Annotated in this window: 69 protein-coding genes (1 of these 69 running past the window's edge); 21 read left to right on the top strand and 48 right to left on the bottom strand. The window is 71.8% G+C overall.

The genetic code is table 11. The annotated features are described in order from the left end of the window. The first annotated feature begins 29 nt into the window (after nucleotides 1–29). From VF289_RS13410 to VF289_RS13390, 5 genes are read left to right on the top strand one after another with little or no spacing between them, the layout of a single operon-like run. The gene (locus tag VF289_RS13410; RefSeq protein ID WP_330884394.1) at nucleotides 30–6,266 is read left to right on the top strand and encodes an amino acid adenylation domain-containing protein; all 6,237 of its coding nucleotides are present in this window, start codon (nucleotides 30–32) and stop codon (nucleotides 6,264–6,266) included. Beyond that, nucleotides 6,263–6,478, top strand: coding sequence for an MbtH family protein (locus VF289_RS13405; protein ID WP_330884393.1), 216 nt, complete (start codon nucleotides 6,263–6,265; stop codon nucleotides 6,476–6,478). Before VF289_RS13410 ends, VF289_RS13405 begins: the two co-directional genes overlap by 4 nt. Then, nucleotides 6,475–7,518, top strand: coding sequence for an ATP-binding cassette domain-containing protein (locus tag VF289_RS13400; protein ID WP_330884392.1), 1,044 nt, complete (start codon nucleotides 6,475–6,477; stop codon nucleotides 7,516–7,518). The genes VF289_RS13405 and VF289_RS13400 overlap by 4 nt, the downstream gene beginning before the upstream one ends. Further along, nucleotides 7,515–8,312 (top strand): ABC transporter permease, encoded by a 798-nt coding sequence (locus tag VF289_RS13395; protein ID WP_330884391.1) that lies wholly within the window; start codon nucleotides 7,515–7,517, stop codon nucleotides 8,310–8,312. The genes VF289_RS13400 and VF289_RS13395 overlap by 4 nt, the downstream gene beginning before the upstream one ends. After that, nucleotides 8,309–9,034 carry a 4'-phosphopantetheinyl transferase family protein gene (locus VF289_RS13390; RefSeq protein ID WP_330884390.1) on the top strand — a complete coding sequence of 242 codons (726 nt, stop codon included), beginning with the start codon at nucleotides 8,309–8,311 and terminating at the stop codon, nucleotides 9,032–9,034. The genes VF289_RS13395 and VF289_RS13390 overlap by 4 nt, the downstream gene beginning before the upstream one ends. A 14-nt stretch (nucleotides 9,035–9,048) precedes the next feature. On the opposite strand, the gene VF289_RS13385 is transcribed toward VF289_RS13390, so the two are convergent. Next, complete coding sequence (locus VF289_RS13385; RefSeq protein WP_330884389.1) at nucleotides 9,049–9,975, bottom strand: LysR family transcriptional regulator; 927 nt, start codon at nucleotides 9,973–9,975, stop codon at nucleotides 9,049–9,051. Nucleotides 9,976–10,141: 166 nt separating this feature from the next. On the opposite strand from VF289_RS13385, the gene VF289_RS13380 reads away from it, so the two are divergent. Beyond that, complete coding sequence (locus VF289_RS13380) at nucleotides 10,142–11,143, top strand: EamA family transporter (protein WP_414644494.1); 1,002 nt, start codon at nucleotides 10,142–10,144, stop codon at nucleotides 11,141–11,143. Between the two features lie 28 nt (nucleotides 11,144–11,171). Here the strand turns inward: VF289_RS13380 and leuA are convergent, their stop codons facing one another. The 6 genes from leuA to VF289_RS13350 all read right to left on the bottom strand — a co-directional run bounded on the left by leuA (nucleotide 11,172) and on the right by VF289_RS13350 (nucleotide 17,789). Beyond that, nucleotides 11,172–13,010 (bottom strand): 2-isopropylmalate synthase, encoded by a 1,839-nt coding sequence (gene leuA / locus VF289_RS13375; RefSeq protein WP_330884387.1) that lies wholly within the window; start codon nucleotides 13,008–13,010, stop codon nucleotides 11,172–11,174. Nucleotides 13,011–13,403: 393 nt separating this feature from the next. Further along, nucleotides 13,404–14,408, bottom strand: coding sequence for a GTPase Era (gene era / locus VF289_RS13370; RefSeq protein WP_414644493.1), 1,005 nt, complete (start codon nucleotides 14,406–14,408; stop codon nucleotides 13,404–13,406). A gap of 28 nt (nucleotides 14,409–14,436) precedes the next feature. Further along, nucleotides 14,437–15,816 carry a hemolysin family protein gene (locus VF289_RS13365; RefSeq protein WP_330884385.1) on the bottom strand — a complete coding sequence of 460 codons (1,380 nt, stop codon included), beginning with the start codon at nucleotides 15,814–15,816 and terminating at the stop codon, nucleotides 14,437–14,439. A 91-nt stretch (nucleotides 15,817–15,907) separates the two neighbouring features. Beyond that, the gene (gene ybeY / locus VF289_RS13360; protein WP_330884384.1) at nucleotides 15,908–16,369 is read right to left on the bottom strand and encodes an rRNA maturation RNase YbeY; all 462 of its coding nucleotides are present in this window, start codon (nucleotides 16,367–16,369) and stop codon (nucleotides 15,908–15,910) included. Between the two features lie 2 nt (nucleotides 16,370–16,371). Further along, nucleotides 16,372–17,418, bottom strand: a complete 1,047-nt coding sequence (locus tag VF289_RS13355) for a PhoH family protein (RefSeq protein ID WP_330884383.1) — start codon at nucleotides 17,416–17,418, stop codon at nucleotides 16,372–16,374. Then, the gene (locus VF289_RS13350) at nucleotides 17,415–17,789 is read right to left on the bottom strand and encodes an HIT domain-containing protein (RefSeq protein ID WP_330884382.1); all 375 of its coding nucleotides are present in this window, start codon (nucleotides 17,787–17,789) and stop codon (nucleotides 17,415–17,417) included. The genes VF289_RS13355 and VF289_RS13350 overlap by 4 nt, the downstream gene beginning before the upstream one ends. A gap of 77 nt (nucleotides 17,790–17,866) precedes the next feature. Here VF289_RS13350 and VF289_RS13345 point away from each other — a divergent pair, with 77 nt between their 5' ends. Beyond that, nucleotides 17,867–18,409 (top strand): NAD(P)H-dependent oxidoreductase, encoded by a 543-nt coding sequence (locus VF289_RS13345; RefSeq protein ID WP_330884381.1) that lies wholly within the window; start codon nucleotides 17,867–17,869, stop codon nucleotides 18,407–18,409. Nucleotides 18,410–18,629: 220 nt separating this feature from the next. Here the strand turns inward: VF289_RS13345 and VF289_RS13340 are convergent, their stop codons facing one another. From VF289_RS13340 to hrcA, 7 genes are all read right to left on the bottom strand, one after another. After that, nucleotides 18,630–19,472: an ABC transporter permease gene (locus VF289_RS13340; protein WP_330884380.1), complete on the bottom strand. Its 843-nt coding sequence runs from the start codon at nucleotides 19,470–19,472 to the stop codon at nucleotides 18,630–18,632. Then, a complete protein-coding gene (locus VF289_RS13335) occupies nucleotides 19,465–20,319 on the bottom strand; it encodes an ABC transporter permease (protein WP_330884379.1) in 855 nt (284 codons plus the stop codon). The genes VF289_RS13340 and VF289_RS13335 overlap by 8 nt, the downstream gene beginning before the upstream one ends. Beyond that, nucleotides 20,316–21,311, bottom strand: a complete 996-nt coding sequence (locus VF289_RS13330) for an ABC transporter ATP-binding protein (RefSeq protein ID WP_330884378.1) — start codon at nucleotides 21,309–21,311, stop codon at nucleotides 20,316–20,318. Before VF289_RS13330 ends, VF289_RS13335 begins: the two co-directional genes overlap by 4 nt. Continuing rightward, nucleotides 21,308–22,429 (bottom strand): glycosyltransferase family 1 protein, encoded by a 1,122-nt coding sequence (locus VF289_RS13325; protein ID WP_330884377.1) that lies wholly within the window; start codon nucleotides 22,427–22,429, stop codon nucleotides 21,308–21,310. Before VF289_RS13325 ends, VF289_RS13330 begins: the two co-directional genes overlap by 4 nt. Before the next feature lie 70 nt (nucleotides 22,430–22,499). After that, a complete protein-coding gene (locus VF289_RS13320) occupies nucleotides 22,500–23,288 on the bottom strand; it encodes a 16S rRNA (uracil(1498)-N(3))-methyltransferase (protein ID WP_330884376.1) in 789 nt (262 codons plus the stop codon). A 19-nt stretch (nucleotides 23,289–23,307) separates the two neighbouring features. Continuing rightward, nucleotides 23,308–24,435 (bottom strand): molecular chaperone DnaJ, encoded by a 1,128-nt coding sequence (dnaJ, locus tag VF289_RS13315; protein WP_330884375.1) that lies wholly within the window; start codon nucleotides 24,433–24,435, stop codon nucleotides 23,308–23,310. Between the two features lie 107 nt (nucleotides 24,436–24,542). Beyond that, nucleotides 24,543–25,553: a heat-inducible transcriptional repressor HrcA gene (gene hrcA, locus VF289_RS13310; protein WP_330884374.1), complete on the bottom strand. Its 1,011-nt coding sequence runs from the start codon at nucleotides 25,551–25,553 to the stop codon at nucleotides 24,543–24,545. 168 nt (nucleotides 25,554–25,721) lie between these two features. On the opposite strand from hrcA, the gene VF289_RS13305 reads away from it, so the two are divergent. After that, nucleotides 25,722–26,609, top strand: coding sequence for a DUF3097 domain-containing protein (locus tag VF289_RS13305; protein WP_330884373.1), 888 nt, complete (start codon nucleotides 25,722–25,724; stop codon nucleotides 26,607–26,609). 156 nt (nucleotides 26,610–26,765) lie between these two features. Continuing rightward, nucleotides 26,766–27,602 carry a DUF4870 domain-containing protein gene (locus tag VF289_RS13300; protein WP_330884372.1) on the top strand — a complete coding sequence of 279 codons (837 nt, stop codon included), beginning with the start codon at nucleotides 26,766–26,768 and terminating at the stop codon, nucleotides 27,600–27,602. 117 nt (nucleotides 27,603–27,719) lie between these two features. Here the strand turns inward: VF289_RS13300 and VF289_RS13295 are convergent, their stop codons facing one another. The 13 genes from VF289_RS13295 to VF289_RS13235 all read right to left on the bottom strand — a co-directional run bounded on the left by VF289_RS13295 (nucleotide 27,720) and on the right by VF289_RS13235 (nucleotide 41,285). Continuing rightward, complete coding sequence (locus VF289_RS13295) at nucleotides 27,720–28,091, bottom strand: iron chaperone (RefSeq protein WP_330884371.1); 372 nt, start codon at nucleotides 28,089–28,091, stop codon at nucleotides 27,720–27,722. Nucleotides 28,092–28,170: 79 nt separating this feature from the next. Then, on the bottom strand, nucleotides 28,171–29,364 hold the full coding sequence (gene hemW, locus VF289_RS13290; protein WP_330884370.1) for a radical SAM family heme chaperone HemW: 1,194 nt from the start codon (nucleotides 29,362–29,364) through the stop codon (nucleotides 28,171–28,173). Beyond that, entirely contained in the window at nucleotides 29,361–30,113 is a 753-nt protein-coding gene (locus VF289_RS13285) for an MOSC domain-containing protein (protein ID WP_330884369.1), read from the bottom strand. Before VF289_RS13285 ends, hemW begins: the two co-directional genes overlap by 4 nt. Before the next feature lie 40 nt (nucleotides 30,114–30,153). Continuing rightward, nucleotides 30,154–32,034, bottom strand: coding sequence for a translation elongation factor 4 (gene lepA / locus VF289_RS13280; protein WP_330884400.1), 1,881 nt, complete (start codon nucleotides 32,032–32,034; stop codon nucleotides 30,154–30,156). A 109-nt stretch (nucleotides 32,035–32,143) separates the two neighbouring features. Further along, a complete protein-coding gene (locus VF289_RS13275; protein ID WP_330884368.1) occupies nucleotides 32,144–33,766 on the bottom strand; it encodes an aldehyde dehydrogenase (NADP(+)) in 1,623 nt (540 codons plus the stop codon). 41 nt (nucleotides 33,767–33,807) lie between these two features. Beyond that, on the bottom strand, nucleotides 33,808–34,785 hold the full coding sequence (locus VF289_RS13270; RefSeq protein WP_330884367.1) for a 5-dehydro-4-deoxyglucarate dehydratase: 978 nt from the start codon (nucleotides 34,783–34,785) through the stop codon (nucleotides 33,808–33,810). A 153-nt stretch (nucleotides 34,786–34,938) separates the two neighbouring features. Then, on the bottom strand, nucleotides 34,939–35,820 hold the full coding sequence (locus tag VF289_RS13265; protein WP_330884399.1) for a LysR family transcriptional regulator: 882 nt from the start codon (nucleotides 35,818–35,820) through the stop codon (nucleotides 34,939–34,941). 81 nt (nucleotides 35,821–35,901) lie between these two features. Continuing rightward, nucleotides 35,902–36,615 (bottom strand): FadR/GntR family transcriptional regulator, encoded by a 714-nt coding sequence (locus tag VF289_RS13260; protein ID WP_330884366.1) that lies wholly within the window; start codon nucleotides 36,613–36,615, stop codon nucleotides 35,902–35,904. A gap of 2 nt (nucleotides 36,616–36,617) precedes the next feature. Beyond that, nucleotides 36,618–37,790: an L-talarate/galactarate dehydratase gene (locus tag VF289_RS13255; protein ID WP_330884365.1), complete on the bottom strand. Its 1,173-nt coding sequence runs from the start codon at nucleotides 37,788–37,790 to the stop codon at nucleotides 36,618–36,620. A gap of 43 nt (nucleotides 37,791–37,833) precedes the next feature. Further along, complete coding sequence (locus VF289_RS13250) at nucleotides 37,834–38,412, bottom strand: M23 family metallopeptidase (protein ID WP_330884364.1); 579 nt, start codon at nucleotides 38,410–38,412, stop codon at nucleotides 37,834–37,836. Nucleotides 38,413–38,465: 53 nt separating this feature from the next. Next, nucleotides 38,466–38,660 (bottom strand): hypothetical protein, encoded by a 195-nt coding sequence (locus VF289_RS13245; protein WP_330884363.1) that lies wholly within the window; start codon nucleotides 38,658–38,660, stop codon nucleotides 38,466–38,468. A 74-nt stretch (nucleotides 38,661–38,734) separates the two neighbouring features. After that, nucleotides 38,735–39,652, bottom strand: a complete 918-nt coding sequence (locus tag VF289_RS13240) for an alpha-E domain-containing protein (RefSeq protein ID WP_330884362.1) — start codon at nucleotides 39,650–39,652, stop codon at nucleotides 38,735–38,737. Beyond that, nucleotides 39,639–41,285, bottom strand: coding sequence for a circularly permuted type 2 ATP-grasp protein (locus VF289_RS13235; RefSeq protein WP_330884361.1), 1,647 nt, complete (start codon nucleotides 41,283–41,285; stop codon nucleotides 39,639–39,641). The genes VF289_RS13240 and VF289_RS13235 overlap by 14 nt, the downstream gene beginning before the upstream one ends. Here VF289_RS13235 and VF289_RS13230 point away from each other — a divergent pair. Beyond that, nucleotides 41,284–42,003 (top strand): type II toxin-antitoxin system PemK/MazF family toxin, encoded by a 720-nt coding sequence (locus VF289_RS13230; RefSeq protein WP_414644490.1) that lies wholly within the window; start codon nucleotides 41,284–41,286, stop codon nucleotides 42,001–42,003. The two genes, VF289_RS13235 and VF289_RS13230, sit on opposite strands and share 2 nt — an antisense overlap. 304 nt (nucleotides 42,004–42,307) lie before the next feature. Further along, entirely contained in the window at nucleotides 42,308–42,574 is a 267-nt protein-coding gene (gene rpsT, locus VF289_RS13225; protein ID WP_330884360.1) for a 30S ribosomal protein S20, read from the top strand. 113 nt (nucleotides 42,575–42,687) lie between these two features. Here the strand turns inward: rpsT and holA are convergent, their stop codons facing one another. From holA to VF289_RS13185, 8 genes are all read right to left on the bottom strand, one after another. After that, nucleotides 42,688–43,674 carry a DNA polymerase III subunit delta gene (holA, locus tag VF289_RS13220; protein ID WP_330884359.1) on the bottom strand — a complete coding sequence of 329 codons (987 nt, stop codon included), beginning with the start codon at nucleotides 43,672–43,674 and terminating at the stop codon, nucleotides 42,688–42,690. Between the two features lie 34 nt (nucleotides 43,675–43,708). Continuing rightward, a complete protein-coding gene (locus VF289_RS13215; protein WP_330884358.1) occupies nucleotides 43,709–46,072 on the bottom strand; it encodes a ComEC/Rec2 family competence protein in 2,364 nt (787 codons plus the stop codon). Beyond that, entirely contained in the window at nucleotides 46,069–46,950 is an 882-nt protein-coding gene (locus VF289_RS13210) for a helix-hairpin-helix domain-containing protein (protein ID WP_330884357.1), read from the bottom strand. Before VF289_RS13210 ends, VF289_RS13215 begins: the two co-directional genes overlap by 4 nt. Before the next feature lie 191 nt (nucleotides 46,951–47,141). Continuing rightward, on the bottom strand, nucleotides 47,142–47,873 hold the full coding sequence (locus VF289_RS13205) for a vitamin K epoxide reductase family protein (RefSeq protein ID WP_330884356.1): 732 nt from the start codon (nucleotides 47,871–47,873) through the stop codon (nucleotides 47,142–47,144). 49 nt (nucleotides 47,874–47,922) lie between these two features. Further along, entirely contained in the window at nucleotides 47,923–48,915 is a 993-nt protein-coding gene (locus tag VF289_RS13200) for an NAD-dependent epimerase/dehydratase family protein (RefSeq protein WP_330884355.1), read from the bottom strand. Continuing rightward, nucleotides 48,912–51,605, bottom strand: a complete 2,694-nt coding sequence (locus VF289_RS13195) for an alpha/beta fold hydrolase (RefSeq protein ID WP_330884354.1) — start codon at nucleotides 51,603–51,605, stop codon at nucleotides 48,912–48,914. Before VF289_RS13195 ends, VF289_RS13200 begins: the two co-directional genes overlap by 4 nt. Beyond that, nucleotides 51,599–52,630, bottom strand: a complete 1,032-nt coding sequence (locus tag VF289_RS13190; RefSeq protein WP_330884353.1) for a 3-oxoacyl-ACP synthase III — start codon at nucleotides 52,628–52,630, stop codon at nucleotides 51,599–51,601. The genes VF289_RS13195 and VF289_RS13190 overlap by 7 nt, the downstream gene beginning before the upstream one ends. 106 nt (nucleotides 52,631–52,736) lie before the next feature. After that, nucleotides 52,737–53,771, bottom strand: coding sequence for a sugar phosphate isomerase/epimerase (locus VF289_RS13185; protein ID WP_330884352.1), 1,035 nt, complete (start codon nucleotides 53,769–53,771; stop codon nucleotides 52,737–52,739). Between the two features lie 64 nt (nucleotides 53,772–53,835). Here VF289_RS13185 and VF289_RS13180 point away from each other — a divergent pair, with 64 nt between their 5' ends. Further along, complete coding sequence (locus tag VF289_RS13180) at nucleotides 53,836–55,104, top strand: GNAT family N-acetyltransferase (RefSeq protein WP_330884351.1); 1,269 nt, start codon at nucleotides 53,836–53,838, stop codon at nucleotides 55,102–55,104. Between the two features lie 100 nt (nucleotides 55,105–55,204). Next, nucleotides 55,205–55,813, top strand: a complete 609-nt coding sequence (locus VF289_RS13175; protein ID WP_330884350.1) for a thymidine kinase — start codon at nucleotides 55,205–55,207, stop codon at nucleotides 55,811–55,813. Between the two features lie 27 nt (nucleotides 55,814–55,840). Here the strand turns inward: VF289_RS13175 and VF289_RS13170 are convergent, their stop codons facing one another. Then, entirely contained in the window at nucleotides 55,841–56,224 is a 384-nt protein-coding gene (locus tag VF289_RS13170; protein WP_330884349.1) for a hypothetical protein, read from the bottom strand. 291 nt (nucleotides 56,225–56,515) lie between these two features. On the opposite strand from VF289_RS13170, the gene VF289_RS13165 reads away from it, so the two are divergent. From VF289_RS13165 to VF289_RS13155, 3 genes are all read left to right on the top strand, one after another. Beyond that, on the top strand, nucleotides 56,516–60,034 hold the full coding sequence (locus VF289_RS13165) for a bifunctional proline dehydrogenase/L-glutamate gamma-semialdehyde dehydrogenase (protein ID WP_330884348.1): 3,519 nt from the start codon (nucleotides 56,516–56,518) through the stop codon (nucleotides 60,032–60,034). A gap of 96 nt (nucleotides 60,035–60,130) precedes the next feature. Then, a complete protein-coding gene (locus VF289_RS13160; RefSeq protein ID WP_330884347.1) occupies nucleotides 60,131–61,240 on the top strand; it encodes an acyltransferase family protein in 1,110 nt (369 codons plus the stop codon). Nucleotides 61,241–61,320: 80 nt separating this feature from the next. Beyond that, complete coding sequence (locus tag VF289_RS13155) at nucleotides 61,321–62,580, top strand: glycoside hydrolase family 76 protein (RefSeq protein WP_330884346.1); 1,260 nt, start codon at nucleotides 61,321–61,323, stop codon at nucleotides 62,578–62,580. A 43-nt stretch (nucleotides 62,581–62,623) separates the two neighbouring features. On the opposite strand, the gene VF289_RS13150 is transcribed toward VF289_RS13155, so the two are convergent. Together VF289_RS13150 and VF289_RS13145 are read right to left on the bottom strand one after the other, a co-directional pair. Beyond that, the gene (locus tag VF289_RS13150) at nucleotides 62,624–64,012 is read right to left on the bottom strand and encodes a UTP--glucose-1-phosphate uridylyltransferase (protein ID WP_330884345.1); all 1,389 of its coding nucleotides are present in this window, start codon (nucleotides 64,010–64,012) and stop codon (nucleotides 62,624–62,626) included. Between the two features lie 60 nt (nucleotides 64,013–64,072). Continuing rightward, a complete protein-coding gene (locus VF289_RS13145) occupies nucleotides 64,073–65,527 on the bottom strand; it encodes an ATP-binding cassette domain-containing protein (protein ID WP_414644492.1) in 1,455 nt (484 codons plus the stop codon). A gap of 396 nt (nucleotides 65,528–65,923) precedes the next feature. Here VF289_RS13145 and VF289_RS13140 point away from each other — a divergent pair, with 396 nt between their 5' ends. The 3 genes from VF289_RS13140 to VF289_RS13130 all read left to right on the top strand — a co-directional run bounded on the left by VF289_RS13140 (nucleotide 65,924) and on the right by VF289_RS13130 (nucleotide 70,000). Beyond that, nucleotides 65,924–66,583: an HAD family hydrolase gene (locus VF289_RS13140; RefSeq protein ID WP_330884343.1), complete on the top strand. Its 660-nt coding sequence runs from the start codon at nucleotides 65,924–65,926 to the stop codon at nucleotides 66,581–66,583. Between the two features lie 55 nt (nucleotides 66,584–66,638). Continuing rightward, nucleotides 66,639–68,438, top strand: a complete 1,800-nt coding sequence (metG, locus tag VF289_RS13135) for a methionine--tRNA ligase (protein WP_330884342.1) — start codon at nucleotides 66,639–66,641, stop codon at nucleotides 68,436–68,438. Nucleotides 68,439–68,539: 101 nt separating this feature from the next. After that, nucleotides 68,540–70,000, top strand: a complete 1,461-nt coding sequence (locus VF289_RS13130) for a sugar porter family MFS transporter (protein ID WP_330884341.1) — start codon at nucleotides 68,540–68,542, stop codon at nucleotides 69,998–70,000. A gap of 16 nt (nucleotides 70,001–70,016) precedes the next feature. Here VF289_RS13130 and VF289_RS13125 read toward each other — a convergent pair whose 3' ends face one another. The 6 genes from VF289_RS13125 to VF289_RS13100 all read right to left on the bottom strand — a co-directional run bounded on the left by VF289_RS13125 (nucleotide 70,017) and on the right by VF289_RS13100 (nucleotide 76,803). Next, a complete protein-coding gene (locus tag VF289_RS13125) occupies nucleotides 70,017–71,888 on the bottom strand; it encodes a transketolase (RefSeq protein WP_330884340.1) in 1,872 nt (623 codons plus the stop codon). Between the two features lie 95 nt (nucleotides 71,889–71,983). Then, nucleotides 71,984–72,715 (bottom strand): PIG-L deacetylase family protein, encoded by a 732-nt coding sequence (locus tag VF289_RS13120; protein WP_330884339.1) that lies wholly within the window; start codon nucleotides 72,713–72,715, stop codon nucleotides 71,984–71,986. A gap of 10 nt (nucleotides 72,716–72,725) precedes the next feature. Next, nucleotides 72,726–73,838 (bottom strand): FAD-dependent oxidoreductase, encoded by a 1,113-nt coding sequence (locus VF289_RS13115; protein ID WP_330884338.1) that lies wholly within the window; start codon nucleotides 73,836–73,838, stop codon nucleotides 72,726–72,728. 49 nt (nucleotides 73,839–73,887) lie between these two features. Then, nucleotides 73,888–75,192 carry an O-acetylhomoserine aminocarboxypropyltransferase/cysteine synthase family protein gene (locus tag VF289_RS13110; protein WP_330884337.1) on the bottom strand — a complete coding sequence of 435 codons (1,305 nt, stop codon included), beginning with the start codon at nucleotides 75,190–75,192 and terminating at the stop codon, nucleotides 73,888–73,890. Between the two features lie 68 nt (nucleotides 75,193–75,260). Beyond that, nucleotides 75,261–75,932: a DNA-3-methyladenine glycosylase I gene (locus tag VF289_RS13105; RefSeq protein ID WP_330884336.1), complete on the bottom strand. Its 672-nt coding sequence runs from the start codon at nucleotides 75,930–75,932 to the stop codon at nucleotides 75,261–75,263. Between the two features lie 28 nt (nucleotides 75,933–75,960). Beyond that, nucleotides 75,961–76,803: a siderophore-interacting protein gene (locus VF289_RS13100; protein WP_330884335.1), complete on the bottom strand. Its 843-nt coding sequence runs from the start codon at nucleotides 76,801–76,803 to the stop codon at nucleotides 75,961–75,963. Between the two features lie 145 nt (nucleotides 76,804–76,948). On the opposite strand from VF289_RS13100, the gene VF289_RS13095 reads away from it, so the two are divergent. Continuing rightward, nucleotides 76,949–78,451: an NAD(P)/FAD-dependent oxidoreductase gene (locus VF289_RS13095; RefSeq protein WP_330884334.1), complete on the top strand. Its 1,503-nt coding sequence runs from the start codon at nucleotides 76,949–76,951 to the stop codon at nucleotides 78,449–78,451. A gap of 62 nt (nucleotides 78,452–78,513) precedes the next feature. After that, complete coding sequence (locus tag VF289_RS13090; protein WP_414644486.1) at nucleotides 78,514–80,085, top strand: peptide MFS transporter; 1,572 nt, start codon at nucleotides 78,514–78,516, stop codon at nucleotides 80,083–80,085. Between the two features lie 21 nt (nucleotides 80,086–80,106). Here VF289_RS13090 and VF289_RS13085 read toward each other — a convergent pair whose 3' ends face one another. The 4 genes from VF289_RS13085 to VF289_RS13070 form a co-directional block, all read right to left on the bottom strand. Beyond that, nucleotides 80,107–80,286, bottom strand: coding sequence for a hypothetical protein (locus VF289_RS13085; protein WP_330884333.1), 180 nt, complete (start codon nucleotides 80,284–80,286; stop codon nucleotides 80,107–80,109). Continuing rightward, nucleotides 80,283–80,498: a hypothetical protein gene (locus VF289_RS13080; RefSeq protein WP_330884332.1), complete on the bottom strand. Its 216-nt coding sequence runs from the start codon at nucleotides 80,496–80,498 to the stop codon at nucleotides 80,283–80,285. Before VF289_RS13080 ends, VF289_RS13085 begins: the two co-directional genes overlap by 4 nt. 39 nt (nucleotides 80,499–80,537) lie before the next feature. Next, on the bottom strand, nucleotides 80,538–82,700 hold the full coding sequence (gene helR / locus VF289_RS13075; RefSeq protein ID WP_330884331.1) for an RNA polymerase recycling motor ATPase HelR: 2,163 nt from the start codon (nucleotides 82,698–82,700) through the stop codon (nucleotides 80,538–80,540). Between the two features lie 156 nt (nucleotides 82,701–82,856). Further along, nucleotides 82,857–83,340: the end of a hypothetical protein gene (locus VF289_RS13070; protein ID WP_330884330.1), read on the bottom strand. 893 nt of this gene lie beyond the right edge of the window; only the last 484 of its 1,377 coding nucleotides appear in the window; its start codon lies beyond the right edge, outside the window; it ends in the stop codon at nucleotides 82,857–82,859.

Genomic DNA, 83,340 nt, shown 5'->3' with positions numbered 1-83,340 from the left:
GACAGCTGGACCTCCCCCCGATCGTCCAGGTGCTGCTGACCCTGCAGAACACGCCGACCGCCCGGCTCGAGCTCCCGGGCGTGCAGGTGCGGGTGCCCACGCCCACCACCAGCGCCGGGGTGAAGGCGGACCTCATGGTCGACGTCACGCCCGTCGCGGGCGACGGCGGCGTGCTCCGGGTCGCCCTGGGCTATGACCGGGCACTCTTCGACCGCTCCACGGTGGAGCGCCTGCGGGACTCCCTCGATCGCGTCCTCGCGCAGCTCGTCACCGATGACGAGGCACGGCTGAGCGACCTGCCCACCACTGGGCCGGAGGAGCTGCGCCGCCTCGAGGAGCAGGGCCGTGGTCCCGCGGCTCCCGCCCCCACGACGGTGCTGGACCGGCTGGCGCGCACGGCGCGGGAGCAGCCGCACTCCCCTGCTCTCCTCGATGCCCGCGGTGCGCTCACCGCTGCCGAGCTGCTCGACCGAGTGCAGTCCCTCGCCGCCGGCCTGGCCAGGAGCGGGGTGCGGCGCGGGGACCGCGTGGTCATCGCCCTGCCTCGCACCGCCGACGCCGTCTCCGTCCTGCTCGGTGTGCTGCGCGCGGGCGCCGTCGCGGTCCCCGTCGACTCGACCCATCCCGATGCCCGGCTCGCGCAGGTGCTGGCCTCCGCCTCGCCGAGTGCGATCGTCACCGCCGACCCCGACCGCTTCGAGGCCCTGCTGGCCCCCGGGGACACCGGCGACGCGGAGGACGAGTGGGACGAGAGCCCCGTGACACGGGTGCACACCGTCGAGGCGCTCGCCGAGGCGGAGCTCCCCGCGCAGGGCGACCTGCCGGCGCCGCCCGAGCCTGCGGACACCGCCTATCTCGTGCACACCTCGGGAACCACCGGTGCCCCCAAGGGCGTGCAGGTCTCCCACGGGGCCCTCGCAGCGGTGATGGTCCAGCACGAGGAGAGCCTCGTCGCCCCGCTGCGCGAGCGCCTCGGGCGGGCCCCGCGCATGCTGCACCTCTCGGGCCTGGCCTTCGACGCGGCCTGGGACCCGGTCCTGTGGCTCGTCGCGGGCAGCACCCTGCTCATCGCCGACGACGCCGTCCAGGCCGACGCCGAGTCCGTGGTGGGCATGGCGCAGGAGGAGCACATCGACGTGGTGGAGACGACTCCCTCCTACGCAACGCAGCTGATGGCCGTCGGGCTCGAGGACGCCGTCGGCGCCGGATCGGGCCGGCTGCTGCTCGCCCTCGGCGGCGAGGCGGTCCCCCCGTCCCTCTGGCAGCACATCGCGGACAGCGAAGTCCTGGACGGCTGGAACCTGTACGGACCCAGCGAGTCCACGATCGACGCACTCGTGGCCCCGATCGAGCCCGGCCCCGTCGTGATCGGTCACCCCGTCGCGGGCGTCCGGGCACGGGTCCTGGACGCTCTGCTGCGCCCGGTGCCGCCCGGCGTCGACGGCGAGCTGTACCTCTCCGGTGCGACCCTCGCCGACGGGTACCGCGGCCGCGAGGGCGAGACCGCGGCACGCTTCGTGGCCGATCCCGCCGCGGACGGCGAGCGGATGTACCGCACCGGCGACATCGTGCGCCGCTCGCCGGCAGGCGCGCTGCACTTCCTGCGACGCGCCGATGACCAGGTCAAGCTGCGCGGATACCGCATCGAGATCGGTGACATCGAGAGAGCGCTCGAGCGCTCCCCGGGGGTCCGCGCCGCCGTCGCCCTGATCGTCACGCCCGGCGGCCCGGGCACCGAACGCATCGCGGCCTGGGTCGCAGGCGACGTGACGGCGGAGGCGGTGGGCAGGACGGCGCGCCAGGAGCTGCCGACCTACATGGTCCCCACCACGATCAGCGTCCTCCCGCAGCTCCCCCTGACCGCGAACGGCAAGGTGGACACTGCGGCGCTGCCCTCTCCGCAGCGCGAGCCCGGCCCGGATCGCGCTCCGCAGGACGAGGCGGAGGACCGCATGTGCCGGCTCCTGGCCGATGTGCTCGCGGTGCCTGCGGTGGGACCCGACGACGACTTCTTCGCCCTCGGCGGCCACTCGCTCCTCGCCGTCGAACTGGTGGGACGCCTCCGCACCGAGTTCGGGGCCGCACTGCCGGTGCGCACCGTCTTCGACTCCCCCACCCCGGCCCTGCTGCTCGCCGCGGTGCGCGCGGACGACCACGACCCGGACATCGGCGCGCCGGACCGCGAACGGCCCGTCCTGCCGGGGCTGCGGGAATGGGTCGCGCAGAACCCTCGCCCGTCCGACGGGGACCTCCCCCTCTCGCCCGACCAGGCGCGGCTGTGGTTCCTCCACCAGCTGGATCCGGACTCCGCCGACTACACCGTGGTGCTGGAGGCCGACCTCGAGGGCGACCTCGACATCGATGCCCTCGGGGCCGCGATCGACGACCTCGCGGCACGCCACGAGATCCTGCGCACCACCTTCCCCGAGGTCGACGGGAGCCCCGTCCAGCGGATCCAGGACCCGCCCTCGAGGCTCCTGGTCCACGGCCCCCTCGACGTCTCCGCCGGGTTCCCGCTCGCCACCGAGATCCCGCTGCGCGCCGGCCTGGTCGAGAACGGTACGGGCCGCTGGCGGCTCACGCTCGCCGTGCACCACATCGCCACCGACGGCGCCTCCCTGGCCCCGCTGGTGCGCGATCTCGCCTCCGCCTACGGCGCCCGCACCGGCGGGACGCGATCGGCCCGACGCCCGCTCGACGTGCAGTTCGCCGATCATGCTCGCCACCAGCAGGCTCTTCACGGCGAGCGCGGCGACCACGACCCCCACCGGGAGGCCTGGGCGGAGCGGCTGCGCGGCGCCCCCGAGGAGATCGACCTCCCCGCCGACGGTCGTCGCGCCGAGTCCACCGCGCACCCGGCGCGCACCCTGCGCTTCACGCTCGAGGAGGCGCTCACGGACCCTCTCCTGGCCATCGGCGCGGCGAGCGGCGCCAGCGCATTCCACACCTGGCTCGCGGCGCTGGCGAGCTATCTCCACCGCATCGGCGCCGGGGACGACCTCGTCATCGGCACGCCCTCGGCAGGCCGGGCCGATCCCGCTCTGAGCGACCTGATCGGCTTCTTCGTCACCACCTGGCCCCTCCGCCTGCAGATCGACGGCGAGCAGACCTTCCGGGACGCCGTGGGACGGTCCCGCGAGGCGGTCCTGCATGCCATGGAGCACGACGGGGTGCCCTTCGAGCGCATCGTCGAGGCAGTCGCTCCCGAGCGGCAGCTGGGTCGCCATCCGCTCTTCCAGACCATGCTCGCCGTGGACGAGGCGAGCGGCTCGGGACTCGAGCTGCCAGGGGTGAGCGTCTCGCCGGTGGAACCCGAGTCGACCGGCGCCGCGAAGGTGGATCTGTCCCTCACCCTCCGGCCCCGGGAGGAGGGGGGCGTCGACGGCGTGCTCGAGTACGACGCGGATCTGTTCAGCGATCCGGCCGCACGAGGTCTCGTCGACCGCTGGATCGGATTCCTCGAAGGCATCGTCAGGGAGCCCGGACGCAGCCTGCAGAGCATCCCCGCCGGCCCCGCCGCGGCGCCCTTGGAGCCCTGGCCGGCCACCAGCGGAGCCCAGAGCGTGCTCGAGGCCCTGTCCGCCTCCGCCGAGGCGCGTCCCGACGTCGCCGCGCTGGTCGGGGAGGATCGTTCCCTCACCACGGGCGAGCTCGCCGCGCAGGTCGATGCCCTGGCCGGCGGGCTGCGTGCGGCCGGCGCCCTCCGCGGCGATCTCGTCGCTCTCGCCGTGCGCCGCGGCACCGTCTCCGTCGCGGGGATGCTGGCGATCTGGCGGGCGGGTGCGGTCACCGTCCCCGTGGACATCACGCTCCCCGGACCGCGGATGGAGGCGATGCTGCGCACCGCCGGGGCCTCCTGGATGCTCTGCACGGGCGATCCGGCCGAGGACCGTGCGGCGGAGGCCGCGCGCGCCGTCGGCCTCCCTGCCGACCGCATCCTGCGCTGCGCGGACCTGCCCGCGGCGACGCCACCGCGCGAGGTGCCCGGAGATGACGATCCGGCGTACGTCATCTTCACCTCCGGCACCAGCGGGACGCCGAAGGGTGTGCAGGTCCCGCATCGCGCGCTGACCCAGCTGCTGAGGAGCCACCGTTCGACGCTGCTCCCCGACCCCGGCCGGCGCCGGCTGCGCCTCGCCCACACCACGGGGGTCGGCTTCGACGCCTCCCTCGATCCGGTGCTGTGGCTCGCGGCCGGTCATGAGGTGCACGTCCTCGGAGACGAGGTGCGCCGAGACCCCGAAGCGCTGATCAGCGCGTTCGCGCGGGAACGCGTCGATGCGTGGGAGACCACGCCCAGCTATGTCGACGCCCTGCGCGGACAGACCGGCCTCGCCGCTCTCCTCGATGCGCGGGACCCCGCCGACCCCTTCGTGCTCCTGCTCGGGGGCGAGCCCGTCGACCCCGCCCTGTGGTCCTGGGTGCAGCAGCGCCGCGCCGTGCAGGGCTGGAACCTCTACGGCCCCACCGAAGCGGGTGTGGACACCCTGGTCGCCACCCTCGACGAGAGCCCCGCCCCCGTCCTCGGCGCACCCACCTGCGGCACCGTCGCACGCGTCCTGGACGCCCGGCTGCAGCCGGTCCCCGTCGGCAGCGTCGGCGAGCTGTGGCTCGCCGGGGACCAGCTGGCCGACGGCTATCTCGGCGGCGCCTCCGCCACCGCCGCACGCTTCGTCGCCGACCCGTTCGGTCCCCCGGGCTCCCGCATGTACCGCACCGGTGACCTCGTGGCCGTCCGCGATGCCCCTGCCGGCGGGCGCGCCCGCGTCATCGCCCTCGGCCGCACCGACGAGCAGGTCAAGATCCGTGGGCACCGCATCGAGCCGGGAGAGGTCGCCGCAGTGCTCGAGGCCTGCCCCGAGGTCGCCCAGGCCGTGGTCAGTCCGGCCCCGAGCCCCCGGGGAACGGTGCTCGCCGCGTGGGTGGTGCCGACGGAGGCGGCGGACAGCGCCGAGCTGCCTGACCTGCTGGAGCAGGTCACCGCCGCCCGTCTGCCCGAGTACATGCGGCCCGCCGCGATCACCGTCGTCGACTCCGTCCCCCTGACGACCAACGGGAAGGTCGACGTGCGCGCGCTGCCCGACCCCGCCGTCGGCGGCGGCGGTGCCGGCCGCGCACCGCGGGAGGGCGCCGAAGCCGCCGTGGCCGCCGCGTTCGCCGCAGTGCTCGGTGTCGAGGACGTCCGCGCCGACGATTCCTTCTTCGCCCTCGGCGGCCACTCCTTCGTGGCGCGGCCCGTGGTGGCCGCGATCGGTGCCGTCCTGGGCCGAGACCTCCCCGTCCATGCCCTGTTCCGCGCCCCGACCGTCGCGCAGCTCGCGCTCGAGGCCGAGAGGGCTCCCGCACGACCGGCCGACGCTCTCGGCGCCGAGGCACGGCACACGGGCTCCGAGCTCGAGGACTCGCTGTCGCCCCTGCTGCCCCTGCGCCCCGACGGGGAGGGCAGCCCCCTGTTCGCCGTCCACCCCGCGAGCGGTCTCGCCTGGGGCTTCGCGGGTCTGCTCCCCCATCTGCACATGGAGCGTCCCGTGCTCGGACTGCAGATGCCCGGACTCACCACTCCGGAGCCGCCCGACGGCGGCGAGGAGACGCTCGACGAGCTGCTGGACTCGTACCTCGACACGATGCGCACCGTCCAGCCGCACGGCCCCTACCACCTCCTCGGATACTCGCTCGGCGGCCGGATCGCCCACCATCTCGCGGCCCGCCTGCAGGCGGCCGGCGAGGAGGTCGCGCTGCTCGTGGTGCTGGACTCCTACCCCCGCAGCGAGGGATCGCTGCAGGGCGTCGAGGACGAGCAGGGACGGTGGCGAGGACTCCTGGAGGCCCAGGACGTCCCCATCCCCGAGGGCGCACTGGACGCCGGCAGGGCGGTGGAGGCCCTGCGTGCGGCCAGCAACGCGCTCGGACAGCTTCCCGTCGGCACGGCAGAACGCATGGCGTCCCGCTTCACCGGCCTCGGGGCGCTCCTGGACGCCGCCGTGACCCCGGTGGTCGACGGTGACCTCACCGTCCTCGAGGCGACCCGGGAGGTCCCCGCGGACCGTCCCGCCCCGGAGTCGTGGAGGGCTCACGTCACCGGTCAGGTCGCCGTGCGCAGGATCGATGCCCGACACGCCGATCTGCTGAAGGAGCCGGCCACGAAGCCGGTCGCCGCGGCGCTGGACGCTGCGGGGATCAGCCACGGATCGGACCAAACCGCAGGACCTCTCGCTCCGAACCCCTCGGGACACAGCACCACCGACGGAAACGGGACCTGCTCATGACGAACCCCTTCGACGACACCGATGCGATCTTCCGCGTCCTCGTGAACGAGCGAGGACAGCACTCGCTGTGGCCCGAGGCCGCGGACCTGCCCCGGGGCTGGGTCGCCGTCTTCGGCCCGGAGACGCATGCCGAATGCCTCGTGTACGTCGACGCCGCCTGGCTCGACATCACGCCGCGACGCCTGGACGACGGAGCTCGAGCCGCCTCGTGATATCTCTGCGCGGCATCGTCAAGCACTTCGGCGACCGGACAGCGCTCGACGGGGTCGACCTCGAGGTGCCCGCCGGCACCGTGCAGGGCTTGCTGGGCCCCAACGGGGCGGGGAAGACCACGATCGTGCGGGTGCTCACCACGCTCCTGGTCCCCGATCAGGGGGACGCATTGGTCGCAGGCCGTTCAGTACGCACCGACCCCGACGGGGTGCGCCGCAGCCTGGGCGTCTCCGGTCAGTACGCGGCCGTCGACGAGAAGCTCACCGGCTTCGAGAACCTCCGCATGGTCGCGCACCTGTACGGCATGCGGCGGCGCACCGCCGCGGAGCGCACCCGCCAGATCCTGCGCGACTTCCGCCTCGACGACGTCGCCGGCACCCTCCTGGCCGGGCAGTACTCCGGCGGGATGCGGCGACGCCTCGACCTCGCCGGTGCAGTGATCGCCCGCCCGCCCGTGGTGATCCTCGACGAGCCCACCACGGGGCTCGATCCGCGAGGCCGGCGTGACACCTGGGATGCGATCACCTCCCTGACCGACGAAGGGGTCACCGTGCTGCTGACCACGCAGTATCTGGAAGAGGCCGATCAGCTCGCCGACTCGATCGCCGTGATCGACCGCGGACGCATCGTCGCCGACGGCACCGCCGCGGAGCTCAAGAGCCGAGTCGGCGGCTCCCGCATCGACATCGGCTTCGCCGACGCCGCCGACGGTGCCGCGGCCCGGGCGGCGCTCGCGAGCGCCGGCCACGAGGCCGAGACCGCAGACCGCGGCCGACGCCTCACCCTCGCCGCGGAGGAGGGAGGGCCAGGACTCTCGCGGGTGCTGGCCCTCCTCGAGCGCACGGGGATCGACGTCGCGGAGGCGGCTCTGCGGCGCCCCACTCTCGACGAGGTGTTCCTCGGGCTAACTGCGGGCTCCGCCTCGGAGTCAACCGCCGACCCGGCCGCCGAGCCGGCCACGGGATCGGGCTCCCCCGGGACGCACCGTCCCTCCGACGCCGCCACCGGCGAGTCCCACCGAGCGGAGGTCGCTCGATGAGCCCGGTGCGCGCCGTGCGCGACGGGGCCGCGATCGCCCGCCGCAACCTCATCGGCCTGCGCCGCACCCCGGGGGCCCTGGTCACCGGGATCGCGCAGCCGATCCTGTTCGTCATCATCCTGGCCTACGTGTTCGGGGGCACGCTGGGCGGGGGCGCCTACCGGGAGTACCTTGTCGGCGGGATCCTCGCCCAGACCCTCACCTTCAACTCCTCCTTCACCGCGGTGTACCTCGCCAAGGACCTGCAGTCCGGGCTCATCGACCGGTTCCGGGCGCTGCCGATGTCCCGGGTGGGGGTGATCCTCGGACGCACCGTCTCGGATCTCGTCATGAGTGCGATCTCGGTGCTCGTCATCCTCGGCTGCGGTCTGGCGATCGGATGGAGGGCCTCGACCGGTCCGGGCTCCGTCCTGTTCGCCTGCATCCTGCTGCTGCTGTTCGCGTTCGCGGTCTCGTGGGTGGGGGCCCTGATCGCCCTGACCGCCCGGTCGGTGGAGGTGGCGCAGAGCCTCGGGCTGCTGTGGCTCTTCCCGGTGTGCTTCATCTCCGGTGCGTTCGTCTCCGCCGATTCCCTCCCCTCCGGTCTGCAAGCCATCGCGCGGTGGAACCCGATCACCGCGGTGGCGTCCGCGGCGCGGCAGGGGTTCGGCAACGAGGTGCCGCCCGGATTCGTGAGTCCTGGCGGGTGGCCCGGGGAGAACCCGGTGCTGTACTCGGTCCTCAGCTGCGTCGTCATCATCGCGGTGTTCGCCCCCGCTGCCGTCCTCCAGTACCGGCGCATCAGCCGACGATGATCCGCCTCCTGTCGACCACGGTGGAGGCAGTGCTCGAGGGAGCTCGGCGAACGGGCGGCGCGGAGGCCTTCGCGGCACCGGAGGACCTGATCGCGGCTCGCGCTCGACGCGGTGTCCACGCGGACCGGACCCTGGCGGGTCGGGCGGCGCTGCGCCTGCTGCTCGCGCATGTGCTCGGCGAGCCCCCCGCCCGTGCCCGGGACCTGCACGTGGACCGCACGTGCGACCGCTGCGGGGCTCCCCACGGGAGACCCCGCTCCCCCGGGGCGTCGCTGTCCGGCTCCACATCACAGGTTCACGTGCTGGTGGCGGTCTCCACGCAGGAGGCGAAGATCGGGGTCGATGTCCAGTCCGTCCCCGCCTCCCTGTGGCAGGGGTTCGACGCCGCCGTCCTGCATCCTCTCGACCACCGGCCGGGGCGTCGGCGATCAGGGACCGTCGACCTGCACTCGGACATCCGCCTGTGGACCCGCAAGGAGGCCCTGCTCAAAGCGGCGGGCACCGGCCTGCGGATCGAGCCCTCGAGGATTCCCCTGGTGCGCCGTTCCCCGGAGGACACGCCCTGGTGGTCGACGCCCCGGGCGGCGCCCCCGGAGGTGCCGCCGCAGGTGCAGGGACTGCACGTGCGCGACCTGCCCGGCAGCGTGCCGCGGGCGGTCGCGGCGTCGTCGATGACGCCCGTGCACGAGGTCGACCTCGCCGCAGTCCTCGCCGCAGCCTGAGCCGCCGGCGGCGCTCACCCGGGGAGCCGTTCGAGCCCGGGGAGGTCGCCGAGCGCCTCCGCCGCCTCGAGCAGCGCCGCCCGGAAGGCGAGGAGGGAGGGGTGCTCACGGGCCCCCGCCCGGGCCGCGGTGTAGAGCCCGCGGTGGGGGTCGCCGGGCAGTCTCAGCACGCGGGTGCCGCCGAGGTGCTCGGCCGCGATCAGCCCCGGGACGAACGCCGCGGCATGCCCGGAGCGCACGAGATGCACCTGCAGCAACGGATCGGGGCTGTCGAAGCGGACCCACGGCTCGATCCCCGCGGAGCGGAGGTAGGTGCGCTCCCATGCCCCGGTGCGGGTGCCCTCCGGGTCGAGCGCCCAGGGCATCTCGGCGAGGTCCTGGAGCCGTTGCGCTCCGGCCCCCGGACCGTGACCGGGCAGCACGAGCAACAGCGGGTCGCGCAGGAGGTCCTCCCGGTCGGTGCCACGCCGCACGACCTGCTGACCGCCCGGGTAGTCCTCACCCAGAATCACCTCGAAGCGATGCGCGAGCAGACCCTCGTAAGCCTCCTCGACCTCACGCTGGGCGATCTCGATCCGGAGGTCGGGATGGCGCTGCTCGAGCACGCTGACGGTCACCGGGGCCAGGGTGATGAGCGGGGTCTGGAAGGACGCAACGCGGAGCACTCCCCCGGCTTCTCCCTGGGCGGTGACGAGCTCCGCCTCGGCGGTCTCCATGAGGCCGAGCATCTCCTCCGCCCGGCGAGCCAGCCGCGCCCCGGCGTCAGTGAGCACGACGCGCCTGCCGGACTGCTCGAACAGGGTGACCTTGGCCTCCCTCTCCAGGTGGGAGAGCTGCTGGGAGACGGCCGACGGAGACATCGAGTGCTCGCGCGCGATCGCGGACATGGTCTCCAGCCTGCGCAGTTCCCGCAGCAGGAACAGACGATGCAGGTTCAGCACGCGCAACCTCCTCGATCATCCGGATCTGCTTCACGGTACACGTCGGAAACATTCGCTGGACCGGGAGGGATCGTGGGGGCAGAGTGGAGCCGTGAGCAGCTCCTCGACCTCCCCGGCCACGGCTTCCTCGGACATCGCCCCCGTGGGCGCGGCATCGTCCGGCGGCATGCCGCGCCCCGGCGGTGTGCCGCTGACGCCGATCCTGTTCATCATCGGCTCCTGCTTCTCGCTGCAGTTCGGGGCCGCGCTCGCGACACAGCTCTTCCCCGCGATCGGCTCCTGGGGCACGACGGCGCTGCGGCTGGGCCTGGCCGCTCTCGTGCTGCTGGTGGTCGTGCGTCCGAAGGTGCACCGCTTCACGCGTCAGCAGTGGCTCGCGGTCGTCGCCTTCGGTGTGGTGGTCGGTGGCATGAACGGCTTCTTCTACGCCTCGATCGACCGAATCCCGCTCGGCACCGCGGTGGCGATCGAGTTCCTGGGCCCTCTCGCGGTCGCGGCGCTGCTGTCCACGCGGCGCACGGACCTGCTGTGGGTGGTGCTGGCACTGGCGGGGGTGAGCCTGTTCGGGTTCGAGTCCTTCACGGGCGCCGTTTCGCTGGATCTGCTGGGGGTCACCTTCGCGCTGGTCGCGGCCGTGTTCTGGGGTCTCTACGTCCTCGCCAGCGCCCGGGTGGGGAGACTGGTCGCCGGACAGGACGGTCTCGCCGTCGCGATGGTGGTCGGTGCCCTGGTCGTGCTGCCGCTCGGGGGGCCTGGCGCAGTCGCCGGAGTCTCCGATCCCCGTCTCCTGCTGCTCGCACTGGGCACCGCGCTGCTCGCCTCGGTGCTGCCGTACACGCTCGAGCTCTCCGCGCTGCGCCGACTCCCCCGCCACGTCTTCGGCATCATGCTGAGCCTCGAGCCCGTGGTCGCGCTGCTCGCGGGCGTGCTGCTGCTGGGCCAGGGCATCACGCCGCTGCGCGTCACCGCGGCGATACTGGTCGTCGTCGCGAGCGCCGGGGTGACCCTCACCGCGCGTTCCCGCCAGGAACAGGAGCCGCAACCGGTCGACGAATCCCCCGGCTGGGACCTGCCCACGCCCACCCATGCCACGGTCACCGGGGAGATGCAGGCTCTCACCGAGGAGGAGTTGTGGGCGCACGAGGACGGGGCGGAGCGACCCGAGTGAGCCGCTCCGCCCCGCGCCCTCCCTCGCCTCAGTGCCGGGCGCGGTGCTCGCGGTTCAGCGCGGAGGTGATCGCCTCGAGGGACGCGCGAGTGATCGAGCCGTCGATGCCCACGCCCCAGAAGATCCGGTCCCCGATCTCGCACTCGATGTAGGAGGCGGCCAGGGAGTCGTCGCCCTCGGTGAGCGCGTGCTCGGCGTAGTCGAGGATGCGCACGTCGATCTTCCGCTCGGCGAGGGCCTTGACGAAGCCGTCCAGCGGCCCGTTGCCGATACCGGTGACCTCGTGGACCTCGTCGTCGACCACGAGGGAGACGGTGATGCGGTCCGAGCCGTCGCCGGTCGACTCCTGGCGCACGTTGCGGAAGCCGTAGTGGCCCCAGCGCCGCTCCTCGTCACGGGCGGGCAGGTACTCGTCGGTGAAGACGTCCCAGAGCGTCGCGGGGCTCACCTCGCCGCCGTCGCTGTCCGTCTTCTCCTGCACGATGGCGGAGAACTCGATCTGGAGGCGGCGCGGCAGGTCGAGCCCGTGCTCGGTGCGCAACAGGTAGGCCATGCCGCCCTTGCCGGACTGCGAGTTCACGCGGATCACCGCTTCGTAGGAGCGGCCCAGGTCCTTGGGGTCCACCGGCAGGTAGGGCACTCGCCAGACCAGAGACTCCGCGTCCACTCCCTGCTTGGCGGCGTCGGCCTTCATCCGCTCCAGGCCCTTGTTGATCGCGTCCTGGTGGGAGCCGGAGAAGGCGGTGAACACGAGATCGCCGCCGTAGGGGCTGCGCTCGGGGACGGGCATCTGGTTGCAGTGCTCGACGGTGCGGCGCACCTCGGAGAGGTCCGAGAAGTCGATCTGCGGGTCGATGCCCTGGCTGAACAGGTTCAGGCCCAGGGTCACCAGGTCCACGTTGCCGGTGCGCTCGCCGTTGCCGAAGAGGCAGCCCTCGATGCGGTCGGCGCCGGCCAGGTAGCCGAGCTCCGCGGCGGCGACGCCGGTGCCGCGGTCGTTGTGGGGGTGCAGCGAGAGCACGATCGAGTCGCGGCGATCGAGGTTGCGGTGCATCCATTCGATCGAGTCGGCGTAGACGTTCGGGGTCGCCATCTCGACGGTCGCCGGCAGGTTGATGATCATCTTGTCGGTCGGGGTGGGCTTGAAGACCTCGATCACGGCATTGCACACCCGCAGCGCGTACTCGAGCTCGGTGCCGGTGTAGGACTCCGGGGAGTACTGGTAGGTGACCTGCGTGTCCGGGACGGTCTCCTCATACTTCCTGCACAGCAGCGCGCCCTGCACGGCGATGTCGAGCACCGCGTCCTCGTCGGCGCGGAAGACGACGTCGCGCTGGACGACGGAGGTGGAGTTGTAGAGGTGGACGACGGCGCGCTTCGCCCCGGCAATCGCCTGGTAGGTGCGCTCGATGAGGTGCTCACGGGACTGGGTGAGCACCTGGATCGACACGTCCTCGGGGATGCGGTCCTCCTCGATGAGGGCGCGCACGAAGTCGAAGTCGGTCTTGGAGGCGGAGGGGAACCCGACCTCGATCTCCTTGTACCCCATCGCCACGAGCAGCTCGAACATCCGCAGCTTGCGCTCGGCGTTCATCGGGTCGATGAGGGCCTGGTTGCCGTCACGGAGGTCCACCGCGCACCAGCGAGGGGCGCGGGTGATGCGGCGGGTGGGCCAGGTGCGGTCCGGCAGCTCGACCTGGATCTGCTCGTGGAAGGGCAGGTACCTGTGGGTCGGCATGCCCGAGGGCTGCTGCGGGGCATCGCCGGTGGTGCCGAGCACGGGGGCCGACGGGTCTCCCTCTGCCGCGACGGGCGCGGCAGCTGCCCCGGCGGTGGTGGGAGCGGAGGTGATCGTGGAGTCAGTCATCTGTGGGGTCCTTCTCGCTGGGTTACCGGTCGCCGGACAGCACGTCAGCCGCGACAGGTTCCCGGCGGTTCAGGACCCGTCGCGGCGGCGAAGCAGGAGCAGCGATCCACGCATGCTGGTCACGGTAGCACCGTCCGCCCCCGGTTCAGCGGCCGCTCACCATGTGAACGCCGAGGAGCGTATCGCGCCCACCCTGCGCTTCGCGCCTCGCCTCGCCCTGCCCCTCGCCGCACCATCCCTGCCGCTCGCCATCCCCGCCAGACGGCGGCGACCCCCTCCCAGCGGCCGCTTCCGACACTGTTGAACGGCACCTGGGAGGGGTTGCCCGAGAGTGACCGGGCTGTGCCGGGCGGCACGGCAGGACTGCGGTGCAGGACGCCCAGACGGCCCTGCTCAGAACCCCAGCCGCCCCAGCTGCTTGGGGTCGCGCTGCCATTCCTTGGCGATCTTGACCCGGAGATCGAGGTGCACCTTGCGGCCGATCAGGTGGTTGATCTCGGCGCGGGCCCGGGAGCCGACCTCCTTCAGGCGCGCTCCGCCCTTGCCGATGATGATGCCCTTCTGGCTGTCGCGCTCGACGAACAGCGACGCCCTCACGATCAGGCGCCCGGTGCCGGGCTCGACCGGTGTGAAGGCGTCGCCATCGGGATCCACCTCGACGACCTCCTCGACGACCACGGCGATCGAGTGCGGCAGCTCGTCCCGCACCCCTTCGAGCGCCGCCTCGCGGATCAGCTCGGAGATGCGGTCGTCGCGGGACTCCTCGGTGAGCTGGTCATCCGGGTACAGCTGCGGGCCCTCGGGCAGCTGCCGGGCGATCACCTCCAGCAGCACGTCGATCTGCTCGCCCTTGACGGCGGAGATCGGCACGATCTCGTCGAAGTCCATCAGCTGGTCCACGGCCATCAGGTGCTCGGCCAGGGCGTCCCGGGTCACCAGGTCGGTCTTGGTGACGACGGCGACCACTCGCGGGCCCCGTCGGCCGGAGCGCATCTCGACCAGGTCCTCGCAGATGAAGCGATCACCCGGGCCGATCTTCTGGTCGGCGGGCAGGCAGAAGCCCACCACGTCCACCTCGCTGAGCGTCTCGCGCACCAGGTCGTTCAGCCGTTCGCCCAGCAGGGTGCGGGGACGGTGCACCCCGGGGGTGTCGACCAGGATGACCTGAGCGTCCTCGCGGGTGACGATGCCGCGGATCGCACGGCGCGTGGTCTGCGGCTTGGACGAGGTGATCGCGACCTTCTCCCCCACCAGGGCGTTGGTGAGGGTCGACTTGCCCACGTTGGGGCGGCCGACGAGCGCGACGAAGCCCGAGCGGTGCACGTCCGTTCCGCCGGTCCCGCCAGTGCCACCGGCCTCGCCCGGCCCACCGGTCCCGCCGGCCCCGTCCGAGCTCATGTCCTCGGGATCCTGGTGCGGGTTCTGGTCAGCGGTCATCTGCGTCCTCCTGGTCACGGCCTGCCTTGTCACGGTCTGCCTGGTCACGGCGTGCCTGGTCGCCGGCTGCCGGTTCGTCGGCCTCCGGGGCCCGGCTCACCAGCACGGTGGACAGGCGCTTGCGTCGCCCGGTGCTCTTGTCCGCCTCGAGCTCGAGACCGTGGGTGATCGCGTGGGTGCCGGGGATCGGCACACGGCCGGTCACCTTGGCCAGCAGGCCTCCCACGCTGTCGATGTCGTCATCGTCGATGTCGAGGTCGAACAGGTCCCCCACCTCCGAGAGCCCGGCGCGGGCCGGCACCCGGTAACGGCCCCGGCCGAGGTCCTCGATCTCGGGCTCGCGGCGGTCGTGCTCGTCGGCGATCTCGCCGACGATCTCCTCGAGGATGTCCTCGATGGTGACGATCCCGGCCACTCCTCCGTACTCGTCCACGAGCACGGTGATGTGCACGTGGCTGGTCTGCATCTGGGTGAGCACGGAGTCCGCCGCGAGGAACTCCGGGGCGAAGCGTGCCGGGCGCATGATCTCGCGGACAGGTCGCTGAGGGCGCGGGTCCCACGGGGAGTGGATCGCCCGCATCACGTCCTTGACGTAGAGGATCCCGCAGAGGTCGTCGACGTTCTCACCGATCACCGGGATCCGGGAGTAGCCCGAGCGGACGAACAGGCGCATCGCCTTCTCGGCGCTCGACTCCGCGGAGATCGCGACCATGTCGGGACGCGGCACCATCAGCTCGCGCACCATGGTGCCGCGCAGATCGAAGACGCCCTGGATCATGTCGCGCTCACCGTCGCGCACATGCTCATCCTCGAGGGCGCGGTCCACGTTCTGACGTGCCTTCTCGGCACGGTCCTCAGGCTTCTCCGGGCCGCCGGAGCGGGCAGAGAGGGAGGCGCCGACGCTGGTCAGTGCTCCGGCAGGCACCCAGAGCAGCCCGCGCACCAGCATCACCAGCACCCGGTTGGAGATCAGCACCGCTTCGGGCCGGCTGCGGCCGATGGTGCGCGGCGAGATGGCCAGCACGATCAGCACCAGCAGCCCGGCCACCACCACGGTGGCGATGCCCGGCAGCACCAGACCGGTGTGGCCCAGGTGGTCGCGGACCGCGACCGTCACGCCGGCCACGGCCGCGACCATCACGGTCTCGGCGAGCATCCTGCCCAGCGAGACCGAGGCGAGGGTGCGGGCCGCATCGGCCTGCTGGGACATCACGCGGGTGCGCACCGACTCGGGGTGGCGGGTCAGCGCCTTCTCCAGCGCGCTGCGGGAGACGGACAGCTGCGCGGAGTCCACGGCCGTGAGCACGGCCGCGACCACTCCGGAGAGCACGATCAGCGGGACCAGGACCGCGAGGGCGAGGGTCAGCACGAGATCACCGGGATGGACTCACGGGACCGGGAGACGGCCGTCGCGGCGGCAGCGAGGGGCGGGTCGGGTTGCGGAGGCATGGTGCGGGCGGTCAGTGCGCCGGCCGCGAGGCGAGGAAGGTGAGCAGGAGCTTGCGCTGGAGGTCGAACATCTCGGTGCGCTCGTCCTCCTCCATATGGTCGTAGCCCAGCAGGTGGAGGATCGAGTGGACGGTGAGCAGCAGCATCTCCTCGACGGCGCTGTGGCCCGCCTCCGCGGCCTGCTTGGTGGCGACCGACGGGCACAGCACGACATCGCCGAGCAGGCCCTCGGGTGCGGGCTGCTGCGGGGTGCCGGGGATGAGCTCGTCCATCGGGAAGCTCATCACGTCGGTGGGGCCGGGCAGGTCCAGCCACTGCACGTGGAGCTTCTCCATCGCGTCCTCGTCGACGAAGAGGATCGACATCTCGGTGGCCGGGTGCAGGTGCATCGCCTCGAAGACGAAGCGGGCGAGCTCGACGAACTCCCGCTCGTCGACGACGGCGGTGGTCTCGTTGCGGATCTCGATGGTCATGCTCAGCTCCCCTTGGTGTGGCGGTGGCGGGGGTCCCGGGACCCTCCCGGTCGGATCTCCCAGCGGCCATAGGCCTCGACGATGTCGCTGACCAGTCGGTGGCGCACCACGTCGCGGGAGGAGAGTCGGCAGAAGGAGATGTCGTCGACTCCGGAGAGCACCTGCTCGACGACCCGCAGGCCGCTCTGCTGGGCGCCGGGAAGGTCGACCTGGGTGACGTCGCCGGTGACGACCATGGTGGAGTTGAAGCCCAGACGGGTGAGGAACATCTTCATCTGCTCGGGAGTGGTGTTCTGCGCCTCGTCGAGGATCACGAAGGCGTCGTTCAGGGTGCGGCCGCGCATATATGCCAGCGGTGCGACCTCGATGGTGCCGGCGCTCATCAGGCGCGGGATCGACTCGGGGTCGAGCATGTCGTGCAGGGCGTCGTAGAGAGGCCGCAGGTACGGGTCGATCTTCTCGTTCAGCGAACCGGGCAGGAAGCCGAGCCGCTCTCCCGCCTCGACCGCCGGCCGGGTGAGGATGATCCGGTTGATCTCCTTGCTCAGCAGCTTCTGCACCGCCATGGCGACCGCGAGATAGGTCTTGCCGGTGCCGGCCGGACCGATCCCGAAGGTGATGGTCGAGGACTCGATCGCCTCGATGTAGCTCTTCTGCCCCATCGTCTTGGGGCGGATCTTCCGGCCCCGCGAGGAGAGGATGGTGCGCGAGAGCACCTGCTCGAGCTTGCGCCCGCTCGCTCGGTCGTCCCCGTAGAGGTTCGCGGCCCGCTGCACCGCCTCGGCGGTGACGGCCTGGCCGGTGCTGGCCAGCTCGATGAGGGAGCGCATGATGTGCTCGCCGCGACGCAGGGCGTCCTCGGTGCCGCGCAGGGTCACCTGGTGGCCGCGCACGTGCACGTCGGTGTCGGGCACCGCATCTTCGAGGGCGGCCAGCGCCTGGTCGTTCTCCCCCAGCACCTGGAAGGGGCTGAGGTGGTCCGGGATCGCGAGCTTCCGTTCACCTACATCCGGGGTGCGACCGGGGGCCGGGGTCAGGGCGTCCGTCACAGTTCTCCTTCTGCGAGCTGCCCGCCCGCCAGGACGTGCGCGTGCACGTGGAACACGGTCTGTCCGGCAGTGCTGCCGGTGTTGAAGATCAGGCGGAACTCGCCATCGGCCTGCTCGGCCGCCACCTGCGCGGCGACCGTCGCGGTGTGGGCCAGCAGGGCGGGGTCCTCCGCGAGCTCGGTGACATCTCGCCGGTGCTCGCGGGGCACGACGAGGACATGCACCCGCGCCTGCGGATCTAGATCCTTGAAGGCGATGACCCGATCGTCCTCGTGGACCCGCTCCGAGGGGATCTCCCCGGCCACGATCCTGCAGAAGACGCAGTCCGGAGCATGACGGTCCGTGACGGGCTCGCTGACGCTGTTTGCCATGATGGGGAGTCTACGGGAGCGAGGAACGCCACCCGGTGTTGAGAAAGCCCCTCATGGTATGGGAAGTTTCAAGCACTATGACGAAGCTTGGAATCATCCTCTCCAGTGCCCGCCCCAACCGCGTCGGGGAGAAGGTCTCCCACTGGGTCCGCGACGCCGTCCCCACCGGCGTCGATGTGGACCTCATCGACCTCCGCGAGGTGGCCCTGCCGGCCTTCGACGAGACCCACAGCCCCAAGGCAGAGCAGCCCAGGACCACCGCCCACGCCCTCGCCTGGGCTGAGCGGATCGCTGCTCTCGACGCCGTGGTGATCCTCACCCCGCAGTACAACGGCGCCTACCCCGGTGCGCTGAAGAACGCGATCGACTTCCTCTACACCGAGTGGGCCCAGCTGCCCACCCTGCTGGTCGGTTACGGCTGGGGTGACGCCGGCGAGGTGCTGCCGATGCTGGAGGCCCTGATGACGCGGGTCGGCGCCGACGTGGTCTCCACGATCGGCCTGGGCTTCCGCGAGGATCTCTCGGTGGAGGGCGAGCTGTTCGTGCGCGAGGACAGGACCGCGGCGCTGCGCGAGCAGCTCTCGGCGATCACCGCGAAGGCACCCGTCAGCGTCAGCTGAGGCGCCGCTCCCCCACAGCGACCCTCTGCACAGCCTGTCCGCGCGATCGATCTCCACGGCCCCGCCGCCCCCGACGGGCGGCGGGGCCTTTTGCCGTCCGCCTGCCCGACGCACCGCAGCAGCGCCTCGCGGCGCGTTCGCCGAGCGGTCACCGGGGCGAGGCATGCGCCGGTGCGAGGCGGGCGCCGGTGCGCGAGCGCCCGCCCGTGCCGGGCGCCGTTCAGTGCCCGGGGCTCGCGTAGAAGCGGGACATGTACCGGAAGAACGCGACCGCGAGGAGCAGCAGGACCGGTCCGGCCAGCGGCGAGAGCTGCGCCATCCATACCGGGATCACGAGCTCCTCGGTGCGGCCCAGCAGCACTGTCGTGGGCAGGTAGGCCATGAACGCCAGGGGGATGAGGAAGGTCAGCAGCCAGGTGCCGGCCGCCCCGAAGATCGTCATCGGATAGGCGCCGAAGTCGGTGAGGATCCGGTCGACCATGTCCTTGATCCGCACCAATGGTCCCCAGCGGAAGTCCAGCGCGGACAGTGCGATCTGCAGGCCCGCCTCGACCAGACCGCCGCCGAGCGCGGCGAGCGCGAGGAAGAGCAGCTTCCCGATGCTCCACTGCACCTCGATGAGGTTCGCGGCGGTCACCAGGATCGCGAGACCGAGCACCAGGTCCCCGATGGTGCCGGGGTTGAAGTGGCGCGTCAGCAGCTGCATGAGCGGGCCCGCGGGGCGCAGCAGGAAGCGATCCCAGTCGCCGTTGCGGATGGCCTGCGCGCTGCCGCGGTGCTGGCCGAAGTTGATCGTGCACACGCCGTGCGCGGTCAGTCGCAGCCCGTAGAGGAACGCGACCTCGCCGACTCCCCATCCGACGATCGCCCCGAACGCTCCGAGCAGCACGGAGATGAAGGCGAGCTGCGTGCCCTGGATGGCGGCGCTGCCCAGGAACATCATCATCAGGTTCACGCGGTGCACGCGCATGCTGCGCCAGGTCCCCTGGATCAGCACGAGGTAGGTCCGCCACGGCGGGATCGGCCGGGCCAGGGTGCCGCGCACGGCGTTGATCTCAGCCACCGAAGATCACCAGCCTGCGGATCGCACGCCGCCAGATCAGCACGGAGAGCACAGCGAGGGCGAGCACCCACACCACCTGCAGGCCGATCGCGACAAGGGTGTGCGCTCCCGGGGCGGGGTCGACGTAGATCGTCAGCGGTACGAACACCTGGGAGGAGAAGGGCAGCACGGAGAGCCCGCCGCTGAGCCAGCTCGGCATGAACCACAGCGGGATCAGCGCCCCGGAGCTGAACTGGACGAACATCCGGTAGATGTGGAAGGCGCCGGAGACCTCGAGGGTCCAGAACCCCACCAGGCCGATCATGAAGTTGAGGACCTGCGCGATCGCGAAGCCCAGCACGATCGAGACGGCGAAGGCGAGGCCGGAGAGCGCCGTGGCAGGAGGGTCCAGAGCTCCCAGGGCCAGGCCGAGGGTGAGGGCGATGGCGGCGGCGGGCAGCTGTGCGGCGGCGGCTCCGACCTGTTGGGCGAGAGTCATCGGCACCGCCGAGAGGGGCCGCATGACGTCGAAGGCGATCGCGCCGGTGCGGAGCCTGCCGTAGAGGGTGTCGTAGACGAAGGGCTGGAACACGGTGGCGATGACGGCGCCGAGCACGGCGTAGGTGATCGCGTCGCGCTGGGCGACGCCGGAGACCTCGGTGCGGGCGCCGTAGACCGCGGTCCACACCAGCATGACGAGCACGACCTGCAGGGAGGTCCCGATGATGCCGCTCCAGGTCGCGGCCCGGAAGATGAACTGCCCCTTCCATGCCTGGAGCGCGCACGCCAGCACCGCCCCGGCGGTCCCGCGGGCGCCGAGGCGCCCGGCGGGCGCGGCCCGGCGGGTGGGCGGGGTCGCGATGCTCATCGGCGCGCCTCGCCCTCGAGGTAGATCTGCCGGATCACGTCCTCCACCCCGGGCTCGCGCGAGGTGATGTCGGTGACCTCGAGCGCGGCGGTGAGGCGGTTGATCGCCGCCGGGGCGGAGATCACCTCGGGATCGAAGCGGAAGGTCGCCAGCTGCTCGGTGCCGTCGGCGCGGGTGCTGACCAGCTCCGGACCCTCGAGGCGGAGGTCCTCCGGCACCTCCGGGGCGCGCACCACGATCTCTCGGTAGGGGGCGTAACGGGAGCGCAGCGCGTCGAGGCCGCCGTCGTAGAGGATCCGCCCCTCGTCGATGATCACCACACGCTGTGCGAGGTGTTCGATGTCGGCGATGTCGTGCGTGGTCAGCAGCACGGTGGTGCCGGCGGTGCGGTTCTGCTCGGCGATGAACTCTCGGATGCGCACCTTGGCGACCACGTCCAGGCCGACCGTGGGTTCGTCGAGGTAGAGCACCGGGGGCCGGTAGAGCATCGCGGCGACGATGTCCCCGCGCATCCTCTGCCCGAGCGACAGCGAGCGCACGGGGGTGTCCAGGAACGGTCCCATGTCCAGCAGGTCCACGAAACCGTCGAGGGAGCGGCGGTAGTCCGCGCGATCCAGTCCGTACAGCCGCGAGATCAGCTCGAAGGACTCTCGCAGCGGCAGGTCCGTCCACAGCTGGGTGCGCTGACCGAACACGGCGCCGATGCTGCGGGCGTTCGCCCGGCGATCCTGCCAGGGCACGATGCCCTCGACCTCGACGTGCCCGGAGGTGGGCACGAGGATGCCGGTGAGCATCTTGATGGTGGTGGACTTCCCGGCGCCGTTGGGCCCGAGATAGCCGACGATCTCCCCGTCATCGATCCTCAGCGAGACGTCGTCCACCGCACGAGTGGTCACCTTCTCGGTGCTGAAGAAGGAGCGGACCCCGGAGAACCTGCCCTCGACACGGCGCGGCCTGCTGAACTCCTTGACGAGGTTCTCTGCGCGAATCACCGCGGCGAACCCGAGAAGCTCGCGATCGCCGTGCGCAGACCGGCGACCGTGGCCTCGGCGGTCCTCTCCCAGCGGAAGCCGGAGGCTCTGGCCAGGCCCTGTGCGCGCATCTGCAGGCGCTTCGGCTCGTCTCCGAGGAGCGAGGCGAGCCCCTCGCGCAGTTCGTCGACACCGGGCCGTGCGTACTCGGCCGCGTCTCCGAGCACCTCGGCGAGGGCCGAGTTGCGGTAGGTGAGCACCGGCGCACCGGAGGCCATCGCCTCGAGCGGGCCGAGCCCGAAACCTTCGTACTCGCTCGGGTAGACGAACAGCTCGCAGTGCCGGTACCAGGTCGGCAGCTCCCTGTCCGGGATCCGCCCGGTGAGCAGGATCCGCTCCGGGATCGGACTCGCAGCCCTCCACTCCCGTACGTGCTCGTCGTCCTCGACGCCGACGAGCACGAGGTGGACCTCCTGCGGGATCGCGAGCTCCGTCGCAGCGCGGGAGAACGCCTCGATCAGGTGGTCCAGGCGCTTGCGTCGATGACTGCCGCCCACATTGAGGAGGTACGACGGCGGCGCGCCGGCCGGTGGCCGCGTCCCGGGCTCGCCCACGAGCCTCGGCGCGAGCGGGGTGACCACGACCGGTGCGTGCGGGGCCCACCGTTCGATCGCGTCCCGACGGGTCGCCTCGGAGACAGCGAGCACGCCGTCGGCGACCGAGAGGGCCCGCAGGGTCTGCTCTCGCGAGTAGGCACGGGTCGTCTCCCCGTAGAACTGCGGGAAGCGCTCGAACATGTCGTCGTGGAGCGTCACCACCTGGGGGCGTTCGTGCCCGGGTGGCAGCATGAAGGCGGGTCCTAGGTGGACCTCCGGGGCTACCTCGTCCAGCGCGGCGGGCAGCACATGGTCCGTCCAGAGGACACCGGGTCGCTGCTCCGCGTCGGCGGGGAGCTCGAGGCGGTGGATCCTCGCCGACGACGGCAGATCGACGAACTCCGGGACCGGCTGGTCGGTGGGCAGGAGGATGTCGAGCTCGATGTCATCCCGGGCGGCGAGAGCGGTGCAGAGCCCGCCGATGTAGCTGATGAATCCCCCGAATCCGGGGCTGGGCACGAAGGCGTCGACACTGACTCGCATAAGGCACGAGCTTTCCAGTGTCCTGCCGAACTCACAAGCGGTTTCCCGGATTTCCCCGGCGAGCGGCCCCTCAGCCCCAGCGACCCACCAGGGCGCTCAGCACGGCGAGGGCGGAGGGTCCCGCGGTCGAGGAGCGCAGCACCTCAGGGCCCAGCAGCACGGGGCGGGCTCCGGCGGAGCGCAGCTGCTCGAGCTCGGCAGGAGCGATCCCGCCCTCCGGGCCGACGATCACGACGATCTCCTCGAGCCCGTCCTCGCTCGCCGCGCGCAACTGCTCGGCGAGGCTCATCAGCCCCACCGACTCCTGCTCGTGGAGCACGAGCGCGAGGCTTCCGTCGGCCGCACGCTCCTGGAGTGCGGTGACGAGCGCTGCGGTGGTGACGGGCTCGTCGACCTCCGGGATCCCGGGGCGGCGGCACTGCTTGACGGCCGCCCGCGTGGTGGCGGCCCACTTCGCGCGCCCCTTGCGGAGCTTCTCGCCGCGCCACACGGACACGGAGCGCTGGGCGATCCAGGGCACCACCCGGTCCACGCCCAGCTCGGTCGCGGACTCGACCGCCTGCTCGTCCCGACCGCCCGTCGCCAGGGCCTGCACCAGGGTGAGGCGCGGCAGTCGCTCCACGGCCGGTGACGGGTCGGCGAGCAGTCGCAGTTCGAGCGCCTCCTTGCGGGCGGCGGTCACCTCGGCGAGGACCTGCCGGCCCGGGGCGTCGGTGAGGAGCACCTGCTCCCCCGCACCGATCCGCGCGACCTTCGCTGCGTGGCGACCCTCGTCACCGTCCAGTGCGAGGGCGTCACCCGACCGGGCCCCGGCGAGGGCGTCGTCGAGGATCAGGAACCCGGGAGGGGTCGAGGGCATCGGGAGTGCTCCGGTCCGCTCAGAGGTCCCGCAGGCGCTCGCGGAGCTTCGCGAACGGCCCGCGCTGGCCCTTGCTGCGGCGCGTGGTCTCATCGCCGCGCATCGCCGCGAACTGCTCGAGCAGATCCCGCTCCTCGTCGGTGAGCGAGGAGGGGACGTCCACGTCCAGGACCACTCGGATGTCGCCGCGGCGCTCGCGACGCAGCGGAGTCACGCCCAGTCCCTTCAGGGTGATCTCCTCGCCGGGCTGGGAGCCGGGGCGCACATCCAGCTCCTGCTCGCCGTCGAAGGTGTCCAGCGGGATGGTGGCACCGAGCGCGGCGGTGGTCATGGGCACCGCGAGGGTGGTGACCAGGTCGTCGCCGTCGCGGTCGAACATCTCGTGGTCGGTGACGCTGAGCTCGACGAAGAGGTCGCCGGAGGGCCCGCCGGCCTCACCGGTCTCGCCCTCACCGCGCAGCTGGATCCGGGTGCCGTTCTCGACGCCCGAGGGGATGCGCACGGTCACGGTGCGCTCGGAGGCGGTGCGGCCGTGACCGGAGCAGCCGGTGCAGGGGCTCTCGATGACGTCGCCGTGGCCCTCGCAGGTGGGGCAGGGCGCCATGGTGACCATCTGGCCCAGCAGGGACTGGGCGACGCGCTGCACGTGGCCGGAGCCGCTGCAGGCGGTGCACCGGGTGGGGCTGGTGCCGGGCTCGCAGCAGGAGCCGGAGCAGCGCTCGCACAGCACGGCGGTGCGGAAGGTGACCTGCTCCTCGGTGCCGAAGACGACGTCGCGCAGCTCGATCCGCACCCGGCGCAGCACGTCCCCGCCGCGGCGCTGGCGGGGCACGGGGCCCTGGGTGCGACCGCGCATGCCGGAGGCACCGGCGAACATGTCGAAGATGTCGTTGAAGTCGAAGCCGGCACCGCCCCCACCGGGGAACCCGCCCAGGCCCGGGCCGCCGCCCATGTCGTACTGGCGGCGCTTGTCCGCGTGGGACAGGGTCTCGTAGGCCTGGGAGACGCGCTTGAACTTCTCGGCCGCGTCAGGATCCGGGTTGACATCCGGGTGCAGCGTGCGCGCCAGCTTCCGGTACGCCTTCTTGATCTCCTCGGTCGAGGCCTCTCGGGAGACGCCGAGCAGGTCGTAGTAGTCCTCGTTCACAGCTGTGGATTCCTTCGCAGGGGGTCGGGGTGGACGGGCCGCGGCGGGCGGCGACTGGTCACGACAGGGCGAGCGGTGCGGGGCGGGAGCGAACTCCCGCTGCGCGACTACTCGAGATAGCGGGAGACGTAGCGGGCGATGGCCTGGACGGTGGAGATCCCGGTGGCGTAGTCCATCCGCCGAGGACCGAGGATCGCCAGATGGGATCCGGCCCCGTAGCCGGCGCCGACCACCGCAGTCTGATGCAGTGCCCGGTCCTGCAGCTCGGAGCCGATCCGCACCTCGACCGCACCGGGCGAGACGTGCATCTCGGTGAACAGTCGCAGCAGCACCAGCTGCTCCTCGAGCACGTCCAGCAGGGGCTCGACGTCACGGGAGAAGTCCTGGGCGGACCGGGCGATGTTCGAGGTCCCGGCCATCATGATGCGGTCCTCGGCACGGTTCGCGGCGAGGGCCGCGAGGGTCTCCGCCACCTCGGCGGCGGCGGGCCGCTCAGGGAGCGGGAGCGAGTCGAGGTAGTCGGTCAGCGGTTCCACCAGGTCGGTGACCTCCCGGCCGGCGACCGCGCGGTTCAGGTGGTCGCGCAGCGCCATGTAGTACTCGGCGGGGCGGCCCGCCGTGACGGGGACGGTGCGTTGATCGACCCGACCTGATTCGAGGATCAGCACGACCAGCAGCAGCGAATCCGCCACCTTGACCAGTTCGACATGGCGGATCCTCGCCTGGCGTCGGGCCGGGTACTGGACCATCGCGACCTGCTGGGTGAGCTGGGCGAGCAGCCGCACGGTGCGCGCGAGCAGGTCCTCGACGTCCCCGGCCTCCTCGAGCAGCGAGCGGATCGCCCGACGCTCGGGGGCCGAGAGCGGCTTGATCGTGGCCACGTGGTCGACGAAGGCGCGATAGCCCTTGTCGGTGGGCACGCGCCCGGCCGAGGTGTGGGGCTGATGGATCAGCCCCTCCTCCTCGAGCAGCGACATGTCATTGCGCACGGTCGCGGCGGAGACGCCGAGCTCGTGCCGCTCGAGCAGCGACTTGGAGCCGACCGGCTCGCGGGTGGCGACGTAGTCCTCGACGATCGCGCCGAGGATGTGGAGCTTGCGGGCGTCCGTGTCGCTCACCTCCTGCGCTGCGTGCTTCCGTGTCGTCGGGCCGGTCCCGATGCCTGATCGGTGCCGGTACTGGTTCGGTCCGGATCATGTGTCGGGCCAGATTGGCACTCTGCGATGCCAAGTGCCAATCCTACGCGCACCCGGCGCGCTGCGCGGGGAGGCGTTCGCCACGACGGTATGGTGTCGCGCGTGCCTGCTGACTTCCCCGACCGGTACGGCCGCGATGTGCTGTCCTCCGGTCCCCCTTCCCACCACCGTCGCCGCCCTGTCGCCCGTGAGGTGCCCGCTCAGCGGGATCTGGTGGTCGAGGAGGCCTCGACAGGTTTCACCGGTGCGATCACCCGGGTCGAGAAGATCGCGGGCGAGCTGGTGGTCGAGCTCGAGGACGGCCGTGGGGTGCGTCGCACCTTCCCCCTCGGGCCCGGCTTCATGATCGACGGGAAGCCGGTCGTGCTCAGCCGTGCTCTCGCCGCCGCGGCCCCCGTGCGCCGCCGCTCCGCCTCCGGCTCCGTCTACGTGGAGGGGGCGAAGGCCCGCACCGCCCGCGCGTCGCGGATCTGGGTCGAGGGCACGCATGATGCCGAGCTGGTGCAGAAGGTGTGGGGCCATGACCTGCGCATCGAGGGAATCGTGGTCGAGCAGCTGGAGGGCGCGGACAACCTCGCCGAGCGCGTGCGCGAGTTCGGTCCCTCCCCCGGGCGCCGGCTCGGGATCCTCGTGGACCATCTGGTGAAGGGCTCGAAGGAGTCCCGCATCGCCGCCGAGGTGATGGCCCTGCCCGGTGCCCGCGGCAATGTCACCGTGCTGGGGCATCCGTACGTGGACGTCTGGCAGGCGGTCAAGCCGGCCCGCGTCGGCCTCGAGAAGTGGCCGCACATCCCCAAGGGCACCGACATCAAGGTCGGCTCCCTCGCCGCGCTCGGCTGGCCGCACGCGGACAAGGCCGACATCGGCCTGGGCTGGAAGCGGATCCTCTCGACGGTGCGCTCCTATGCGGACGTCGAGCCCACGCTCTCGGGACGCATCGAGGAGCTCATCGACTTCGTGACCGTCGATCAGGACTGACCTCCGGGGCGGGCACGCCTCTCTCCCCGTGCCGACTGGGGGATATCCCCCGCACGATGCGGCGGGTCGCCGCGCTGCGGGCCCGATCCACGATCAGTAGGCTCGAGTCATCAGCCCGCCGCCGGTCCCGCACCGGCCCGTCCCGAAGAAGGAATCATGAGCCAGTCTCCGCACCCGCACGATCCGTACGGCACCCCGGCCTCCGAGCCGGCCGCTGAACCGGGCAACGCCGCTGCCTCGACCCCGAGCCCCGAGCAGCAGCCGGTCGAGCAGGGGGCCGCGACCTCGGATCCCGCGCTCCACCCGCACGACCCCTACGCCTACGACGCGGACGCCGCCGACAGCAGCCTGCTCGACGTCGACTCCCCGGCGACCGGGAGCCCCCAGGCGGCCTCCGGCGCACAGCCCTCGCAGCAGGCGCCCTACGCCCCCCAGGACCAGCAGGCACCGCACGCTCAGCAGTCACCGTACGCCCAGTCGACGCAGCAGGCCCCGCACGCCGGGTACGCGCAGAGCTCCCAGCAGGGCCACCACGGCGCCGCTCCGGCAGGCGAGGGCGCGGCCCTGCCTCCGGCGGGAACCCGCGGGGTGTACGAGGGTCCGCTGACCGGCGATCCGGTCAGCGGCTCGGACTCCCGCCTCTGGGCGACCATCGCCCAGGCGGCGGTCGCCGTCGGGCACGTGGTCAGCTGGGGCTTCCTCGGCTGGGTGGGCCCGCTGGTCGTCTTCCTGATGTACAAGGACCGTGACCGCTATGTGCGCTTCCACTCCGCGGAGGCGCTGAACGGAGCGATCGCGGTGTTCCTGGCGCAGATCGTGCTCACCATCGCGATCACCATCATAGCCGTGGTCACCTTCGGCATCGGCACGATCCTGTACCCGCTGGTGGGGCTGCCCGCCCTGCTGCAGCTGATCTTCTCGATCATCGGCGCGATCAAGGCGAACCGCGGCGAGTACTGGAGCTACCCGTTCAACATCCGTCTGGTGAAGTGACCCCTCCGGCGCCCTCGGCGTCGTGAGCACAAGAGCCCTCGGGATCCTGCGGATCCCGGGGGCTCTCCTCCTGCGCGCTTCCTGCGCTCTCTTCCCGCACTCCCTCCTGCCGGGCGCTCACATCCAGTTCACGCCGTCGTCCTCGTACTCGCGCAGACGGTGCACGATCATGCGACGCAGCAGGTCCGTCGGCACGGGGACCGTATAGGGCAGCTTGACGCTCCCCTTGCCGGTCTCGAACTCGGTGAGCTCCTCGGCGAAGGCCTCACGGGTGCTCGGGGTGACGGTGAAGTTCGCATGCCAGCGGTGGGCGCTGCAGACGAACAGGATCGTGCCCCGCGGGTGCAGGTACGCCGGACTGCCCCACTTCAGCGCCTCGCTCGCCTCGGGCACGGTCTCCCGGGCCAGGCCCCTCAGCTCACGCAGCCGGGAAGCGGCGGGATCCTCGAGCGCGGCGATGTACTCGTCGACCGTCGTGGGTTTCACCATGGCCTCAGTGTGCACCCGCACACGGGCGCACCGGACGCTTCCGTGCTCGCCCGGCTCGGCCACGCCGCCGGGACGGAGCTCAGGGCACCAGGTCCCGGATCACCGCGTCGGCGAGCAGGCGCCCCTGCCGGGTGAGCACGGCCCGCCCGTTCTCGAGGGCCACGGGATCGAGATGCCCCCGCTCGCGGTGCACGGCGAGCATCCCCCGCCGCTCCTCAGGGATCACGTCGACCGCCAGGCCGTCGGCGATGCGCAGCTCGAGCATGATCCTCTCGACCAGCCGGTCCTCGGCGGCGACCTGCTCGGAGTCCGCGACCGGCATCTCACCGGCGGCGAGCATGCGCGCGTAACGGCTGGGATGCTTCACGTTCCAGGCCCGCAGCCCGTCGCGGTGGCGGTGCGCCCCGGGCCCGATCCCCCACCAGTCGGTGCCGCGCCAGTAGGCCAGGTTGTGGCGGGAGCGCTGCGCCTGGGTGCGGGCCCAGTTGGAGACCTCGTACCAGGACAGCCCGTCGGCGCTCGCGAGGTCATCGACCAGCTCGTACTTGTCGGCCATGTCGTCGGGGTCCGGGGCCTCGAGCTCGCCGCGGCGCAGCTGGCGGGCCATCGCGGTGTTGCCCTCGATGATCAGCGAGTACGCGGACATGTGGTCGACCCCACAGGCCAGCGCGGCCTTCACGGAGGTCTCCACGTCCTGCAACGTCTCCCCCGGGGTGCCGTAGATGAGGTCGAGGCTGACGTCGAGTCCGGCCTCCTTGGCCCAGGCCACGGCCTGCGGCACCTTCTCGGGGTCATGGGTGCGGTCCAAGGTGGCGAGCACCGAGGGCACCGCGGACTGCATGCCGAGGGAGACCCGGGTGATGCCTCCGTCGGCGAGCCGGGACAGGGACGCGCGGGTCACGGAGTCCGGGTTCGCCTCGGTGGTGATCTCCGCGCCGGGAGCCAGCGGGATCAGAGTGCGCAGGTGGTCGAGCATCGCCACCAGGTCGTCCGCGGGCAGCAGCGTGGGCGTGCCGCCGCCGAAGAAGACGGTCGAGACCTGCTGGTACTCGTAGCCGGCGGCGCGATCCGCGGCCAGGGTCAGGTCCATCTCCCGCATCGCGTTGGCAGAGTACTCGGCCTGGGACCCGCCGCCGCCGAGCTCGGTGGCGGTGTAGGTGTTGAAGTCGCAGTACCCGCAGCGCACGGCGCAGAAGGGGACGTGGATGTAGACCGACAGACCCTCGTGGTGGGCGGTGCCGGGAGCCGACGCCGCGCTGTCCGCGCCGTTCACAGCCCCATCCCGAGCCCCAGACCGCGGCCGGTCGAACGCTGGGACGCCGGGAACTGCGCCGACTCCCCCGCTCGCTCCAGCACCGTGAGCGCGGACTGCACGAGGGTCTCGTAGAGCACCGTGCCGCTCGCCTCGGCCCAGTCGAGCAGGGCGCGGGCCTGCGAGGCCTCCAGGCCGCGGAAGGCGTCGCCGATGGTGACCCCGTGCTCCGGGCGGGAGAGGACCTCGATCCGGTCCCCGGCGCTCACCTCCCCCTCGGCGAGCACGCGGAAGTAGGCACCGCAGCGGCCCTGGGCGGTGAAGGTGCGGCCCCACCGACGCTCCCCCATCCGGGCGGCGAAGGTGCCGCAGGGGGTGCGTGGGCAGGTCGCCTCGAGCTCCGCCCCGCCGAGCCGCCAGCGCTCGCCGATCACGGTCTCGTCGGTGTCGTGACCCGCGGTCACCAGGTTCTCGCCGAAGAATCCATCAGGCAGCTCCTGGCCGAGCTCTCTCGCATACGCCTCGCGCACCTCGCGGGAGTAGGCGTAGACCGCCTTGAAGATCCCGCCGTGGTGCTCCCGGTCGCCCTGGACGTCCCCGAGCACGCCGTGGGTGAGCAGGCGCACCGGTCCGTCCGCGGGCCGCTTGTCGATCCCGCTCATGAGGCCGCTGGCCGCGACCGGGAACAGCTCGGCGACGGTGCACACCGCCGCGAGGTGCCCGTCGTCCGCCGGGTCGAAGGCCACCTCGAGGGTGCTGGGTGCGGTCATCGCGGGGCTCCTCCTGCGGCGTCGGGCCGTGGCGCGGGGGTCACTTCTTCTTGCTGTCCTTGGGCATGTCGCCCTCGTCGGAGGAGAGAGCGGCGATGAAGGCCTCCTGCGGCACCTCGACGGAGCCGATGTTCTTCATGCGCTTCTTGCCCTCCTTCTGCTTCTCCAGCAGCTTGCGCTTGCGGGAGATGTCGCCGCCGTAGCACTTGGAGAGCACGTCCTTGCGCATGGCGCGGATGTTCTCGCGAGCGATGATGCGGGCGCCGATCGCGGCCTGGATCGGCACCTCGAACTGCTGTCGCGGGATGAGCTTCTTGAGCTTCCCGGCCATCTCGACGCCGTAGTTGTAGGCCTTGTCGCGGTGCACGATCGCGCTGAAGGCGTCCACCGGCTCGCCCTGCAGCAGCATGTCGACCTTGACCAGGTCCGCGACCTGGGAGCCGGAGACGTCGTAGTCCAGCGAGGCGTAGCCGCGGGTCTTGGACTTCAGCTGGTCGAAGAAGTCGAACACGATCTCCGCGAGCGGCAGCGTGTACCGCAGCTCGACCCGCTCCTCGCTGAGGTAGTCCATGCCGCCGAGGTTGCCGCGCTTGGACTGGCACAGCTCCATCACCGCGCCGATGAACTCGCTCGGCACCAGGATGGTGGCCTTGGTGACCGGCTCGCTGATCTCGCGGACCTTGCCCTCGGGGAAGTCCGAGGGGTTCATGACCTCGACCTCGGTGCCGTCCTCCATGACCACCTGGTACACCACGGACGGGGCCGTGGAGATGAGGTCGAGGTCGAACTCGCGCTCGAGGCGCTCGCGCACGATCTCCAGGTGCAGCAGGCCCAGGAAGCCCACGCGGAACCCGAAGCCGAGCGCGGTGGAGGTCTCCGGCTCGTAGTTCAGGGCGGCGTCGTTGAGCTTGAGCTTGTCCAGCGCGTCGCGCAGCACCGGGTAGTCGGAGCCGTCGATCGGGAACAGCCCGGAGTACACCATCGGCTTGGGATCCGAGTAGCCGGCCAGCGCCTCGGTCGCGCCACGCACCGAGGTGGTGATCGTGTCGCCCACCTTGGACTGGCGCACGTCCTTCACGCCGGTGATCAGGTACCCCACCTCGCCGGGGCCGATGCCGTTGGTGGGGTGCGGCTCCGGGGAGCTCACCCCGATCTCGAGCAGCTCGTGGTGGGCGCCGGTGGACATCATGTCGATGCGGTCGCGGGACTTGAGGTAGCCGTCGACCACCCGGATGTAGGTGACCACGCCGCGGTAGGTGTCGTAGACGGAGTCGAAGATCATCGCCCGGCAGGGGGCGTCCGGATCGCCCACGGGCGAGGGCAGGGTCCGCACCACGTGGTCGAGCAGATCCTCGACGCCGAGTCCGGTCTTGCCGGAGACGCGCAGCACGTCCTCGGGCTCCACCCCCACCAGCTGGCCGATCTCGGCGGCGTACTTGTCGGGCTCCGCGCCGGGCAGGTCGATCTTGTTGAGCACCGGGATGATGGTGAGGTCGTTCTCCATCGCCAGGTACAGGTTCGCGAGCGTCTGCGCCTCGATGCCCTGGGCTGCGTCCACCAGCAGGATCGCGCCCTCGCAGGCGGCGAGGGAGCGGGAGACCTCATAGGTGAAGTCCACGTGGCCGGGGGTGTCGATCATGTTCAGGGCGTAGTTCACACCGTCGACCTGCCAGGGCATCCGCACGGCCTGGCTCTTCACGGTGATGCCGCGCTCGCGCTCGATGTCCATGCGGTCGAGGTACTGGGCGCGCATGGCGCGCTCGTCGACGATCCCGGTGATCTGCAGCATGCGGTCGGCCAGGGTGGACTTGCCGTGGTCGATGTGCGCGATGATGCAGAAGTTGCGCAGGCGATCCTGGGGTGTCGACGCGGGCAGGATGTCCCGGGCCTCATCGACAGCGATCCTCGGGCTCACCGGCATACGTCCTCTCATCGATCCGTACCCGGGCGCAGCGGCACCCGGGCATCGGTTCATCGTCTCACGGTCGTGGCGTCCGGTCCCAGTCGGCCCCGCAGCGGGGCGACCACCGTCACCGCGGGACGGCAGAGCCGTCCGAGACGGGGGATGCGAGATGACCGTCGAGGCGACGGGTCAGCTGCCAGGGGTTGTCCTGCCGCAGCGGCTCCGGCAGCAGGGCGTCGGGGATGTCCTGGTAGGCGACGGGGCGCAGGAAGCGCTCGATCGCCCGGGTCCCCACCGAGGTGGTGCGGCTGTCCGAGGTGGCCGGGAAGGGGCCGCCATGGACCATCGCATGACCCACCTCGACGCCCGTCGGCCAGCCGTTCGCAAGGATTCGCCCGGCCTTGCGCTCGAGCACCGGCAGCAGGGCCCGGGCGGTGGCGTGGTCGTCCTCGGTGAGGTGGAGGGTGGCGGTGAGCTGGCCCTTGAGTCGCTCGGCCGCCTCGAGCAGCTCCTGGACCGAGGAGAAGCGGAGGATCAGGGAGGCGGCGCCGAACACCTCCTGGTGCAGCGCGTCGCTGTCCAGGAAGGCGGTCGCTGCGGTGCTCAGGACGATCGGGGCAGGGGCGTTCTCGGTCTCCCCGACGCGGCCGCGCCCCACGATCGCCACGCCGCTCTGGGCGCTGAGCTCCTCGACCCCCTCGGACCAGGAACGGGCGATCTGGGCGGTGAGCATGGTCTGGCCCGCCAGGTCCGAGAGCGCTCCGGCCACGGCCGCCTCGAAGGCGTCGCCGGCCGCCCCGGCGGGCAGGAACAGCAGTCCGGGTGACGTGCACAGCTGGCCGCTGGAGCCGGTGACCGAGCCGAGGTAGGCCTGGGCGAGGGCGCCGAGGTCGCCCTGCAGCGCCCCCTCGAGGAGGAAGACCGGGTTGAGGGAGCTCATCTCCGCGTGCACCGGGATCGGGACGGGGCGGGCGGCCGCGGTGGCCATCAGCGATGTGCCCGCGGCGCGGGAGCCGGTGAAGCCCACCGCGCGGATCGCAGGATCTGCGACGAGAGCCTGGCCGATGCGGGAGCCCTGGCCGTAGACCAGGGAGAACACTCCCGGGTGCAGATCGTGCGCGGCGACCGCGTCGGTGATGGCGCGGCCGACGAGCTCGCTGGTGCCCGGATGGGCGTTGTGCGCCTTGAACACCACCGGGCATCCCGCGGCCAGGGCGGAGGCGGTGTCCCCGCCCGCGGTGGAGAACGCGAGCGGGAAGTTCGACGCCCCGAACACCGCCACCGGGCCCAGCGGTATCTTCCGCTGGCGGATGTCGGCACGCGGCAGCGGCGTGCGGTCTGGCCGGGCCGGGTCGATCCGCACCCCGAGGTGATCGCCCTGGCGCACCACGTCGGCGAACAGGCGCAGCTGGCCGACGGTGCGGCCGCGCTCGCCCACCACCCGAGTCTCGGGCAGACCCGTCTCTGCCATGACGCGCGCGGTGAGGGCGTCCCCGACCGCGTCGATGTTGTCCGCGATCCGCTCGAGGAACGCGGCGCGGGACTCCGGGTCCAGGGCGCGGAACGAGGCGAAGGCCTTCTGGGCCGCCGCCGTGGCGGTGGCGAGCTGTGCCTCGTCGATCAACGAGTAGCCGGGCTCCAGGTGCTCACCGGTGGCGGGGTTGATGCCGTGGACGATGTCCCCGTGGCCGGCGACGGGGTCACCGGCCAGCAGGGAGCGGCCGCTGAGGGCCGTCGCGGTGGTGGTCATCGAAGCTCCTTGAAGAGGTCGGGGGCTGAGGGGCGCTCGGATCAGGCGGTCCGAGCGAGAGGGCTCTGCGCCGACGCCGCCCGGGTCGAGGAGGGGCTCGGGCCGATGCCCGCGCTGTCGATGAGGGCCGACAGATCGGCGACGTCCTGAGCGGTGAGGTCCTGCAGCGGCGGCCGCACGGAGCCGACGCCGCGACCGATCGCGGTGAGCCCACCTTTGATGATCGAGACGCCGTAGCCGTTCGCGCGATGGCGGATCTCCAGGTACGGCAGCACGAAGCGTTCGAGCTTCTCGGAGACGGCGGCGCGGTCCTGACGGCGCACGTCGGCGTAGAACTCGAGCGCGAACTCGGGCACGAAGTTGTACATCGCGGAGGAGTACGTGCTCATCCCCAGCTGCAGCAGCGGCAGGGCGAACACCTCGGCGGTGGGCAGGCCGCCCAGGTAGAAGAGACGATCGCCGTTGCGGGTGTGCACCCGGGTGAGCTGCTCGATGTCGCCGAGCGCATCCTTGAAGCCGATGAAGTTCTCATGGCGCTGCGCGAGGCGGTGGACGGTCTCCGCCTCGTAGCGCGCAGTGGCCCGGTTGTAGACGATGACGCCCAGCCCGGTCGCCTCGCAGACCGCGGAGACGTGGGCACCCAGGCCCTGCTGGTCGCACTCGGTGAGGTACGGAGGCAGCAGCAGCAGACCCTCGGCTCCGGCAGCTTCGGCATCACGGGCGTTCTGCACGGCCTGGGCGGTGGAGCCGGCGGCCGAGCCGAGCACGGGGGCCCGGTCCCCCACCTGCTCGACGGCGATCCGGATGACGCGTGCGGTCTCCGCAGGGGTGAGGCTGAAGCCCTCCCCGGTGCCGCCGGCGGCGAACAGCCCGGCGACGGGGAAGCTCGCCTGCCAGTCGAGGTGGGTGCGGTAGGCGGCCTCGTCGACCTCGAGATCGGCGTCGAACGCGGTGACGGGGAACGAGAGCAGGCCCTCCTGGAGGGTGGCGGCGAGTTCCGGAGGGGTGAATCGAGCCACGTGCATCGTCCTTCTGACGGCGCGCCGGGGGGGCGCGAGCGGGAATGTGCTTCGACCGTACGGACGTCGTACGATGCCTGTCCAAGCCCGATTCGGCATCCGGTGATGCCGTCCAGGTATCGCCGAGGCCGGCCTCGCGGAGCAGCCGCAGCGTCAGGCGGGCGCCCGCAGCACCTCCAGCACGCGCAGCAGCGCCGGATCGCGGGCGTCGCGGTTCCAGATGGCATGGAGCTCGACCGGCTCAGGGGCGAGGTCCGCCAGGCCCAGGTACTCGACGCCCTCGATCCCCAGCAGCCGCGCGGACCCCGGCACGAAGGCCAGCCCGTGCCCGGCGGCGACCAGCGAGACCATCGTGAGGATCTGGCCCACGGTGTGCACCACGTTCTCGTGCGCCACCGGGAGCTGGCGGATCACCAGGTCGTAGAAGTACCGGGCCTGGATGGGGTGGTGCATGATCAGCGGCACCTGCGAGAGATCGGCGGCGCGCAGCGTTCGGTCGACCTGCGACAGCGGGTGCCCCGAGGGCACCGCGAGCACCAGCTGCTCGGAGAACAGCAGCCACGACTCGAACCGAGCGGTGTCGAAGGGTGGTCGGGCGAGCCCCAGTTCCAGGTCACCGCGCTGGAGGGCACGCACCTGCTCCCCGCTGACCTGCTCCTCGAGCGCGACGTCGATCTCGGGCAGTGCGGAGGCGATCTCCGCCAGCAGCGGCCCCAGCAGGCTGAAGCCGGTGGCTGCGGTGAATCCGATCCGGATCTCACCGGCCCGGCCGGAGGCGATCCTCCGCGCGGCGGCCGGGGCCCGCTCGGCCGCGACCACCAGCCGCCGCGCCTCGACGAGGAACGCCCGCCCGGCGGCCGTGAGCGTGACCTTGCGGCTGTCGCGTTCGAGCAGGATCACGCCGACGCTGCGCTCGAGCTTCTGGATCTGCCGGCTCAGCGGCGGCTGCGTCATCGCCAGCCGCTCGGCGGCGCGGCCGAAGTGCAGCTCCTCCGCCACGGCGATGAACTGTCGCGCCTGCTCCAGGGTGAACATGATGCCCTCCAGGTATCGGTCGACGCCCCGACGGGCGTGAACTGGCATCGTAAGTTCCTGATGCGCCGCCGCTCCGGGCGGCTAGGCCCTCTCCGGCTGAGAGCTGCCCGCTCGGTTCTCCGGCGGTTCCGGCGACTCGGTCAATCGCTGCCGGGAGCCGATCAGATGCATGCGCATCGCCGCGGCCGCGGCGCGCTCCTCCCCCGCCTCGATCGCCGCCAGCACGGCCGAATGCTCTGCCGCGGCAGCCGCGGCCGCAGTCGTCTCGAGCCGGGACCGCGGCATGACGATCATCGTCGGCCCCAGCGCGTCGAGGAGATCGAGGAGGTAGGGGTTCCCCGAGGCCACAGCGACGGAGCGGTGGAACGCGAAGTCGTGCTCGAGCGCGGCGGCGGGTGTGTTCACGGCGCCCTCGAAGGCTGTCAGGGCGTCCCGCAGCGCGGCCAGATCGCCGACTCCCCGCCGGGCGGCCGCCAGCGCCGCCGCCTCGCTCTCCACCCCGGCGCGCAGCTCGAGCAGTGCACGGCGATCCTCGAGGCTGCGCACCGGGCGACCCGGCCAGCCGCTGCCGGGCTCGGAGGGCGGGGTGAGGGCGAAGCTGCCCGCACCGCGGCGGGTGCGCACCAGCCCGTCGGCCCGCAGCCGGGTGATCGCCTCGCGCACCACGGTGCGGCTCACGCCGTGCTCGGCGATCAGCTCGTTCTCGCTGGGCAGCTTCTCGCCGGGGCTGATCTCTCCCTCTACGATCTGCTGCCGCAGCGTGGCCACCAGCTCCTCGGTGCGGTGCGCGGCCATGCTCAGGCGGCCCCGAACTCGACGGAGTCGGTGGTCCAGGCCCGCGCCTGGCCGCTCAGGGTGATGCCCAGGCCCGGACGATCCGGGACCAGCATCCGGCCCTCGCGGGTCTCCAGCCGCTCCTCGAACAGCGGATCCAGCCAGTCGAAGTGCTCCACCCAGCTCTCCCGCGGATAGGCGGCCGCCAGGTGCAGATGGATCTCCATCGCGAAGTGGGGCGCGAGGTCCAGGCCGGCATGATCGGCGAGAGTGGCGAGCTTCAGGAACGGGGTGATGCCCCCGACCCGCGGCGCGTCGGGCTGGAGCACGTCGCAGGCACCGACCTCGATCAGCCGCAGGTGCTCGCCCACCGAGGCGAGCATCTCGCCGGTGGCGATCGGGGTGTCCAGCGCCCGGGCGAGGGCGGCATGACCCTCGGAGTCCTCGGCATCCAGCGGCTCCTCGATCCACACCAGGTCGAGCTCCTCGAGCCGCCGACCCATCCGCAGCGCGGTGTGGCGGTCCCATTGCTGGTTCGCGTCCACCATCATCGGCACGTCCGGCCCGAGGTGCTCCCGGATCGCGGTGGCGCGCCGCAGATCCTCCGCACCGTCGGGGAGGCCCACCTTGATCTTGATGCCGCCGATCCCCTCGGCCAGGGAGCGGTCGGCGCGCTCGCGGATCTCGTCGACCGACGCGTGGAGGAAGCCGCCGGAGGTGTCGTAGGTGCGCACGCCGTCCCGGTGGGCGCCCAGCAGCTTCGCCAGCGGCAGGCCGGCCCGCTTGGCCTTGAGGTCCCACAACGCGATGTCGATCGCGGCGAGCGCCTGGGTGGCGACGCCGGAGCGTCCGACGGAGGCCCCGGCCCACTGCAGCTTCGAGTAGAGCTTGGCGATGTCGCTCGGATCCTCGCCGATCGCCGCCCCGGCGACCTCCGCGGCGTGGGCGTACTGGGCAGGGCCGCCCGCTCGCTTGGAGTAGCTGAAGCCCACGCCCTCATGTCCCTGTGCGGTGGTGATCTCCGCGAACAGGAACACCACCTCGGTCATCGGACGCTGCCGGCCGGTGAAGACCTTCGCGTCCGAGATCGGGGTGGGCAGCGGCAGGGTCGCGGTGGACAGTCGCAGATGGCGGATCACATCAGGGGTGTACGGCACGGAGGATCCTTCGTCGGTCGGCAGGGACCGACTTATCATACAAGGCTCGTACTTGTTTGTTAAGTATGGGAGTCGTGGGAGCTCAGCACACTCCGACGAACTCCCCGTTGCGCGGCAGTCCGTCCGGGAAGGTGATCGCGACCGCGCGGGCGCGCGTCGGGTCCGCAGAGGTCATCGCCTGGAGGTGCAGGTGCGGCTCGGTGCTGTTGCCCGAGTTCCCGCAGCGGGCCAGCACGTCCCCTGTCGCGACCCGCTCGCCGGGGCCGACGGTGACGCTGCCGCGCTGCAGATGGCACAGCGCCACGAACACCTCGTCGCCGCCGTGACGGCAGCGCAGGATGACGTGGTTACCGGCCACCGCCCGCCATCCCTCGGCGACACGGGTCCCCTGAGTGAGGGAATAGACGATCGAGGGGAGGCCGCGGTGGGCGGCATGGTCGACCTCGCCGTCGTGGACGGCCGTGACGACGCCGTCAAGGGGGCTGCGCACCTCCCAGCCGAATCCGGGGAAGGCCTCCGGCGGTTCCGGGGTCAGCAGCGAGCGGGGGCGCAGCGGGGCGCTGCGGCCGCGGTCGTCGACCGGCACCAGGTCGATCGCGTGGTCCAGGGCGAGCCGGCTCGTGCCGTGGCTCGGGACCTGGTGGGCGGGACTGTTCTGCACCCGCCAGCGTCCGGGTCTCGGCAGGGCGAGGAGCAGCGGAGTGCCCGAGGGGCTCATTCGTCCGGCCCGGGCTCTGGGCCGTTGACGCCGACGATCCGCTCCCCCACCACTGCCCAGGCGGAGAAGGCGGCGACGCCGAAGCCGAATGCCTCCCGGCGGGCGGTCGCCTTCGGGCCCTCACCGGTCACGGCGCGGGCCAGCAGCAGGCCCCCGACCAGGTCGGCACCTCCCCAGAGAGCGTTCACCACCGCCGCCCCCGCGATTCTCGATCCTGGCCCCATGGTTCCTCCGTTCGTCGTCGGCGGGCCCGCGGGGCGAGCGCTCAGCTCGCCGGATGGAAGTAGGTGGTGCCCAGCGCCCGGGTGACGGCGCCGGTGACCAGCTGCAGCTGCTCCATCTCCTCGTCGAAGCCGTCCATGATGTCGTCGAGCGAGCGGAAGCGCAGGCTCGCCAGGGCCCGTCCCACGATCCGGCGGCCCGGCTCCGAGGCGCCAAGGCGGTCGAAGCTGTTGCCGTGGAGCTTGGCGAGGGTCTCGAGCGCCTCGTCGAGCTCGCTGAGGCAGTGCACGGCCGAGCGCGGGAAGATCGAGTCCAGCAGCAGGAACTCGATCGCCCGGTACGACCGGACGCGACCCCGGTAGGAGCGGATATAGGCCTCGTGCGCACTGCACGAGCGCAGCAGCATCACGGTGCCGGCGGAGGACGCGTCCTCCAGGTCGTGGTCCTGCAGGTTCCGGGCGAGCATGTCCACCCTTTCGAGGAGCTGCCCGATCCGCAGGAACAGCCAGGCCTCGTCACGCGCCATCGAGGAGTCCACGAGCCCGTTGACCACCGCACAGCGGTCCTTGGCGAACTGGAAGGCGCCGTGCATGCGGGAGGGGCGCACCCCGCGGGGCAGGCCGAGGGTAGTGGTGTTCAGCGACTCCCACACCTCCGTCGAGAGCACCTCGCGCACGCCGCGGGCGTTCTCCCGGGCGGTGAGCAGGGCGCCTGCCACAGACGACGGATTCATCCGGTCGGTGACCAGGCGGTCCAGCACCCGCTGGACGGTGCAGTCGCCCTCATCGACCTGCTCCACGCCGAACACCTGGTAGACGGAGCCGCACGCGGCGGTGAGATCCTCCGGGGTGTCCTCGGTGATCGACTGCAGCGTGACGTCGAGGATGCGGGCGGTCTGATCGGCCCGCTCGACGTAGCGTCCGATCCAGAACATCGCATCGGCGATCCTACTGAGCATCATGGGGTGCCTCCTCCACGTCGATGATCGGGATCGCGGAGGTGACCGGGTCCGGCTCGGGGGCCTGTTCCTCGACCGCCTCCTCGCGCACGTCCTCGAACTCGTCGTAGCTGTCGTCGGTGGGATCCTCGATCCCCTCGCCCCGGGCCTCCTGGGACTGCGAGGCCGAGGGCGCGCTGTCGGTACCGGTCGAGCGCTCCGTGGCGAGCACCCAGGTGTCCTTGGAACCGCCGCCGCGGGAGGAGTTCACGATCATCTCTCCGCGGGGAAGGGCGACGCGGGTGAGCCCGCCCGGCAGCACCCAGACATCGTCGCCGCTGTTCAGCGCGAAGGGGCGCAGATCCACATGCCGGGGCTCGGGACCGTCCTCGACCAGGGTGGGGATGGTGGACAGCTGCACCACCGGCTGGGCGATCCAGCCCCGCGGATCAGCCTCGAGCCGGGCACGCAGGGCGTCGAGCTCCTCGGCGGTGGCGGAGGGGCCGATGACGATGCCCTTGCCGCCGGAGCCGTCGACGGGCTTGACCACCAGCTCCTCGAGCCGGTCGAGCACCTCGGCGCGGGAGTCGGGCTCCTCCAGCCGCCAGGTGTCGACGTTCGGCAGGATCGGCTCCTCGGAGAGGTAGTAGCGGATCAGGTCCGGCACGTAGGTGTACGTGAGCTTGTCGTCGCCGATGCCGTTGCCGATGCCGTTGGCGACCACCACGTTGCGGGCGAGCACCGCGCGCACAAGGCCCGGCACCCCCAGCATCGAATCGGGCCGGAACACCTCGGGATCGATGAAGTCGTCGTCGGTGCGCTTGTAGATCACGTCCACGCGCCGCAGCCCGGCGGTGGTGCGCATGTAGATGCGCTCGTTGCGCTCGACGAGGTCTGAGGCCTCGACCAGGTCCACACCCATCGTGCGCGCCACCAGGGAGTGCTCGAAGTAGGCGCTGTTGAAGCGCCCCGGGGTGAGCACGACCACCGTGGCCTCCTCGTCGGCGATGTCCGGCGCGGCCGCCTGCAGCGCGGCCAGCAGCCGGCCCGGGTACTCGCCCACCCGGCGGACCGGCCGGGCCGCGAACAGCTCCGGGAAGGCCTGCGCCATCGCACGACGGTTCGAGAGCACGTAGCTGACCCCGCTGGGGGTGCGCACGTTGTCCTCCAGCACCCGGAACTCGTCCGCGCCGTCCCGCACCAGGTCGATGCCGGAGATATGGATCCGCACGCCGTTGGGCGGGGTGTAGCCGCGCATCTCCTCGACCACGTAGGCGGAGGACGTCACGAGCTCCGCGGGGATCACTCCGTCGGCGATCGCGGACTGGTCGTTGTACAGATCGTCCAGGAAGCGTTCCAGGGCGCGCACGCGCTGGGAGATTCCGGCGGAGACGCGCGCCCATTCCTCGGCCGCGATCACCCGGGGGATCGCATCGATCGGGAAGGGTCGCTCCTCCCCGGCATGGTCGAAGGTGATGCCCTGGTCGAGGTAGCTGCGGGCCAGCGACTCCGACCGGGCACGGAACTCCTCGGGCCCGAGGCCGGCCAGCGCATCGTGCAGAGCGCGATAGGTGGGCCGCACGGTGCCGTCGGGCGCGAACATCTCGTCGCCCCCGGAACCAGTGCGAGCGCTGTGGAACAGCGAGGTGGCAGACATGCCTACCATTCTCCCATCACCCCCGATCCGCGTGGCGACGTTCGCGCAGGAAGCGAGAACCATGTCCCTGGCCTCCCGGCTCGCCTCCCTCCTCCGCACCGCGTCCCGTTCCCCCGCCGTGCGCCGCGGCGCACGCGCCCTGGGCCGGGCTGCGGTCCGCGCCGTCCAGGACCGGCGTCACGACACGGTCCGTGGCGTGCAGTCATCGGACCCCTCACGGCAGTCCGCCCCGCGCCCTGCGGAGGGTGACACCTCGGGTCGGCAGCGCGACCACGCCCTCGCCGATCGACGCGGGAGCACCCCGCCGGCTCTCGTCTACGCGCCCCGACAGGACGAGCGCCCCGACCCCGGTGAAGTGGTGTGGGCCTGGGTCCCGTACGAGGAGGACATCTCCCAGGGCAAGGACCGCCCGGTGCTCGTGGTGGCCGAGGAAGGTGCGGAGGTGGGCGGCGAGGACGGTGCCGGCACTGTCCTCATCGCTCTGATGCTCACCTCCCGCGACCGCACCGAGAGCGGCGCGGTGGCGACCGACGAGCACGGCGCGACCTGGGTGGACATCGGCTCCGGGGAGTGGGATCGCCAGGGTCGTCCCTCCGAGGTCAGGGCGGATCGGCTGCTGCGCCTGGCTCCCGACGCGGTGCGCCGCGAGGGCGGTCGCCTGGATCGGGAGCGGTACGACCAGGTCGCCTCGGCGGTCCAGGAGCTCCACGGCTGGTGAACACCTCCCCCGCCGGGTCATGACCAGCCGTGATGACGACAGCCCAGGAGACACGCCGCACATCCGGTACGGCGACCCGGTCGGGTTCTGGTAATGTCCTGCACCGTATGTGTGACATACCGTTCGGTGTGCGCATGACGTGGTCCCGCCGTGTCAGGGGCGACGCTTCGTGCGACCCGGGCGAGTACCCGTGGCAGCGACCCGGTACCGACGTCTCCAGGCGAGTCCCCACCGCCGTCCCCGTCGGCTCCGTTCCTCGGCCGTCACGGATGATCCACCGCAGCAGCACAAGAGAAGAGTCTTCGTGGCAAACATCAAGTCCCAGATCAAGCGGAACACGACGAACGAGAAGGCGCGCCTGCGCAATCGCGCCGTCAAGTCCGAGCTCCGCACCTACACCCGCAAGGTGAAGGCCGCCGTCTCCACCGGCGACGCCGAGGTGGCGGGCGAGGCGCTCAAGAGCGCCTCCCGCAAGCTCGACAAGGCCGTCTCCAAGGGCGTCATCCACCAGAACCAGGCCGCGAACCGCAAGTCCGGTCTCGCGAAGCTGGTCGCCGGCGTCAGCAAGTGATGTCCGGCAGCGAATGAGCTGCCTCCCCGCCTGACGGGGTGACCAGGAGCCCGGTGCGCAGTGATGCGCACCGGGCTCCTTGCTGTGCAGGGGCTTCGCCGGGCAGGGGCGGTTCAGCCTGCGCGCCGGGCCCGGCAGATGCCCATCACCATGCGCTGCACGGACCACTGGGGGTCGCGTCCGGCGCCCTTGACCTCGTGATCGGCGCGGGCCACGGACTCGATCGCCCGGGCCAGGGAGCGGTCGTTCCAGCTCCTGGCCTCACGGCGGAGGTTCCGCAGCATCCAGTCGGGCATGCCGAGGGTGCGGGAGCTCGCCTCGGGCGCGGTGACCTTCGCCAGCGACCGCATCTTGGAGGCGATCGCGGCGACGATCGGGACCGGGTCGGCGCCGGCGAGCTGCGCCTGCTGGAGCAGCTGCAGGGCCTCCTGCTCCCGTCCGGCGATGGCGGCATCGGCCACCGCGAAGGCGGTGGACTCGACCCGGCCGGCCGTCAGCGCGTGGACATCGGCCACGGAGACCTGGGGAGCCTGCTCCCCGGGATCGGGGGTGGAGTCCTCGATGAGCTGGCGGCTGATCGCGGCCAGCTCGGCGAGATCGGTGCCGAAGGCATCGACGAGGGCGATCAGCGCCTCGGGCTGGATACGGCGCTGGGCGCGCGCGAACTCGGCGGCGACGAAGCTCTGCTTGTCCGCGGCGCGCTTGACGGGACTCGCATCGACCCGCGGGACGCCGGCCTTCTTGAGCGCGTCCAAGAGCTTCTTGCCGCGGTTGCCGCCGCGGTGCACGAGCACCACGGAGACATCCTGCTCCGGAGCCTTGACGTAGTCCAGCAGCTCGAGGACGAGGGCGTCCGGTGCCGCCTGCAGCTCGGGGACGACGACGAAGCGGGGCTCCCCGAACAGAGAGGGACTGGCCACCTGGGCGAGGGCGCCCGGGCCGAGGGCGTCCCCGGAGAGGTCATGGATCTCGACGGTGGGGTCCGCCTCGCGGGCGAGGGCGCGCAGGCGCTGGACGGCCCGGTCGGCGATCAGCGCCTCGGTACCGTGGACCAGCACGATCGGGGCGAGGGCGACACTGTGCCACTCGACATCGCTCACGGCAGGCTCCTGACTGCTGGGGGACCGGACGATCCTATCGGGCGGGGCCGACGCTGCGCGCCGTCGAGGCGTCATCGAGCGGCAGCACCACGGTGCCGTGGACATCGGTGCGCAGCACCTGTGCACCGGTGTCCTCCATCAGGTCCAGCAGCTCATCGGTGGGATGGCCGAAGCTGTTGTCCTGTCCCACCGGGACCAGGGCGAGCTCGGCGTCGAGCTGCCGGTAGAGCGGATCGTGCTGGAAGCGGGATCCGTGATGGGCGACCTTGACGATGTCGGTCGGGCCCGGGGACAGCGCCGCGACCTCGGCCTGGGCCGCGGGCTCGAGGTCCCCGAGGGCGATCAGGCGGGTGCCGTCCTCCCAGTTCGCCTCGAGCGCGATCGAGCAGTCGTTGGCCGCGTCCCCCTCCCCCGCGCCGTGCTCGGCCGCACTCGCGCGGCGGGCGTCCTCTGCGGAGCCGGGCCACAGCACACGCAGGAGCAGTCCTGGGCTCTCCCAGGACTGTCCGGTGACAGCGACCGTGGTCGGGACCTCGGGGACGACGTCCTCCGCGGCCTCGGGCAGCGGGCAGATCCACTGCGCCGTCGGCGTGCGCGATCCGCTCAGCGCAGCCCTGCCCCCGGTGTGGTCCGCATGAGGATGGGTCAGCACCAGCAGGTCTATCCGACCCACCCGGAGCCGGTCCAGGCACCGGCTCAGCGCGGCGGGGTCCGGGCCCGTGTCGATCAGCACGGTGGCGGCGGCGCCGTCCGGGGTCCGGGGACGCAGCAGCAGGGCGTCGCCCTGGCCGACGGCGCACAGGGCGAGACGCCACTCCTGGTCGCCGCCGAGAGGGACCAGCCGTGCCGCCCCCGGGGCGAGGGCCACCACCAGCAGGCCCGCCACCACCCACCGCACGACCGGCAGGCGACGGCACGCGATCGCGATCGCCGCGATGATCAGCACGGCGACGGCGAGCAGCAGACCGGGAGCTCCCTCGGGGACCGCGATGCGGGACCCCGGCAGAGAGTCCGCGGTGCGTGCGATCAGCAGCACGAGATGGGCGCCCCCGGCGGCGATCGTCCACAGCAGCGATGCGGCGGCAGGCCAGAGCGTCCCGATCACGAGGGCCAGCAGACCGATCACGGTGGAGGGCCCCACGAGCGGTCCCACGATCAGGTTCACCGGCACCGCCCACACCGAGAGCTCCGGCGTCAGCAGGATCAGGACCGGGGTGCACACCAGCTGCGCGACCAGCGGGACGGCGAGCACGAGGGCCGCGGTCCGCCCGATCCTGTCTCCTGAGGCCTCGGCGATCACCGCCGCGAGCGGCGGCGCGGCCAGCAGGATCGCCGCCGTCGCGAGGGCGGAGAGCAGGAAGCCGATCGATGCAGCGGTCACCGGATCCAGCACGGACCACAGCGCGACGGTGAGGGCGAGAGCCGCCACCGGTGAGGCGCGCACACCGGCGAAGCGTGCGGCCAGCAGCGGTGCGGCCATGGTGGCGGCTCGCTGGACGCTCGGCTCGTCGCCGACCAGCCAGACGTAACCAGCGACCACGATCCCTGCGGCGAGCAGGCGGGGCCGCCTGCGCACCCCGGCCAGCAGCAGCGGTCCCAGCACCGCGGCGAGCACCAGTGCGATGTTCGCGCCGGAGACGGCGACCAGGTGCGAGATCCCGGCGCGGCGCATGATCTCCTCCGTCTGCTCCCCCATCCCACGGGTGTCGCCGGTGGTCATTCCCCGCACCAGGGCGGCCTCGTCGGGAGGCAGATGGGCAGTGGCCCGACGCGCCTGCTCGCGCAGCTGGTGCCGTGCGGACTGCGCGCTTCTGGTGAGGGCACCGCCTCTCACCGGGTGCACCTCGGTGACGCGCAGGACGACCAGGTCTCCGCTGACCGACACGCGCCCTCGCAGCTGGGCCGCATCCCCGTCCCGCACCCGGGCGAGATCCCGTGCTGCCGCGCCCGAGGCGCGCACGAGCACGGGCATCGACCCGGGCAGGACGACGGTGTCCCGACCGATCCGAGCGGGTGCTCGCACGGTCCGGGCCCGCATCTGCTGGCCTGAACGGGACCACTGCGGCCCGCTCGCCGGGACGGCGGGGTCCGCTGCCGCGACCACGGTGAGCTCCACGATCAGTCCCTGCTCCGCGGCGGCCGAGAGGGCGTCGTCGGTGCCTCCGTGACGCTGCAGCGCCGGGAACAGCAGCGCACCGGCCAGCACCACGATCCCGAGGTGCGCGAAGATCGCCTGCGCCGAGCGGGTGGGACCGAGGAGCGTGATGGCGGTCAGTGCGAGGGCGATCAGCACTGCGCCACCGGCGATGGCAGCGGCGGTACCCGCGGTGACTCCGAGCACCGCAAGTGCCCATATGCAGGTCGCTCCGGGCAGCAGGCGCAGGTCACCGCGGGTCATACGGTGGCCTTCGGACGGATCTCCTCGAGGGTGGCCGGCCCGATGCCGGAGACCTCGAGCAGGCCGTCCACCGACTCGAACGGACCGTTCTTCTCCCGGTGCTCGAGGATCCGCTGGGCGATCGCGGGCCCGACCCCGGGCAGTTCCTCCAGCTCCGCGAGGCTCGCCGTGTTCAGGTCGATCGCGCCTGCAGCGTCGGGGCCCGAGGCCGCGCCGTCGGCGCCCGCGTCGGCCCCATCGGCGTGCCCGTCCCCGGATCCAGGGGCGTCGCCCGGCTGTGGTCGCGGGTCCTCCCCCGGCACCGGGACATGGACCTGCTCGCCATCGACGAGGGGCCGGGCGAGGTTGACCGCGGTGAGGTCCGCCTCTGCGGTCGGTCCACCGGCCGCGCTGAGCGCGTCATCGACCCGGGCTCCGCCGGGGAGCCTCACCACGCCGGGCGCCGTGACCGCGCCGGAGACGTGGACGATGAGCTCACGGCTCTCCTGCGGCGCCGGGCTCGAATCCTGCTGCTCCGCTCCGTCCACGGTGGGGGCACTGCTCGCCGGCATCTCGCCGCCCTCTGATGCCGAGCCCTCCCCGGCCTCCGGGACGTCGGCGGGCGCGCTCGGCGCCGCCGGATCGGCCGATGCCGCCGCTGCGGTCTCCGTCTCGAGCGGCACCGCGGAACCGGTTCCGGAGAGGTGGACGACCCCCACAGCGATCAGCACCAGCACCGCCACCCCCACGAGCGCCGAGGGGGACGGTGCCGGCAGCGAGAATCTCCGGGCCCGCGACGGTTCGACGTGATCCCGACGCTCGATCAGCGCCTGACCGGTGCGGCGGTGCCGTCCAGCACGGCCGCTCCGTGGCCGCTCGGATCCGATGTCCTGTCCCATGCCCGTCAACCTAGGCGGGCGCGGGCCTCCTGCTCCCGGCGGAGCACACCTCTGGGGACGTGGAGCCTCTGGGGAGGAACGGTCCGGGCAGCGTCACAGCGGTGGGGTCGGTCCGGCAGCGTCAGCGCCGTGGGAGCGGTGCGGTGCAGTCGCCGCCGTGGGATCAGCGCGGCGGCGCCGGAGTCACAGAGTCAGCCCAGGCCCAGCATCATCAGCCACTGGTGGCGGAAGGCCACGCCGATGACGACCACGACCAGCAGGTACCACAGCAGCGTCAGCACCACCCATCGGCGCAGCAGGTTCCCCAGCGGGGCGGGGAGCCGCAGATCGCCGCTCTCGATGGTGCGAGCGAGGGTCACGAAGAACATCGGTGCCGTGATGGTCCAGATCACCATGCACCAGGGGCACAGCGCCCGGATCAGGAAGATCGCGGAGATGGCCAGGAAGTGCACATAGCCGAAGGCGAAGGTCATGCCGCCCAGCCGGGCCCAGCGGACCCAGGAGGGCAGGTGGGTCCCCGAGACCATCAGCGCGCCGAGCAGGCCCATGATCGCGAAACCGCCCAGACCGATCGCCATGTTCGGGATCCCCAGCGCGGCGGACTGCCAGGTCATCATCACGCTGCCGCAGGAGATCAGCGGATTCACGTCGCAGGCGAGGCTCGCCCCGGGATTCGCGAGCAGGAACTCCTTGCCGACCTGCAGCTCGAGAGAGGAGATCCAGCCGATCAGCCCGCCGATCAGCAGCACCAGCCCGGCGAGGCGCTGCCCGGCACGCGGCGTCGCCGAACGCTCCGCGGCGATCTCCGCGTCGATCTCGGCCAGCAGATCTGCATCGGGCTCGGCGTTCCCCGAGCGTCCTGCCCTCTCCGGATGATCAGCGGGCTCTGCAGGCCCCGCAGGGCCGGTGGGTATCGAGTTCATGAGATGACCGTGCTCTTCCGTGCGGGGGGTCGGGATCCGTGACCGGAGTTCAGCGGACGGGGTGCTCGCGGAACCAGGTGGCGAGGCGGGCGTTGCCCTCGTCCATGCTCACCCGGGGCGTCCACTGCAGGCGCTCGCGGGTGCGGCGCTGGTCGAACCAGTGCGCCGTGGACATCTGCTCGGCGAGGAACTCCGTCATCGGCGGTTCATCGTGCCCGGGGCGCTTCTCCCAGAGCCGCTCGATGACGCGTCCGGCGAAGCGTGCCGCGCTGCCGGGGACGCGCAGGGTCGGCGCGGGCACGCCAGCGGCCTCGCACCAGCCGGCGAAGACGTCGCGCACGGTGCGGGGCTCGCCGTTGGAGACCACGAAGCTCTCCCCGTGCACCTCCTGGATCCGGTCGAATCCGGCGACGATCGCCTCCGCGGCGTTGGTGACGTAGGTGGTGTCGATCAGCGCCATGCCGTGATCCAGCAGCGGCAGCCTGCCTCGACGGGCCCGGTCCACGATCCGGCCCACCAGCTGGGTATCACCGGGACCCCACACCACATGGGGGCGGATCGAGGTGACCAGCAGGTCCTGCGAGCCGTCCGCCTCCATGGCGAGCAGCTCGGCGGCGGCCTTGGTGCGGGCGTACGGTCCGCGGGCCCGCGAGGGATCCGCGGAGGTGGCATCGGCGCCGACGATCGCCCGGCCCAGATGGGCGACCGACGGGGAGGAGACGTTCACGAGCGCTCCCCCACCCTGGGATCGCAGGGCGTCGACCACGTGGCGGGTGCCGTCGATGTTGATCGCCCGGTACTCGTGCTCCGGCCCGGAGAGGGAGACCTTGGCGGCGAGGTGGATCACCGCGTCGGCGCCCTCCACCGCCCGGCGCACGTCCTCGGCCTCGGTGAGGGCGCCGAGCACGTCCTGCACCCCGTCGATCCCGGCCGGGCGGCGCTGGAAGGCGCGCACGCTCGCGCCACGGTCCCGCAGCACGGTCGCGACGGCACCGCCGAGCATGCCGGAGGCGCCGGTGACCAGGACCGTCGGAGCGCTCACAGGGCGTCCGCCCGTTCCCCGGAGAGGGTCTGCTCGGACCAGCGAGAGAGCGCCGCGCGGTCGATCTTCGAGTTGTGGCGGATGTCCGTGGGCAGCGAGCTGGTGGTGAACACCGCGACCACCTCCGCACCGGAGCGCTCGCGCACCGCGCGGCGCACGGCCTCCTGGAGGGAGGGCTCGGCAGGGCGGGGACGGCCTGCCTTCCCCGGGCGGTAGCCGTCCACGGTCTCGAGCACGACCACGATCTGCTGGGTGCCGCGGGGGCCGACGACGGCCGCGCCGGCGCGGCGCACCGTCGGCACGGACTCTGCGGCGCCCTCGACCTGGACGGGCGTGAGCAGGCCGTCGGGGGTGGCCAGGACGTGCGCCGCACGACCCTCGACCCACAGCCGTCCCTCACGGTCCAGATGGCCGACGTCGCCGGTGGCGTGCCAGCCCTCGAAGCGCATCGAGGTGTGCGTGGTGCGCCAGAGCATGAGGTAGCGGTCGCGGACGTGCGGCGCGCGCACCAGTATCTCGCCCCTCACCTCGGCGTCCCGGGTGATCTCTCCGGTGGTGGTGCCGAGCTCGTCCATCACGGCGATGGCGATCTCGACCCGCGGCACCGGACGCCCGACGCAGACTCCGGACCCCTCGCCGGCATCCTCGATGCCCTCGAGGTCGATCGCGGCGACGGCCAGGCACTCGGTCATGCCGTACGGGGTCAGCGCCCGCGCATTCGGCATCAGGGTGCGCAGCTCGCGCAGCAGCGGCGCGGGGATGGGGGCACCGGCGGAGAAGAAGCTCGCCGCACGGGCCATGGCGGCCCGGCCGGTCTCGTCGAGCTGGTCCGCGGTGTCGATGATGTTGCGCAGCGCGGCGGGAGCGGTGAACACCGCCGGGCTGCCCAGCGCGTCGATCGCCTCGGCCAGAGCCGGCGCAGTGAGATCGCCCGGCCGCATGATGTCCATGTCGGGCACCACCGTCGGCGCACCCAGCGCCGGGCCCAGCAGGGCGAAGGTCGCGAAACCCGCGACCAGTCCGCGCTCGGGCGCCAGATCCAGGGTGTCGCCCACAGCGGTGAACATCGCGCCCAGCTGGCGATGGGTCAGCACGGCGCCCTTGGCGGGCCCGGTGGACCCGGAGGTGAACAGGATCGCGGCGTCCGCATCGGGGTCGGGCCACGCCGCATCGAGCGGCGCACCGAGCTCCCGCTGCAGCGAGCCGGAGCGGGCGAGCTCGGCGATGGAGGTCTCCACGCCGAGAGCGGTGCGATCCACCGTGGGCAGCTGCTCGACCGAGAGGCGGCGGCCGGGCCAGCCGAGCGCCCTGGCGCCGACCAGTGCCCGCTTGATGCCGATGAACCAGTCCGGGTGCGAGCCGATGACCGCGCGGGTCAGGCCCGGGATGCCGAGCCCGGCATCTGCGACCACGGCCACGGCACCGATCCGGAAGCAGGCGTAGAGCACTCCGGTGAGGTCCGCGCCGGGGGTGACCAGCAGGCTGACCCTGTCCCCGGGTCGGACGCCGTGGGAGAGCAGCCCCGCGGCGATGTCGTCGACCCTGCGGTCCAGCAGCGACCAGGAGATCTCCCGCGGTTCGCCGTCGGGACCGCTGAGCTCGACCACGGCCGGGCGGTGCGCGTGACGGGGGTCGGCGGCGAGCTCGGCGAGCCGGGCGCTGATGGGGCGCTCGGGCGCCTGCTCGGCGGCGGAGGACACCGGGTGCCAGGCCGGCGCCTCGGTGCGGGGCTGCTCCGCGGTGCCGAAGGTGGTCTCGAGCCAGTCGGCGACCAGGCCGGCGACGTCGGCGTCCTCCCACACCAGGTGGGAGGCGCCCTCGAAGCGATGGACGTCCGCATGGGGCACACGCTGGATCAGATCGCGCAGGAAACGGTCGGAGAAGGTGATGTCTCGCGGACCCCAGGCGAACAGCGTCGGGACGCGGAGCTCGGTGAGCCCCTCGGCGACCCGCTCGAGGGTGGTCCGGGAGGGATGGTCGGCGGCGGCGGGGATGTCGGCGACGAACTGGTCGATGCCGAGCCGGCGCGAACGACCGCGGTAGGGGGCGAGGTAGGCGTCCTGCACCTCGCGCGGCAGCGCGGGCTTGGACAGCGACAGGGTGGTGCGCAGGAAGGTGTCGGTCACCGAGGTCGAGGGGGTCCGGAACCAGGGGGCGGTCGCGAGCTGCAGCGCCTTCGGCAGCGCCTCCTCGAGCTTCTGATGGACGCCGGTGTTGGTGAGGATCATCCCGGCGAGGTCGTGGCGGTTGTCCAGTGCCCAGCCCGCGGAGACCAGCCCGCCCCAGTCGTGGCCGACGGTGACCACCGGGCCGCGCAGCGACAGCGCGTCCGTGAGCAGCGACAGGTCGGTGATGCGGTCCTGGTAGCGGCGCTTCACGCCGGTGCGCTCGGACCAGCCCATCTCCAGCTGGTCCACCGCGATCAGGCGCCACGGGATGTCGTCCCGCACCAGAGAGCGGAACAGGAAGGAGTAGGTGGGGTTGCCGTGGACGGCCAGCAGCGTGCCGCGCGGGGTGATGCCGCGCTCGGCCAGCAGCGGACCGGAGTCCAGCAGGTGCCAGCGACGCTTCTCGCCGGTGTGGTCGCGCACCTCGAGGGTGCGGCTGAGGCGAGGATCCACGCCCGGCAGGGCGGGAGTCTCCTCGAGCGTGGCGCGACGGCGCCCGGTGCTGCCCTTGGTGCTCACCACTCGACCTCCATCATCCCGGTGTTGAGTCCTGAGCCGACGCCCATCAGCAGCACGCGCTGGCCCCGTTCTATCGAGTCCTGATGATGCGCGAGGGTCATCGGCACCGCTTCGGCGGCGACATTGCCCCAGTCCGCGAGCGTCATCGGGATGCGGTCCATCCCCACCCCGGTGATCTTGGAGAAGTTGCGGATGTAGACCGTGGAGACCTGGTGCGGGATCACGATGTCGAGGTTCTTGAAGTCGTATCCGGCCTCGTTGGCGCCCTTCCAGGTGTCCAGGATGAGCTGGATGCCGTTCTCGAGCAGACCGGCGGAATCCGTGCGCATGTCCTGCATGTTCGCCACGCACAGCTCGTGATGCTCGGTGCCGGCGCGCGCCTGGGTGTGCTTGAGCCGGTGCCCCTCGGGATGCTCATCCGTCGGGCCGAGCACGGCGGCGGCCGCGCCGGAGCCCAGGGTGAGGGAGGCGAACTGGTTGTTGAAGTCCGCACGGGTGGAGGTCTTGGAGTTCAGGCGGTCGATGGTGCCGCGCTGCACCTCCTCGACGTCTTCCGCGCCCACCACCAGGGCGTACTTGATCTGGCCGGAGTCGATCATGCTCGAGGCCATCGTCATGGCGTTGACGAAGCCGAGGCAGGCGTTGGTGATGTCGAAGTTCATCGCACTGGAGGGCAGGCCCAGGGAGTGGTGGATCCCGGTGGAGACCGCCGGCTCCAGGTGCTGGCGGGACACGGAGGCGTTGATCAGCAGGCCGACCTGGTCGCGCATGATCCCGGCCTTCGCCATCGCACGCTCCGCGGCGAGCACGACACCCTGCTTCCAGCCGTTGTCCCGGTCGCGCCACCAGCGGCGCTCATAGACGCCGGCCACTCGCTGCAGCACGCCCTTGGGCAGCCGCAGGCGCTTGCGGGCCGGGGAGAGCATCTCGTCGATGTCGTCGGAGGTCACCGTGACCTGCGGGAGGCTCATCTCGACCGCGAGCAGGCTGGTGTTCCTGTGGACGATCCCTGTGTTCCCGTTCCCCATCAGCGTGCGCTACCTCGTCGTTCCGTGTGGCCGTCGTCGTGGCGGGTCGCCGGGACGGGCCCGGTGCCTGCATCCGTCATTGTCACACCTGCACCTGGGGACGCCCTCACGGGGTGGTGGATCCCACGCCACCCCTGTCGGGACCGTCTCCGGCGCCGCCCTCGCGCTCCTCTCCCCCGTCGATCTCGCCCGGGGCGGGTTCGCCCTCGAGGTGGTGACCGAGGTGATGGCGGGCGAAGGCCAGGCTCTGGCGCAGGGTGCGCTCGCGGATCTCTGGATTGCCGCTGGTGGTGACCTCGAGCAGCACCGATCCCTCCCAGCCGCGGTTGGCCAGGCGTCGCAGCACCTCGGCGCACGGCTGGTTGCCCTCGCCGGGCGGCAGGTGCTCGTCCTTGGTGGTCCTGCCGGAGCCGTCCGCCAGGTGCAGGTGGGTGAGCCGGGCCCCGAGCCGCTCGATCATCTCCAGCGCATCGTCGCCCGCGGTCGCGGCGTGCGAGAGGTCGACGGTGACGTGGGAGTACTCCTCGTCCGTCGGGTCGTGGTCGGGCAGATAGTTCAGCAGCTCCCGCACGCCGAGCCGCCAGGGATACATGTTCTCGACCGCGATCGCGATCCCGTGCTCCTCCTCGAGCGCGGCGACCCCCTCGACGAAGCCGCGGGCGTACTTCCCCTGCCAGCGGAACGGCGGATGCGCCACGATGGTGGGGACCTCGAGCTCCTTGGCGATCTCGATCGTGCGCTCGATCTTCACCCAGGCGTCACGACCCCAGAGCCCCTGCAGGAAGAACAGGGTGGGGGCGTGGAGCGAGAGGATCGGCAGCTGGTACCGCTCCGAGTACTCGCGCAGGAGAGTCGGGTCCTGGCTGTCCTTGGGATAGGAGACCATCACCTCCATGCCGTCGTAGCCGATCTTCTGCGCGAGGCGGAAGCCCTCCTCGACCCCGGCGGGGAAGACGGACGAGGTGGACAGGCCCACCGGGATCCGTCGCTGGGGGTCCTGGTCGCTGCGGGGGTCCCCTGCGGAGAGCCGCCGGGAGAGCTTCTCCCGCGCCGTGCGATGTGCGCTGCTGGGCCGGGTCAGGGGCTTGCGGGCACCGTCTCGCGGTGCATCCGCCGACGGATGGTCACGGCGTGGGCTCACGGCATCTCCTCGGGCTGGACGGGCGTGGTCAGTATGCAACAGCGCGCGTCCTAGACTCCTGTCCATGCGTGTTCGCGATCTCACCGCCGAGGACCTCGTCGGCTACAGGACCATGACCTCCGGTGCTTTCGGCGGCAGCTTCGATCCGTCGTCCCCCGAGGTCGCGAAGGGCTTCGCCGCCGGTGAGACCGCGCTCGGCATCGACGCCTCCACCCTGCCGGGTGGAGAGGACGGGGTGATCGCCGCCGGTGCCAGGATCAGGCACGACCAGGTGGTCCTCGGCGGAGGCCTGGCCCGCTGCGGCGGTGTCTCGGGGCTCGCCGTGCATCCGGCGCACCGTGGGGACGGGCTGTTCGGCGAGCTGCTCACCGCGATCATCGCCCGCTGCCAGGCCGAGACGATGCCGCTGTCGATGCTCTACCCCTCGAATCCGTCGATCTACCGCCGATACGGCTACCAGGTGGTCTCCCGGGTCGAGTCGCTGATCGTGCCGCTGGTGGACCTGCAGCGGCTGCGGCCGGTGCCGGGGCGACGCCTCGTGGCGGTGACCGAACGGACGATGCCCCGGCTGCGGGAGCTGTACCACTCGCTGAGCGAGGGCGAGAACGCCCTGCTGCGTCGGGAGCCCCCGCTGTTCCCGGCAGGTCTGCCCCCGCTGCCGTGGTCCGCGCTGCTCCTCGAGGACGCGGACGGCGAGGCCCACGGCTACGTCTCCTGGTCGCGCCGCGGCGGCGAGGAGGTCGGGATCGAGGTGCACGAGCTCTTCGGCCGCACCCGTGCCGACCGGCAGGCACTGCTGCATTCACTGGGTTCGTGGTCCACCGTCACCGCATCGATCAGGCTGCGGCTGCGCAGCGACGACCCCGTCCTGGATCTGCTGCCAGGGGGCGGAGCTCGTCCCGATCCCTCCCCTGTGCCGCTGGTGATGATGCGGGTGATCGACACGGCCGCGACCCTGCAGGCCCGTCGCGCACCGCAGCACCTCGACGGCGCGGTGCGCCTGATCGTCGAGGACGACACGGTCCCGGCCGGCACCTGCCGGGCCGCCGGGCGCTTCCTGGTCTCGGCCCATGAGGGCACGGTCACCGCGCTCGAGGAGACGGAGGGCGCTGCACCGGAGGCGGGGGCGGCTGCGGTGCCGGGCGGGAGCCCCGCGGCCGCGCTGGGCACAGCGCGCCTGGACATCCATGCCGCCTCGCTGCTGCTGGTCGGTGGTCGCAGCCTCGCCGACGCCCGCCGCCTGGGCCTGCACGCCGAGGCCGATGCCCCCACCGAGGCCTTCGTGGACGCGCTGCTCGCCGGTCCCCGCCCGAGCGTGCTCGACGCCTTCTGACCTCAGTATCGTCTGGTCATCGTCTGATCCCGGCGCCCGCCTTCTGACCCGAGCCTCCCCCTCGGACCCCTGACTCCCCCCGACACCCCGGAGCACCCGCATGGCCAAGCTGCATTTCAAGTACGGAGCGATGAACTCCGGAAAGTCCGACACCCTCATCAAGACCGCGTACAACTACGACGAACGGGGCCTGGACACCCTCACCGTGAAGCCTGCCCTGGACACCAAGGGCGAGGACTGGGTGGTCGCCCGCGGTGGGGCGAAGCGCCGGGTGGACGTGCTCGCGGCAGTGGGCGACGACCTGCGCGCACGGGTCGACGCGACGGCCGACGAGCGCGGGCTGCGCCCTCTGCACTGCGTGCTCGTGGACGAGGCGCAGTTCCTCGAACCGCACCAGATCGACGACCTCTTCCGGATCGCGAAGCTCGATGGCGTCTCGGTGATCTGCTACGGCCTGCGGGCGGACTTCCGCACCGTGATGTTCCCCGGCGCCGCGCGCCTCTTCGAGCTCGCGGACAACATCGAGAAGCTGCCCACCATGTGCCGCTGCGGCTCCCAGGCCGAGTTCAACTGCCGAGCGGTACAGGGTGCCTTCGTCTTCGAGGGGGCGCAGGTCGCGATCGACGGCGAGGACGTGACATACATGTCGCTGTGCGGTCCGTGCTTCCTGCAGGAACAGGAGCGCGCCGGCGTCACCGTCCTCGGGTGACACCGGCGCGCGGCGGGGTGCTGCGGCTCAGGAGCTGAGCGGGCGGTCCTCGCCGATCTCGGCGTCGCCACCGGCGTGGGCGCTGCCTGCGGACTTCTCGGCGACCTCGGCGGCGTCGCCGTCCAGGTCGTCGGAGGAGCCGCTGAGGCGCTCCTTCGCGGAACCTGCCGCATCGCTGACGGCGCCCTGCGCCTTGGAGGCGACCTCCGGGGCCTTCTCTTTGACGGTCGAGGCGGTGTCGTGAGCGACCTTGGTCGCGGTGTCCTTGGCCTGTGCGGCACGGCGCTGGACCTCGGGATCCTCTGCCACCTTGTGCGCGGTGCGCTCGAGGGACTCGTACGGGCCGCGGCCCGCCCGGGAGCCGACCACGAAGCCGATCGCGAGTCCGGCCAGGAAAATGAACTTCTTCATCGCTGCCTCCAGCATCGTCCGGTGTGTCACCAGCATCGTGCCACAGCCCCGGGCGGCGCCGGAGGCCTGCCGACCGACCGGTCCTCGGACACCGCGCCGAACCCTCGTCCCGCCGCGTCCCCGACCTCGTCCCACGTCGGTCCCACTTCGGTCCCACTTCGGTCACACAACCTCCACGAGCAGCGCCCCGCAGCGGTGTCCGGGCCGCGCCGCACGACCTACGATCAGGGGGCGGGGACTCCGGCTCCACCGACCCGGACAGCCCGCTCCACCGCATCGTCGCCGTGACCCGTGATCGAGGAGAAGACCCCGTTGTCCCCCGTGCATCCCTCGCAGTCCCCGCTGGAGAGCCCCGTCGGCGCCGCCGTCCCGAGCACCGAGGAGGTCGCCGCGCAGGTCCGGACCTGGGTGGACGCCGCCGCGTCCCGACCGGTCCCGGGACCGGCGAAGATGCTCTCCGACCTCCTCCAGGATCCGAAGGGGCTGGACTTCACGCTCGCCTTCGTCGACCGGGTGATCCGTCCGGAGGACCCCCGCGCCGCCGGCGTCGAGCTGCGCCGACTGGCCCAGGACCCTCCCGCGTTCCTCCCCGCACCGCTGCGCCGAGTGATCGGTCTGGGCGGCGCGGCGTCCGCACTCGCCCCCTCCGTGGTGGTCCCCACCGCGCAGGCCACGATGCGGAGGATGGTGGGCCATCTGATCCTGGACGCGAGACCACGCCCGCTGGGCGCCTCGATCCGGCGCCTGACGGCCGACGGCACCCAGCTGAACATCAATCTCCTGGGAGAGGCGGTGCTCGGCGCGCAGGAGGCCGCGCGCCGGCTCGAGGGCGTGCGCGAGCTGGTGTCCCGGGAGGACGTCGACTATGCCTCCATCAAGGTGTCCTCGATCGTGGACCACCTGCCGCTGTGGGCTGCGGCCGAGACGGTCGACCACATCGTCGAGACCCTGCTGCCGCTGTACCTCGAGGCGGCGCGCGGGGACCGCCCCACCTTCTTGAACATGGACATGGAGGAGTACCGGGACCTCGAGCTGACCCTGCAGGTCTTCGAGAAGCTCCTGGATCGTCCCGAGCTCGCCTCCCTGCACGCGGGGATCGTGCTGCAGGCGTATCTGCCGGACGCCCCGGCGGCGATGGTCCGCCTGCGTCGTTTCGCCGAGCGCCGGGTGGCCGACGGCGGCGCCCCGATCAAGGTGCGCCTGGTCAAGGGCGCGAACCTGGCGATGGAGCAGGTCGACGCCTCGGTGCACGGCTGGACGCAGGCTCCGCTGCTGTCCAAGGAGGAGACCGATGCGCAGTACAAGCGCATGCTGCTCGAGGCGCTCGATCCCGACCGGCTCGAGGCCGTCCACCTCGGGGTGGCCGGGCACAACCTCTTCGATGTCGCCTTCGCGCTTCTGCTGATGCAGGCGCGGAGCATCCCCGCGGGCCCAGGGCACGGCGTCGAGTTCGAGATGCTCGCCGGGATGGCGCCCGGGCAGCAGGCCGTGGTGCGCGAGGCCACCGGGACGATGCGGCTCTACGTCCCGATCGTGCATCCCCGCCACTTCGACGTCGCCGTCTCCTACCTGGTGCGACGTCTCGAGGAGAACGCGTCCTCGCAGAACTTCCTCTCCGCAGCCTTCGAGCTGGACAGCTCCGCCGAGCTCTTCGCCCGCGAGCAGCAGCGCTTCTCCCGGTCGCTGGAGCGTGCACTGCGAGAGGACTCGGCGATCACCCATCGTGACCAGGACCGTGGCGCAGAGGTCACGGGCAGGGCGCGCTCCCTGCCACTCGGCTCCGCTGCCCTGCCGGCGGTCCCCGGGGCCTTCCGCAACACCCCCGACACCGATCTGTCGACCCCGATGAACCAGGAGTGGGCCGCCGGGATCACCCATCGGATCCGCGGCTCGCAGCTCGGTGTCGCCGAGGCCCGCGCCGCCCGGGTCCAGACGGTCCAGGCCGTGGACGAGATCCTCACCCGCGCTCTCGACGCCCAACCCGCCTGGGAGGCGCTGGGCGTGGAGAAGCGGGCGATGATCCTGCGCCGCGTCGCCGGGACCCTCGCCGCGCACCGCGCCGAGCTGCTGGAGGTGATGGCGAGCGAGACCGGCAAGACCCTCGAGCAGGGCGATCCCGAGGTGAGCGAGGCGATCGACTTCGCCCTCTACTACGCGGAGCAGGCCGAGCAGCTGGAGCGATCGGGCTCCCTCCGTGCCGCGGCGCGGCCCCTGACCCTGGTCACCCCGCCGTGGAACTTCCCGGTCGCGATACCCACCGGCGGCGTGCTCGCCGCCCTGGTCACGGGCAGCGCTGTGATCATGAAGCCGGCGCCCCAGGCACGGCGCTGCGGCGCGCTGATCGGACGCCTGCTGCAGGAGGCCGGGGTGCCGGAGCACGTGCTCACGCTGGTCGATGTCCCGGAGGACGAGGTGGGCCGGTCCCTGATCGCCGATCCGAGGATCTCGCAGCTGATCCTCACCGGAGCCTCGGACACCGCCGCCCTGTTCGCCTCCTGGCGGCCCGAGCTGCGAATCCTCGCCGAGACCAGCGGCAAGAACTCGATCATCGTGACCCCGCAGGCGGATCTCGACCTCGCCGCACGCGACGTCGCCGCGAGCGCCTTCGGGCACGCCGGCCAGAAGTGCTCGGCGGCCTCGCTGGTGATCACGGTCGGATCGGTCACCACCTCCCGCCGGTTCTCGGCCCAGCTGGCCGATGCGGTGCTGAGCCTGCACGTGGGCCTGCCCACGGATCCGACCGTGCAGATGGGCCCGGTGATCGAGCCCCCCGGAGAGAAGCTGCGTTCTGGGCTCACCGAGCTCGCGGACGGCGAGGCCTGGCTCTCGAGGCCGCGACAGCTCGACGACTCCGGCACGCTCTTCTCCCCCGGTGTCCGCACCGGGGTCGAGGAGGGGTCGGCGTTCCACCTCACCGAGTACTTCGGTCCGGTCCTCGGCGTGATCCATGCCGAGACCCTCGACGAGGCGGTGCGGATCCAGAACGGCACCGCCTTCGGGCTCACCGCCGGGCTGCATTCGCTCGAGCCCGCGGAGATCGCCTGGTGGACCGAGCATGTCGAGGCCGGCAACCTCTACGTCAACCGCGGCATCACCGGGGCGATCGTGGAGCGTCAGCCCTTCGGCGGCTGGAAGCGCTCGGCGATCGGGCAGACGGCGAAGGCCGGCGGGCCCAACTACCTGGTGCACCTGATGGACTGGGCGGACGCCGAGGGCGTACCGGACACGGTCGACGAGCCGGAGGCGTGGCTGGCCGAGGCCCGCCACAGCGACCGTGAGCGCTGGACGGCCACCTTCGCGCCGCGGGATGTGCAGGATCTGCACGGCGAGATCAACGTGCTGCGGCACCTGCCGCTGCCGGTCCTGGTCCGTGCGGCCCCGGGCACTGCGGCGCCGGCGCTGGAACGGGTGCTGCATGCCGCAGCGACCGTCGGCGCCGAGGTGGAGGTGTCGGTCTCCGACTCGCAACTCGTCCCGGTCGCGCGGGCGGCAGGGATCGCGAGGTCCGCGGTGCGCCACGAGGACGAGGCCGCCTTCGCGGCCCGGGTACCGCAGCTCACGCAGTCCCGGATCCGGCTCATCGGCGACGCCGATCCGGCCTTGCACCGTTCGCTCGCCGAGCACATCGACGTGGCGCTGTTCACCGGCGACGTCGTCGCGGAGGGTCGGGTCGAGCTGCTCCCGTTCCTGCACGAGCAGGCGATCAGCGCGACCAGCCACCGCTACGGCAATCCGCTCCCGCACCCGCTGGACCTCACCGGCGGCAGGGGCTGGGAGCGCGGCAGGAGCAGGGAGCACGGCCGCCGCTGAGCACTCCGGGCGCGCCTCGGGCCGGGCCGCGAGACGCCGACGTACCCTGACTCGATCGTTCCGCACATGAGCGATGCGCGAGCATCGAGGAGTTCCATGACCGACGCCGTTCCCCGCCGGCAGCCCTCCGGAGCCGCCGCCCGCGGCGCTGCGGCGCCTGCGAACTCCACGACGTCGGAGCGCGACCCGTTCCTGGACAATGCCCGCGGCATCCTCATCATGCTGGTCGTGGTCGGGCACACGCTGGAGTGCTTCGAGGGGGCCTCGGGATGGCTCGGCGAGTCGATCCGGATCTGGATCTACTCCTTCCACATGGCCGCATTCATCGCGATCTCCGGCTTCCTCTCCCGCTCCTACCGCAACGAGCCCCGCCAGGTGCGGCGCCTGCTCACGGCGATGCTGGTCCCCTATCTGATCTTCCAGCTGCTCCATGAGGCGGGCAAGACGCTGCTGCTGGGCCAGGAGTTCCGCCTGGAGTTCGTCACCTCGGCGTGGACGCTGTGGTTCCTGCTGGCGCTGCTGATGTGGCGCCTGGTGACCCCGGTGCTGCGCAGCCTGCGCCACCCGCTCGTGTTCGCGGTCGCCCTCGCCGTGATCACACCGCTGGACCAGCACCTGGACAGCACCTTCTCGCTGGGTCGCTTCTTCCAGATGATGCCGTTCTTCGTGCTGGGCCTGGTCGCGACCCCGGCGATGCTGCACCGGCTCAAGACCCTCCCGCATCGGGAGCTGATCGGAGCGGCGATCCTCGCCCTGGCGATGGTGGTCTCGCTCGCCACTCACGAGAAGCTCTCGGTCGACCGCTTCTTCCTGCGAGGGAGCTACGCCGAGGGACCGTACGACACGTGGCTGGCCATCGTCGTGCAGCTGCTGGTGCTCGGGGCCGGCGCGCTGGGGACTCTCGCCCTGCTCCTCGCCACGCCTCTGCGCAGGACGCTGTGGACGGACCTCGGCACCCGATCCCTGACGATCTACCTCCTGCACCCGCTGGTCCTGCTGCCGATCCGCTACCTGGACGAACCCCTGTCCTGGGTGGAGGCCTGGTGGTCGCCGATCCCGCTGATCGCCATCGGACTGGCGCTGACCGCGGTGCTGTCCCGGGGCCCGGTCACCACCCTCACCAGCTGGCTCACCGATCCCCCGATCGGCAGATTCCTGGTGCGAGAGGGCGCTCCGGGCGTGAAGGACGCGGGTCGCCGCACCTGATGCGCATCTGTGCACCACCTCACATCTCGCGATAGCGTGTCGGCGTTCCCCTGATCCCCGACACATCGAGGTGCCGCACCATGCTCGAGAGTTCCTCTTCTCCCGACCCCACTCGACGCCAGCTGCTGGTGGGCGGTGCGAGTGCCGCCGGAATCGCCGCCGTCCCCACCGCCACGGCCGCCGCCGCGCCCGTCCCTGCCGAGCGCACCGCGCCCCCGCCGGAGCGGACCGCCCGCGCCGTCGCTGCGGCCGAGGCGCTGATGACGCGATTCCGCGCGGAGACCGACCCGGACATGCTCATCGAGCGGGTGCCGCGCCAGGACGGTGATCCGGAGTTCACCTACGTCTGGCCGCTCTCCCAGGCACGCGCAGGGGTCACAGAGCTCATCGCCGTCCTGGAGCAGACCGGCCGCCCCGTGGACGCCGGCGACCTCGACCTCGCCGCGGCGGACGCCTCCCTGCTGCGCGCCCAGGAGCAGTACTGGTATCCGCAGGGCGGCACCACCGGTCTTCCCGGATACACCGCCGCCACCGACTCCGCCCAGGGCGCTCACGGCGATTTCTTCTACGACGACAACGACTGGATCGCCCTGCTCGAGATCGAGCAGCATCTGCTCACCGACGGCACCGCCGGGGATCTGGAGCGCGCCGCCGCCCTGTTGGAGCTGTTCCGCTCCGGCGAGTCCACCGATCCCACCCTCGCCTCCCCCGGCGGGATCGAGTGGACGCAGGGCGACTGGAACCAGGACCGCAACACCGTCTCCACCTTCCCCTCGGCGAAGGTCGCGCTGCGCCTGCACCAGCTCACCGGCGAGGAGTCCGCCCTCGAGGACGCCCTGCGATGGATGACGTGGGGCCGCGACACACTGCTCGCCCCGAACGGCCTGTACTGGGACAACATCAAGCCCGACGGGGAGATCGACCGCACCCACTGGACCTACAACCAGGGCGTGCCGCTGGGCTGCGAGGCCCTCGCCTACGAGATCACCGGCGACGCCGCCCACCGCGACCGGGCGCTCGCCCTGGTCGAGGCGATCATCGAGCACTACGACCCGCTCGGCGAGGGCACCGCCTTCGACGATCAGCCGATCCAGTTCAACGCGATCCTGCTGTCGAACCTGCTGCTGGCCGAATCGATCTTCGGCGCACGGATGAACGGTCGCCGGATCACCGAGGCCTATGCCGACAGGCTCTGGCGCGACCGCCGTGACCCGGAGACGAACCTGGTCAGCGGCTCCCGGGAGACCGAGGACGGCACCCATCTGCTGGACCAGGCCGGCTTCGCCCGGTCCCTCGCCCTGGCGAGCCTGCGCCGCCCGCACTGGCGCCATCTGAGCTGACACCGCCCGGGAAGGGCGCGCCCCGGCAGTATCGGGGCGCGCCTCAGCCGGCGGCGACGGTGCCGACGCGGGCCCCCTCGGGCACCTCGCCACCCTCCTCGCCGAGCACCGCATCGCCGTGCACGGCGACGTCCGCGCCGAACGTCCAGTCCCCCTGGACGTCGAGGCTGCTGGCCTCCTTGAGCGAGGGCACCCCGTACGGGAAGCGCGGCTCGAAGTCCTGGATCAGCTTGTAGGACCCGGCATGGAGGGAGACGGCCGGCACCGCGTCGACCTGCTGCACGAGCGCCGAGCGCTCGTCGAGGGCATAGGCGTCGGAGCGCACCAGCAGCAGGTCGCTGGTGGCCTTGACCGGCAGGAAGCGGTCACGGCCCACGACGATCGCCGTCGCCCCGTCGAACACCTCGATCGCCGCGCCCATCGCGGATTCGATCTGGTAGACGGGGGTGCTGGCCGTGTCCGCCGGATCCACGGTCTTCTCGTTGCGGATCAGCGGCAGGCCCATGATGCCGTCGCGCTCCTTCAGCACCGCCGCCATCTGCTCGAGATCGAACCAGAGGTTGTTGGTGTGGAAGAAGGGGTGACGGTGCTCGTCGGTGAAGTAGTCCATCTCCTCGGCCGGGGTCTGCGCGGTGTCGCGCAGGATGAGCCGGCCGTCGGACTTCCGCACCGCGAGGTGGCCGCCCTTGCGGTCCGCGGGGGTGCGACGGCATAGCTCGGCGGCGTAGGGCGCTCCGGTGGAGGCGAACCAGGCGGCGAGCACGGGGCTGGGAACCGTGCCGAGGTTGTCGGAGTTCGAGACGGAGGCGTACGTGAACCCGGCATCCAGCAGCTGCTGGAGCAGGCCGGAGGTCTGCAGGGCGGTGTAGATGTCCCCGTGGCCGGGCGGGCACCACTCCAGAGCAGGGTCCGCGTCCCAGTCGACCGGGGTGAGGTCGTCCGTGCGGAGCTTGGGCTCCATGTTCTGCAGGAAGTCCAGCGGCAGGTCCCCGACGGGCAGGTCGGGGTGCTTCGCGAGCACCTCGAGGGTGTCCTCGCGGGTACGGAAGGAGTTCATGAAGATCAGCGGCAGGCGGGAGCCGGTGCCGCGACGGGCGGCGAGGACCTGCTCGACGAGGAGGTCCAGGAAGCTCTTGCCGTCCCGCACGGGCAGCAGGGACTTCGCCTGGTCCAGGCCCATCGAGGTGCCGAGGCCGCCGTTGAGGTTGATGATCGCGAGCTGGTCGAAGACCTGCTTGGCGTGGGCGGGGTCGATCGAGACGTCCTCGAGCAGCGGCGGATCGAGGTAGGGGTCGATCGTGTCCTCGGGGATGGTCCCGGTCACCCCCTCCTCGAGCTGCCCGTAGTAGTGGGAGAAGACGTCGATCGCGGTCTGCGCCACCCCGGCGTCCGCCATCTTCTGCTGCGCTGCCTGAAGTCCTTCGATGCTCATGGGACCAGGGTATCGGGACGGACGGCGGACCTGCTCCGTCCGCCCCGATCACCGGGGGCCTCAGCCGCCGAGCTCGAGCCGCGGCCAGTGCTCCAGCGCGCGCAGCACGGAGCGGTCGTGGCTGGCGAGCACCACGGCCGACGCCGTCAGCTCGAGGGCGGTGAGCAGATCCTCCACCCCGCTGACCCCCAGGTGGTTGGTGGGCTCATCGAGCAGCAGCACGTCGGGCCGCTCGCGGAACAGACCGGCCAGTGACCTCCGCCGTCGCTCCCCCGGGCTGCCGTGGGCTCCGCCGGGCGGCGCATCCTCCTGGGTGAGCAGCCCGATCCGCGCCCGGCCGAGAACCCGCACAGATCCGGCCGAGGGCTCGATCTCACCGGCGAGAACCCGGAGCAGGGTGGTCTTGCCGGCGCCGTTGGGGCCGACCACGAGCAGACGGTCCCCGCCCTCGAGGCGCAGCGTGGACTCCGCCAGCCGTCCAGCGACCCGGACCGCGTCCGCCCGCAGCAGCGGCGTCCCGGCAGCTGTCTGCGCCGCCGGAAGGCGCAGCCGCTGCGGTGGAGGTGGCACCTCGAGCAGGTGCTCCTCGAGCCGGTCGATCCTCTCGTTCATCGCCCGCACCGCTCCCGGGGCGCGGGACTGCCGCTGGTGCTTGCCGGTGCCCTTGTCCGGCCGCCACCCGGTGGAGAGCCGGGAGCGGGCGGCCTCCGCCCGCGTACGGAGCCGCTCATGCTCCTCCTGCTGGGCACGGTAGGCGTCCTCCCAGGCCGCGCGGTGCCGCCGCCGAGCGTCCTGCCACTGCTCGAGACCGCCGCTGACCAGCAGAGGCCGGTCATCGCTGGTGGGGTCGAGGTCGAGGAAGGCGGTGGCGACACCTGCCAGCAACGTCCTGTCGTGAGAGACGATCGCTGCGGCGCCGTGATGCTCGCGCAGGGCTCGGGAGAGGTGGTCCAGGCCCCGCTCGTCGAGGTGGTTCGTGGGCTCGTCCAGCAGCAGGATGTCATCGCGGGCGGCGATGACCCCGGCCAGACGCACGCGATAGCGCTGACCGACGGACAGTGCGGAGAGGGGCTGTGAGCGGCCCGTGACCGCACCCACCTGCTCGAGCGCCTCCTCGAGACGCCGCGGGGCGTCCCAGGCGTCCAGGGCTGTGACCTGGGCGAGTGCCGCGTCGTAGCGCTGCGCCACCGCGGCGGTGTCCGCGACCAGTGCTGCCGCGGCATCGTCGAGCTCCCGGAGGGCCTGCAGCGGCCGTGCGAGCAGCTCGTCGAGCAGTTCTCCGACGGTGCGCACCGTGGCGGACCCGTCGGAGCCGATCTCGAGCTCCTGATGGACCACGCCGAGCCCGCCATGGCGTTCGACGGAGCCCGCATCAGGATCGAGGGTCCCGGCGAGGGCCTTGAGCAGGGTGGTCTTGCCGCGCCCGTTGTCACCGACCACGGCGAGCCGGTCCCCCGGGGCGAGGCTGAGGTCGACGTGCTCCAGGAGCACGCGGTCCGCTCGCGCCAGCCGCAGGCCACGGGCACGGAGATGCGCCGTCCCCGCCCCGGCGCGAGCGCCAGCAACAGCGCCAGTGCCGGTACCGGTACCGGTACCGGTGTTCGAGGGAGTCGGGGCGTCGGGGGAACGGGGGTGCTGAGTCATGGGGTGCCTTCCGGTGGTGAGGTGCACCGGGCATGGCGAAGGGCCGCCCGGCGGAGATCCGGACGACGGCGTGAGGTGTGGAGGGCGCCGCCGTCAGCGGCGGGCGCGGGGACGCGCGATCATCATCGCGCTCGAGAATCGGCAGCACATGTCTGCACCGTAGGCAGGGCCCGGCCGCACTGTCACGGGAAAATTGCTCTCTGGTCGCACCCCGGTCCCTCCTGCTCCCTCCCTGGCCCCTCCCCACGGGCCCGTACGATGCTGTCCATGAGCTCGTCCCTGCAGCAGCTCCACGATCTCGTCGCGCATCAGGGCGTCCGCGTGGTCGTCACCGACCTCGACGGGGTGCTGAGAGTGTTCGACCCGTCGCTGTGGGCCGAGCTCGACGAGCTGACGGGCACCGCTGCCGGCACAGCATTCGGCGCCGTGCTGCAGCACCCCTACCTCGAGGACGTCACCCGTGGCCGGGGCACCCATGCACGCTGGCGCGCCCTCGCGGCGGAGGCACTGGTGGACGCGGGCAGCACGCCCGGCGCGGCGCACGCGGCCATCGACCGCTGGGCCGCCGCCCCGGCACAGGTCGACCACCGGGTGCTCGCCGCGCTGCAGGAGCTCCGCGAGCAGGGCACACCCGTGTTCGTGCTGACCAACGGCACCGACCGCGTGCCCGAGGAGCTCGCGGAGCTGGGACTGGCGCCCTTCCTCGGCGATGGCCGACGGTTCCTGCTGAACACCGCGGACCTCGGTGCCGCGAAACCCGATCCCGAGGCCTACGCCCGTGCGCATTCCCGCATCGAGCGCGAGCTCTCCGCAGCGCTGCGAGCGGACCAGGTCGCCTTCCTCGACGACTCCCCGCGGCACGTGCGGGGTGCCGCCGAGCACGGCTGGCGGGCGCTCCACCATGTGCCCTTGTCCGGATCGGTCTGAGGTCTCGCCCGTTCTGCGTCGGCCGTGCCCTCCGGCTCCCCTAGAATCGACTCCCATGAGCACAGTCCTGTCCGCGGTCGCCTGGCCGTACGCCAACGGTCCCCGCCACATCGGCCACGTCGCCGGCTTCGGCGTCCCCTCCGACGTCTTCTCCCGCTACATGCGGATGGCCGGGAACGACGTGCTCATGGTCTCGGGCACCGACGAGCACGGCACGCCGATCCTGGTCGAGGCGGACAGCGAGGGCATCTCCGCCCGGGAGCTCGCCGATCGCAACAACCGCCTCATCGTCGAGGACCTGGTCGCGCTGGGCCTGAGCTACGACCTCTTCACGCGCACCACCACGCGCAACCACTACCAGGTGGTGCAGGACATGTTCGTGGCCGTGCGGAACAACGGCTACATGATCGAGCAGACCACCAACGGGGCCATCTCACCGTCCACCGGTCGCACCCTGCCGGACCGGTACATCGAGGGCACCTGCCCGATCTGCGGCGCCGGAGGCGCCCGCGGCGACCAGTGCGACACCTGCGGCAACCAGCTCGACCCCACGGACCTGATCGACCCGGTCTCGCGCATCAACGGCGAGACCCCGGAGTTCATCGAGACCTCCCACTGGTTCCTGGACCTTCCGGCCCTGGCCGGGGAGCTGGGTCGCTGGCTGGACGAGCGCGAGGCGACCGGGCTGTGGCGCCCGAACGTGATCCGCTTCAGCCAGAACATCCTCGAGGACATCAAGCCCCGCGCGATGACGCGCGACATCGACTGGGGCATCCCGGTGCCGGGCTGGGAGGACCAGCCGAACAAGCGCCTGTACGTCTGGTTCGACGCCGTGATCGGCTACCTCTCCGCCTCGATCGAGTGGGCGCGCCGCTCGGGCAACCCCGAGGCGTGGCGGAAGTGGTGGAACGATCCCGAGACCCTGGCCTACTACTTCATGGGCAAGGACAACATCGTCTTCCACTCGCAGATCTGGCCGGCGGAGATGATCGCGCAGAACGGACAGGGCGACAAGGGCGGCGAGCCCGGCCGCTTCGGCGAGCTGAAGCTGCCCACCGAGGTGGTCTCCAGCGAGTTCCTCACCATGGAGGGCAAGAAGTTCTCCTCCTCCAAGCGAGTCGTCATCTACGTGCGCGATATGCTCGAGCGCTACCAGCCCGACGCGCTGCGCTACTTCATCTCCGCCGCCGGGCCGGAGAACCAGGATGCTGACTTCACCTGGACCGACTTCATCTCCCGCACCAACAACGAGCTGGTCGCGGGCTGGGGCAACCTGGTCAATCGCACCGCCGCGATGATCGCCAAGAACGTGGGCGAGATCCCGGCGGCCGGCGAGCTCGAGGAGATCGACACCGCCCTGCTCGACCAGATCCGCGAGGGGTTCACGACCGTGGGCGGTCTCATCGAGGCCCACCGCCAGCGCGCCGCGATCGCGGAGATCATGCGCCTGGTCGGAGAGGCGAACGCCTACGTCTCGCGCACCGAGCCGTTCAAGATGAAGGCCGAGGAGCAGCGCCCGCGCCTGCTCACCGTGCTGCACGTGCTCGCGCAGGCCGTCACGGATCTCAACACGATGATGGCCCCCTTCCTGCCCCATTCGGCGAACGAGGTCGAGAAGGCGCTCGGCGGGACCCGGCAGATCGCACCGATGCCGCAGATCGACGAGGTCGAGGACCTCGACGGCGGCCCCGGCTACCCGATCATCACCGGCGACTACACCGACATCCCGGCCTGGGCGCACCATCCCGTGGGCGTCGGCCAGACGGTGGTCAAGCCCACCGGCATCTTCGTCAAGCTCGATCCGACGGTCGCCGAGCAGGAGCTCGAGCGCCTCGAGGCCGCCGCCGAGGGCTGAGCGCCCAGCGGCTCCTCCTCGCCCGGGCGATCCTCCCCCGCCCGGGCGGCCGACGGGATACGGTGGCCGCCCGAGGTCTTCGGCAAGGAGGCGTGTCCGTCATGTCAGCATCCGCAGCTCCCTCCGGTGCGGGGTCCGCACCCTCCCAGCGACTGAACGCGAAGGTCGTGGGGATCTCGATCGCCGCCGCTGTCGGCGGCTTCCTCTTCGGCTTCGACACCTCGGTGATCAACGGCGCGGTGGGCGCCCTGTCCGAGGAGTTCTCCCTCGGTGCCGGGCTCACCGGCTTCGCGGTCTCCTCGGCGCTGCTGGGCTGCGCCGTCGGCGCCTGGTTCGCCGGCTCCCTCTCCAACCGCTACGGCCGCATCCCGGTGATGGTGATCGCCGCGACCCTGTTCTTCGTCTCGGCGATCGGCTCCGGCATCGCCTTCGGCGTCTGGGACCTCATCGCGTGGCGTGTGGTCGGCGGTCTGGGCGTGGGCGCCGCGAGCGTCATCGCCCCCGCCTACATCGCGGAGGTCGCGCCGGCGAAGTTCCGCGGCCGTCTGGGCTCCCTGCAGCAGCTGGCGATCGTGCTCGGCATCTTCGTGGCCCTGCTGTCCAACGCGCTGATCGCGAACTCGGCCGGAGGCTCCGAGCAGAGCTTCTGGTTCGGGGTCGCGGCCTGGCGCTGGATGTTCATGATCGAGGCGGTGCCGGCTGCGGCCTACGGGATCATGGCCCTGTTCCTGCCGGAGTCCCCGCGCTACCTGATCCGCCGGAACCAGCTGGACCGCGCCTCGAAGGTGCTCTACGACTTCACCGGCGAGCCCGACGTCAACCTCAAGATCGAGCAGATCCGCAAGACCCTCGAACGGGAGGACTCCGAGAGCCTGCGCGATCTGCTGGGCGGGCGCTTCGGTCTGAAGCCGATCGTCTGGCTGGGGATCGTGCTGTCGCTGTTCCAGCAGCTGGTGGGCATCAATGTCATCTTCTACTACTCGACCACGCTGTGGCAGTCCGTCGGCTTCGACGAGTCCCAGGCGCTGCTGACCTCCACCATCACCTCGATCATGAACATCGTCGCGACGATCATCGCGATCGTGCTGGTGGACCGGCTGGGCAGGCGCCTGATGCTGCTGGTCGGCTCGGCGGGGATGACCGCCTCCCTGGGGCTGATGGCGCTGGCCTTCTCCTTCGGCGAGGTCGCCGCCGGCTCCGAGGCCGTCTCCCTGCCTGACCCGTGGTCCACGGTGGCGCTGATCGGCGCGAACGCCTTCGTGATGTTCTTCGGCGCGACCTGGGGGCCTCTGGTGTGGGTGCTGCTGGGCGAGATCTTCCCCAACCGGATCCGAGCCTCCGCCCTCGCCGTCGCGGCGGCCGCGCAGTGGGCGGCGAACTGGCTGGTCTCGACCACCTTCCCGACGCTGTCGACCATCGGTCTCACCTTCGCCTACGGCCTGTACGCCGCCTTCGCGCTGCTGAGCCTGATCTTCGTGTTCCTGTGGGTGCCGGAGACCAAGGACCGCGAGCTGGAGGACATGGACACCCTGGAGCTGGGGCGGGGTCGCAGGAGCAGCTGACCCCGCCCGAGCGGGGTCAGCCCTCGAGCGCGGCGCGCGCGGCGCGGGCGATGTGCGCCGCGTCGATGCCCGCCCAGTCCAGCAGCTCCTGGGTGGTGCCCGAGCCGGGCACTCCATCGACCGCGAGATGCGTCAGGTGCAGATCGGCGAGAGGCTCGGCGGCAAGCGCGGCGAGCACCGCGGCGCCCAGACCGCCCTCGGCGTGATGGTCCTCGGCCACCACCACGCGCCCGCCGGTCTCGGAGACGGCGGCGCGGATGCCCTCGCCGTCGATCGGCTTGACCGAGTAGGCGTCGATCACGCGGGCGTGCACGCCGTCCTCGGCCAGGGAGTCCGCTGCGGCGAGCGCCTCGTGCAGCGTCACGCCCGCGCCGATGAGGGTGACGGCGTCGTGCTCGCTGCGGCGCAGGGTCTTGGAGCCGCCGACGGAGAACTCCTCCTCGGGCCCGTAGAGCACGGGATATCCGCCGCGGGTGGTGCGCAGGTAGCTGACTCCGGAGATGTCGGCCATCCGGGCGACCAGCGCCGCTGTGGAGGTGGCATCGCTCGGGTAGAGCACCGTGGAGCCCTGGGTGGCGGCGACCATGGCGAGGTCCTCGAGCCCCATCTGTGACGGGCCGTCGGCGCCGATCTCGACGCCCGCGTGAGAGCCGACCAGTCGCAGATCCACCCGGGAGACCGGCGCCATGCGGAGGAAGTCGGCGGCGCGGGTCAGGAACGCCGCGAAGGTCGAGGCGTAGGCGATGTACCCGCGGGTGGACAGTCCTGTCGCGGCGGCGACCATCTGCTGCTCGGCGATGAACATCTCGAAGAACCGCTCGGGGTGGTCCTCGAGGAAGTCGGCGACCCCGGTGGAGTTGGAGACCTCGCCGTCGAGCGCGACCACGCGCGGGTCGACGTCCGCGAGCGCGGAGAGCGCGGGGCCGTAGGCCTTGCGGGTCGCGATCTCCTCCCCGCGCTCGAAGGTGGGCAGCCGGACCGTGCCCCTCGGGGCGTGCCCGGCCCGCTCGACCTGGGGCGGCTTCGGGCCGCGCACCTGCAGCGAGCGCTCACCGCCGAGGGAGGCGATGGCCTCCTCGGCCTTCTCGTCGGGGATCGGCTTGCCGTGCCAGTCCAGCTCATCCTCGATACCGGGGATGCCCTTGCCCTTGACGGTGCGGGCGAGGATCACCAGCGGGCGGTCGAGCTCGCCATCGGCCTGGGAGAGGGCGTCGTCGACCTGGGCGATGTCGTGGCCGTCGATGACCACGGCGCGTGCGCCGAACGCCTCGACACGGGCGGCATAGGTGTCCATGTCCCAGCCGAGCGCGGTCTCGCCGCGCTGCCCCAGCCGGTTCACGTCCACGATGGTCACCAGGTTGGTCAGCCCGTAGTGGGCGGCGGTGGCGAAGGCCTCCCACATGGAGCCCTCGGCGAGCTCGCTGTCGCCCGTCAGCACCCACACCCGGTACGGCGCCTGGTCGAGGTGCTTGCCGGCGAGCGCGATCCCGACCCCGTCGGGCAGTCCCTGGCCGAGGGAGCCGGTGGCGACGTCGACCCACGGCAGCACCGGGGTGGGGTGGCCTTCGAGACGCTGATCGAAGCGGCGGTATCCCTCCATCAACTCCTGGTCGGAGACGACGCCGGCGGCCTTGTAGACCGAGTACAGCAGCGGTGAGGCGTGCCCCTTGGAGAACACCAGGTGGTCATTGCCGGGGGCATCCGGCGCGTCCCAGTCGTAGCGCAGGTGCCGGGACATGAGGGTGGCCAGCAGGTCGGCGGCGGAGAGGCTCGAGGTGGGGTGACCGGAGCCGGCGCTGCTCGAGGCGCGGATCGAATCCACGCGCAGCTGGGCGGCGAGCTCCGGGACCTGGTCGAGGTCGAGGCCTTCGTGCAGGGAGGTGGTCATCAGGGCTCCTTCCGTGGCGGATCGTGCCTGATGTCCCCACCGTACGAGCCGCGCCGTCGCAGCGGCAACGATCGACGACCGGACGGTCGGCCTGATCAGAGGTCGAAGACGCGCAGCACCACGGCGTGCTCGGTGCCTGCGGCCTCGCCCCCGCCGCGCAGCACCTCGGGGAGGAAGTCCTCGGGGCGCGGGTGCCCCTCGACGTGCGCGAGATAGGCCTCGTGGGCGTTGAGGGAGTCCACCGCGGCCTGCACGTGCTCCGGCGTCACGTGCTTGGCATGGGTGGGTTCGGGGTGGCCGGCGATGAGCAGGCGGGCGGTCCGCCACGGGGCGAGCCCCTCGACCTCGGCCAGCTCGCGGAACACCCAGGGGTTGGCCGCATCACGGCAGGCGTCCACGGCGGCGAGTCCGGCCACGCGGTGGTCGGCCTGGTTCAGCCCGCCGTAGGCCTCGACCTCGAAGTTCGCGGTGAGCACGAGGTCGGGCCGGAGCTGCCGGATCTGCCGGGCGATGTCGCGGCGCAGGGCCAGCCCGCCCTCGAGCATCCCGTCGGGGTGGTCGAGGTGGCGCAGATCCGCGACGCCGACGCGCTGGCAGGCGCGTCGCTGTTCGCGTTCGCGCAACGGGCCGACGACCGCCGGCTCCTGCGCCATTCCGGCCTCGCCGCGGGTGAGCAGCAGGTAGCTCACCTCGATTCCCGCAGCCGTCCACGCGGCGACGGCCGCCGAGGCGCCGTACTCCATGTCGTCGGGATGGGCGACGATGCACAGCACGCGCCGCACCCCGTCCTCGGGCAGCACGGGCAGCAGGGAGGGTGAGGCGCTCATGGCCTCCACCCTAGGCGGGCACGCGGGACCGGGCCAGGTCCCTGCTCAGCCGATTCACAGCGGCCCGTCCGGCCCGGTTGGCGCCGATGGTGGAGGCGCTGGGCCCATAGCCGAGCAGATGGATGCGCGGGTCGTGGGCGACGGCCGTGCCGTCCATGGCGATGCCGCCGTGGGCGTTGCGCAGCGCGAGCGGCCTCAGGTGCCGCAGCGCGTGGCGGAACCCGGTGGCCCACAGCAGCACGTCCAGCGAGGTCACCGCGCCGTTCTCATCGCGCACACCCTCCGGCGTGATCTCGGTGAACATGGGCCGCCGTGCAAGGATCCCGCGCTGCTGCGCTCTGCGCAGGGCGGGCGTCCAGGCCAGACCTGTCGCGGAGACCACGCTGCGCACCGGCAGTCCCTGCTGGACCCGGGCCGTCACGCCTGCGATCACCTCGCGCCCGACCTCCTGGGTGAAGGGCCGCTCGGCGAACACGGGCTCACGGCGGGTGAACCAGAAGGTCTCCCCCACCTCGGCGATCTCCAGCAGGTGGTCCAGTGCGCTGATTCCGCCTCCGATGATGCCGACCCTCTTCCCCGTGAAGTCCTCGGCGCGGCGGTAGTCGGCGGTGTGCAGCTGTGTTCCCCGGAAGCTCTCGGCGCCGGGAGAGGCGGGGCGGAAGGGGCGGGTCCAGGTGCCGGTGGCGTTGAGCACCGCGCGGGTCCGCAGCGGAGGCCTGCGTCGGCCGTCCTGCCCGATCGAGTGCACCAGCAGCGGGCGCGGCGCCGTCCCCTCGCCGGCGGGGTCGGCTGGATCGTCCTCCACCAGGGTCACGCGGACGGGCCGCTCGATCTGCACCGCGAAGCGCTGCTCGAAGTCGGCGAAGTAGTCCGGCACTGCGAGGCGGGCGGGCTGGTCGTCCGCCGCGTCGACCACCGGCATTCCCGGCAGTTCGCGGATCCCGTTGACGGTCGCCATGGTGAGACTGTCCCAGCGATGGCGCCAGGCGCCGCCCGGCCCCGCCTCGGCATCGAGGATCACGGTGCTCAACTCGCCGTGACGCTGCAGGTGATACGCGGCGGAGAGTCCCGCCTGACCGGCGCCGATCACCACCACGTCGACGCTGCGCACCGAATCGTCCATGCCCGGCACAACGCACCGCGACGCCGGATGTTCCGCGATGCGTCCCGTCTCACGCCGTCGAGGTGAATGTCCCCGTCGCCGCGCCCGCCACGGCCAGAGCCTGCTCGAGGTCGGCACGGAGGTCTGCGACGTCCTCGAGTCCCACGCTGAGCCGTACGGTGCCCGGGCGCACCCCGCACACCTCGCGCTGATGATCGGTGAGGTGGCAGTGGGTGGTGGTCGCCGGATGGCACACCAGCGAGCGGGCATCGCCGAGGTTCACCGCGATGGTCCACAGCGAGAGCGCATCGCAGAAGGCGGCCGCTGCCGCCTCTCCCCCGGCCAGCTCGAGCGAGAACACCCCGGAGGTGCCGCGGGGGAAGTCGCGAGCAGCCATCGCGGCATCGGGACGGCCGGGCATCGTGGGATGCTCCACGCGGAGGACCCCCGGCAGTGCTTGCAGGTGGGCTGCGAGAGCTGCGGCATCGGCGCTCACCTTCCGCATCCGCAGATCGAGGGTCTCGATGCCCACCAGGATCTGCTGCGCGCTGGTGGCCGGCAGGGTGGTGCCGAAGTCGGTGACGTACTTGGCGCGGGCGTAGGCCAGCAGGCCCGAGGCACCCCGGGTGTACTCCTGCGCGAAGGTGACCCCGAAGCGCCGGTTCGGGCGGGTCAGCTGCGGCCAGCGCTGCGGACATCGTCGCGGGTCGAACCGTCCGGTGTCGACGATGAGCCCTGCGATGGTGGTGCCGTGCCCGCAGAGGTACTTGGTGGCGGAATGGACGACGATGTCCGCGCCGTGCTCGCCGGGGCGATACAGAGCAGGGCTGGCCAGGGTGGAGTCGACCACGACGGGCACGTCACGGGCGTGGGCGATCGCGCTGAGCGCCCCGAGGTCCACCAGCTGCGCGCCGGGGTTCGCGATCGATTCGACGATCGCCGCGCGGGTGTCCTCGGTGAACGCCGCGTCCCAGGCCGTGAGGTCCCACGGATCCGCGACGGTGCAGGTCACACCGAAGTCCGCGAGGGTGTCGTCGAGGAGCTCGGTGGTGCCGCCGTAGAGCCGCGAGGACGCCACGACGTGCCCGCCCGGTGCGGCGAGCGCGCACAGCGCGATGGTGGTCGCGGCCTGGCCGGAGGCGACCGCGACCGCACCGATCCCGTGCTCGAGGGCGGTGATGCGCTGCTCGAGGACTGCGGTGGTGGGGTTGCCGGAGCGCGAATAGGCGAAGCCGTCCGCCCGCCGCTGGAAGAGCGCACTGAGCTCCGCATGCGAGGAGTGGGCATAGGCGCTCGCGGTGTGGATGGGAGGGGTGAGCGCATTGTGCGCGTCGGCCGCGGCGTCCCACCCCGCATGGATCCCTGCCGTGCTCATCGCTTCTCCTCGCCCCGTGCGGTGCTGACCGGTTCATCCTCCGGCCGCACCGTACGAGCGGGCGAGGTCTATGACGGAGTGTTGCGCCCCGCGACCGCTCCCGCGCTCGCAGCCGCGGTGCCCTCCTCGACCGGCCTGCCATCGGCCGCCCAGACACCGGAGCTGCCACGGCGGTGGGAGCCGAGCAGATGGGTGTCGACCACCCCCAGCGCCTCCATGAGCGCGAACATGGTGGTGGGGCCGACGAAGCGGAAGCCGCGCCGCTTGAGATCCCGGGCGAGCGCCACCGACTCAGGGCTGGTGGTGGGGACCTCGGCGGCGGTGAGCGGCATCGGGGTGCGCGCGGGGCGATAGGACCAGACGAGGTCGGCGAGGGTGATGCCCTCTGCGCGCAGCGCGATCGTCGCCCGGGCGTTGGAGATCGTGGCCTCGATCTTCCCTCGGTGGCGGATGATCCCCGTGTCAGCGAGCAACCGGTCGACGTCCGCGGCGTCGAAGGCCGCCACCGCGTCGACGTCGAAGCCGGCGAAGGCGCGGCGGAACCCCTCGCGCCGGCGGAGGATCGTCGCCCAGCTGAGCCCGGACTGGAAGCCCTCCAGGGCGAGCCGCTCGAACACGCCCCGTTCGTCCCGCACGGGCATGCCCCACTCGGTGTCGTAGTACTCGCGCAGGTCGTCATGGACCGCGGCCCAGGCGGGGCGCGCGAGGCCGTCGTCCCCGGTGTGCAGTGCAGTGCCCATCACGCGCCGCTCGGTCGTCGCTCGCCGCTCAGTCGTCGATCTTTCCGATCGGCTCGCGCTTCTCTGCCTGGAACTGGTCCTCGATGCGGCCCAGCGCCCAGTAGGCCGAGATCGAGATCTGCGCGCGAGGGATGCCGGCGTCCTTCACGAGCACCCGGCGCAGCCGCTTGGTGGTGCCGCGCTCGACGTGGCAGAACACCTGCAGGCCCTCGTGGTCGCTGAGATCGAGCGCGGCGACGGCATCGACCAGCTCCTCCCGCGACCCGATCAGCCAGCGCAGCTCGACGCCGTCCGGATGTGCGAGCTCGAGGCGGTCCTCCTCGTGGTCCAGGTGGATCAGCACCTCCCCGACGGCCTCCGCCGGCATCACCTCGAGCGATGCGGCGATGGCGGGCAGTGCGGCGTGATCGCCGATCAGCAGGTGACGACGCGTCTCGGCCAGCGGTGTGTAGCCGCCGCCGGCGCCGAACATGGCCACCACGTCACCGGGCTGGGCCTCATCGGCCCAGCGCGACGCCACGCCGTCCTTCTCGCCCTCGCCGTCCCCGTGCAGCACCACGTCGAGCTCGATCTGCCGCTTCTCGTCGTCCCACCTGCGCACGGTGTACGTGCGGCGGGCCGGCAGCAGCTCAGGGCTGGACTCCCGCAGCTCCTCCAGCTCGTAGGGCGGGCGCAGACCGGAGGCGGGGTCGGCGAGCAGCAGCTTGACATAGGCGTCAGGGTGCTCGTTGCGGTTCAGCGCGTCATAGCCCTCACCGCCCAGGGTCAGGCGCAGCAGGCGCGGGGAGATCCGGGTCTTTCCCCGTACCTCGAGGATGGCCTGGGTCCTCTCGCGGCGGGCGGGTCGGGCCTGTTCCGTGGTGGTCTGCATGCCTTCCACATTACGCTACATCTGACTCACTTAAATATCGGCGGCTCCGGCTGAGAGGGATTCGGCAGCACCGGCTGCGAGGCCGGGTGACCGCAAGGGGCACCGCCGCGTCCCCCTGCGCGCCCCCCTGCCATAGGCTGGGTGCATGAGCGTCCGTTCCGTTCCCGTGGCCGATGTCGTCGTGGTCGGCTCCGGCCCCAACGGCCTCGCCGCCGCCGTGACCCTCGCCCGTGCGGGGCTGTCCGTGCAGGTGCTGGAATCGCAGGACACGATCGGTGGCGGTGCCCGCACCCTCGACCTCGGCCTCGCTCCAGGGATCGTGCACGACATCTGCTCGGCCGCGCATCCGCTGGCCCTGGCCAGTCCGTTCTTCGCCGCCTTCGACGTGGCCGCCCGCGGGGTCCGCGCCATCGCGCCCGTCGCCTCCTACGCCCAGCCGCTGGACGACCAGCCGGCCGCGATCGCGTGGCGCGACGTGGAGCGCACCGCCGACGGGCTCGGCACCGACGGGCCGATCTGGCGCGCCCTGCTCGGCACGCTCGCACGCCACCAGGACCTGGTGGTCGAACTCGCCCTCGGCGACAAGCGCTCCGTCCCGCCCGAGCTGCTGACGCCGCGCACCCTCGCCGCGGCCCCGGTCTTCGGCGCCCTCGTCGGCCTGCAGGGCACGCCGGCCTGGGACCTCCCCTTCCGCACCGAGCGCGCCCGCGCACTGCTGGGCGGCGTCGCCGCGCACGCGATCGGCCCGATGCCGTCGCTCGCGATGGCGGCGACCGCTGGGCTGCTCGGCACGATCGGCCACGGGGTGGGCTGGCCGATCCCCGTCGGCGGCTCCCAGTCGATCATCGACGTCCTGGTCGCGGACCTCATCGCCCACGGCGGGAGCGTGCACACCGGGCGCCATGTGCGCAGCTGGCGGGATGTGCCCCCCGCACGGGCCGTGCTGCTGGACACCCCGGCCCCCGCTGCGGCGGACATCCTGGCCAACCGCCTGCCCGCATCGCTCGAGCGGGCGCTGCGCCGCTTCCCCCACGGCGACGGCGCGGCGAAGGTGGACTTCGTCCTCTCCGGACCCGTGCCCTGGCGCGATCCGGAGGTCGCCGAGGCCGGCACCCAGCACCTCGGCGGCACGCGAGCGCAGATGGCGCAGGCTGAGGCGGAGGTCGCCGCCGGACGGCTGCCCGCTCGGCCCATGACCCTGGTCAGCGACCCGGCCGTGGTCGACCCCGGACGGATCCATGGAGGCCTGCGTCCGCTGTGGGCCTATGCGCATGTGCCCGCCGGGGACACCACCGACCCCACCGAGCTGGTCACCGCCCAGATCGAACGGTTCGCGCCCGGTTTCCGCGACCTGATCGTCGCCTCGCGCGGCATCCCGGCCTCCGAGATGGTCCGGCACAATCCGGCGCTGGTCGGCGGGGACATCTCGATGGGCCGCGTGACGATGGCCGGGATGATCGCCCGTCCCACGGCCCGGCTGGATCCCTACCGCCTGGCCGAGACCGGCTGGTACCTGTGCTCGCAGGCGACTCCGCCAGGCCCCGGTGTGCACGGCATGTCCGGCTGGCACGCCGCCCGCCGGGTGCTGGCCCGGGAGTTCGGGATCACGCAGCTCCCGGACCTCTCCCCCTCCGCGGCCCGGGACTGACTGCTCACACCCTCGCGTCGAACGTTGAAATCATGACCACGGGTGTCGCAGGATGACCCACCGTGAATTCTTCAGACGGCCCGACCTTCGCCCCCACGCCTCCCGACCTCCCCGGCGCTGACGGCGGCGGGGTCGCGGCGGAGCCCCTCGGCGGCGCGGACTCCCGCGGCGGCTCGGATCCCCACAACCCCTCCGGTCGCACCTTCCTGGGCCAGCCGGGACCGCTCGCGAACCTGTTCAGCGTCGAGCTGTGGGAGCGCTTCAGCTTCTACGGGATGCAGGGCATCCTCGCGATCTACATGTACTTCGCCGCCACCGACGGCGGGCTCGGGATCGACGAGACGGTCGCCCTGGGCATCGTCGGCGCCTACGGCGGCTCGGTCTATCTCTTCTCGATCCTCGGTGCGCTGGTCTCCGACCGGCTGCTGGGCCCCGAGAGGACCCTGTTCGCCAGCGCGGTGATGATCATGCTGGGCCACCTCGCGCTCGCGCTGGTGCCCGGGATCCCCGGCCTGATGCTCGGCCTGCTGCTGGTCGGCGTCGGCTCCGGCGGCCTGAAGTCCACCGCGGCGACCCTCGTCGGCGCGCTGTACTCGCGCGATGACCCGCGCCGCGACGCGGGCTTCTCGATCTACTACATGGGCATCAACATCGGTGGCCTGCTGGGCCCGTTGATCACCGGTGTCGCGCAGCAGTCGTGGGGCTTCCACCTCGGCTTCGGGCTCGCCGCCGTGGGCATGCTCATCGGCCTGGTGCAGTACACCCTGACCCGCAGGGGCCTGCCCGCGAGCGTCCACACGGTCCCGGACCCGCTGCCGCGCTCTCAGTACCCGGTCTGGGGCGGCATCGCCCTCGCCACCGTCGTGCTGGTGCTGGTGCTGGTGCTCACCGGCGTGCTGACGGCGAACAACCTCGCCACTGTCGTCGCAGCCCTCGCCGTCCTCGGGGCGGTCGTCATCTTCGCCCTGCTGCTCACCTCGAAGAAGCTCGACGCCGACGAGCGCTCCCGCGTGGTCTCCTTCATCCCGCTGTTCATCGGCACGGCGGCGTTCTTCGCCCTGTTCCAGCAGCAGTTCACCGTGATCACGCTGTACTCGGACACCCGCCTGGACCGCGTGCTGTCCCTGCCCTTCCTCGGTGACTGGACGATGCCGATCTCCTGGGTGCAGTCCTTCAACCCCTTCTTCATCATCGTGCTGGCGCCGGTGTTCGCGGCGCTGTGGACGAAGCTCGGCACCCGCCAGCCCGGCACCCCGCGGAAGTTCGGCGTGGGCATCATCCTGATGGGCTCGGCATTCCTGCTGTTCCTGCCGATGGCCTCGGTGGTCTCGGTGCCGGTGCTGTGGATCGCGATGATCATGCTGGTCGCGACGATCGGCGAGCTGTGGCTCTCCCCTGTCGGCCTGTCGCTGGCCACCAAGCTGGCACCGCGCTCGTACCCGGTAATGATGATGGCGCTGTACAACCTCTCGGTCGCGCTGGGCACCTCGCTCTCCGGGGCGCTGGCCACCTTCTACTCGGCGGAGAACGAGGTCGCCTACTTCGGGGCGCTGGGCGCGGTCACCATCTCGATCGGAGTGGTCATGCTGCTGGTCGCGAAGCCCGTCAGCCGAGGCATGCGCGGGGTGCGCTGAGCACGCAGCCCTCGAGACCGCTCAGCCCCCGAGCACGGGCAGCAGCACCCCGATCACGGCGCAGATGATCCCCAGCCCGCCCGCTCCGCGCAGCAGCAGGCGGGCTGTGGGATCCTGCCAGCCCTTGACCAGGCCCAGCACCAGGAAGAGCACGAAGGCGAGGACGGCGAGCGCGCCGACCACGCTGAGCAGGACGATCATCGGGGATTCCCCACCACGGCGAAGCTGACCCCGATGACGGCGCAGAGGAGCCCGAGACCGCCGGCGAGCCGCTGCAGGAGCTCCGCAGTCCCTCCCTCGAGCAGCGCCGAGACGATATATGCCAGCACCGCGAGTGCGCCGACGACGGCGATGGCGAGGATCTGGAGACGACGGATCGGGGGGACGGGGGCGGCCGTGCGGGGCGATGCCATGACCTCACCCTAGAAACTTCCGGACAAGTGTCCAAGGAGTCATCTCTCGAGCACCACCAGCTCCTGGGTGGCACGGGTGCTCGCGACATAGCGGGCCACGGCCCCCTCGATGCCCCGCCCGAAGGTCTCCGGGTCCACCAGCACCACCAGGTCGAACTCGAGACCCTTGGCCAGCTGCGGGTCGAGGACCTGCACCCTCGAGAGCTCGGCGAGGACCGTGGCGAGGTCCGGCTCTGCGATCACGGCGACAGTGCCCTCCCGCTGCGCACCGAGCCATTCCCGGACGACCTGCTCGAGCTGCGCGACCCTTCCGTGCCGCACCGGGATCCCGGTGCGGCGTATCGAGGCGGGCACGGTCGCCTCCGGCACGGCAGCGTGGATCTCGCCCGCGGCGTGCTCCATGATCTCGGCCGGAGTGCGGTAGTTCAGAGTCAGCGTGGCCCTCGCCGCCCCCTCGATGGCCACCCGTGCCAGGCGCTCCTCCCAGCTGCCGGTGAATCCGCGGGCGGCCTGGGCACGATCCCCGACGATGGTGAGCCCGCGGGAAGGGCAGCGACGCAGGATCATCGCCCATTGCGCATCGTCGAGCTCCTGCGCCTCGTCGACCACCACGTGGGTGAACGGCCCGGCCAGGGCATCGGGCGGAGGGACGTCCCACGGAGTCGTGTCCGCGAGCGCGGCTCTCATGTCCGCGCCGCGCAGCATGGACAGCTCCTGCATCTCGGAGCTGTCGGAGGCGATCAGCTCCTCGAGCCCCAGCTCGATCTCCTCCACGCGCTCCCGCCGTGCGGCGCGATGCCGACGGTCACGGGCGTCCGCGCCGGGGTCGCCGAGGCGGTGCCGGGCCGCATCCAGCAGCGGGAGGTCCGAGACGGTCCAGGCTCGTGCGCGCTCCCGCTGCAGACGCTGCACCTCCTCAGGACTGAGCGACGGTGCGCAGCGGCGCAGGTAGGCGGGAACCTCGAAGAGGTCGCCCACGAGGTCCGTCGCCTCCAGCAGCGGCCACGCGCGAGCCACCAGGCTCTGCAGCGTGGGATCCTGGTCGATGGCTCGGCGCACCTGCTCGGCAGCGGGCGGCTCCTCGAGGTGCATCGCGAGCTTCGCCGAGACGAGCTCGGTGAGCGCCTCCCAGAGCTCGCCCCGCGCGAGGTTGTGCGGAGTGCCGGGATCCACGGCATCGAAGACCTCCTGCCAGTCCTCGCGCTCCAGGACCACGCTCCACCACTCGGTGTCGAGCACATGGGTCTGTGCGGGTGGCTCCTCATAGAGGGCGACCGCCGGGCCGATCGCGGCGACCAGCTGCCCGCTGCCCTTGAGGCGCGCGACGTCCGGGTCGCGCTCGGGCAGGGCGTCCGCCCCCTCGGGCACCATGTCGGCCACCGTGCAGGTGCGCACCCCGTCCTCGCCGAGAGCCGGCAGCACATCCGCCACGTAGTGCAGATAGGGATGGTGCGGGCCGACGACCAGCACTCCTGCATCGCTGCGGCGCAGACGGGGGTCGTGATAGAGCAGGTAGGCGGCGCGATGGAGGGCCACCACTGTCTTCCCGGTGCCGGGACCGCCATCGATCACCAGGGGCTGACGGGACTCGGCGCGGATGATCGCGTCCTGATCCGCGGCGAGGGTGGTCAGGACGCTGCCCATCCGGCCGGTGCGGGCCTCGCCGAGGCTCGCCAGCAGTGCGGACTCCTCGTCGGGGCTCTCGTCCTCTCTGAGCGGCCCGCCGTCGAGGTTCTCGTCCCAGTAGTCGCGGACACGCCCTCCGGACCAGCGGTAGCGACGGCGTGAGCGCAGCCCGGCCGGATCGGCGCGGGTCGCGGTGAAGAAGGGAGCGGCGACCTCCGAGCGCCAGTCCACCAGCAGCGGTCTGCCGTCGGCCCCGCTGATCCCGAGGCGGCCCACGTACACCGGAGGGGTCCCGTCGGCCGGGGTCATCCTCCCGAGCACGGCATCGCGACGGAATCCGGCGAGGTGCCGCCTGCGCCGGCGCAGATGGTCGATGTTCGCCTCGCGCTCGACACGGCCCTGGGCGTCTCCCGTCTGGTGCGAGAGCGCGCGGTCGAGCCGCAGCTCGAGCGCGGCGAGATCGGCCTCGAGGGCTGTGTCGAGGGCACGGAAGTGGTGGTCGTCGGCGGCGATCCGAGCGGGGGCGGCCTTGTGGGCCGAGCCCGTGGGCAGGTCGAAGAGGCTGGTGAGCGTCATGGGTCTCCCGGGAGAAGGCGTCATCGCGTGCCGATCGGGCAGCGCGGAGGAGTGATTCTCACCCACCCAGGGGCTCTTGCTGTAAGCCCCCCACCAGCAGATATACTGGACTCACGGAAGGAGTCCTCGGCGTGACGAGGACCTGCCGTGACAGCCTCAGAGCAGCCGCTGCTGGTCCTCCGGCGGAGGGTCGTTCTGATCTCGGATGAGCGCCACCAGCGCGACCATCACTGCGGGTGAGCCCGTGAAGCGTCGCCCCTCACGCTCCAGGATCCCCACCGCCGCGAGGTCGTCGAGGTCCCTCGCGACGGCGACGTACCGGCGCAGCTCGTCACGATCCCACTGCCCGGTCGCCGGATCCCACGGGATCTCCGGCGCTCCCGGATCCTCGGAGAACGGCTCGGGCAGTGCGAGTCCACTGCTGCTGCACGCGGCCAGCAGCGCGGCGAGGGTGTCGGGCATCCCCCGGAATCCGCCGTCCTCGGCATCACGGGCCTCCTTGCCGAACAGCGCCGCGGTGAGCACCGCATGCCCGAACTCGACGAAGCCGTCGCTGTCGGAACCGAGCGGCAGGTAGGGCACGGGACCGGGCCGGGCCAGCGCACGGCCTCCCACGATCTCCAGCCAGCCGCCGTCCAGC

It is taken from the genome of Brachybacterium sp., from assembly GCF_036379615.1.
GTDB lineage: Bacteria > Actinomycetota > Actinomycetes > Actinomycetales > Dermabacteraceae > Brachybacterium.
The sequence above is the reverse complement of the archived record's forward strand: the minus strand, read 5'-3'. Positions and strand labels throughout refer to the sequence as shown.

Excerpts from the sequence above, each read along its gene's own strand:
- VF289_RS13325 (WP_330884377.1), bottom strand. The coding sequence starts at position 22,429 with ATGCGAGTCAGTGTCGACGCCTTCGTGCCCAGCCCCGGATTCGGGGGA.
- VF289_RS13275 (WP_330884368.1), bottom strand. The coding sequence starts at position 33,766 with ATGACCACCACCGCGACGGCCCTCAGCGGCCGCTCCCTGCTGGCCGGT.
- VF289_RS13100 (WP_330884335.1), bottom strand. The coding sequence starts at position 76,803 with ATGCAGACCACCACGGAACAGGCCCGACCCGCCCGCCGCGAGAGGACC.
- VF289_RS13140 (WP_330884343.1), top strand. The coding sequence starts at position 65,924 with ATGAGCTCGTCCCTGCAGCAGCTCCACGATCTCGTCGCGCATCAGGGC.
- VF289_RS13260 (WP_330884366.1), bottom strand. The coding sequence starts at position 36,615 with ATGGCCGCGCACCGCACCGAGGAGCTGGTGGCCACGCTGCGGCAGCAG.
- VF289_RS13295 (WP_330884371.1), bottom strand. The coding sequence starts at position 28,091 with ATGGTGAAACCCACGACGGTCGACGAGTACATCGCCGCGCTCGAGGAT.
- lepA (WP_330884400.1), bottom strand. The coding sequence starts at position 32,034 with ATGCCGGTGAGCCCGAGGATCGCTGTCGATGAGGCCCGGGACATCCTG.
- VF289_RS13230 (WP_414644490.1), top strand. The coding sequence starts at position 41,284 with ATGCCTACCATTCTCCCATCACCCCCGATCCGCGTGGCGACGTTCGCG.
- VF289_RS13175 (WP_330884350.1), top strand. The coding sequence starts at position 55,205 with ATGGCCAAGCTGCATTTCAAGTACGGAGCGATGAACTCCGGAAAGTCC.
- VF289_RS13240 (WP_330884362.1), bottom strand. The coding sequence starts at position 39,652 with ATGATGCTCAGTAGGATCGCCGATGCGATGTTCTGGATCGGACGCTAC.
- VF289_RS13120 (WP_330884339.1), bottom strand. The coding sequence starts at position 72,715 with ATGAGCGCCTCACCCTCCCTGCTGCCCGTGCTGCCCGAGGACGGGGTG.
- VF289_RS13080 (WP_330884332.1), bottom strand. The coding sequence starts at position 80,498 with ATGGCATCGCCCCGCACGGCCGCCCCCGTCCCCCCGATCCGTCGTCTC.
- VF289_RS13235 (WP_330884361.1), bottom strand. The coding sequence starts at position 41,285 with ATGTCTGCCACCTCGCTGTTCCACAGCGCTCGCACTGGTTCCGGGGGC.
- VF289_RS13180 (WP_330884351.1), top strand. The coding sequence starts at position 53,836 with ATGCGTGTTCGCGATCTCACCGCCGAGGACCTCGTCGGCTACAGGACC.
- VF289_RS13285 (WP_330884369.1), bottom strand. The coding sequence starts at position 30,113 with ATGACCGCACCCAGCACCCTCGAGGTGGCCTTCGACCCGGCGGACGAC.
- VF289_RS13190 (WP_330884353.1), bottom strand. The coding sequence starts at position 52,630 with ATGGGGAACGGGAACACAGGGATCGTCCACAGGAACACCAGCCTGCTC.
- ybeY (WP_330884384.1), bottom strand. The coding sequence starts at position 16,369 with ATGACCATCGAGATCCGCAACGAGACCACCGCCGTCGTCGACGAGCGG.
- VF289_RS13110 (WP_330884337.1), bottom strand. The coding sequence starts at position 75,192 with ATGAGCACGGCAGGGATCCATGCGGGGTGGGACGCCGCGGCCGACGCG.
- VF289_RS13160 (WP_330884347.1), top strand. The coding sequence starts at position 60,131 with ATGACCGACGCCGTTCCCCGCCGGCAGCCCTCCGGAGCCGCCGCCCGC.
- VF289_RS13095 (WP_330884334.1), top strand. The coding sequence starts at position 76,949 with ATGAGCGTCCGTTCCGTTCCCGTGGCCGATGTCGTCGTGGTCGGCTCC.
- VF289_RS13170 (WP_330884349.1), bottom strand. The coding sequence starts at position 56,224 with ATGAAGAAGTTCATTTTCCTGGCCGGACTCGCGATCGGCTTCGTGGTC.
- VF289_RS13255 (WP_330884365.1), bottom strand. The coding sequence starts at position 37,790 with ATGATAAGTCGGTCCCTGCCGACCGACGAAGGATCCTCCGTGCCGTAC.
- VF289_RS13380 (WP_414644494.1), top strand. The coding sequence starts at position 10,142 with ATGCCGCGCCCCGGCGGTGTGCCGCTGACGCCGATCCTGTTCATCATC.
- VF289_RS13395 (WP_330884391.1), top strand. The coding sequence starts at position 7,515 with ATGAGCCCGGTGCGCGCCGTGCGCGACGGGGCCGCGATCGCCCGCCGC.
- VF289_RS13125 (WP_330884340.1), bottom strand. The coding sequence starts at position 71,888 with ATGACCACCTCCCTGCACGAAGGCCTCGACCTCGACCAGGTCCCGGAG.
- VF289_RS13150 (WP_330884345.1), bottom strand. The coding sequence starts at position 64,012 with ATGAGCATCGAAGGACTTCAGGCAGCGCAGCAGAAGATGGCGGACGCC.
- VF289_RS13155 (WP_330884346.1), top strand. The coding sequence starts at position 61,321 with ATGCTCGAGAGTTCCTCTTCTCCCGACCCCACTCGACGCCAGCTGCTG.
- VF289_RS13085 (WP_330884333.1), bottom strand. The coding sequence starts at position 80,286 with ATGATCGTCCTGCTCAGCGTGGTCGGCGCGCTCGCCGTCCTCGCCTTC.
- VF289_RS13320 (WP_330884376.1), bottom strand. The coding sequence starts at position 23,288 with ATGCCCTCGACCCCTCCCGGGTTCCTGATCCTCGACGACGCCCTCGCC.
- metG (WP_330884342.1), top strand. The coding sequence starts at position 66,639 with ATGAGCACAGTCCTGTCCGCGGTCGCCTGGCCGTACGCCAACGGTCCC.
- VF289_RS13345 (WP_330884381.1), top strand. The coding sequence starts at position 17,867 with ATGACGAAGCTTGGAATCATCCTCTCCAGTGCCCGCCCCAACCGCGTC.
- VF289_RS13130 (WP_330884341.1), top strand. The coding sequence starts at position 68,540 with ATGTCAGCATCCGCAGCTCCCTCCGGTGCGGGGTCCGCACCCTCCCAG.
- VF289_RS13210 (WP_330884357.1), bottom strand. The coding sequence starts at position 46,950 with ATGGGACAGGACATCGGATCCGAGCGGCCACGGAGCGGCCGTGCTGGA.
- VF289_RS13215 (WP_330884358.1), bottom strand. The coding sequence starts at position 46,072 with ATGACCCGCGGTGACCTGCGCCTGCTGCCCGGAGCGACCTGCATATGG.
- helR (WP_330884331.1), bottom strand. The coding sequence starts at position 82,700 with ATGACGCTCACCAGCCTCTTCGACCTGCCCACGGGCTCGGCCCACAAG.
- VF289_RS13405 (WP_330884393.1), top strand. The coding sequence starts at position 6,263 with ATGACGAACCCCTTCGACGACACCGATGCGATCTTCCGCGTCCTCGTG.
- VF289_RS13265 (WP_330884399.1), bottom strand. The coding sequence starts at position 35,820 with ATGTTCACCCTGGAGCAGGCGCGACAGTTCATCGCCGTGGCGGAGGAG.
- VF289_RS13305 (WP_330884373.1), top strand. The coding sequence starts at position 25,722 with ATGGTGTCGCGCGTGCCTGCTGACTTCCCCGACCGGTACGGCCGCGAT.
- VF289_RS13105 (WP_330884336.1), bottom strand. The coding sequence starts at position 75,932 with ATGGGCACTGCACTGCACACCGGGGACGACGGCCTCGCGCGCCCCGCC.
- leuA (WP_330884387.1), bottom strand. The coding sequence starts at position 13,010 with ATGACTGACTCCACGATCACCTCCGCTCCCACCACCGCCGGGGCAGCT.
- VF289_RS13335 (WP_330884379.1), bottom strand. The coding sequence starts at position 20,319 with ATGAGCATCGCGACCCCGCCCACCCGCCGGGCCGCGCCCGCCGGGCGC.
- VF289_RS13390 (WP_330884390.1), top strand. The coding sequence starts at position 8,309 with ATGATCCGCCTCCTGTCGACCACGGTGGAGGCAGTGCTCGAGGGAGCT.
- VF289_RS13205 (WP_330884356.1), bottom strand. The coding sequence starts at position 47,873 with ATGAACTCGATACCCACCGGCCCTGCGGGGCCTGCAGAGCCCGCTGAT.
- VF289_RS13300 (WP_330884372.1), top strand. The coding sequence starts at position 26,766 with ATGAGCCAGTCTCCGCACCCGCACGATCCGTACGGCACCCCGGCCTCC.
- VF289_RS13115 (WP_330884338.1), bottom strand. The coding sequence starts at position 73,838 with ATGGACGATTCGGTGCGCAGCGTCGACGTGGTGGTGATCGGCGCCGGT.
- era (WP_414644493.1), bottom strand. The coding sequence starts at position 14,408 with ATGAGCTCGGACGGGGCCGGCGGGACCGGTGGGCCGGGCGAGGCCGGT.
- VF289_RS13350 (WP_330884382.1), bottom strand. The coding sequence starts at position 17,789 with ATGGCAAACAGCGTCAGCGAGCCCGTCACGGACCGTCATGCTCCGGAC.